The organism is Antarcticibacterium flavum, assembly GCF_006159205.1.
Classification (GTDB): Bacteria; Bacteroidota; Bacteroidia; order Flavobacteriales; family Flavobacteriaceae; genus Gillisia; species Gillisia flava.
This window is the reverse complement of sequence record NZ_CP040812.1, coordinates 1,268,768-1,384,110: the sequence shown is the minus strand read 5'-3', so window position 1 is coordinate 1,384,110 and position 115,343 is coordinate 1,268,768. Positions and strand designations below refer to the sequence as shown.

The following is a 115,343-nucleotide window of genomic DNA, read 5'->3' as shown; positions in this document are numbered from 1 at the left end:
CTTGAAAAAATATACTGGCCGGAATCGGGATATACTAAATATGACCTTATTGACTATTACCTGAATATTTCAGAAGTGATCCTGCCGTATCTTATAGACAGGCCGCAGAATTTGCATCGGCATCCTAACGGGATAAATCAGCCGGGATTTTATCAGAAGGACAACGAGGGAATTTTGCCCGATTGGATCGAGACAATTAAGATCCACTCAAAATCTTCAGAAAAGGATATAGAATATATGCTCTGCCAGAAGGAGGCTACCCTGCTTTACATGGCCAATCTGGGATGTATCGAGATCAATCCCTGGAGTTCCCGCATTCAAAATCTCGAGAATCCCGATTTCACGGTGATAGACATAGACCCTTCAGAAAAGAACACTTTTGAGGAAGTAATCGTGGTGGCGCAGGCGGCGAAGGAGGTGCTTGATATGGCGGGGGTAGACGGCTACTGCAAGACCAGCGGTTCCAGCGGGATCCATATTTACCTTCCTTTGGGAGCAGAGTATTCCTATGATGAAGGCCGTGACTTCACTAAACTGCTTTGTTATTTTATCAATGAGATGCTGCCCGAGATCACCAGCATGGAGCGGAATGTAAAAAAGCGCGGCGGGAAGATCTACCTGGATTTCTTGCAAAACCGTCGCGGCCAAACTCTGGCTGCTCCTTATTGTGCCAGGCCAAAACCCGGTGCCACAGTATCTGCCCCACTTAAATGGGAGGAAGTCAAAAGCGGACTCCAGCTTGCCGATTTCACCATCAAAACTATGCCCAAACGCATCGAGAAAGTAGGCGACCTTTTCACCGGGGTACTCGGCAAAGGATTGGATATGGAAGCGGCTTTGGAGAAATTGAATGAATAGGTGAGGCTAAATTCCAAATTCCAAAAACCAAATTCCAAAAGAACCAAGAAACAAGAAACAAGAGATAAGAAAAGAGAGAAGAGAGAAGAGACAGGGGTATTACTACAACTCCGTGAAACTCCCTTTTAAACTCCTTTAAAAACTCCGTGGTTAAGAAAGCCAATAATCTCGAAAATACGAGAATTAATCTATCCAGAAGGATCTAACGGTAAACAGGAAACAATTTCCCGTCCTCTGCCCTCTGCCCACTTCTCTAACGACTAAAGACTAAAGACTAACGACTGAAGTCCCCCTCTTAAATTTTACCTAAAATCTCCCAAACCCCCGCAAAAACCAGTATTTTAGAAAAATAACTAACCAAAAACTGCAATTTTAATGGTCAAAAGGATCAAAAGAATTTTAGGGAATAAGAAAATCGATAATGTCCTGGTCACTCCTTACCGAAGTTATGGAACTGCGCATCACCTCTACGTTCTTGGTCGCGCCCTGGATGATGAGCCGCTAAAGATCGTCGAGGACCAGTCATTTTTTTATACCCTTAGGAATACCTTCCGGCAGTTTAATACTTTTGAGATCAAGGGTGCAGTTCTGGACCTTGAGATCCCCGGGCTATTGAACCTTACGGGCAGAACAAACGAGGAAGGATATTTTCTCTTTGATAAGACCGTGCCTGAAGATCTTTCAGTAAATGCCGATGAGGAAGGCTGGGTGAAGGCACATTTGTATTATCGCGGAGTAGAGGGGAGTAATGGTCCGGTTCTTGAAGAAGACCACTTTCAGGGGGAATTGCTTATTCCTGAAAAAGAAGCAGAATATGGTGTGATAAGTGATATTGACGACACTATTTTAAAAACCGATGTTACCTCCTTTCTGAAACTTCGCCTGCTGAAGAATTCCCTGCTCACAAATGCCTACCAGCGAATCCCACTAAAAGGTGCACCGGAACTTTATCAACAATTGCACCTTGGAAAGAACGGAAAAAATAAGAATCCTATATTTTACCTGAGTAACAGTCCGTGGAACCTGTACCAGTACCTTAAGCTGTTCCTGGATTTCAATAAATTTCCGAAGGGGCCTATCCTACTAAGGAATTTCCGAACACCCTTTGACAGGAGTTTAAAACCTGAAAAACCTCATAAACAAAAGGAGATCATCAATATCCTGAAAACATATCCCGACCTAAAATTCATTCTTATTGGTGACAGTGGGGAGCACGATGCGAGTATTTATACCGATATGGCTGCACAGTACCCGGACAGGATCCTGGCGATCTATTTAAGAAGTGTAAAACACAAACGCCAAATGAGGCGCATTCAAAGTATTGTGGATAATTTCAAAACCACTCCAATTTTAATGGTGGATTCCAGCGTAGAGGCAGAGGAGCATGCCAGGGAGAGTGGGTTTATAAAGTAGACCGCTGCGCTGCTAGATGTTAGATATTAGACCGCTTCGCTGTTAGACTTTTTGATGAGTCGTTCGAGGTTTGTTGTTTGGTGTTTGTTGTTTGGTGTTTGTTGTTAGGTGTTTTTTTCTGTTTTCTGTTCTCTGTTTTCTGTTTTCTGTTTTCCGTTCTCAGTTTGATACTCTTTCTTACCCTTCGATTTTGTCATTCTGAGGAGGCCTTTTTAGGCTGACGAAGAATCTCTGGCGATAGATGAATGTGGTCGTTTCCTTGAATGGTCTACGGGAAAAAAGCGAGTTCAGGAAAAATTGGTTGAAATTCACGGTTCCGGTGTACTGGTAACCGCCATTTCCCGCTGCACCGGCAGTAGGGATGCTTCACTGCGTTCAGCATGACAAGGCGGAGAGGAGAGGTGTTCACTCCGTGAAACTCCGTTCCGTACTCCCCAAACTCCGTGGTTAAGCAGCCAATAATCTCGAAAAATGAATAATAGTTCAATCTAACCTGGGGCCAACAACAAACTCTAAATCCTAAACAACGAACAATAAACTCCGTAGAACCTTTCCGCGTAATCCGCTAAAATCCGCGTAATCAATTATTCTCGATATCACGAATTATCCAACACACCACCCTACAACTAACAAACCCCCACCCAATCATTTTTACCTTAAAACTTGTATCTTTACCGCCTTTCAATTAATTTCATCGGCTTCAATCTAACCTCCGGAAAATAATACATTATGCACGTAGCAATTGCAGGCAATATAGGGGCGGGTAAGACCACCCTCACAAAATTACTGGCCAAACATTACAGCTGGGAACCTCAGTTTGAGGATGTTCTCGAGAATCCATACCTCGAGGATTTTTATAATAAAATGGAACGCTGGTCCTTCAATTTGCAAATATATTTTCTTAACAGCCGGTTTCGGCAGATCCTTCAAATAAGGGAGAGTGGCAAGAATATTATCCAGGACCGTACAATCTATGAGGATGCACATATTTTTGCACCCAACCTGCACGCGATGGGATTAATGCCTAACCGCGATTTTGAAAATTACAAATCCCTGTTTGATCTTATGGAAAGCGTAGTGCAGGGACCGGACCTTTTGATCTATTTGCGCAGCAGCATTCCAAACCTCGTTTCCCAAATTCATAAAAGGGGAAGAGATTATGAAAATTCAATTTCCATTGATTATCTTAGTAGACTAAACGAACGTTACGAAGCATGGGTTCACGGATATGATAAGGGGAACCTGCTCGTAATTGATGTGGATACTATTAATTTTGTTGATAATCCGGAAGACCTTGGAAATATCATCACAAGGATAGATGCCGAGTTGCACGGGTTGTTCTAAAAAACCTTTTCGATATGGAAACTTCAAAGTCCAGGCCTAAGCACAAAGGTTCTGCAACTTTAATGAAGAATCCTTTTTTAGAGAGATTAACCAGAACGCATATTTCCCTCCCCCTCATTATTTTTTCTGTTATCTCAGCAGTCCTTATTTATTACGGGATTGTGGAAAAAGGATTTGAGGTACCGGTGATGGTACTGCTTTTTGTTGCGGGATTTTTCTTTTTCACCCTTGTGGAATATTTAATGCACAGGTATTTGTACCACCTGCCGGTAACGTCTCCACGACGTGAGAAATTCGTGTATACCATGCACGGGGTGCATCATCATTATCCCAAAGATAAATCCCGGTTGGCCATGCCACCCATTCTTAGCCTCATCATCGCTACGGTATTCTTTGTGATCTACCGAGGGATTATGGGAGATTTTGCTTTTGGGTTCCTGGCCGGCTTTCTAATGGGCTATACAGCTTATTTATCTGTTCACTATGCTGTCCACGCCTTCCGGGTTCCAAGGAATTTCCTGAAGATCCTCTGGCACCATCATAGTATTCACCACTACCGCGAACCCGATCGTGCTTTTGGGGTTTCTTCGCCATTATGGGATGTGGTTTTTGGAACGATGCCGCGGAGGCCCCCAGCCCCAAAGGGGGAGTTGAAAAGTAGGTAGTTTTTGTTTCCTGTTTCCCGTTTTCTGTTTTCCGTTAGTTATTTGATTCCGGGCAGGTTATTTTTTTCCTTCGAGTCTAATTTTTTGTTTACCCACAGAGTTTTTAAAGAAGTTAAAAAGGTGGTTTCACGGAGTAAAGAGTCATTGATTTACTTCTCTTCTCTCTTCTCTCTTCTCTCTTTTCTTGTTTCTTGTTTCTTGTCTCTTGTCTTTTGTCTCTTGTCTCTTGGTCACTTGGCTCCCGGGTTGGATAGTAGAAGCATTCTTCAAAAAAATGTGAGACCGGAAAATTTCTCCTGTCTCACATCTCAATTCTCAATACTGACTTCTCAATACTATTTTCAGAAGATAAGCGTAATTTCATTGGAACAGGTTGTTGATCCTGCCTCGCAAACCTGATAGGTTAATGAACCGCTACCGTTAAAATTAGTGGCATCTGTATAATTCCCTGAATTATCTACAGTTGCTATAAGGGTGTTATTTCTGTAAATATCCACGTGGGATGAGGTTCCGGCGGGAGTCCAGGTAAGATCTGAGGTCCATCTGCCTTTCACCTTAGATCCCGTCCCGGTGAGGTTGATATCTCCGGGCACAGGTTCTTCTGCGCTCACTGTAATATTTTGGGAGGTGCTTCCTGTATCGCCTGTATCATCTGTAACTGTTAGGGTCACGCTATAAGTTCCTTCCGCAGAAAAGGTGTGGGATGGATTTTGTGCCGTAGATGTTTGGCCATCACCAAAATTCCAGCTCCAGGCCACCACAGAACCATCTGGATCTGTACTGGTGTCTGTAAACTGTACGTTCAATAGATCGGCACTATAGGTGAAACCGGCATTGGGAGCTTCATTGGGAGTTTCCCCACCGTCATCGCTGCCATCACCGTATACCACGGCAATTTCTTCTGAGCAATTGTTGTATCCGACTTCACAAATTTTAATTATATGAGTTATATTCTTTTTATTATTTTCCATTCGAATTTGTGTGTATCCATCATTTTCATGAGGGAAAGGAGAGGGAACTCCATCAATGAATACTTTGTGAGTAACCCCATCAATGTACACATTAATATATTTTGCCTCTGTGGGATCCCAATATAGATTAAGATAATTCGTTCCTTTTATTCGCTGGCCCAACAACCGAAGGTTGAGATCTGGAGGTGTGGGAGGAGTGAATTCCACTGTTTCCCACAAGCTGTATATAAGATCATTTGTCCCTGATGGAACACCTGAAATTGCATTTGGAGTGGCATTTTCCTTTAAAGCGGCCTGAACTTCCGAAGGCGTTGCATCAGGAAAGACTTCCAGATAAAGTGCTATTACTCCTGAAACATATGGTGCTGCTGCTGAGGTTCCGCTAAAAAACCTTGACGAAAAGTCATCACTTGCTGAAGCTGTTTTGGTTTGATGTCCAGGTGCAAAAATGTCGACACAGTCCCCGTAGTTTGATCCCCTGATATATGAAAATTCGGCTATGTTATTCTCTATATCACTGGCACCGGCAGTTACCACACCGGGTATACGTGCAGGGGAATAAATGCATGCATCTTCATCTGTATTTCCGGCTGAAGCAGCAAAGTGAATTCCTGAATCAAGGACATTTTCAAATGCCAGATCCATGGCTTCAGAGGCATAATAACCAAAACTTGCATTTACAACAGCTGGTGGTGAAGCGTTTAACTGCACCCAGTCAAGTGCTTGAAGGATTCGGGATTCAGGGGACCCACCCGCACAAGTAAACACTTTAATCGATACCAGGTTAATATCTTTTGCAACCCCATAATTGATTCCACCTATTATTCCTGCAACAGGAGTACCATGACCATAACAATCGGCACCCTCATCACCGTCTTCCTGGACAAAGTCTGGGCCAAGTACAGCACGGCCACCAAATTCATCATGCGATATTCTCATTCCCGTATCTATGACATAAGCTGTAACACCTTTGCCGGTCGCAGTGTATACATAAGCCCGATCTAACTCTGCTTGCCTTTGATCAACCCGGTCCAGCCCCCAGGATGACGCCTCCTGCACTACAGGTTCATTATGTAGATAAACCTGTCGATCATTTTCCACGATAAGGACCCGGTCATCCTTTCGCAGTTCTTTGACCTGTTTCTCTGTAAGTTCTGCTGCAAACCCCGAAAGGGCATTCTTATAGGTTGTATTGATCTTTGCCCCTTGTTGCTTTGAAAGTTCTGCGGTAACCTGTTCGAGAATTTCAGCTGCCCTGGAATCTTTTGAGGCCGGGTCTTTAGATATTACTACAATATAATGACCTTCAATCAAAGTCGTATCTGCAGCGGCTTGATTTTCCGTTTGAATTATCTCCTGCTCTTCAAAAAGCGGTTCTTCACTACAGGAAGTTATCAAAAACACCCCTGCAAATACCAGCACGATTCTCTTGAAAAAAATAAGTTGTTTGTGTCCCATAACAATAGAATTTATTGGCCGGGAAGAATCCAGGCCGTGGTTGATAAATATTTTACATTATTTATCCTTGGATGAACTGTGTAGGGAAGGTCAAAAGGAATTATCCTAAACAAAAAGCACCCGCACCTGTACTTGGAAATACAAGGGGGAGCTTTTAATTTTTTACAAAATAGGATTTTAAATTCTTATTCCATTGTAAAATTCGGACATGCTGGGTGTTGTCAGTTGTGAGTTATCAGTTATCGGTTGTCATAAAATTATATGGCAGGTTAATTTTCTTTTCTTCGAGCCTGATTTTTTGTTTAACCACAGAGTTTTTAAAGGAGTTAAACAAAAGAGTTTCACAGAGTAAGAGTTATTACTTTTCTTCTCTTCTCTCTTCTCTCTTCTCTCTTCTCTCTTCTCTCTTTTCTTGTCTCTTGGTTCTTGTCTCTTGGGTCTCTGGAATCTCAATTCTCACATCTCAATACTCAATTCTCAATACTCAATTCCGAAAACCACCTCAATCATTCCTCTGCACAATACTGCGATACTGATTGGGAGTGATCTTCTCCAATTTCTTGAACTGCCGGTTGAAGTAGCTGGTGTTGTTGAAACCGGATTTAAAAGCGATATCTGCAAATTTCCAGTCGGTTTTTTGAATAAGTTTCTTGGCAAATTTAATTCGCTCCCCGTTCAGGTAATCTATTGGTGATTCGCCAAGGGTGTTTTTAAAGCTGCGGTAAAAATTGGAGGAGCTCATACAGGCTTTATCGGCGAGCTTATCTACATTGATGTTTTCAGTAAGATGTTCCCTCATATATTTTACGATAAAAGCCATCCTGTTATTGTCAAAGAGCGTTTCATCGCCAATGAGCATTAGCTTTGCCTTGGTTTGAAGAAGACGGATTATTAGTTCCTTCACCATCAGGTCCAGCAAGGCATCTTTTGCCCTCCCGTCTTCCAGGAAGGTGCTGAAGATTCGATCCAGCACCACCTGCACCTGTTGATTGTTGGCCAAATGAACAGCAATGGCATCCAGGTTGTGAGTATCATTATCGAAGTCTATTCGGGTGTTTTCGTTAAAGAGCTCCACCGTCTCTTTTATTTTATCGGGGTCAATTCCAAGGGCAAGGCAGCGGGTAGGGTTTTTTTCATTCGCTAGTGGGAAATCTATGATCATCTTTTTATCTGAAGGCAGCACAACAGATTCTCCCGGATAGAAATCGAAGGATTTCATTCCCTCCAGGTGCATGATCTTTTTCCCTGTAAGCATACTTGCGATCACGGGGAAGCGAAATTGAAGATTAACCTTTTCTGCTACCTGCCGGGTCTCAAAAACATTCAGTTCAGCATAATCTGCACTGTAGATCGTCCTGTTCTCGATGGAAGTATTCAGCTTAAGGCTGCGATTGTAGTTTATTAAATTGGTATTCAAAACCCGGGATATTTGTTAAGTTGATAGTAATGTAATACTTATTGGTAGAAAAGTGCAATTAACAAGTCTTAAAATTATGGATATTGAAGAACTTAAATTATAAAACTTTTTATATGAGCTACTCAGCACCAAAATTTGAAGAGAAATACGGGAATTTTATAAACGGAAAATTCCAGGACCCAATAGACGGACAGTATTTTGAAAACCACTCCCCTGTGAACAATAAGCTTCTTGCCAAATATCCACGATCCAATGAAAAGGATGTGAAGAGCGCCATAGAAGCTGCCAACAATGCCAAACATGAGTGGGGAAATACTTCAGCTGCTGAAAGGGCTTCGATCCTGCACAAAATAGCCGATGTGATCCAGGACAACCTGGAGACCTTTGCCCAGATGGAAACGGCAGATAATGGGAAATCTATCCGCGAAACCATGAAAGCCGATGTTCCCCTGGCAGTAGATCATTTCAGGTATTTCGCATCTGTTATACGTGCCGAGGAAGGATCTGCCACAGAGCTCAATGAAAACACCCTTTCTTTGATCATCAATGAACCGCTCGGAGTTGTAGCGCAAATCATTCCGTGGAACTTTCCATTGTTAATGCTCGCCTGGAAAGTAGCTCCGGCTTTAGCATCGGGCAACTGTGTTATTTTAAAACCCGCAGAACAAACCCCTGCATCAGCAACATTCCTGGCTGAAAAAATAGCTCATCTACTACCTCCCGGGGTTTTTAATGTGATTCACGGCTTTGGCCCTGAAGCAGGAAAACCTCTGGCTTCGAGCCCACATGTGGATAAAGTTGCCTTCACCGGGGAGACCACGACAGGGCAGCTGATAATGCAGTATGCCTCTAAAAATTTACATCCGGTAACTATGGAACTGGGAGGAAAATCGCCAAATGTTTTCTTTAGTAGCATAATGGATAAGGATGATGAGTTTCTGGATAAATGTATTGAAGGTGCAGTGTTATTTGCCTTCAACCAGGGAGAGGTGTGTACCGCGCCTTCAAGATTGCTGATCCAGGAGGATATCTATGATGAGTTCATTAAGAGGGTAATCGAAAGAACCGAAGCCATAAAAATGGGGGATCCCTTTGATGATTCCACTATGATGGGCGCGCAGGCATCTTCAGATCAGCATAAAAAGATCCTGGAGTATATCAAAATAGGAAAGGATGAAGGCGCTGAGGTTTTGACCGGCGGCGGTGCTGCAGAACTCGACGGCGATCTCGGGGATGGATTTTACATTCAGCCAACAATTCTGAAAGGACATAACAAAATGCGGGTTTTCCAGGAAGAGATCTTTGGTCCTGTGCTGGCTGTTTGTACCTTTAAGGATGAAGCCGAAGCTATTGAAATCGCCAATGATACTATGTACGGTCTTGGAGCCGGAGTCTGGACCAGGGATGCCCACCAATTATACCAAATCCCCAGAGCGATAAAAGCCGGTAGGGTATGGGTGAACTGCTATCACGATTATCCTGCACACGCCCCTTTTGGCGGATATAAGAAATCTGGTTTCGGAAGGGAAAATCACTTGATGATGCTAAACCACTACAGACAAAGCAAGAACATGCTAATTTCTTACAATAAGAACAAACTGGGATTCTTTTAGAATATGGAATATAACAGGGTAGAAATAACTCCTGAAGCAAACAAATTGCTGCAAGAACTCCGGCAACAGCACGGCGAGGTGATCTTTCACCAAAGCGGTGGCTGTTGCGACGGGTCTTCGCCTATGTTGCTGCCAAAGGAGGATTTTTATATAGATGATAATGATATCCTGCTAGGAGAGATAGGGGGAGTGAAATTCTATATGAGCCACGACCAGTTTGAATACTGGAAACACACTCACCTCACAGTGGATATAGTTCCCGGAAGGGGAGGAAGCTTCTCTCTTGACATTCCCACAGGATACAGATTCTTCATCAAGTCCCGGATGCTCAGTGAAGATGAAAACCGGGATCTGAACCCTTAGAATTTTAAATAAGAAAGGCCTGAGTTTTTGGTATGTTTTACCCTGATTCTTTTAGGGTGGGCTATTAGAAATTCAGGCTTTTTCAAATCAGCCACTTAAAGATCTCCGAATTTTCATAACACGACTGGCAGTAGGAAAACATCCACAGGCAATCGATAAAGTCGGTAATCATATGGAAGAGCAGACCAATGAAAATGAGTCGAATCGTGTAATGTTTTACAAAAGCCACTCCCAGGACATAGACCGCGATGGCATATTCTGTATGCAGCGGGTGAAACCCAATCCCGCAGCGGTTCGGATCAAAAAGAGGATCTGCAAACACATGATCCACATCCACAGCCATCGTCGCGAGGAGGATAAGCCAGTTGCGCTTCCAGTTCTTCCTGTCATACCAGTAAGCGATCGCGCCTATGAAGATGAAGTGGAGGAAGTAGTGGGTGAAGGTTTGCACGGTCGAGTTATGAGTTATGAGTTTTTTTGTTGGGTATTAAATGAGAATGATTTTCGTTTTTTTGAGTTTAATTTTTTATTTAACCACGGAGTAAAAAGGAGTTTTGCACGGAGTTCCACGGAGGAAAAGGATTCCGCCTTTCTTGTCATACTGAACGCAGTGAATCCCGATAGCCATCGGGACTACAACCGGTGCAGGGAGAAGGGTTGGTCGATAAAATGAAAGAACTCCCCGCTTTTCTCTTAACATCCTAAAATTGCTTCTTCTCTCCATAATTTTAAAAGAAACGACTAAATCTATCCTCCACCAGAGATTCTTCGTCGGCCGAAAAGGCCTCCTCAGAATGACAATAACATGCTGAGGTTAAGACCTGTTCTCATCCCGTCATCCTGAACCTGCCGCCAGGCAGAAATGTTTCAGGATCTAGCATTCTTGTGCATCCTCAGCCCACCCGCCAGTTCTAACCCATTAGATGCTGAAACTAGTTACCATTGACGTGTTTTGCAAAAATATGTAAATCAAGAATTTACGAATTTAATTTTAATAGCCATTTTAGGATTATATATTCCTTCACGTCAATCTCCTACGCTAGGTAAATTTTTTACCGCAGGTCTCAGCATGACGTAGGAAGATGTTTTTTTTCTTCTTTCCACTAACCCACAACAGACAAACGACAACATTTTTTCAACCTACAACCTACAACCGACAACCTACAACCTACAACATATAACACGCACCAACTATCCTCTCTCCACTTTCCACTCTCCACTTTTTTCAACCGACAACCCACAACTGCCAAACTTTCACTCTCCCCCTTCGGTGGCCGGGGGCTGTCCTCTTCTGTAGACTCCACTTCCCCTCTCAATAGATCCCTCATCTTATTCTTCAGCACAATAAACCGCCAGATTCCCACAGTTACAAACAGCACAGAAAAAACCAGCGCCAGGTATCCTATATAGTGCATCTCCTCATATTCCTTAAGCTGTATAAGTGCAAGTCCTCCGAGTAAAAAATAAAGCGCGGCCTGGGTGTAGGAGAGGAGCGTGCGCTCATTGGCGAGCTTAGTTCGCTCCAGGGCAAGGTGCTCCCGGATGAGGCTCTCATCTATCTTGCGCGTAGTAAAAAGACTTCCGAATTTTACTTTTCTCATATTTTTCGTTTCCGGTTTTCCGTTTTCCGTTCTCTGTAACAGGTTCCTGTCTTGTTTCTTGTTTCCTGGCTCTTGATTCTTAAAAATTAGCCACGAATGCACTAATGTTTTTCTGGTGCGTGTGGGTTTTGTTGGTATTAAGTTAGTACAATTTTCGTTTTTTCGAGGCTAATTTCTATTTAACTACGGAGTTAAAGGGAGTTAAAAAAGGAGTTGCACGGAGGAACAGGATTTCTCGAATTCTCTGAATTATTTCAGGATCTGGCCTACTTGTGGATCCTCAGCCCACTCACCAGTTCTAACCCACGTCATGCTGAAACAAGTTACCATTGACGTAGGATTGATGTTTTTTCTTTCGCTCCACCTCCTTCAACCGACAATAATTTTTTTCAACCGACAACCTACAACTGATAACCTGTCCTCTGTCCTCTGCCCTCTGTCCACTCTTTAAAACCTAAGAATAATCTCGCACCTCAAAACCCACTAACGACTAACGACTAACGACTAACGACTAGTGACTGGTACAAATACATCCCGGAGCAGTAAAACTCCCCGTACTTTCGTGCCATGGAAACGCCTCACTATTCCTCCTGTTCTCCCAGTAGAAATTGCCACGTTCTTTTTCGCGGTTTCCTATTTCGTTCATCGTTTCGCTGTCGTACAATCTTCCGTTTACCATCGTGTAAATAATGCTTTCAGAATTTCTTATGTCCTCAAGCGGATTCTCCTCCAGCACGATTAAATCGGCTAATTTACCTACTTCCAGGGAACCGATCTCGGCTCCGAGGCCAAGGTAGTTCGCACCGTTGATGGTGGCTGCCTGTAGGGCTTCCATATTGGTCATTCCGCCCATTTGAAGCAGCCAGAGTTCCCAGTGTGCTCCAAGGCCTTGCAGCTGTCCGTGTGCTCCCAGGTTTACTTTTACACCAAGGTCGGTAAGTTCTTTTGCAGTTTCAGAAACCAGTACAGGCCCGTGCTGATATTCCTCTTCAGGTAACATCGTTCGGTGACGTGAGCGGGAGTCTACGATGTGACGGGGAGTGAAATTCAGCAGTTTTTCATTCTCCCATACGTTGGTCTTTTCGTAGAAATAGTATTCCCCGTTAATTCCGCCGTAATTTACGATAAGGGTAGGGGTGTAGCCGGTGCTGCTGTTGCCCCACAGGGTGTGAATGTCCTTATAAACCGGTGCTATGGGAATGTTGTGCTCAATTCCTGTATGCCCGTCCACGATCATATTCATATTGTGGAAGAAGGTGCTTCCACCTTCCGGAACCACGTTCATTTCCAGTTCTTTCGCTGCCTGCATTACCTGCTGGCGCTGCTCGCGGCGTGGCTGATTGTAACTCTTAACCGAAATCGCGCCAAAGGCCTTCGTTCTTCTCAAAGCTGAACGGGCATCGTCAAGGCTATTGATGTCGGCTTTGAAATCTCCTTCAGCACCGTATAGAATTATTCCGGTAGAGAATAATCTTGGCCCCACCATTTCCCCGGCTTTTATCAATTCAGAAATTCCGAAGACGGTCTCACTTAAAGCCGATGGATCGTGCGCGGTGGTCACTCCAAAAGCAAGGTTGGCGTAAGATGGCCAGTGCTGCTGCGGGGTGATCCCGTAGCGAAAAGCGCCAATATGCGCGTGTGCATCAACGATCCCCGGCATCACGGTCTTCCCCTGCAGGTCATATACTTTTGTATTTCTCGGCACTTCAACTTCAGCAGCAGTTCCAAGCGCCACGATCTTGTTCTCGCGCACCACGATGCTTCCGTTTTCGATCACCTTGTCGCCGTCCATTGTGATAATTCGGGCGTTGGTAAATGCGATGCTTCCCTGTGGTACATCAACTTTCAGCTCCAGGCCAATCTTTTGCCCGGTTTCAGTAACAGGTGGGATAGAATCGGGAGAATTTGGGAGAAAGGTAAATCTTTCAGAAACCTTATTGGTAAAATATTCATCGCCCAAAGTCCAGTTGATGTTCTGGCTGTTGTTGCTCCAGTGCAGGTTCATCCCCGCATCCTTGGTGATTTGCGTCACGGGAACCGTTTTGGTCTTGTCATCTAAATTAATAGTCTGCCCGGTCATCACCAGCGGCGCCAGGTATCCCTGGTGCAGGTTGGTAAAGGCCACCCACTTATTATCGGGGCTGGGCACGATCCTGTTAGCGTATTTGGATTCTATATGTGTGCGCTCATCCTGCCCATTAAGGTCCACACTCTTGAGTTTTTTGGTAAGGCTGCCAAAGAACATCCCCCCGGTCTGGTAAAGGATGCGGTCATTATTTTTGCTGAAAACAGGGAAATCTCCCTCCTTTACGAGTTTGCGGTTATTGTTGCCAGCAGCATCCATAATATAGATCCCCGGCTCCTTGGTGAAGGTTTGCCCCTGGTCACTGTTCCCACTCTCTTTGGTGTACGCGATCCACTTCCCGTCATTGGAAACCGAAGGATTGCGGTAGATACTCTTTGTTTTGGAAAGCGTTACCGCGTTACGGCCGTTCAATCCCACTTTTTTGATCGCGCCCATCCCGGCATCTGTCCAGGTAACGTACACGACCTCATTGCCGTTGGGCGTGAAAGCAGGTTCAAATTCAAACTCGTTGTTGTTGGTGATACGCTGTGGTTTCCCGTTTGGCAGGCTCTTTTTGTAAAGGTACCCGGCCGCGTTGAATACTAAAGTTTTTCCGTCTGGCGAAGTCACCGCGTGGCGAATCACTTTGGGATTAAATGTTTCTGAAAATACCTCGTGCTGTGACCTGTGTGCTTCTGCGATCTCAATAGTAGTATCCACCTGGAACGGGATCTCTGCGGAAGATAAGTCTTCAGTATTCACTCGTCTGATCTTTCCTTCTGCCCAAAGCACGATGTCTTTATTGTTCGGCATCCAGCTGAAACCGGGGTAGGTACCAAAGATCGCCCAGGCTTCACTCTGATCTTTGCTTAGCTCATCGTGTACCGGCCATTCCTCGCCTGTTTCCAGGTCGTGGATGTAAAGAACAGTTTTAGTGCGGACTCTCTTAATGAAAGCCAGTTTCTTCCCATCGGGCGAGATCTGTGGCCTGGAAGCTCCACCGGGTCCACCGGTCACGGTTTGGGTTTCCCCATCTTCAAAATTGTAGCGTTTTATAACATAGATCTGTTTGTTGGGATCCTTGTTGTACTGAAATGCCCCACCCGGGTACATATCCTCGCTGTAGTATAAATATTTTCCATCAGCCGAAACCGAAGGTTCATTCACATCCTGCTGGTCGTTCCTTCTTTCGGTAAGCTGCAGCCCGGCGCTGCCGCCAAGGTGGTACAGCCACATTTCCCCCGCACCCAAAGAACGGCCGCTGGTAAAGTGTTTGCGGGCAATGATCGCATTCCCGTCTGCAGTCCAGGTGGAGTTGTTGAGTAATCTAAAAGTTTCTTTGGTAAGCTGCTTTGCATTGGAGCCATCGCGGTCCATGATCCAGATGTTGTCCCCACCCGCGGCATCGCTGGTGTAGGAGATACGGGAGCCATCTGGTGAGAAGCGCGGCTGCACATTATAAGCCCTTCCGCTGGTTAAGGCCCTGGCCTTCCCGCCGGTGATTGGCATAGAATAAATATCTCCCAGCAAATCAAACACGATTGTTTTCCCATCGGGGCTCACATCCAGGTTCATCCAGGTACCTTCATCGGTATTTAGATTTACCTCCTTGATGTTCCAGTCGGCAGTATAAGGATTGGAAACATCCCATTTTTTATCTTTTTCGTCTTTTTTGATTGTATCATTTTCCTGTGCAAAGAGGGCAGAGGAGGACATTACAAGAAGTAACGCCAGCAGTGATCTTTGAAGCATATTTTAGGGTTTTTTTAAGAACGGCTAAATATAAGGAATGTTTTGGATTATGTTGCTGCACTTTGGTGCATGCTATTACGAGTAAATATTATAGGATCCGCTTTTGTATTTTAAGTAACTATCTTCAATAGCATTCGAAAAATACGGCAGATATTATAAGCTGGAAAATGAAAATGATTATTTTGTATCTTTGATAAAAGCTGAAAAAATGGATTTGAAAACCAGAAAATTAAATGTGATTGAGGGCCTGATTAAGCTGCAGGACGAAAAATTATTTAGTAAAATTGAAGCTTTAATACAAAACCAGGCTAGCTATAGCATTGAGCATAAACCATTCACGCAGGATCAACTATTGGAAAGGGCTAATAAATCAAACAATGACTATTTAGCAGGGCGGGTCACTTCCCAAGAGGAACTGGAAAGCCAATCTGAAAAATGGTAATTGAATGAGGATCATTTGGACAGCTTTTGCTATTGATACTTTAAAAAGTATTGTTGAATACCATAAAGAGGTTGCAAATCCTAAAGTTGCGGTAAAAATTCGAAAAGAAATATTTTCTTCCACAGGACAACTATTAAAATATCCTGAATCAGGACAAACAGAATTGTTGCTGAAGCATCTGAATGAAAATTATCGCTATATTTTGAGTGGGAATTATAAAGTGATTTACAAGATCATTAAAAATGATATTGTAATTACAGATATATTCGATACCCGACAAAATCCAACTAAAATTGACAGGTCTCAGGAATAAAATAGGCAGGTAAATCTGTCAATGTAGAACGAATCTCTAATTTTGGATTTATCAAGCACAAATATGAAAAATGGAATGACGACCTTATTATTTTTAATTCTGTCACTTTCGGGATATTCCCAGGAAAAGGAATCCAGCTATCCTCATTTTATAGGTCAACCCTTGTCTTTCGTTGAGAGCCACCCAGATTGGGAAATTTTAAAAAGTTCAACCGGTGACCTGGACGAAGATGGGCAAAATGATATTGCTCTTATCATTGAATCAAAAGATAGTATCCCGGAAAAAAGATGTTCCAGCTGTTATTTGCGGAACAACAAACCACGAATTATACTTATTTTTTTAAACAAGGACGGCTACCAAAATGTAATTATCCAAAACAATGAATTTATCGCACGTGGAGACGAAGGAGGTATGGCAACTTATATAGAACCTGAGTTATCTATAACAAACGGATTATTGAACATCTTTTATCAATATACCAGGTCAAATCAATCCTACACCTTTGAGCTTCTCGAGGACCGAATGGAAATTATAGGAGCAAAAAGTAATGGTGTTCATTCGGCAAGTGGGAATTTTGAGAGTGTTGAATATGATTTTAAAGAAGGTAAAATAATCACAGAGACGGGGCATATATCCCAGGAAAAATTAAAGACCGAAATACAAAAGATAAACATTAAACCAAAATCGCTTTCTGAATTCGGTAAAATGTATGAATGGCAAGTTGCAGAATATAAAAATCTGTAAGATTATGAAGGGAAAGATTATAGAATATTGTTGCTAGTGTTTCATAATTTCTACAACAATGACTACCTATTACAAAAGAAAAGCACTCCAGGCTACCGAAAATAAAATAGCCTCTAACATTCGTCAATCTAACTACTTCGGTCGAAACCTCTGGCAGGTTATTGGTTTTGGGATCCTGGTGTCGCTATATGCTCCTACACATAGCTCTGGGAATAAGGGTAAAATGCTGTATGAAGATAGCGAATTAAGTTATTTTGAATTGGTAGTAAGTACCGCGGTTGTATATACGGTTTTCTGCATGTTGGGTCATTTCATTTGGGGCTATCAGGATAGAAGAAAGCACGAGCGGTTGATGGAAAGGAAAAGACAACTGGAAGCTGAACTGAAAATTAAATAGAATCCCCATTCTACATTCGCGGCTGCATGTCCTGTTCATTAAAATTCCGATTTATCTGGTATAGCAAATGAGAGATGTTACCCGGTTAGGGTTTAGCTTTTTTAAAAAATAGCCATATATTTCAAAAATCATAACAACCTTCTATGTGCAAACCCATTACTCTTTTTCTATTTTTATATATAGCCATTGGATACAGTCAGCCACAGGAACCTCTCCTGAACCCGCCGGGGACGCTCCAAATGGACTCAAAAATTTATATTGACAGAACTCCGGTTACCAATAAAATGTTCCTCGAATACCTGACTGCCAAAGATTTTCTCAGGAAAAAAGGCTTTAGCGAATTCAGGGATTATGAGGTAACGCTGGATGATACCTTAACCCGGTTAACATCAATTTATCCCTCCTATTTGCTTAATTTAAAGGGAGTATATGGTAAAGACTTAAAGGCCGAATATGTTGAGGATTATAAATATAAGGACAATCCCGTGCTAGGAGTTTCAAAAGAACAGGCTGCCGATTATTGTAAATGGCGGACTCAAATGGTCTCCTATCTTTGGAGAACCCACCCCGGCCACCTTCAGAAAAAACCATTTGCCGGTCGTATTTACTACCGCTTACCACTCCCGGAGGAACTGCAGCATGCCAGCGATTATTTTTCAGAACAAAACAGGCTGCTTACGATCAAGGGGGAAAATCCGCTTAAGTTTAAGGCCCCTGAAAATGCCGAAGAATTTTCTCTTTATAATATTACAGAATATACCCAGGCATCTACGACTTATGGTGAGAACTACAAGGGCATAAAACCGGTTTCTTTTCCTAATGAGGTTACGGGTTTTCGATGTGTATGTGAAGTCCTGCCTGAAGAGGAATAAGTGAAAACCGAAATGGGTGAGCAGGATTTTTTAAAATAGACAAGGGTAATTCCTCTTGTTTTTTAGACCAGAATGAAATTCATGCATTCGCAAGTCTAAATTTAAAAACAAATTCCGAAACGTATCTGTCTAATTGCCAAATTGGGATTATGGTATCGATGCACCTATTTCATTACCATTTGCACAAAAGACAGGGAACCTTATTTAGGTGAAATAGCAGACCGCGAAATGATCCTGAATGATGTTGGTCAAATCGCAAATGAATGTTGGTTGGCGATTTCTGAATATATTCCATTCGCGAAATTGGGAAATCACGTTATTATCCCCAATCATGTACACGGGATTGTGATTATTGACAAACCGAATATTACAGGCAATGATGAACGCAACGTAGGGACGCGATTAATCGCGTCCCTACCACCAAAACCATTGGAACACACAAAAACCGACGCGGACAAACCCAATGGAGGAATAACAGGCAATTATAATCCAATGTTGCACGATATTTTGTCAAAAATCATCCGTTGGTACAACGGGCGAACATCTTTTGAAACCCGAAAAATAAATCCCGATTTTACATGGTCACCCCGGTTTCACGACCACATCATCAGAAATGATGAATCATTTCACCGGATATCAAATAACATTAGGAACAATCCTTCCAATTGGAAGGAGGATGTTTTTTTTAAGATTAGAACCGAATTGGAATTTTGGTGCCTGGAATTTTAGATTCTGTAGTTTGTCGCTGAGATCAAGAATTAAAATTAAAAAGAGGGACTTCAAAAATATCTGGCATAGGGGTTGATCTAAATTAAGTCTTTAATACCTCAACTTCAGCCGGACGGCCTATTTATCTATGAAGAACTTTAAAATATTCAGCTACATAAAAATCGATTTATATCAAGGATCAGAAAAATTGAAGATGAATTGGTCAAGAATTCTTATTCTTATTTTGATCTTCCCATTCCTCACAGGGAATTGGAGCTGTGCTGCAAATAAAAATATCGGCGAAAAAGAGATCGTTCACGATAACAACAAAATCATTCCTGAAAATATTCTTGAGGAAGCCACTATCGCTCTTTCACATTATCCGGAACTTGAAGATGTAGAGATCGAGTTTAGATATAAGAACAAGATGAAGAAAGCCTTGATGCAGGCACAGCCAAAGATGGGGAACCTGTTCAAAGGAAAAAAAGACCATAGCTATTATGTCTTTATAAGCAGTAAATTCCTTCTTGAAAACAAGGAATTCTCAATAGACAATATCCCTTCTGAAGTCCTGATTGGTTGGCTGGGCCACGAGCTGGGACATATTATGGACTACCGCGAAAGATCGTCATTGGAGCTGGCGAAATTTGGAGTACGATATATCACATCAGATAATTTTATCAGGAAAGCTGAACGTACAGCAGATACTTATGCGATAAACCACGGGATGGGCAATTATGTTTTTGCTACAAAAGATTTTATCCTCAACCACTCCAATTTATCAGATAAATACAAAAAGAGGAAGGTTCGCCTTTACCTCTCTCCCGAAGAGATCCTGGCACTGGTAGACAATCTCGAGGAGGAGCTTGAGGAAATTGAAGAAGAAGAAAGCTAGGTGGTTATTCGTTATCCTGTGAAAGCGGGATTAAGCACCAAATCACAAATTCCAAGCACCAAATTCCAAGCACCAAGCACCAAATTCCAGGCACCAAATTCCAAAATCCAAGCCCCAAATTTAAAATCATTGGTGTTCGATTAATAAGGTTTGGTAGCAGAGGTTAATTGACTTATTTCCAGCTTCTAAGGTTTTAGTCTAGCTTCTAGATTCCGGGATCGACAGTGATCTAGACTCTTTCCCTGGACAACATTCATTCCCAATTAAATTCTGATACTCTTTAAGTAAAAAACTCCAGGAAGTTGAACTGAAAAATAAATTGTATATTATTATAGATCCGGCGGCAGCGGGATTTTTTTATCAGATATAATTCGGGTTCACCAGAATGTCTTCAAAATTTAGAAACAAATACCGCAATGAATCTTCCCGATTGCCAAATTGGGATTACGCCAGCAATGCTGCCTATTTTATTACAATCTGCACAAAAGACAGGGATTGTTATTTTTGGGAAATAAAAAACGGCGAAATGATCATGAATGATGTTGGTCAAATCGCAAATGAATGTTGGTTGGCGATTCCAGAATATTTTCCATTCGCGAAATTGGGAAATCACGTTATTATGCCCAATCATGTACACGGCATTGTGATTATCGATAAACCGAATATTAAAGGCAATGATGAACGCAACGTAGGGACGCGATTAATCGCGTCCCTACCACCAAAACCAATGAAACACATAAAAACCGACGCGGACAAACCCAATGGAGGAATAACAGGCAATTATAATCCAATGTTGCACGATAATTTGTCAAAAATCATCCGTTGGTATAAAGGGCGAACATCTTTTGAAACCCGCAAAATAAATCCTGAATTCGCATGGCAATCCCGGTTTCATGACCACATCATCAGAAACGATGAATCTTTTCAGCGGATATCAAATTACATTAAGAACAATCCTTCCAAGTGGAAGGAGGATGTTTTTTTCTAAAAGGGGTGGAAAGATAGAAATTAGAGAATTTTGGAATGATGTGTAACCTCTTTCACCGCATATTATTTATTGATAACAATGATAATTCTCCTGGTGGGGGCGGGGACAAAATTCGGGACGGCCGCGATGATCACGTTGCGGATAATAGTGGGGGCGGTGACAAAAATAGGGACGGCTGTGAATTTTCAGGGCGATTCCGGATGGTACAGACGATAACGATTGTGCGGAAAATAAGGATTATACGGACGTTTCCAATTGTACGGACGTTGCATGCAACGTCCATACGTTACCGGGAACAGGATCCCACGTTCCTGAAAAATCACATCATAATCAACACCCACCCAATCACCCCCAGGACCACCCCACCTAACACCACCGGAACCAGGGTAATCTTCAACACCTCCTTGTAATTCGTCAGATTTGCAATCGCTGCTGCCGCTATAATGTTGAAAAGGGACACCGCATTTCCCAGGGACGCACCTGCGTGTTGGAGTGCCAGGATAATTCCTTCGGGAAGGTTCAGGACATTGGCGGTTTCCAGTTGCGAGGGAGCAAATACAATATTTGAAATTGTGGTGCTGCCGGTGATGAAGGTTCCGGTAATTCCCAAAAAAGGTGCAATGAGCGGATACGCGTCGCCGGTTCCTGACAAGGCTTCAGCAATATAGGCCACCATAGAATGATTTTCTCCTCCGGAATGTATCATAAGCTGGGCTATGGCAATAGAAGGAAATAGCACCACCAAAACCCTGGCAGATTTCTTCAAAGGAACCTTTAGGCCAAGATCATAATTTTTACTCCAAAAAGCTACTCCCAGGCCTATGATCAGGAATGGGACAAAAGGCGTTTGTAGGGGCCTGAAGATCGCGCTTATTCCTGTGTCAAACATATCGGCAAAAGTGATGTCCCAGCCAATCCATCGGTTTAACGGCATAAAGAGGCGGGGAGAAGCAACAGCAGGGCGAGGAGCAAATAAGGCAGCCAAGGCCTGAAGTTTATCCGGGTTTCCTTTTTCTTCAGCAACAAAACCGAAAGCATCAACATGCACAAAGCAGCGAGAACCGTGGCCAGTTCGGGTATGACGAAAGCCAGCAGACAAAAGGGGATGATGAACAGGATGTATAGCAGGATGATAAGTTTCTTTTTCTCCAGAATATTTCCGTAGGTCTTAAAAATTCTGAACACATAAAATTGCCATAGAAAAACCACAAAAACCGAAGCAAGGGTTGAGATGATCCCGATCTCAAATATGAGTTTGTCACCCAGTTGCAACGGCACCTGCATACCTATGGTCAAAGGCGTTCCCACCGCCCCAAAAATCGCGAACAGACCATTGAACAGCAGTACCACCGCCACAGCCAGCACGGCATTATATCCCAGCGCAATAAGCAGCAACGGAACTATAGCCCCCGGCGTTCCAAATCCTGCAACCCCCTCAAAAAAAGCCGTAAGCCCAATCGCCAAAAGAAAGAACCTAATTTCGTTCGAAGGATGCAGTTGGGCTACCGAAGTGCTTATTTTGCTAATAAGCCCATTAGATTCTATGATATTGAAAAGAAAAGCCGCCCCGAAAACGATCATCAGGATGTTGAGGGTAGTAAAGGCAGACACTACCAGCGAACCGGCAAATTCAGAAAACCCGGTTCCCCAATAAAAGAACAGCAGCGAGGTAACCCCGAACGTTATAAATACCCCCTCCTTCACATTGCGCAGCAAACAAAGGGCAATGAGCAGCACGATGGGAAGGAACGAGAGTGTGGGTAACATTGGGAGATTTCAGTTATCTAATAAAGTTAAGGATTTCCTACTTAAAAAGAACCAAGAATCAAGAAACAAGAAAAAAGAATAGAGAGAAGAGAATAGAGAAACGGTTATGAGTTATGGGTTAAAAGTTTTTAAGAAGAGTCTGGAGTCTAGAATCTGGAGTCACTGGCGTCCGGTAAACCAAATTAAATCCTACCTTAATACCATGGAAAAAGGGAGTCCTCGTTTTCGACCACAGACTCCCTTTAAAGGTTCCACTTAAAGCGGACATTATGGACAAAATTACAAGAAATTCTGGAATGCCAGTTCTCGGACAGCTGTTATCTTTTATTCCCCGAAGCAATTTTAACCGTTTAGTTGGCCAATTAGGTACAGATCGCTATACCAAACGATTTACATCCTGGGATCACCTGGTCTGTATGTTGTTTGCGGTTATTGAGAATGTTGGCGGACTACGTGAGTTATGCTCTGGTTTAGCAGCACATAATCAAAGTTTAAAACATTTAGGAATGAGTTCTATGCCATGCAGAAGCACCGTGAGTGATGCTAATATGCGCCGGTGTTCTGAGTTGTTTGAAAAAACCTTTATAAGCATATATAAGCAGCACTATCGTTTTTTCTCGGACAGCAATATACCTAAAAATGAAAAATGGCTCTCCAGGCTGTTTTTGGTTGACTCTACCACTGTTACGTTATTCAAGAATATAATGAAGGCCTGTGGTAACGCTATGGCCAATGGGAGGCGTAAAGGAGGTGTCAAAATACATACAGGAATGTGGCTAAAAGAACAGGTTCCTTCCTTAATAATGATTACTAAGGCAGCGGAAAATGATAAAAATTTTATGCCCCGATTTAAAAAACTTCCTGCACAGACTATTGTAGTTTTTGATAAGGCATACTTAAATTTTGGTTTATTTATTCATTGGAGTAAAAACGATGTCAGTTTTGTAAGCCGACTGCACAAAAGATGCAAAGTAACTTGGGGGAATTATAACCTCTTAACTAAGGAGGATGAGCAATATGGCATATTGGGAGACTGTAGAGCAGAATTAGGGCATAGCCAACAAAAACAAAAAGTAAAATGCCGCATTATAAAGTTTTATGATAACAAAGAGCAACGGGAAATTGAATTTATTACCAATGATATGCAGCTGGCTGCCTGCACTATTGCAGAAATATACAAGCAGCGATGGCAAATTGAACTTTTATTTAAAAGACTCAAGCAAAACCTCAAGATCACCAGCTTTATTGGCGATAATGAGAATGCAATACGTATTCAAATCTGGTGTGCACTTATAGCAGATTTACTGGTCCAAATAGCTCGAAAAGGGTCGCGACGTTGTAGATTATCTTATTCGGTGATTTGCGGGCTATTTAGACTTCATTTAATGAATTATGTGAGAGTTACAGACTTACTTTTAAAATCAGCAGATCCTAACATTTATCCTAAAAATATACAGCTTGCCCCTAACCTTTTTGACATAGGACCCCCATAGATTGAAAATAAAAATCGAAGTGAGGTAGAATCAAGGCTTATAAAGATTAAATCAGGAAATACTATTTTTACCGGACGCCAGTGAATCTGGAGTCTGGACTTGTTTCTGAAAGCGAGATTGATTTTTAAGCTCCAAGCACCAAATTCCAAATTCCAATTCGGAATATTACTATCTCGGGACTAAGGATCTCTTTCCTCTCCACTTTTTTTCAACCGACAAAAGATAACCGACAACTGACAACTTTCGATTTTATAACTAAAAATTAACCGGATTAGTTCCTAAAAATATTTTACCTCTGAATCTCTTTTTTCACTAAATTAGAATCAACATCCCCCAACCCCACCCCATAATCGATTCATCCCCCGGTGATTAGATAGATTTTCATTCCACAGCTAACTTTTTATTCTATATACGATGAAAACACCCGGGTTTATCTTTCAGGTTTTGCGATCTCTTGATTTTAATAGGCGTCGGTCTCAGTCAATCATTCTCCTGGTGTTATTCCTGGGGTTTTGTGGCTGTTCTTATTATAAGGTGAATAAAAGTGAGCTGCAGGAGCCGCCGGGCCCTCAAATTGAAAAACTTGAACCCGAGGACAGGTATGTGATCCTTCATTCCGGAAGTCAAATGGTGCATCTCAATAAGGTGACGGTGGATGATGACAAAAAGGAATTAAAAGGTGTGCTTGCCAACATAGGTGCTGATCATAAATTTGAAAGGCCCGTGAATAGAAAATCCTATAGATACAGGCCCACGAAGGAGAACCCTTTAAATGAAGTGCATTTTTATACCAGTGAGAACCTGAATTTCAGGGTGGGAGAAGAGGTAAGCATCCCTTTTTCCATGTTCGATTCAATCTCTGTGAATAAACCCAATGCAGGCCGGTCCATAGTTAATGCAGCAGGATCTGCCGTGGCAGTTTTTGCGGTTGCAATAGTTGTAGTGGCACTTACTAAAAGTTCCTGTCCGTTTATTTATGTAAAGGATGGTAATGAATATGTCTTCCGGGGGAGTTATATCCGGGTGCTATTACTCCCAATATCCAGCGGGATGATTATATCCCACTTCCTCAATTTGACCCCTCGGGCGATGAGTATATGATTAAGGTTACCAATGAATTATTGGAAATCCAATATACAGACCTTCTGCAATTGATCGTGCTGGAGCATCCAGGGGATGTAAAAGTTCTTCTTGACCAAAAGGGTAATGCCCACAGTTTCTCGAAAATAGAGGCGCCAAAAAGGGCGATTTCAGATCGTTTTTCGACCTCGCTTCCGGAATTACTTCAGCAGGATGGAAAATCCTTTTTGTTTGATTCTTCAGTTGAAACTGCAAATGGTTCCAGAAGTATAACTCTCGAATTCGCGAAACCTTCCGAAGCAAAACAGGCAAAACTTTTTCTTACCGCTAAAAACTCATATTGGCTGGATTATACCTTCGGAAAATTCAATGAGCAGTTTGGGGTATATTATAACACCTTCCAGAAGAAACAATTAAAGACCGCGGGAGAAGAATCTACCCAATGGAGTAAAGATCAAAATATTCCGCTTTCAGTTTATTTAAGGACCGGGGGAGAGTGGAAGCTTGTGGAGCAGATACCTACAATTGGGCCCCTTGCATTTAGGGACCTTGTTGTGCCTATAGATCTGGGGAATTTCAAGGAGGAGAAGGTGGTTTTAAAACTGGAGACCGGCTTTATATTCTGGGAAATTGACCGGGCGGGAATGGATTTTTCAGAAAATATACAAATGACAGAGGTTGTTTTGGAACCTTCCTTTGCGATAGATGAGAAGGGCGAGGACGTAACGGAATTACTGCGGAAGGCAGATCAACAATATTTGATCCAGCCCGAGGTAGGGAACGAGGTAATTGTCTCCTTTAAATACAAACCGGAAAACCATACAGGTAGCGCTACTGCATTTCTGAAAAACAGGGGTTATTACACCTATATTCGTGACTATAAGGGGCTCCCGCAATTTGCAGAATTACAAAAGTTCAAAGAAAGTGGAAGGTTTAGCCGTTTTTCTGAAGAGCAGTACAGGAAATTCCTTGAAGAAGATATGTTCGACTTTGCCCTAACCTATGCAAACTGATCACGTTCTAAGGGTTCCGCTTCGGGAAGAGGCCACCTTTAAAAAGACTACAATAAAAACTATCACTCGTACTAATATTATAAGTGGCTGGCGAAATGACTACATCAACCTCCGGATCATTTTTAGTATCATAAAAATTGCCCGGGAATGCTATAAAGATCCTGTGGATGTGCTTAGCGGACTTAAATACCTGATCATCCTCAGAAAAAAATTTGTTGGAGACTTTAAGTTGAGAAAAACAGTACAGGTTGATGGTAAATATTATCGATACCTGTACGGTCCGGGGTGGAGGAGTAATACTTTTAAAAAATTTATGATTAGTCAGCTTAATGATTTTAAACCTGTTAAGCAGGATACTTACAGGTTTAATAACGTCATTATGGCTATTACAAAAAAATGCTCTCTTCAATGCGATCATTGTTTTGAATGGGACAGTTTAAATAAAAAGGAAAACCTTTCTACTGCTAAACTTATAGAAATTGTCCAAAAACTTCAAGGGCAGGGGGTGAGTGAAATTCAATTTTCAGGTGGTGAGCCAATGCTGAAAGTTGAACGGATCATTGAGATCCTCAATTCAGCCAATAAAAAAGAAACTACCTTCTGGATTGATACGTCGGGATTTAAATTTACAGAAGATAATGCAAGGCGTTTAAAGGAGGCAGGGCTTACTGGTGTTTTTGTTAGCCTGGATCATTTTGATCCTGAACTTCATAACAAATTCAGGGGCTTTAAAGATGCTTTTTCGTGGGCAGAAACAGCTGTAAGAAATGCACTTGAGCAGGATTTCGTTGTATCTCTATCAATTTGCATCACAAGGGAATTTGCCACCCGGGAGAACCTTATAGGATATATGGAAATGGCGAGGGAAATGGGTGTGGCCTTTGTCCAGTTTCTGGAACCCAAGGCCGTAGGGCATTTCGCTGGAAAAGATGTGCTTTTACATCCGGAACATCTTGAGATCGTGGAGGAAATTTATACCGAATTAAATTTTTCTTCCAAATATCTTTCTTATCCAATTATCACCTATCACGGTTATTATCAGCGCCGGCATGGTTGTTTTAGTGGAGGGTATAAGGGATTTTATATCGATACAGATGGCGATATTAATCCATGTCCTTTCTGTCAAAAAAAATCCGGAAACCTTTTGGATGGGGATCTGGAGGCAAACCTTAGGTCCCTTAAAAATGCCGGTTGCATTGATTATACCAGGTTTTCTTAATGATTTTTAATTCGGATAGTTATGAAATCACTTCATCCTTTGCAAACCCTGGTTCTGGGTCTCATTTCTCTACTGGCTACTAACCCGGCCATGGCACAGGAAAAATTTAATATTGCGACAGGACTCGGCCATCCTGAATTGATCAATTTAGGACTCCGTTACCAAATGGGACAATCTCAACTGGGGATAAGTGCGGGATTTTTTCCCGGTGAATATGAGGATGTGTATTCGGTAGGAGGAGATTATTATTACCATTTTGGAGAGACATCAGTGCTATCAATCCGACGCCCCTGGTATGGCAGGCTTGGCATTTATCAATTAAGGCTTGAAACCGATTACGAAAAAAGGAAATACCTGTTACTGGTGCCGCGATTAGGCAAGGACTTCAATCTCTCCCCCAAACTGGGTATAGCAGCAGATGCCGGTCTTTCCTTTGTCCTCTCCCGCGAGGAAGAAGGACTTTTTGAAGACATTGGAGGGATGAGTGATGTTATACTTAGCATCGGGTTTAGTTTGTTTTACCGGCTGTAGTTAAGAAGAATCAAGAATCAAGAGACATGAAACAAGAGGGAAAAGTTTTGAGTTATGAGTTAGGTGTTAGGAGTTATGGGATTAAAAAACACCAAATTCCAGGCACCAAATTCCAAATGTCTTCTCAGGATCCAACGTCTAAATTTGATGTAATAGTTCTTATTGAAGGAGAGTCTGGCGTCTGGAATCTAAAGCCTGGACTTGTTTCTGAGAAGCGAGATTAATTTTTAAATTCCAAGCACCAAATCATTGTTGTCCGGTGAAAGAGTCTAGACCGCTTCGCTGCCGGAATCTAGAACCTAGACTAAAATATGATTGCCTGGAAAATAGCCACTTAGATTCTTTTGCATAAATTCAAATTTCCTGAACTTTTTTAGATTCAAAACCACCATCTGGTCGAGGTTGATATACCCTCTGTCTAGCTATTCAAAGGGTAAGGAAGATTTTACATATTTTAATAGGACAACAATGGAACCAAATTCCAAATTCCAAATCGGAATATTACAATCTCGGGACTAAGGATCTCCTCCCTCTCCATTTTTTTCAACCGACAATTGAGAACAACCTATAACCCGCACTGACTATCCTCTTTCCTCTTTCCACTCTCCACTTTTTTTTCAACCGACAACCGACAACTGAGAACAGCCTACTAACACGTTCCAACTTTTCTCTTTCCTCTTTCCACTCTCCACTTTTTTTTTCAACTGACAACCGACAACTGAGAACAGCCTACTAACACGTTCCAACTATCCTCTTTCCTCTTTCCACTCTCCACTTTTTTTTCAACCGACAACCGACAACTGAGAACAGCGTACTAACAAGTTCCAACTATCCACTCTCCACTCTCCACTTTTTTTTAACCTTCAACCTACAACCTAGAACTTTTTCAACCGACAACCGACAACTGAGCACAACCTATAACACGTCCAGACTATCCTCTCTCTACTCTCCTCTCTCCACTTTTTTTCAACCTACAACCTACAACCTAGAACTTTTTCAACCCACAACCGACAACCGACAACCGACAACCGAAAACTGACAACTGACAACCGCCAACCGCCACCCCTTCAAACCACCTCATTCTCAACCTCCCCACCTCGTTCAAAACTCGCAATATTCCCTAATGTCACCCTCGAGATCTCCCTCATGGCTTCTTCTGTAAAGAATGCCTGGTGGCCCGTGATGAGGACGTTGTTGAAGGAGAGCAGGCGCATGAAAACATCATCCTTGATCACTTTATCTGAAAGGTCTTCGAAGAAAAGATCTGCTTCTTCCTCGTATACATCGATGCCCAGGTATTTGATGTACTCGCTTTTGAGTCCGTCGATCACCGCCTGGGTATCCACCAGTGCTCCGCGGCTGGTATTGATGAGCATTACTCCCTTTTTCATTTTTGCAATGGAGGAACTGTCGATGATGTGGTGCGTATCTGGGGTTAAGGGGCAGTGGAGGGAAATGATATCTGACTTCAAATAGAGGTTATCCAGGCTGCTGTATTCCACGCCGAGTTGTTTGACCTCTTCCTGTTCCTCCACATCATATCCCAGGACCTTGCAGCCAAAACCCAGGAGAATTTTAGCAGTACAAACTCCTATTTTTCCAAGGCCAATGAGTCCCACTGTCTTGCCATGCAGGTCAAATCCCATGAGGCCGTTCAGTGAAAAATTGCCTTCCCGCACCCGGTTGTAGGCACGGTGGGTTTTTCGGTTAATGGTAAGTATAAGGGCCACGGTATGTTCAGCAACAGAATAAGGAGAGTAGGCGGGAACCCGCACCACTTTAATACCAAGTTCTTTTGCTTTGGAGAGATCAACATGATTGTAACCTGCACTTCGCAGCGCAATCAATTTCACACCCTGTTCTGCAAGCACATCCAGCACCTCTGCATTTGCACTGTCATTTACAAAGATACAGATAGCGTCAAACCCCTTAGCGAGAACGGCAGTATGCCGGTTCAGCGGCTCCTCTACAAACTCCAGCTGGAAGTTGTGAGTCTTATTTTGATCTGTAAATGAATTTTTATCATATTGTTTCGCGCTGAAGAAGAGAGTTTTCATTGGTTCCGAATTTGCTCTTAAAGTTAAGAAATATGGAGGTGAAATTGGCAATAACTGTAAAGTAGATTTGTACCCTTTTAGCACTCGCAACTATCCGTTTTTAGCCCTGAAGTGTAATTATAAAGCCGTGGTCGCGGTGGGGGATGAACTTGTAATAAATAAATTGAGGAATGGTAATTTCCATTCCAGATTAGTAATTCCTTAATTACATACCGCAAAGAATCACTTAATGAACCAAATTGTTTTTGGTAATTACCTCAAAATCTTTAACTTTTCCTTCTCCTTTTAATTTTGCATTGGAGATCTCTTAATTTCCAAATGAAGAAAACCTTAATCCTCCTATTTATTCTATTCTGTTTTAACACTGTACATGCGCAATTCGCTCAGAACCACGCCATCTATCATTCTGCTGAAGTTAGTGCCGGGAACTATTTGGGAGTAGATATCAATGCAAATTATGTGCTTAGGGAATCTTACTCTTTTAAGATAGGATATTCGGGTTTTATTAGGCGCCCTGTCGCCGCACCCGAAAATTATTCCTCGGGTATTATAGGTTTACTAACACTGGGTTTGGCCAATCCCTATGATCAACTGCAAAACATCCAGCTTATGGCGGGAAAAGTTTACAAGTTTAATAAAAAAGGGACTATTCGCGCCAATTTGTCCCTGGGAGTCGCATTTACCATAATCAATGAGCCCACCAACTGGGAGCCGGTAGAAACAAGTAGTTTTTTAGCGCAAAATTATACTTATGATTACCAAAGCTACAACACGCTAAGTTTGATCATAAACCCTAAACTTGAATTTCCTTTTACCCGGTATTATGGCTTGTCTCTTTCCCCTTTGCTGCAAATCAACAAAGACCGTATGTATTTTGGAATTGGAATTGGGCAAATGATCGGGTTGTTGAGGGGAAGGTATGAGCAGGAGGAATCTTCTGATTAAGAACCAAGAACCAAGAAACAAGAATCAGGACGGAAGAATAAAGAGAAGAGAATAGAGAGAAGAGGGGAAAGTATTAAAATTTAATAACTCATATCCTGATTCTGTACGGTACGCTATTCTCCTGGTATAGGGCGACTACAATTGAAATTTTTAGATTGACGACCTTCCTTTTTGTTTGAAGCAGGAATTCATATTTAAAACCTTCTGCTTTAGTTTTTTACTTGAGATTTTATTTATCTTAGACTTGCCCTACACAAATTAGTACTCATAAACTTCCATTGAATAATGAAAAGGACCACTACGTTCATGTGTATGGCACTGGCTTTGTTTTTCACCTCATGCGATACTGAAACAACAGATGATAATGAACCTGAGGAGCCGGTTGCAGAGGATATTATTTTTATTCCCGATGAACTTTTCAGGGATAAGCTCCTTAGCAGTAACTCAATAGACACTACGGGTGATGGCGTGGGGGACAATGACATTGATTTAAATAATGATGGCGAGATTCAGCGCAGTGAGGCAGAGGTTATAAAAGGATTGATAATGAATTTTTATTACCACGAAATTGGGAGACTTGTTGATTTTTCCGGAATTGAGAATTTCATCAATCTTGAATACCTTAAGATAACCGGTCAGGGTGACGGAATTGGCACAGGGGTAACGGGTTCTGAATTGATCAGCTACGATTTTACCGGATTAACAAATCTAAAATATCTTGAGTTTAATAATCTCGCAACAAATTTTAGTGATGTATTGGATCTTTCCGGCCTCACAAATTTGGCTACGGTAAGGTTGATCAATGACAGGCCGCATTATGAGTATTTTACAGATGATAACATAGGCCTTCCAATTAATTTTATGGATGTTAATTTTGAAGGTACCACAGGTTTAATTGACCTTGATCTCACCAATAGTTTTTTAAATATTGATTATTGCCAGATCCCTTCGCTTAAAAAGCTGAATACCTATTACCTGGAAGGAGGGGAACCCGAGATTTTTGACTTCCATTGCCTCACTAACCTGGAATGGCTTGACATTTCTGAAAATCGTATTCGTTCCCTTATCCTGAAAAATAACTCAGTGCTATCAACCTTGCGTGCTGAGGATATTGGGGGTTCAAATATGGGGAACTATCCTTATGCAGAACACATTTGCATTGACGACATTCCTGAAGAGTTTGAACAAATAGCTACTTTAAGCAATGAGAGTACCGTGGTGGTTACAGATTGTGAGTTCTAAATCTAATATGCAACTCCCCCCGGAAATGAAATAAAAAAATGGCCCCGGGAAGAGGCCATTTATATTTTTAATCGAATGTGAGCATTGAATTGCCTTTAAGGCACATGATTATTTTCTAATATCATATCTATCCAAATTCATCACCTTATCCCAGGCTTTGATGAAATCCTTCACAAATTTCTCTTTGGAATCTTCCTGGGCATAGACTTCTGCAATTGCTCTAAGTTCAGAGTTGGAACCAAAAATAAGGTCAACCCTTGTACCTGTCCATTTACCTTCGCCGCTGTTACGGTCACTGCCGTCAAATACGTTTTGAACATCTGTCCTGGCTTTCCAGGTTGTTCTCATATCTAGCAGGTTTACAAAGAAATCATTGGTAAGCTGCCCCGGCCGGTCTGTAAATACTCCATTTTTGGAGCCATCATAGTTGGTGTCCAACACGCGCATTCCTCCTAACAGTACTGTCATTTCGGGTGGGGTAAGGGATAAAAGCTGTGCTCTGTCCACAAGTAGTTCCTCCTGTGAGGCGTTCATACCATCCCTGTTACTCCAATAGTTTCTAAAGCCGTCTCCAATTGGTTCCAGTGGCTCAAATGCTTCCACATCTGTTTGCTCCTGGGTAGCATCTGTGCGGCCTGGAGCAAAAGGCACTCCAATATCATATCCTGCATCTTTCGCAGCTTTTTTCACTGCGACACATCCTCCAAGAACGATAAGGTCTGCCAGGGAAACTTTCTTATTTCCAGTTTGGGAGCTATTGAAATCTTCCTGTATCTCCTCCAGTTTCATAATTACCCTTTGGAGTTGCGGTGGATTATTTACCTCCCAGTGCCTTTGTGGCTCCAGGCTTATCCGGGCTCCATTGGCTCCCCCGCGCTTATCTGAATTTCTAAAGGTAGAGGCCGATGCCCAGGCTGTAGTCACCAATTGGGATACTGTAAGCCCGGAGTCCAGGATCTTTTTCTCAAGCGTTTCAACATCTTTGCTGTCTATCAATTCATGATCAACTTTTGGAATAGGATCCTGCCAAAGTAATTCTTCAGTTGGCACCTCAGGCCCCAGGTAACGGGAAACAGGTCCCATGTCCCTGTGGGTTAATTTATACCAGGCCCGTGAAAAAGCGTCTGCAAACTCCTCGGGATTCTCAAAGAAATGCCTGGAGATCTTTCCATAGGAAGGGTCTTCCCGTAAAGCAATATCTGTAGTTAGCATAAAAGGAGCATGCTTTTTCTCAGGATCAAAAGCATCTGGAATCATTCCTGCACCTGCGTCTCCTTTTGGTTTCCATTGATAGGCACCTCCAGGGCCCTTATGGCATTCCCATTCAAAGTTGAAGAGGTTCTCAAAGAAGTTGTTGCTCCATTTTGTTGGTGATGTGGTCCACGCCCCTTCAATCCCGCTCGTGATAGTACTGCCGGCATTTCCGGTCCCAAATTTATTTTTCCATCCAAGGCCCATTTCTTCGATGGCAGCCCCGGCAGGCTCTGCAGCTACATTTTCTACTGGATCTGCTGCCCCGTGGGTCTTTCCAAAGGTGTGTCCACCGGCGATTAGAGCTACGGTCTCATAATCGTTCATTGCCATACGCCCAAAGGTTTCCCTTATATCACGGGCTGCTCCAAGAGGGTCTGGGTTTCCATTAGGACCTTCAGGGTTTACATAGATAAGTCCCATATGTGAAGCACCCAGCGGATTTTCAAGCCGGTCCTCATTGGCATATCTTTCTTTGTTGCCTAGCCATTCCCCCTCAGATCCCCAGTAGATATCCTCTTCTGGTTCCCAGATGTCTTCACGTCCCCCGCCAAAACCAAAAGGCTTAAGTCCCATAGATTCAAGAGCAACATTTCCTGTGAGTATCATAAGATCTGCCCATGAAAGTTTTCTGCCATATTTTTGTTTAATAGGCCATAGAAGTAGGCGTGCTTTGTCAAGGTTGGCATTATCTGGCCAGCTATTCAATGGTGCAAACCGCTGTGAGCCTGAACTTGCGCCCCCGCGGCCGTCACCGATTCGGTAAGTACCGGCACTGTGCCAGGCCATTCGTATGAATAAAGGGCCGTAGTGGCCATAATCTGCAGGCCACCAGTCCTGAGAATCGGTCATTAGGTCGTGAAGATCCTTCTTCACTGCTGCAAGGTCCAGGGTTTTGAATTCTTCAGCATAATTAAAACCTTCCCCCATAGGATCAGAGAGGTTTGAATGTTGTCTTAAAATTGAAAGGTTCAATAAATTAGGCCACCAGTCGCGGTTGGATGTACCACTGCCAGCAGTCTTATCCAGGGCCCCGCCTATAAAAGGACAGCGGCTGGATTCGTTGACTTCCCATACTTTGTGGTTACCGTGAGTGTCGTGATCGTTATTTTTCATTGTTGGAAGGTTTAATTGATTTAACTACTATAAAAATACTATAATTTTTCCTTATAGCTTTTCGATTTATATACTAAATAACTATGGTGAGTAAGTAAAAACTATAGAGGAAGTACCTTGAAATTTTTTTTTACAAAAATTAAATTGAGGCTTTAAAGTCACTGGTCTCAGCTAAAAGGATATGGATCATTGTCGCTGCTTAAATATGGAATCCACTCTTTTATTTATACAGCCTGGAATAGAAATTAGTCAAGCTGCTGAATAAATAGAAGATTTAAAAATATCAGAATCGAAACCTTCCCCTGGGCGAGGCTAACGTGTTCTTTGATTTCACGCATCAAGGCTTCAGTTAAATTATAAGCTTTAATCGGACAGCAACATTTTCAAAATTTCAATTTTCAATCTATTGGTGTCCGATTAATATAATGTAAATTTCCGTTTAGCCTTGCTATATATGGCTGTCGTAGATTTTAGTCTGGGTTCTATATTCTAGCAGCGGAAGCGGTCAAGACTCTTTAACCGGACAACAGTGTATTCATTCCTTAAACAAATTCTGAAAATTCCCGGATAAACGGTATCTTCGTTGTTATGCCTGTTTATCAGTTTAATAAATAGAAAAACTGCCGCCCAAAATGATGAAATTTTCGATCTCAATTCTCATATGCCTTTTTAGCTTTGCGGTGCAGGGCCAGAAATTATCTGTGCTTGATATAGACAGTGAGGTAAGCAAGATCGATATGGATCCCGGCCTGGAGCATTATTCTTTTGATACCAATGATGTTTACAACAGGGCTACAGATGGGGGAGGAAGCCTGGAGGTATGGCTGCTGGGAAAAGAAATACGTAAGATCTCCCAAAGTATATTTCTCTCCAATGCGCAGTTTATTACCACAGTTTATCTTAAGAACGACCAGCCAATTATGATCGTCGAAACAGAGAACCAGTATCCTTATGATGAGCAAAGAAACACCTTTAACTATGCTGAACCTGAGACCGCTTATGAAAAGATCATCTACTCCTGGCACTGGGAAAAAGATGCGATTACGGTGCGTACCCGTGGGGAGAGCTGGGGCGATGAACAGGGAGTCGATGTTGGCAGCTACACCAGCCTGCTTGCAACTGCCCGTAAGATCCTTTCCAGGGATTCCCGGCAGCTAAGGGGTTCAAAATAGTGGAAAGAAAGGGAGAAAGTTCCTGTTCCAATAAAAAACTTTTTAATGGATGAACCAGGGAAACAGAAAAGGCAGGAGAGGACAAAATGATATTTTTACCTACCGGCGTATAAGGAGAGCTATAGGTTATTTGGGATTACTGCTTCCAGTCATCCTGGTGATTTTATCGCTTTTCAGGTTTTTTGACACTTCGCTCCAGCCTTCAATAAGTGATTATTATTATACAAATTTTAGGGAGATCCTCACGGGTACCTTAAGTGCAGTTGGGGTATTCCTTATTAGGTACAAAGGCCACGATAATGAATCTTTCTTTAAAAACGATCAATTACTAACCAATATCGCCGGCATCATGGCTTTGGGAGTAGCGCTTATACCTGTAAACCCTGCCCCCGGACAGGAAAAGTTGTACACGCTCATTCCATATGACTTGTACTGGCTGGGGTGGCTGCATTATGGTTTTGCGGCAGGTCTTTTTGGGATCTTTGCATTGCTGGCGCTTAATGTTTTCACAATAGGGCAGGAGCAGAACGAGGAAATTCCAGTGAGCAGGTTAAATGAAAATCATATTTACCGGTTTTGCGGGATTGGGATAATAGTTTGTATGTTGCTGGTCCCGGTTTCAGAAAAATTTAAATTGTTTGAAAATTCCACCCTGGTGCTGGAGGCTGTCATGTTGTTTCTTTTCGGGGCAGCCTGGCTTATTAAGGGCAGGGCCTTAGGCGATGAAGGTAAACTGGGCGAAAAGCTGTACAGGGAGCATAATAATAAAAATACAGAAGAGGCTGTTGAAAATTAATGCTGAATGTCTAATGCTGAAGGTTAGAGGCATAAATCATACGTTTATTTTTTCTGAAGAAACACACTTAAAGAAACAGAATTTTACCTGAATTCTTCTGAAGCAGATATAATAATATTTCTGTTAAGTTAAAATTGGTCCAGACTCCAGACTCAAGGCTTTGGCCTAAAAGTAATCCGGAATCTGTATCTTTCTTTCTATGAAAAATCTTATAATCTTAATTTCAGTTCTAGCAGGACTTTATCTGCTTATTTGCACTCTCGCCTATTTCTTCCAGGAAAAGATGATATTTTTTCCGCAGACATTAGCGAGGGATTTTAAATTTGGAGTTTCCGGTGATTTTGAGGAGCGATTTGTAAAAATGCACGATGGAAAGGAGCTGAATGCTTTATTGTTCAAAGCTGAGAAACCAAAAGGAGTGGTTTTTTACCTCCATGGAAATGCCGGCTCCCTGGAAGGATGGGGAGGTGTAGCCGAAACTTTCACCAGGTTCAATTATGACCTTTTCATCCCCGATTACCGGGGATACGGCAAAAGCGAGGGTAACATACAGAATGAAGCACAGCTTCACCGGGATATGCAAAGCCTTTATGACTACGTAAAGCAGGAGTATGAGGAGCAGGATATCATCGTGCTGGGGCATTCCATAGGGTCGGGAATGGCTGCGAGGCTGGCAGCCAAAAATTCTCCAAAGCTTTTGATCCTGCAGGCGCCTTTCTACTCTGTCCCCGACCTGAAGAATAATACCACGCCCCTGCAAATCATACCATCTTTCTTAATAAAATATAAGCTCCGCACAGGCAAATATCTCAGGGATACAAATGCTCCAGTGGCCATTCTGCACGGGGATGAGGATGAGATCATTTATTACGGCTCCTCCCTTAAGCTGCAACAGGAATTCAAACCCGGCGATACGCTCATTACTATGGAGGGCTTTGGCCATAATAATTTTTTGGGGACGCAGAGGTATGAGGAGGAGATAGAAAGGGTTTTGAAAAGATTCGAAAACCGGAATAGCGAAAGATGAGGGATGTAAGAAGACATAATCGAAGATCTACCCGCCTTAAAGGCTACGATTATACACAAGCCGGGGCGTATTTTATTACAATTCCTTGCCAGAACAGGAAGCATAGATTTGGAAAAATCGAAGCCGGAGAAATGATCTTAAATGAATTTGGCAGAATTGCATATGACGAATGGCAGAAATTGCCGGAACGCTTCCCTAATTTAGATCTGGATGTATTCCAGGTCATGCCTAATCATATGCACGGAATTATTATTTTGAATGATAACCCCGTACGGGCGACCCTTGCGGTCGCCCCCTCCGGGGATGCCACTAAGAATGATTTAGGAGAAAATGACGATTGGGCGACCGCGAGGGTCGCCCCAACAATTGGAAATATAATAGGGGCTTACAAATCCATTGTTTTCAATAAATGCCTCGAGATATACAAATCTCAAAACAAAACAATGGGAAAATTATGGCAACGGAATTATTGGGAAATAATAATTAGAAATGAAAGGTCTCACCAAAATATTTCAGCATATATCATTAACAATCCTAAAAAATGGCAGGAGGACAAATTTTATAAAAAATAACCATAATTAGGAGGCTAAAATTTTATTCAAAACGGCAAATCACTAAGATCAACATTCCCGCCGGAGATGATGATCCCAATTTTCTTACCCCGGAATTTCTCCTTTTCCCGCAAAACCGCCGCGAAAGCCACAGCACTTGACGGTTCCACGATGATCTTCATACGTTCCCAAATGAGTTTAAGCGCAGAGACGATCTCTTTTTCCTCCACCCGGATGATCTCTGAAACATGCTCCTTAATGATTGGAAAATTCTTATCCCCAAGCTGGGTCTTCAATCCATCTGCAATAGTATTGGTAGTCTCATTTGTCTCTATTTTTCCGGTTTGGAGGGAACGGTAGGCGTCGTCTACTTCAAAGGGTTCTGCGCCTATGGTCTTACAGGTTGTTGAAGCAAAATGAACTGCAAGAGCAGTTCCGGCAATGAGTCCGCCGCCGCCAACGGGAGTTATCACATACTCCAGGTTAGGGTGATCCTGCAATAATTCCAAAGCAGCCGTTCCCTGTCCATAGATCACATCCAGGTCATTTGAAGGGTGGATAAAAGTGGCGCCGGTTTCATCAATGATCTTTTGGGCCGCCTTTTCCCTTTCCTCAAGAGTGGGAGGGCAATCGGTCACTTGCCCGCCATAGCCTTTGACAGCATCCTTTTTCACCTGCGGAGCAGAAGAGGGCATCACAATACAAGCAGGTACCCCCGCACTTTTCGCCGCCAGCGAAACAGCCTGTGCAAAGTTTCCTGAGGAATGGGTGACAACGCCTTTCTGCCGTTTCTCTTCGGAAAGATTCAAAATGGCATTCACTGCTCCACGCATTTTAAAAGCTCCCATACGCTGAAAATTTTCGCATTTGAAAAATATTTCAGCACCCGCCATTTCATTTAATAGGTGCGAAGTCAAAACCGGGGTGCGGTGAATATAGGGCAAAATACGTTGGTGTACGTTTTCCAGGTCTTTCTTAGTGATCATCTGCAGATTGCTTCATATGAGGAAGCAAGATAAAAAAGAATAGATTGTTTTGTGGGAAGTGCGAGGAATTAAATTGCCTGATGATGAGATTAAATTTTTATAGGGAAACCAATTCAATTGTTTTAGGGTAGTTTAGAATACCTACGAAATTTTTCTCTAAGAATTTGGGCCGTTAGGGCGATAATTGGGTAGAAACGAAATAAATAAGATCTCTGTGCCCATAGATACGGTTATATAATGGCTCAGTTTACAAAACCCTTCTTTCATAGGACCGCTTGTTCTTTTTCTTGCAATCCTCTCCCTTTGGTCGTCGGTTGCAAGAAAAAGAATTTTACGATAAACTTTCGTAGGCCGGGGAAATACGTCATCACCTCACGCTAATAAAAAAATTATCAAAATTTCGAACTGTCGGCTTTCGGTTTAAAGTTTTAGATTTTTAAATTAAACCCTCTTCGTCAGGTAGTGTTTTTTACCGCAGCGGTAGCGTAGGTAAAATTTGTATCGAGACTTCTAGATATTTTTGTACTTCCCGGAATTCTCGATAAACTTACTTTTCGCCTCCTGGCTTCAGAAAACTTACTCGGACAGAGGGTTCGGGATAAGAGTTAAAAACGCTATTTTCTCCTACAAACCTTCAGTAAAAATATTCTTTAATTATCTAATTAGTAGTAACTTAGAGGTGCGTTGAGAAAAGGGTTCAAAATGCTAATTTAAAACCACCAAAAGATGCAAACAATACTAGGAGCGGGTGGTGTTATTGCCACAGAACTAGCGAAAGCACTTACTTTCTACACCATGGAGATAAGACTTGTAAGCCGCAACCCCCAGGCGGTGAATGAGACAGATGAGGTTTTGGTTGCAGATCTTACCAACTATGACCAAACTCTCAAGGCAGTTACAGGTTCAGATATTGCGTATCTCACTGTTGGGCTGCCTTATGATACCAAAGTATGGCAGGAGAAATGGCCTGTTATTATGGAAAATGTGATCAAAGCCTGCCTTAAAGTTAGATGCAAACTGGTTTTCTTTGATAATATCTATATGTACGATGGCAGCAACCTGGATCCTATTACAGAGGACCTGCCGGTAAATCCCCCTTCAGAAAAGGGTAAAGTCCGTGCCAGGCTGGTGGAGATGTTATGGGCTGCGGTGAAATCAAAAGACTTGCAGGCCCTTATAGCCCGTAGTGCCGACTTCTACGGCCCCGGAATAAAAGATTCCGGACTATTGAATGAAACTGTGATCAAACCGTTGAGCAAGGGCAAAAAGGCAAATTGGCTTATGGATTATAATAAAAAACATTCCTTCACCTACACTGTAGATGCCGGGAAAGCTACGGCCCTGCTGGGCAATACACCCGATGCCTATGGGCAGACCTGGCACCTGCCAACTGCAAAAGAACCATTGACTGGAAAACAGTGGGTAGAGGAGATCGCTAAGGAAATGCATTTGGAACCAAAATTTCGCCGGGTGGGAAAATCCTTTGTAAGATTCCTGGGGATCTTTATTCCGGAGATGAAGGAAAGCGTGGAAATGCTCTATCAATATGACCGCGATTACGTGTTCAACAGCGATAAATTTGAAAGCAAATTTTCACAAAGACCCACTCCCTATAAAACAGGTGTGAGAGAAGTTATAGCTGCCGATTACCACAAGCAACGCCCGGCTGTTATCACGTCTTCAAAATAATAGTTTTATTATATTTTTAGGGCCAATATTATTGTATTTTAGACCTTCATTCTAATTCATAAAGATGGATAAGGCCACGATACTTTATTTGATATTTATTCCCAATTTGATCCTGATGGTTTATACCTTAATGGACATTGCTAAAAGAGAAAATCTTACAGGGTATAGAAAGAATGCTCTTATTTACACTACCATTTTATTCCCTGTGATAGGTCTGGCCTGCCTGCATATTCCCGCCGGAAAAAACCGCTAAGTTAGATAAGGATTAGAAGTTTCTCATTGGAATCATCTGCAATTACATTTTTCTTTCCGCAGTGGTTGCAGAACCTGGTTTATTTTATGCTGGGTTTATTGTTTTTTACTGTTCTTATCTATGTGATTTTGAATAAACGGTTAGAAAAAGACGAAAAATTCCTACTGGTACTTCTGTGTTTTGCATTGCCGGTGCTATAGAGTCTTATTTCGTTTTTTTATGCTCGTAAGTTTGAATGGCTGAACATTTTTAGCCGAAAAAGTAGATTTTAGGCCCGCGAGGTTTTTCCTCTTTTTTCTCATTGCATTTTGGTTTTCTTTTTTAAATTCGCTCTCCTTTAAACAGGCAGATCATTATGATGAAAATACTTTATGTAACAGACCTTTATTACGTTGCCAAGGGCCGTAAATATTATGAAGAGGACCTTTTTATCACCTCCAGGCTACAGCAGCATTTTAATGTAATAATCACCAATCCGCGGCAAGCTGCAAACCTCCTGGATGGGATAGATGCACTTGTCTTCAGGAACGCCGGATGTGTACTGGAGTATGAGGAGGAGTATAATGAACTGCTGAAGGCGGTTAAGGAGAGAAACCTTTCAACCTTCAATTCCTTTGATGGAAAGGGCGATCAAAAAGGGAAACAGTATTTGCTGGACCTGCAGGCGCTTGGATTCCCGGTGATACCCACTGCGGAAAAGTATGAAGACAGCTATAAACTTGGCGAACCAGAACAATATATTGTTAAGCTGAAGAATGGTGCCGACTCTGTAGGAATGGAGATCCTGAGTCCGCAGGAATTCCATGAATCAAAACCTGAAGGGAAATTGATCCAGCCTTTTATCGATTTCAGATATGAAGTATCGTTCTATTATTTGAATGATGTATTTCAATACGCGATGTACGCTCCCAACAAAGAAAGAAGGTGGGAGCTTACGCAATACGAACCCACCCGGGCCGACCTCGAGTTTGCGCAGCAGTTCCTGCAATGGAACAATATGCAAAGGGGAATAACCCGTGTAGACGCCTGTAGATTGCGGGATGAATCCCTGTTGCTGGTAGAACTTGAAGACCTTAACCCATTCCTGTCCCTCGACCTGTTGCCTGAAGAGGAAAGAGAGCAGTTCATCGATAATTTTATTGAGGCTTTAAAGAAGATGGCCCCGGCAGGGGAGCCGGTTGTGGAGATGGTGTAGTTGTCTCGTAAGGACAAAAAACATTTTTAATAACGTCATGCTGAGACCCCAATAAAAATGTTTTCATTAGCGTGAGGTGATGACGTAGGAGAATCAACATTGGAGGTAAATTTTCGTTTTAAGGTTTTTCCTGGCCTACGAAAGCTTATCGTAAAATTTGAAATGAGAGGGGCGTTAAGAATTTTAGGCTGTTTGAGCGAAAGGGAATTAATCTCGCTTGAATTCATTTGCCCGCGAGTTCCTAAAATTTAGCCACCGAATGATAAATTTAGATAAGCTTTCGTAAGCCTAGACTTTTTTGTTTCTTTTTCTTGCAACCGACGACCAAAGGGTGAGGATTGCAGCAAAAAAGAAAAGGCGGTCCTATGAAATGGGCAGAGACTCCCGTGGATAATATAGAATATAGAATACGTCAATGGTAACTTGTTTCAGCATCTAATGTCTTATTAAGAAAATTACCCTCACACTAAAACTATATTCACCTTCCGGGTACAATTCAATTTGAAAGATCCTGGCAGAATAGGAATATTGCTATTCAGGACATTTATTCATAATGTCCCGTAGGGACTATCTATTGTTAAAAAAAATTATGTAGACGGTTACCTGTGCCTTTAGGTACAGAATATGTGTCGTGAATTTATATGCCGTACCTAAAGGCACAGGGATATTTTATGTCTTATAGTGCTACCCATATCCAGTCCCTGACGGGTCAAAAAAAAACCTTTTTACAGCGAACCTGATCGTATTCAAATTCTCAAATGTTACAATTCAATCTTCTGGTAAACCGTCTCACCATTCCGCACCTCAAAACGCGCATCCTTCCATTTTGGTGGACCAAATCTGGAAGGGGCATTATTGGAAGCCCCGTACTTTTCCTTTGGAATTCCTATGAAATTTGTGGTAAGTTCCCCGTTCTCATCTGCATCATGGAAAGCGGAGATAGCATAAGTGCCATTGGGAATGTCCTCGAAAGTTAGTACCACCTTCCGGTTTTTGATCTCTGCCTTTTCACCTTTATAAAGGGTTTTAAGGAATGCCCCTTCAGAATTGTAAAGTCCTATGAAAGCCACCCCCGTATTATTATCAAAATTAGTGATCTCTACCTCAATGGTATTCTGGGCGTTGGTTAAAAAGGTTCCAAAAAGGAAGATGAGCAGGGAAGATTTTAGATTTTTCATAATTTCTAATTAGGTACTATAATATAAAAGTGATCATTTCCCGGGTTAACTTCAAAATAAATGCCAGAATTTATGCTGAATTTGGCAGTAATTGCAGGATGTCTTCTGAAAGATCAGCATTCAGATGACAGGAATTATAAGCAATCAAATTATTTCTGAAAAAACCTTACATTAAAGTTAGTATTCAGGAGAGGATAAATTCCGTAGGTGAGGTTAAAAAATTAAAACTGAGAATTAATAATGCGGCATCTCTAAATTTGTCTCAACCTAAAATAAATAGCTAACTAAAACCAAGAATATGAAAAATCTGTTACTACCCTGTATGATGCTGTTCCTTTCCATTCCGCTTGTAGCACAAACTGCAATGCGGGAGGACGAGGAACTTGTGAAAAAACTTATCATCGATTCTTTTCAGGACCTATTATCTGAGGCAAAAATCGATAAAATTGACACTTATTACACCAGGGATTTCCTGCTTTTGGAGCACGGGGAGGTTTGGACCAACGACTCCATTAACAAATACATGAATATGATGCTGAAAATGGAGCAGATGCCGGAACGGATTAATACCTTCGATTTTATTGAGGTTAAGATTAAAGGAGATATGGCCTGGACCGCCTACCACAATAAAGCCGAATTTAAAATAGACGGCAGGAAAGTAGGCGAGATGAACTGGCTGGAAAGCGCCTCTGCGATAAGAACCGAAGACGGCTGGAAATTGGAAATGCTTCATTCAACCAGGAAGGAACACAAAGAGGAAGAGTAATATTCCAACCTTTTGTCATTCTGAGCGCAGCGAAGAATCCCTACAGTCGGTGCAGTGGGAAAGGACAGTTGCCGATAGAGAAAAATGCAATGAAGTCCACAATCGGTAAACTCGCTTCTCCTCCCGCAGAATATCAAAAAGAACCTCGATATTATTCCTCCGCCAGAAATCCTTAGTTGCGCGAAAAAGCATTTTGCAGGATGATAAGGGATTGTTTTTAATAAAACTGCCAGTACCCTTAACACTTTGCATAGCACGACACAGACCTCACAGGTTTCAAAAACCTGTGAGGTCTACTAAGGAAGAGAATTTTGCTCCTTCTCATAATAGGTCAAGAGATTGGAAATTCTCTACTCCTCCTCTTCATCTTCAATAGGAATAGCTAACAATGGGATCTCAGCTTTTTTCAGTAGTTCCAGGGAAACATTTTCAGAGAAAAGATCGTGAAAGAAACTGTGTTTATGGGTTCCGACTATGAGCAGGTCACTTTTTAGCTTTTTTGCCTCGTCAACCACAGTTTCCACGGTAGACCCCTGGATGAGCAGCCCCTCGCAATCTATGCTCTCATCGAAAAAAGTCTTGCAAATTCTTTGCAGGGAGCGGTGTTCTTCTCGCAGCTCATCTGCCTTGATATCGCGTATATATTGAGGGCCGGGTTCGTAGCCTACAAAATCGGGATTTGGGGCTGCCACATGCAGCACCCACACTTTGGACCCAAACTTTGCCGCAATCCCTTCAGCATAGCCTAAGAGCTCGCCCACGGTGTCATTAAAATCTATTGCTACCAGAATGTTCTTTATTTCCTTCATAACTTAAGATTTAAATTTGGTCAATATCCTTTCTCCTGCGTTACCACGTTTAAAAGTTCTTCCTCTTCAGTCATTCTTTCATAATTTTCAACCAGTTGGGGTACCACATGCTTTGGATCTGTTACGCTGGCGATGTGCGGAGTAATAAAAATATTCTCATTTTCCCAAAAAGGATGCTCCTCTGGCAGGGGTTCTTTTCTGAAAACATCCAGTGCTGCCCCGCTTAGCTGTCCGCTGTTAACTGCATCCAGCAGGTGCTGTTCTTCCAGGTGCTCTCCCCGGGCGACATTGATGAGGTAAGCTCCTTTAGGCAGCTTGTCAAACAGATCTTTATTGAGGATATTTTCAGTTTCCTTTGTAAGGGGTAATAGACATACCAGGATATCCAGTTCTTCCAGGAATTCATCCTGTTCCTCACTGCTATAGGTATTTATTCCGTCGATCTCCTTTTTGGATTTTGCCCAGCCGGAAACCTTGAATCCGTTTATCTTTAGGTTTTCTGCTACCCCGCTGCCCAATTCCCCAAGGCCCATAATCCCGATATGGGTATCCTGAATTCGTTTATATTTCTTTGGCTCCCAGCTTTTGCTGCAATGATGAATAGAAATATTTCGCAAGTTATCCATTACCAATGCAAGCACAAAGGAACACATATCTACCCGCAGCTGTTTGTCCACGACCCGTGTGATGATCACGTCTTCCGGAATTTCGGGATCGCTGGTAATGTGATCTACCCCGGCACCCATAGAGGCAATAACTTTAAGATTTGGATAATTTTTGAAAATTCCCCTTGGGTGTTTCCACGTAATGGCATATTCTACCTCCTCATCATCGTGTTGTTCGGGATAAACCACTATGTTCATTCCCGGGTGCTGATTTTTCAACTCCCTTACCCATGCTTCCGGGTTTCTTCCCGGGCTAATAACTAAAACCGACATTTTTTTGTTTTTATAAGTTTATTAATTCACAAATGCGCTGTACCCGGTTATTGCCCGGCCAACGATAAGTGAGTTTATTTCTTTTGTTCCTTCATAACTGTAGATTGCCTCAGCATCTGCCACAAACCTTGCGACATCATATTCCAGCAGGATCCCGTTGCCGCCCATGACTTCCCTGGCGCGGCTCACCACATCCCTTGTCCTCATGCTGCAGTAGACTTTGGCCAGGGAGGCGTGCTCATCTGTAAGCATTCCCTGGTCCTGCATTTCTGAAAGGCGGAAGACCATTGTTTGCATAGCGGTAAGATTTGAAAGCATTTCCACCAGGTGATTCTGTATAAGCTGATAGGAGGCGATTGGCCTGCCAAACTGCTCCCTTTTCCGGGTATATTTGAGTGCGCTTTCATATGCGCCACGTGCACAGCCCACTGCCTGCCAGGCTACTCCCGCCCGCGTCATTCGCAATACCTTGGCGGTGTCTTTAAAAGAATTTGCATGCTTCAGCCGGTCACTTTCCGGCACTTTACAATCTGTCAAGGTAATAATGGCATTTTGCACAATTCGCAACGCCATTTTATCTTCCATTTTTTCAGCTTTATAACCTGGGTTTTCCTTTGCCCGCACCAGGAATCCTTTTACTTCATTGGTATCCTCATCCCTGGCCCAGATCACCGTGACATCAGAAAAGGTGGCATTACCAATCCATTTCTTTTGTCCGTTAAGCACCCAGTTCTCTCCATCAAACCTGCAGGTGGTTTCCATTCCTCCGGCTACCCCGCTACCTACGTTAGGCTCTGTAAGTCCAAAGGCGCCTATGGCTTCCAGTTTTTGCATCTTTGGCAGCCATTCCTGTTTCTGTGCCTCGCTTCCGCATAGGTATATTGAACCCATGGCCAGCCCACTGTGTACTCCAAAGAAGGTGGAGATGGAAACATCTACCCTCGCGATCTCCTGGGCAATGATCCCTTCCATTAAAAAGGAAAGGTTTGGACATCCATACCCTTCATAAGGAACCCCAGTGATCCCCAGTTTTGCGAATTTTTCTATGATCTCAAATGGGAATTTTGCCCGGTTCCAGTGGTCATTTATAAGTGGCCGCACTTCATCTTCCATGAAATTTCGCACTTTGAGCTGCAGGTCCCGCTGCTCCGGTGTTAGCCGTAGATCAAGGTTATAGAAATCCCCATCGATAGGAGGGAGGTCATCCTGACTTTTACGCCGTTTGGTCTTCAACATTTTCATTAATCCCTGCAGTTGCCGCTCATCGAGGTTGCCTAAAGCTTTCATAGCTTCTGGAAGATCTATGGTCTTGCTTATTTTAGTAAGCTGGTCCATATCAACAGATTTCAATAAATTAATTGTGTTCTTAACTTTTCCGAAGAGCGACATAGGGTATGAATTTGAATTTTTTAAAATTAGGGATTAATACCGCTTACAGTTGTTAAAGCTTTCTCAAGAATAAAGTAAAGCCCTCTATCCTTGAGCAATTAATTAATTCAAAAAGAAAAACCTTTGTTTCATTAAGAATTTTAAAGAAAACATTAGTAAAAATTTATATTCAAATTATCATTGATTGGAGGCGAGAGTTTTAAATTTAATGAGGATATATTTTGGTGGTGAAGTATGCTTTCTTCGGAAGAAACTATCCTGAATAAATTAATTATTGCAGGATTTTGAAATAATAAGATACTGCATACCCCATCCAAAAAAATCTCCTGGAATTTTCCACATTCAGCAGAGAGCTGGGAATATTTATGAATCAAGAAAAATAAAAATAAAATGAAAACACCAAAAGAAGATCAAACAACAAAAGCAGGCACTACGACTGCTTCGAATCAATCCAAATCAAACAAAAGTGCCACAAGTACCTCTAAAAGGTCAAATTCCGCACAGAATGGGGATATGCTTTCCGGCTGGGGAGTTACGAAGAACCAGCTTTGGGGAATCCTTGGAGCAGTAGCAGGAGGTGCCTTACTGTACAAAGGAACCAGAAGTGGCGGTAAATCCAAAGTAAATCCAAAATCTATCATTGAGGTAAAGACCAACGTGCTTATTAAAAAACCAAAGGAAGAATTATATGCATACTGGCGTAACCTGGAGAATTTACCAGATTTTATGAGCCATTTGAAACTGGTAAACGAAATAGACGAAAAGCGATCTCTTTGGGTTGCTGAAGGCCCCGGCGGCCTGGGAAGAATAGAGTGGGAGGCAGAGATCACCTGGGAGCAGGAAAACAGAATCCTGGCCTGGAGATCCCTTCCTGATGCTGAAATTGAGAACTCCGGGGAAGTACGTTTTGAACCGGTAGGCAGCAAAAAGACTATCGTGGAAACCACCATCAACTACAGGCCACCTGCAGGAAAAGCTGGAGGAGTGGCAGCGCAGCTTTTAAATCCTGCCTTTAAAAAAGTTCTTGAAAATGACCTTAAAGAGTTTAAGAATATTATGGAAAAAGGTGGTAAGGCAAAACGAAAAGCAAGTAAGGCTTAAATTGATTATCAAATTTTAATAAAAAAACCCACACAATTCATTCGAACTGTGTGGGTTTTCATTTCAATTAAAACTGTAATCTATTCCAATCCAAAGGCTTCTTTCACCTTGTCTACATAATCCAGTTTTTCCCAGGTGAAAAGTTCCACCTCTTTTTTGATCTTTCCATTATATGGGCTTTCGAATATTTTGGTAACAGTGCGCGGCTCTTTTCCCATATGGCCATATGCAGCTGTTTCCCTGTAAATAGGATTGCGCAGTTTGAGGCGCTCTTCAATTGCGGCCGGTCTCATATCAAAGATCCCTGCTACCTTTTTCGAAACTTCCCCATTTGTCATGTTCACCTTTGATTTGCCATATGTTTCCACAAAAATTGAAGTAGGTTCCACCACTCCAATTGCATAGGAAACCTGGACCAGGATCTCATCTGAAAGTCCTGCCGCCACAAGATTTTTGGCGATATGCCGAGCAGCATACGCGGCAGAGCGGTCCACCTTGCTGGGATCTTTTCCTGAAAATGCACCTCCACCGTGGGCACCCTTCCCACCATAGGTGTCTACTATGATCTTCCTTCCGGTAAGTCCTGCATCTCCATGCGGCCCTCCAATAACAAATTTCCCGGTAGGATTAATGTGATATTGGATGTCCTCATTGAATAGCTTTTGAACATATCCCGGTAATTGTGCAATCACACGTGGAATCAATATATTCTTAATATCATCATTGATCTTCTTCAGCATCCGCTCATCGTTCTCATCAAAATCATCGTGCTGAGTTGACACCACAATTGCCACGATCCTTTGGGGTACATTTTCATCGCTGTATTCAATGGTAACCTGGCTCTTGGAATCGGGACGCAAATACTTTATCTCCTCATTCTCACGTCTTAGTTTTGCAAGTTCAATAAGTATCTTGTGGGATATATCCAGGGCCAGTGGCATATAATTTTCGGTTTCGCTCGTGGCATAACCAAACATCATTCCCTGGTCCCCGGCGCCCTGTTCTTCCTTGCTGCCGCGGTCTACACCCTGGTTAATGTCCTGCGATTGTTCGTGGATAAGGGAGATCACCCCGCAGGAATCCCCGCTGAATTTATAAGCTCCCTTGGTGTAACCAATATCATTGATCACCTCCCGGGCGATGTTTTGTACATCCAGGTATGTGTTACTTCGCACCTCGCCGGCAAGAACTACCTGTCCTGTGGTAACGAGGGTTTCACAAGCTACCTTGGAATTTTCATCAAATGCTAAAAAATTGTCTAAAAGAGTGTCGCTTATCTGGTCTGCGACTTTATCCGGATGTCCTTCAGAAACACTTTCTGAAGTAAATAAATAGGCCATTTACTAATTTTAAAAATTAAGGTTAAAAGGCTATTTGACGGAAAGTGCTAGAGAAGTTTTCACTGCTTTAGCATTTTTTAAGGGTTGCAATCAGTCAAATTAGTCCCTGTAATCAATCAGGAGCAAATGTATAAAATTTGATTGAATAGCCATGTTCTTTAACGCATAATTAGAATATGTTGGGCACCTCCCTCCGGGCCGGGCTTTCGCGAGTCGCTTCCCGATGAAAAAATCGGGAGAGCTCCAACAATCGCTCAATCCCTGGTGCAAAAAAAATCTTTAGGTTAAAAAATTGCATACTCCCGGAAGATAATTCTAAAAGGCTGGAAAAATGTTTGAAAAATTTCCGGTTAATAAAAAATAAAATTAATTCGGGGGGATCTAAAATCCATTCTAGAAGCCTAAAAGTTTTAAAATGGATGACAAATGTATTTAAAAAAGGAAGGTGGGATCATTCAAATTGTTCAACCCGTTCCCTGGCTTCAGCACGCGGTATGAAAATTTGAATCCCCAGGTTTAATCCAATTGAATTTTGGAAATCTGTATTACCCCCGCCAACCAATCCGTTGTATTTTACGATAGCTTCAAGAGCAATATAAGAATTGAGAAACCACGAATATCCCGGGCCAAATCCAAAGGTAAAACCATTGGTTGTAGAACCACCCGTTACATTGACTCCTGCAACCCCTGCATTGTTCTCAAGAAAAAATCTTCCGGTTCTAACCAATTCTTCAAGATTTGCCTCTCCCGGTCTTATGTAGAACCTTGTGAAAGCCTGCACTCCATATACAAATGTTTCTGTAGACTGGCCTGCACTCCTTGGAGATTTTGAGTAGCCAAGATTTACTATCGCACCCAGTACAAGGTTATCATTTAAAAAATAACCCGCTTTAGGACTCAGCCCAAGGTCATAACCGGCCCCATCATTGAGACCAAAATCCAGACTGAAAAGTCCATTGCTGGTTGTATTCGTAATTCCACTACCTATGTCTGTACCCAGCATAAGGTTACCTTCTTCCAATTGGGCGTAAGAAATAGCCCCGAACCCAAAAATGAACAATGTCGATAAGAGTAAAATTGTTTTCATAGTTTTTGTTTTTAAGGTGAGCACCTGAATTTTCAGGATTAATCTAATTATTTAAAGTACTCATAATAAGTGCATTAAAAAATTTTATTTTTAAAATTGAAGAAATTTATTCTACCTGTTCTCATCCTTATTTTTCCACATGCAGGTAAAAAAAAATTAAGCCGAAAAGGCCGATGGATAGTCAGTTTAAAAAAAAATTGGAAAAAAACGTTACAAATGTTTGCTTCCTAAATTTTTCTGTCGTTAACTTTGCTTTCAACAAAACAATAAAATGTACCAGAATATTTGCAATATGTGTATGATGATGTGGAGACCTTCCGCAGCGGACACTATTGCATGATATCTAACAATATAGAATTGCAAAGCCGCTGCCACCGCAGCGGCTTTTTTGTTTTAAGATGTTAGTATTGAGATATGAGTATTGAGATAAGAAACAAGAGGCAAGAAACAAGAAACAAGAGAAGAGAGAAGAGAAAAGAGAGAAAAGTGGACAGAGGACAGAGGAGAGAGGACAGACAAAACGAATAACATATTTTTAGCCTACAACCTACAACCTACAACTGAGAACCGACAACCGATAACCGACAACCGATAACAATGAACACCAACCCCGCAATAGCAACAATAATGATCTGTATGATGCAGATGTGTATTATGTGCGCAACAAAACGCTATTGCCGGCAATTAAGGATCTAAAAATTTAGTTTTAGTTAGTTCAATTCCAAAATCCCTTCGGCAAGCCAGCTGAAGGGATTTTTTTGTTTTTAGATGTTAGTATTGAGATATGAGTAGTGAGATAGATGTAGAGACGTAACATGTTACGTCTTCAAAATCAAAATCAAAATCAAAATCAAAATCAAAATCGGAATCAGGAATAGAACCAAGAAACAAGAAACAAGAAACAAGAGAAGAGAGAAGAGAGAAGAGAAAAAAGATAAAAACCAAACCGTCCAGACGCAATGCTTTGCGTCTTTAATCCAAACAGAAAACAGAAAACAGAAAACAGAAAACAGAAAACAGAAAACAGAAAACAGAAAACAGAAAACAGAAAACAGAAAACAGAAAACAGAAAACAGAAAACAGAGAACAGAAAACACCAAACACCAAACACCAAACACCAAACACCAAACACCAAATATTAAACACTAAACACAAAAGATTATGAGCACACAAAAATTCGCGACAAACGCACTGCACGCAGGACATGATGTAACTACCAATGGAGGAACAAGAGCTGTTCCTATTTACCAGACCACTTCTTATGTATTTAAGAACTCACAACATGCTGCCGATCTATTTTCATTGGCAGAACCCGGGTACATTTACACGCGTATCAACAATCCCACCAACGATGTGCTGGAGCAAAGGCTAGCGGCGCTGGAAGGGGGAATTGCGGCCGTAGTTACCGCTTCAGGAACTGCTGCGACCACTACAGCATTGCTTACGCTGTTAAGGACCGGAGACCATATTGTTGCTTCCAGCAGTTTGTATGGGGGCACCTATAATCTTCTAAATGTTACCCTGCCAAGGTTTGGAATCACTACCACCTTTGTAGATGCCTCCAATCCTGAAAATTTCAAGAAAGCTGCAAAGGAAAATACCCGTGTCTTCTTCGTAGAGTCGCTGGGGAATCCGAAACTTGATGTAACGGACCTCGAGGCGATCTCCGGCTATGCAAAGGAGCATAAGGTTCCGTTTTTTGTGGATAACACGGTAGCCACTCCTGCACTTCTAAGGCCTATTGAGCATGGGGCAGATGTGGTAATTCATTCGCTTACAAAATACATTAACGGGAATGGTACTACCCTTGGAGGAGCCATTATAGATGCCGGGAAATTTGACTGGGCAAACGGAAAATTCCCTGAATTCACCGAGCCTTCTGCAGGATACCACGGCCTGGTATATCACGAGGCACTGGAGGAAGCCGCATATATTGCCAAAGTGCGTATTGAAGGCCTTCGGGATCACGGCGCGGCCTTGAGCCCCTTCAACGCTTTCCAGATCCTGCAAGGGCTGGAGACCCTGGAGTTGCGAATTAAGAAGCACAGTGAAAACGCCCTGGAACTTGCCAAATGGCTGAAAGAACAACCGGAAGTTAAATGGGTGAACTATCCCGGTCTGGAGGAAAGCCCGTATAATGAGCTTGCTAAAAAGTACCTTCCAAAAGGCCAGAGCGGCTTGCTCACTTTTGGTGTGGAAGGTGGTTTTGAGAGTGCCAAAGTCGTGGCAGATGAAACAAAAGTCTTCTCTCTGCTGGCCAATATTGGGGATACCAAATCCCTGATCATCCATCCTGCCAGCACTACTCACCAGCAGCTAAGCGATGAGCAGCAGGAGTCTACCGGCGTTACCAAAGACCTCATTAGACTTTCTGTAGGCCTGGAGGACCTGGAGGACCTTAAAGCCGATCTTAAACAGGCTTTTGAAAAAACAGTAAAAAAAGCACTCATATAATGTTGGTTGAACCGGGGCAGGTATTGAATTCAAAAAAATATCTGCTCCTTTTTCTTACTAAAGAATTTCAGAATTATGATTCAGAAAATAGTAGTCAAAGAATTTGAGAACTCGGCCGGCACCTTGCAGGATATCAGGTTTAGCTATGAGTTTTTTGGAAAGCCACCGGGGGAGGCTCCCATTGTACTGGTAAATCATGCCCTCACTGGTAATTCTACCGTCACCGGGAATACAGGCTGGTGGGAGGAGCTCATAGGGGAAGGGAAATGCATAGACACCAATTTTTTCACCATACTGGCATTTAATATGCCCGGCAATGGTTATGAGGAACAGGATGCAAACCTCCTTCACAACTATAAAGAATTTACACTTGGAGATATCGCTGGAATCTATGCCAGGGCTCTTGACCAGCTTGGAATCACTTCGCTTTATGCGGGAATTGGAGGAAGTATAGGAGGAGCTTTACTGTGGGAAATCGCGGCATTAAGGCCGGGGCTGTTTAAAAAGATCATTCCTGTGGCTACAGATTATAAAGCCTCCCAGTGGTTACGGGCGCTTTGCAAGGTACAGGACCAGATCCTCCATAACTCTGCCGAGCCATTGAAGGACGCCAGGATGCATGCCATGACCTTTTATAGGAGTCCGCAATCATTGGAGGCAAAATTCGGGAATTCTGTGACGGGATCCTCCTCTGTTTGGGATGTGGAATTCTGGCTGGAACATCACGGCAGGAAGCTGGAAGAGCGGTTCAAGCTGGCTTCCTATAAGCTAATGAATCACCTGCTTACAACCATTGATATAAGCAAAGGCAGTGGAGACCAGTTAAGCGCTGCGGCACGTATTGAAGGGGAGATACATATTGTAACGGTAAATTCAGACAGGTTTTTCCTGCCTGAGGATAACTGGAATACCTATGTCAATCTATCGCTGGTAAAGAATAATACCTACATCCACGAAATAAAGTCCATTCACGGTCATGATGCTTTTCTAATTGAGAACAGCCAGCTGAAGTCTATTCTGGAACCTGTATTCAATACCACCAACCTGGAAAAGCAGAAAATTAAGGAGAGTATAAGTTCATAGGGAAATTCAGGAAGCACCACAAAACACAAACAAAACAAAAGACAAACAGAAATGAAAAAATTAAATCTAATACTATTTGGAGTAGGGAATGTAGGGAGTACCCTCATAAACCAGGTATTAAAATTACAGGAACAGCTAAAGGAAAAAGGAGAAGTAGAACTCAATATCCCAATCATCCTGAATTCCACCACTGCATTCTTTGAAAAGAAGGGCGTAAGATCTTCCTGGGAAGCCGATTTTAAGAGCTTCGGGGTGCCATACAACTTTGATGCAGTCCTGCATTTTGTGAGAAAGAGCAAGTTGGAGAACCTTGTGGCGGTAGATGCCACGGCGAGTGAGGAGCTGGTGCAAAGATATCCGCTGCTTGTGCGTAATGGCTTTCATGTCGTGGCCGCAAATAAAGTAGCCAATACGCTCTCTGCAGAATTCTACAATGATCTAAGGCAAAACCTTAGGGAAAACAATAAACATTTTCTCTATGAGACCAATGTTGGCGCCGGGCTTCCTATAGTGGAAACCATCCAGAACCTGCATGCCGCAGGGGAAAAAGTCACCAGGGTAAGAGGGGTTTTTTCCGGTTCCCTGAGTTATATTTTCAATACCTTTTCTGAAAGCGATAAAAGTTTTGATGCCGTGCTTACCGAAGCCGGGGAAAAAGGATATACAGAACCAGATCCCAGGGTAGATCTTTCAGGAAAGGATGTGGCAAGAAAATTACTCATCCTGGCAAGGGAATTACAGTTGAAGAAGGAATTAAGCGAAGTGAAGATACAGGACCTGGTCCCGGTGCATCTCAATGGCGGGAGTAGTGTAGCCGATTTCAGGAAGAACCAAAGTGACCTTAATGAAGATCTTTCAGCCCTTAAGGCAGAGTTGTTGCCGGATGAGGTAATAAGGCATGTAGGCGAGCTGGATGTGGCTACCGGGGAACTGGAGGTAAAACTTGTAAAGGAAAAGAAAACCTCCCCGCTGGGAAGCCTTCAGCAGGCAGATGCCTCTTTTGAGATCTTTACAGAATCCTATGGAGCACGACCGCTGGTAATTCAGGGAGCAGGAGCAGGGGCCGCGGTGACCGCAAGAGGGGTACTATCTGATATCCTCAGGCTTTCAGAAAAATTAAATTAAACAAGACATTATGAGCAATCAGCATTTTGAGACAGGAGCAGTTAGGAACCAGATGCAGCGTTCTGCTTTTTCAGAACATTCAGCACCGGTATATCTTACCTCCAGTTATGTATTTGACGATGCAGAAGATATGCGCGCATCTTTTTCAGAAGAAAAGGAAAGGAATATCTACAGCAGGTTTACCAATCCCAATACATCTGAATTTGCTGAGAAAGTAGTTATAATGGAGGGAGCAGAGGCCGGCCACGCCTTCGCAACGGGAATGTCGGCTGTATTTTCATCCCTTGCCGCTTTACTGAACAGCGGGGACCATATTATCTCTGCGCGCTCTATTTTTGGATCCACTCATGGCCTGTTCACGAAATATTTTCCGAAGTGGAATATTAGCCACAGCTATTTCAATGTGAATGAGGCCGATAGAATTGAGGATTTAATTAAGCCTGAAACCAAAGTTATTTTTGCTGAAACGCCCACGAATCCGGGTGTCGATATCCTGGACCTGGAGTGGCTGGGGGAGGTCGCAAGGAAACATGATCTACTCCTGATTATCGATAATTGTTTTGCCACGCCATACCTGCAAAACCCTATAGATTATGGAGCTGATCTGGTGATCCATTCGGCTACCAAATTAATAGACGGGCAGGGAAGGGTGCTTGGCGGGGTGACCGTGGGAAAGGCCGATCTAATAAGGGAGATCTACCTGTTTTCAAGAAATACCGGCCCTGCACTTTCTCCCTTTAATGCCTGGATATTATCCAAAAGCCTGGAAACCCTGGCGGTGAGACTGGACAGGCACTGTGAAAATGCTTTGAAAGTGGCAGCATTCCTGGAGAAAGAGGAGCAGGCAGAGCAGGTAAAATATCCTTTCCTGAAATCGCACCCGCAGTATGCTATTGCCAGGAAACAAATGAAACAGGGAGGTAACATCATCTCCTTCGAGATAAAGGGGGGAATAGAAGCAGGCAGGAAGTTTATTGACCGCATCCAGATGTGTTCCAGAACAGCAAATTTGGGAGATTCCCGTACCATAGTAACTCATCCCCCCTCTACTACACATGGCAGGTTAAGCGAGGAAGAGCGGCTGGAAGCAGGAATAAATCCCGGGCTTATTCGTATTTCTGTTGGACTCGAGCATGTAGAGGATATTATCAAAGACCTGAAGCAGGCGCTGAGGAGTTAGGAGTTAAAAGTTAAGAGTTAAGAGTTAAAAGTTATGAGTTATGAGTGGAAAGAGGAGAGAGGATAGAGGATAGTCAGGACGCAGCCCCCCGGCCCCCTAAGGGGGAGTTTTTTACTCAAACTTTCTTACTAAACCAGAACAAAGGAGCTCCTTCCCTTTATAAAGGAAGGTGGCACATTTTCGATGTGTCGGAAGGGTCCCGTGCGGGGAATGAGTAGTGTTTGTAGTTCTGGTGCTGTGCGTGACCAGGAACCGCACCCAGCACCTCGACCCTCGAATTAACAAATCCCGAATTAACGAATCCCGAATTAACCAATTAACCAATTCCCAATTACCCAATCCCTCCTTCCCACTTTTTCGTAACTTTGGGCCAAAATCCAAATCCAATGAAGATCCACCTAAAAAGGCTAAACGACAACTACCATTTTGAAACAAAGAATGAACGCGGGGACATTGTCCAGTTAGATAACAAATCTGAACCAAATCCGCAGGGGGCCAGTCCTATGGAGCTTTTGTTGATGGGGATTGCCGGTTGCAGTAGTATTGATATCGTCATGATCCTGAAAAAACAAAAGATCGAGCTGGAGGACCTGCAGGTTGAAGTAGAAGGATTTCGCCAGGATGGTGCTGTACCAAATGTTTTCACTGCCATTAAAATGGATGTATATCTTAAAGGTGATTTTTCAGCCGATAAAGCCAAAAGAGCAGTAGATCTTTCTATTGATAAATATTGCTCTGTGGCAAAAATGCTGGAGAAAACTGCAGAGATATCTTACGATGTTTACCTGAACGGAGAGCTAATCAATTAGTGCTGGGTTTCAAAACAGATATAGTAAAAAGCCGGGAGATAAAAAAAAGGTACAGGATCCTTGGGGGTGTTGCCATTCTTGTTAGTGCCTACTTTATTTTCATCGATAAACAGGACTGGGATCCGGCTATTCATATTATTCTAGGGGTGCTTTATCTTGGAGGTATGTCCCTGGGATTTGGCATCCCCTTTATTAAGCCTGTGAAAAAGGGGAAACTTATCCTCGACAATGAAAATATCGAAATTTATAAAGAAGGCCGGATCAGGTCATTTCCCTGGTCGGCAATTGATAATGTAAGGCTCCAGTATTCCGGATATGGCAGCTGGTGGAGCCATTCTATTTATGGCAATAAGAATTATCTTCTTATTACAACCGGGGAAGGTGAAAAAATGGATTTGGAGATCCTGGTGAAAAACAAAAAACATAAGGAGGAACTTAAAGAGATCCTCAATTCTCCCACTGTCTCCCGTTTCACTATTAGTAATCTCCTGAACAATAGCTTCTAAACCCAATTTTAGTGCTATTGTTCTCCGACTAAACTATTTATTAAAATTTATTGAGTAGATGATCACGTTAGGCAATAAAATTTCACGTGTTATCAATATAATAAAGAAATTCACAGTGTAATACAATTCTTCCCGGCCTACGAAAGTTTATCGTAAAATTTGAAATGAGAGGGGCGTTAAGAATTTTAGGCTGTCTGAGCGAAACGGATTACTCTCGCAAGTTTTATTTTTCCCGCGAGTTCCTAAAATTTAGCCACCGAATGATAAATTTAGATAAGCTTTCGTAAGCCTAGACTTTTTTGCTTCTTTTTTGGGCGATGCAAAAAAGAAGGAGCGGTCTTATAAAAGGAGGATAGCCTCGATAGATTTTCTTTCAGGTTATTTCGGAAATTAATCTCTCATAAACACATCAATTGTAATGACTAGGATCAAATTTTTAAACTTTTTAAAGGAAGAAGTTTGTTTAAATGTGTTATGATTTTAATCAAGACTCCAGATTCTTTTGTAGATTTAATTAATTGGTATTCTATTAAAAATTTACTAATCTCCTTGCATTCTCCGGCAGGTGCCCTATATTTGCTTTTTAAGTTCATTTATTTCATAGTATCGTTATCAAGAAAGGTGGAGGGATTAGACCCGTTGAAACCTTGGCAACCCTCCCCAGGAGAAGGTGCTACATTCTACCACGTCCGCGTGGATAGATAACAAAAAGATTCTTTCCTTACTTCTTTTTTGATAGTGATTAATTTCAATTATATGTCAAAAATAGAAGACCAACTCCTACATAAAATACTCATCCTGGACGGTGCCATGGGCACGATGCTGCAGGATTATAAATTCACCGAAGAAGATTTTCGAGGGGAACGTTTTGCCAATTGGCCGGTTTCGCTAAAGGGAAATAATGACCTGTTATCTCTCACCCAGCCAAAAGCCATAGCCGATGTTCATCGCAAATACTTTCTTGCTGGGGCCGATATTGTTGAAACCAACACCTTCTCCGGCACCACCATCGCGATGGCCGACTACCAGATGGAAGAGCTGGTATACGAACTCAATTATGAGAGCGCCCGTATCGCCAAAGAAGTAGCACAGGAAATTACGGGAAAAAACCCTGAAAAGCCACGCTTTGTGGCTGGTGCAATGGGTCCTACCAATAAAACTGCCAGTATGAGCCCCGATGTTAATGATCCCGGCTTCAGGGCCATTTCCTTTGAGGAATTAAGGGTCGCTTATAAACAGCAGGCCCGGGCTTTGATCGATGGCGGGGTGGATGTGCTGCTGGTGGAAACCGTTTTTGATACCCTCAATGCAAAAGCTGCGTTATTTGCTATAGATGAACTAAAGGAGGAACTCAATAGCGATATTCCCGTGATGATAAGCGGGACAATTACAGATGCTTCCGGCAGGACCCTTTCCGGCCAGACGGCAGAGGCTTTTCTTATTTCCATTTCCCATATCAACTTGCTAAGTGTTGGCTTTAACTGCGCGTTGGGAGCCAAACAACTCACTCCGCATCTCGAGGTGCTGGCAAGAAGATCCAATTTTGGAGTTTCTGCGTATCCCAATGCCGGACTGCCCAATGCTTTTGGGGAATACGACCAGGATGCAGCCGAAATGGCAACACAGGTGAAGGAGTACCTGGAAAAGGGGCTGGTTAATATTCTTGGTGGTTGCTGCGGAACGACCCCCGCACACATAAAAGCCATTGCAGAAGTTGCAAAAGATTATAAACCGAGAAAGATTCCCGGTAATAAAATTCTAAATGCTGAAGTATAGTGATGAGTAGAGAGAAGATTTTAGAAGAAGAAAACATCGGTGCCCCGGAAAATCATAGATCTGCAGAGGCATTCCGCCCTATGAGACTTTCGGGACTGGAGCCACTGGTGATCACTCCCGAAAGTAATTTTATAAACGTGGGAGAGCGAACCAATGTGGCAGGCTCAAAGAAATTCCTAAGGCTAATAAATGAAGGAAAGTTTGAAGAGGCACTGGATGTGGCCAGGGACCAGGTAGACGGCGGGGCACAGATCATTGACGTCAACATGGACGACGGACTCATAGACGGAAAAGAGGCCATGGTTAAATTCCTGAACCTTATAGTTTCTGAACCGGATATCGCCAGGGTGCCCATTATGATAGACAGTTCCAAATGGGAAATAATCGAGGCGGGCCTTCAGGTAGTGCAGGGCAAATGCGTTGTGAATTCCATTAGTTTGAAAGTAGGGGAGGAGGAATTCCTTACCCACGCCCGAAAGATCAAAAGGTATGGCGCAGCCGTAATTGTGATGGCCTTTGATGAGGTTGGCCAGGCAGATAATTTTGAAAGAAGAATAGAGATCGCCAAACGCTCCTATGACCTGCTCACACAAAAGCTGAAATTTCCGCCGGAAGATATAATATTCGATCTGAACATTTTTCCTGTGGGAACCGGGATGGAGGAACACCGTAGGAATGCTATAGATTATATCGAGGCGACCAGATGGGTGAAAGAGAATTTGCCGCACTGCAGCCTTAGTGGTGGGGTGAGTAATGTCTCTTTTTCCTTCCGCGGGAATAATCCCGTGCGGGAAGCGATGCATTCTGTTTTCCTGTACCATGCGATCAAAGCGGGAATGAATATGGGAATTGTGAACCCGGCGCTGCTGGATGTATATGATAATATCCCGAAGGACCTTCTCGAGCACGTGGAAGATGTTATCCTGGACAGGAGAGATGACGCCACAGAACGGTTGCTGACATTCGCCGAACACGTGGTGGGAACCGAGAGGGAAAGTAAAGTAGATCTTTCCTGGAGGGAAAAACCCCTGCAGGACCGCATCACCCACGCCCTTGTCAAAGGAATAGACGCCTATATCCTGGAAGATATTGAGCAGGCCAGAAAGGAAGCCGAAAGACCGCTGGAGGTGATCGAAGGGCATTTGATGATAGGTATGAACGTGGTGGGTGACCTCTTCGGAAGCGGGAAAATGTTCCTGCCCCAGGTGGTGAAATCGGCACGGGTGATGAAAAAGGCGGTGGCGTATCTTTTACCATACATAGAAGCCCCCAGCCCCCAAAGGGGGAGCAAAATTACAAGACTGCTGATCCTATGCTATATGGTTTGATGAAAAAATTAGCTCAGGAAATGAGGTATAATAATCCAACTCATGCTGAAAGCGTTCTTTGGAATGAATTATCTAATAAACAGTTGGGAGACTACAAATTTAGAAGACAACATATAATAGGGGCCTATATAGCAGATTTTGTTTGTTTGAAAGAACGCTTAATAGTTGAAATAGATGGATTAATTCATCAATTACCCGAAAATAAAAAGAGTGATCAGGAAAGAACTAAATGGTTAAATAGTCAGGGATTCCGGGTAATTCGGTTTACCAATGATCAGGTTCTCGCAGAATTAGAAGATGTTTTGAAGACCATTTTATACCAGTTACAAAAAGCTCCCCCTTCGGGGGCGGGGGGGCTGGAAAGGTTCTACTCGCCACTGTAAAGGGTGACGTTCACGACATAGGTAAAAACATCGTGAGCGTGGTTTTGGCTTGTAATAACTACGAGATAATTGATCTGGGGGTGATGGTGCCGCCGGAGAAGATCATTGAAACCGCCAAAAGGGAGAATGTAGATGTTATAGGCCTTAGCGGACTTATTACTCCTTCGCTGGACGAGATGGTGCACCTGGCAAAGGAGATGCAGCGGCAAAATTTCCAGGTTCCGTTATTGATTGGCGGGGCGACGACTTCCAAGGCACATACAGCTGTGAAAATAGACCCGCAATACAATCAGGCAGTGGTGCATGTGAATGACGCGTCCAGGGCAGTTACGGTGGTAGGGGACCTTTTAAAGGAGAATACCCGTAGAAAGTATATGGATGATCTTAAAACCGAGTATGACACCTTCAGAAATAATTTCAGCAAGCGAAGCAAGGTCAAGGATTTCCTGCCAATTGAGGATGCACGTGAAAATAAGTACAGCATCGACTGGAATACAACTCAAATTATCAAACCCAATAAACTGGGAGTGCAGGTGATCGAGGATTTTGACCTGCAAAAGCTGGAAGACTATATTGACTGGACCCCGTTCTTCAGGAGCTGGGAATTGCACGGGAAATATCCGGCAATCCTTCAGGATGAGGTGGTGGGAGAGCAGGCAACCGCACTTTTTAGTGATGCACAGAGACTCTTGAAGAAGATCTTTTCTGATAAACTTCTGAAGGCCAAAGCAGTCTTCGGATTATTCCCCGCTAATACCATCAATGACGACGATATTGAGATCAACTACGGAAATCCTTCCGAAGAAAAAAAGATGATCTTCAGGACGCTTCGACAACAGCTGAAGAAGCACCGCGGAAAGCCCAATTTTGCCCTGGCAGATTATGTTGCACCAAGGAATTCTGGTATCGACGATTATATGGGTTGCTTTTGTGTCACAACAGGATTTGGAACAGAGGAGCTGGCAAAGGAATATGAAAAGGATCACGACGATTATAACTCTATTATGATCAAAGCCCTGTCTGACCGGTTGGCAGAGGCTTTTGCGGAATACCTTCACAAGCAAATAAGAACAGAAGATTGGGGATATGCTCCCAATGAAAATTTGAGCAATGAGGAATTGATAAAAGAGAGCTATAAAGGCATTCGGCCTGCACCGGGTTACCCGGCCTGCCCGGATCATTTGGAGAAAATAAGCATTTGGGAAGTACTTAAAGTAGAGGAGAGAATTGGCGTGAAGCTTACCGAAAGCCTTGCCATGTGGCCCGCTGCCAGTGTGAGTGGTTATTATTTTGCCAATCCCGAAGCCAGGTATTTTGGTGTTGGAAAGATCAAAATGGACCAGGTCCGGGATTTTGCCGAAAGAAAAAATATGCCAGTGGAAGAAGCTCAAAAATGGTTGAGTCCGTCTATTGCCGATTAATTTAATAACAAAATATCAATCGGCTTACTGGTTTAAAAGAACCTGGAAAACCGAAAATTTAAAAAAAAGTTTAACAATTTAAAATTAACCCGACTCCCCTCTTTTGGAGGGGCCGGGGGAGGCCAATGAAGATAACTGAACATATAGAAGCCGCAAACGGGAAAACGCTTTTCTCTTTCGAGATCCTCCCGCCCTTAAAAGGGCAAAACATACAATCTATCTTTGACGGGATTGATCCCCTGATGGAATTTAAACCTCCCTTTATTGATGTTACCTACCACCGGGAGGAGTACGTTTATATTGAACAAAAAAACGGTTTGCTGGAGAAGAAGATCGTAAGGAAACGTCCCGGAACAGTAGGAATTTGTGCCGCGATACAAAGTAAATATAAAGTAGATGCGGTGCCGCATATTCTCTGTGGCGGCTTTAGCAAGGAAGATACCGAGAACTTCCTCATAGATCTGGATTTCCTGGGAATTAAAAATGTGATGGCCTTACGAGGGGATGCAGTAAAAAGCGAAACCTATTTTCGCCCTGAGCCCAACGGGAATTTTTTTGCCAGTGACCTGGTAAGGCAAATCGCAGGCATGAATTTAGGTGATTTTCAAGAGGAGATCCTGGACAATTCGCATAATACCGACTTTTGCATTGGCGTAGCCGGTTATCCTGAAAAGCATATGGAGGCTCCCAACCTGGACCAGGATATCAAGAGGTTAAAGGAAAAAATGGCAGCGGGGGCAGAGTATGTGGTGACCCAGATGTTCTTTGATAACAAGAAATTTTTTGAATTTGTTGACAGGTGCCGGGAGCAGGGAATAACAATTCCTATTATTCCGGGTTTAAAGCCAATTGCCACCAAAAAGCAGCTAAGTGTAATCCCGCATCGTTTTCACGTGGATCTTCCGGAGGAGCTCATTCACGAAGTTGAAAAATGCAGGGATAATGAACAAGTACGACAGGTAGGAGTAGAGTGGTGCACAGAACAGAGCCGGGAATTAATTGCTGCCGGCGTGCCGGTGCTTCATTATTATTCAATGGGAAAAAGCAGTAATATTAAGCAAATCGCGGGGGAAGTTTTTTAAAATTTATGAGTAGAAGCGGTGCTAAATTTTTAGGACTAAAAATGTTAGCTTTGCCACTCTATGAAGAAAATTGCCCTGCTTCTTTTTTTGTTCAGCCTTACGAATGCCTTTGCGCAGGAGAACCGATATTATTCTGTAGACGCAAATTATTTTTATGGATATATCGTGGAGCATAATCCGCATATCTCCCATTTGATCACCGGCCACCCTGAAGGACTCATCTTCAGCTTTAACAGGAATACCTACGGACTCGAAACCTGGGAAGCAGACTATAATTATCCCGATGTAGGATTTACTTTTACTTATCAGGATATGAAGAACCCAAACCTGGGACATAATTTTGGGTTGTACGCACATCTCGGCTTTTATTTTCTGAAAAGGAATCTTGTGTTCAAAGTTGGACAGGGACTGGGAGTGACCACCAATCCATACCACCCAGATGATAACTATTTGAACAATGCCTATGGCTCCAGGGTCATGAGTTCAACCTTTTTTAGCGGAGATTTTCAGAAGGATAATATTTATAAAGGCTTCGGATTCAAAGCCGGGATCGCCCTGATCCATTATTCCAATGCTGATTTCCAGTCCCCCAACAATTCTACCAATACCCTGGCCGTGAATGCGGGTGTGCATTATTTATTTGACCATGAAAACCGGCCGGAGTATGTTCCTAAGAGCACGGAAAAATATTCAGAACCGGTGCATTTGAACCTGGTGCTAAGGGGCGGTGCCAATACCATTGGGATCATAGGTTCAAAAAGCTATCCTTTCCTTACGGTTGCCGCCTATGCAGATAAACGAATTAACAGGAAAAGCACTTTCCAGGCAGGAGCAGAACTATTCCTTAGCGGAGCAATGGAGGAATATATCTATTACCAAAGCGTGACCTTTCCTTTTGGAAGGACAACCGGGGAAGAAGATTCCAAAAGGGTTGGGGTCTTTTTGGGGCATCAGCTTACCTTCAGGAAACTCTCTGTAATCGCCCATCTGGGATATTATGCCTATTATCCTTATGATAATTATGTGGACAGGCTCTATAACAGGGTAGGGCTGCAGCGGTCCATTTATAAAGACCTGTTTGGATCTGTAACAGTACTGGCCCATGGTGCCAATGCCGAAGCGGTGGAATTTTCAATAGGGTACAGGTTATGAAAAATATAAAGATCATCGTATTATTTCTCTTGCTGTTCACTTCGTGTGACAAGGAAGATGCGCCAGATTGTTTCCGAACCACGGGAGATATGATTACCAGAGAGCTGCAGGTGGACGCATTTGAGGAGATCATCGTGTACGGCAGGATCAAATTGTTTATTGAGCAGGGGGATGAGCAAAAGGTAGTTGTAGAGGCCGGGAAGAACTTAATCGACAATATACAGGCAACCGTGGAGGAGGGGAGGCTAAGCCTGCGGAATAACACCGGTTGTAACCTGGTTCGGGATTATAATACTACCAGCGTATATGTGACGGTTCCCAATCTTACCTGGCTTCAAAATGCAGGGAATAACACGATAGAGGGAATTGGTGAGCTGCACTTTCCACGAATCTGGCTGCGCTCCCTAAATCAGGAAAAAGACCCCGAGGTGTATACCAACGGAGATTTTAAGTTACAGCTGGTGACAGATTACCTGCGGGTAACGGGAGATAATTATTCCAATTTTTTCCTTAGCGGGGAAGTGGATTATTTTAATCTTTATATGGCCAACGGCGACGGCCGGGTGGAAGCAGCAGAATTAATAGCTAATACTGTTGATATTCAACATAGAGGGACCAATAAACTAATTGTGAATCCGCAAGAGGTTCTAAAGGGGGAAATAAGAAGCACAGGAGATGTGATCTCCGTAAACCGCCCGCCGGTAGTTACGTTGGAAAGTTTTTATATTGGAAAGCTGTACTTCCAGTAAGATTACGGTTTTAATTGATAATTCGGGAAAAGAATCTGGACCGCTGCGCTGCTGGAGTCTGGAGTCTAGACTTTTATTAATTATTTTTAGAAATAATAGGAAACGTAAAGTTCCCCCTTCGGGGGTTAGGGGGCTGTCAATTCCGCAAACAAAGTCTCTAAATTCTTGGTCTTTCTGTTAAGCTGAAGGGTTTTAAGTCCGTTATCATGTGCGAAATCGAAGACAGCGGGTCGCATATCCTTTTGAGTGTCGAAATGCAGCTGATAATGGAATCCGCCAATGTTTACTGCAGTGGTTAAATGCGGAAGTTTTTCCAGGGCAACTTCTTCGATACGGTAATCGAATTCCACGTGGATCACCTGTTCCTTTTCATCCCGCAGGGCCTCCATACTTTTGTCGGCTACTATCCTTCCGTGGTCTATGATAATCACCCGGTCACACAGTGCTTCCACTTCCTGCATAATGTGTGTGGACAGGAATATTGTTTTTCCGGGTCGGCCATCCGGTTTGTCTTTGGCAATATCGAGAATAAGGCTTCGAATTTCACTAAGTTGATTGGGATCCAGCCCCGTGGTGGGCTCATCCAGGATAAGCACTTCGGGGTCGTGAAGCAAGGCTGCAGCAAGGCCTACCCGTTGCCGGTATCCCTTTGAGAGCTGTTCTATCTTTTTATTGGCTTCGGGTAGAAGGCCCGTAAGATTGATCACCTCTTCTATTCTTTCCTTCGGAGTATTGTAAACAGATGCTGTGAAACCGAGATATTCCCGCACAAACATTTCAGTATAAAGAGGATTGTGTTCAGGCAGGTAGCCTACACTGCGCTGTACTTCAGCCGGATGGGTGGCGACAAGATAATTGTTTACGCTGGCTAAACCTTCAGAAGGAGAAATATAACCGGTTAGGATCTTCATTAAAGTAGATTTTCCGGCTCCATTTGGCCCAAGGAAACCAACGATCTCTCCTTTATTGACCGTAAATGAAACCTTGTCCAGGGCTTTCTGTTCCCCGTAAAACTTTGATATATCCTTTACCGCGATTGACATTTTTCTCCTTTTTTCAAAAGTAATGAATAAATGGGTTTTTAATTGGACCTATGAAACCATTCTTTTCGAAAACGATATCGCAGAAATTTCAAAGAAATTATATTGTTTATTAAAATTAAATTCTAAATTAGCGATATACAACAGCAGCAATGAAAAATATAATTACCTGGAACGCTTTTTATTACTTCTATTTCTATTATAGAGATAGGATCGGGAGCGCCATGTAATTTCACATAATTATATATCAAATCCCGATGGCAACATCGGGATTTTTTTTTGAATAAAACTAAATGAACAAACTAATAGGCATACAGGGAACACAGGGGTCATTTCACCATTTGGTGGCACAGGAATTCTATGGTAATGACGTGGATGTCCTGGAATTCATGTCCTTTGCTGAGATGGTTAAGAGCCTGGTGGCAGGAGAATGTAAGGAAGCGGTCATGGCCATAGAAAATTCTATTGCCGGGTCCATACTTCCCAATTATGCCCTTATAGATGAGAATGACCTGAAGATCGTAGGGGAACATTATATCCCTATTGATATGAATCTTATGGCCCTGCCGGGCCAGCATATTGAAGATGTGAAAAAGGTTTACTCACATCCTATGGCGTTGCTTCAATGTAAGGAATTCTTTAAATCGCATCCCCATATAAAACTCATTGAGGACACAGATACTGCTGAGGTTGCCAGGAGAATTGCTGAAAAAGGTTCCAAACATGTGGCTGCTGTTGCCAGTAAGGCTGCGGCCCAAATATTTGGCCTGAATATTCTTGCTGAAAGTATTCATACCAAAAAAAGCAATGCCACCAGGTTTTTAATATTGAGTACAAAAAAACGGGAACCTAACGGGGAAATAATAGACAAGGCATCTATGAAATTTGAACTTGAAAGTAAGCGGGGAAGCCTTGTTTCGGTTTTAAATATCATCAGGGATTTTGAGATGGATATGACTAAGATACAGAGTATGCCCATCATCGAGGCTCCCTGGAAATATTCATTTTTCGTAGATGTGATCTTTGAAGATTACGGGGAATTTCAAAAAGCAGTGGAAATAATGAAAGTAATGACAGAGCAATTCCATGTTCTGGGAACTTATAAGAACAGATTATGATACAGCAGGCAAACAGATTGGATCACGTACAGGAGTACTATTTTTCTACCAAGTTACAGGAAGTGCGTAACCTTTCCGCCAGCGGGAAGGATATTATTAATCTTGGAATAGGCAGCCCGGACCTGCCACCACCCAAGGAGGTGCTGGATGGTCTTAATTTTGCCCTTACCAATCCCGCGGCACACCAGTATCAGCCCTATAAGGGAACAGTAGATTTCAGGAATGCCATTAAGGAATTTTACAAAACTCATTACAGGGTGGATCTCGATGCAGAAACAGAGATTCTCCCGTTAATGGGTAGCAAGGAAGGGATCACCCATATTTCAATGGCCTTCCTTAATGAAGGGGATGAGGTGCTAATTCCCAATCCGGGGTATCCTACCTACACATCAGTTACTAAGCTGGTAGGTGCAAAAGCGGTGTATTATGACCTGAATGAGGAGGAAAACTGGAGCCCAAACCTGCAGGAGCTTGCAAAAAGAGATCTTAGCAAGGTAAAATTGATGTGGGTGAATTACCCGCATATGCCTACCGGCGCCTCCGCAACAGATAAGATATTTAAGGATCTGGTGACTTTTGCTAAGGAGCATAATATTTTGATCATCAATGACAATCCCTACAGTTTCATTCTGAACGATCATCCAAAAAGTATCCTTGAGAGCGAGGATGCGAGGGAGGTGGTACTGGAACTTAATTCTCTAAGCAAGAGTTTTAATATGGCAGGCTGGAGAATTGGGATGTTATGCGGTAGTGCAAAAAACCTTAATACAGTACTTAAAGTGAAAACCAATATGGACAGCGGGATGTTCTACCCCTTGCAGGCCGGGGCTGCAGCCGCTCTTCGATTACCGGTAGACTGGTTTAATGCCCAGAATGAGATCTACACTTCCCGCAAGGAGAAGATCCTGCAGCTGGCAGATGTCCTGGAATGTAAGCCTGCAAAGGAGCAAACCGGTCTGTTTGTATGGGCAAGGGTACCCAAAGGAGATACTTCTGAAGGTTTTGTAAACCGCCTGCTGTATGAGCAAAGTATATTTACAGCCCCGGGATTTATTTTTGGCAGCCAGGGAGAAGGTTATGTACGTTTCTCCCTTTGCGCAACAGATGAGAATATTAACAGGGCTATTAAAAGGATAATTTGATGAAAGTTCATATTATAGGAACAGGACTTATTGGAGGTTCTTTCGCCCTCGATATTAAGGAACAATTTCCTGAAGCCGAAATAACCGGTATTGATGCAAATGAAAGCCACCTGGAAGAGGCGCTGGAGAAAGGTATTATAGATGCTACAGGAACTCTGGAGGAACTCTCCTTGGCAGATGTGGTTATTCTTGCTGTCCCTGTAGATGTAAGCAGGAATTTACTGCTGAAGGTTATGGAAATGGCGGGTGAGGACACGTTAATTTTTGATGCCGGCTCTACAAAGAATGGGATCTGCACTGCGGTGGCAGGTCATCCTAATCGGCGGAAATACCTGGCGGCACATCCCATTGCGGGTACTGAATATTCCGGACCCGGGGCGGCCATAAAAGGACTGTTTCGTGGAAAGACCAACATAATTTGCGAGGTGGAAAAGACAGCATTTAAATTGCAGGAACGGGCGCTGGAGATCTTTCAGAAGCTGGGAATGCGAATAAGATATATGGATCCCGCAGCCCACGACAAACATATAGCCTATGTTTCACACCTTTCTCACATTAGCTCTTTCATGTTAGGAAAAACAGTGCTGGAGAAGGAAAAGAATGAAAAGGATATTTTTGACCTGGCGGGCAGTGGATTTGCCTCTACCGTGAGACTTGCGAAAAGTTCCCCGGCTATGTGGACGCCAATATTTGCACAGAACAAGGAAAACGTCCTTGAAACCCTGGATGAATATATAAAGAACCTTTCAAATTTCCGGGACCTTTTAAAGGAGGAGGATTATGACGGTGTTTTTCTGGAAATGGAAAAAACAAATCACATCAAAACAATATTAAACGGAATCAACTAAAAAAAATAAACCCAAGAATTATGGAAAATAAAAAAGAACTCCGCACCTGGTTGGATAATTTCAACCTTGATCACCCCCTGGTAATTGCAGGTCCCTGCAGTGCTGAAACCGAAGACCAGGTGGTAGAGATCGCAAAGCAATTAAAAGACAGCGATGTAAGTGTGCTTCGCGCAGGAATATGGAAACCCCGTACCCGTCCCGGAAATTTTGAAGGAGTGGGTGCTTTGGGATTAAAATGGATGCAAACTGCCAAGGCAGAAACCGGACTTCTTACTACTACAGAAGTTGCTAATCCCGCCCACGTGGACCTGGCCCTGGAGCACGATATTGATATCCTCTGGATAGGAGCAAGAACTACGGTTTCCCCTTTTATCGTTCAGGAAATTGCCGATGCGCTTAAAGGAACAGATAAGACAGTGCTGGTGAAAAATCCGGTGAATCCGGACCTGTCCCTTTGGCTGGGTGCTGTTGAAAGGCTCTATACTGCAGATATAAAAAACCTGGGAGTAATCCATCGCGGATTTTCAGCCTACGAAAAGACCAAATACCGAAACAATCCGGAATGGCAAATCGCTATTGACCTGCAACACCGTTTTCCTGATCTTCCCTTGATCCTGGATCCATCACACATCGCAGGTAGAAGGGATATTATCTTTGATCTTTGCCAGACCGCCCTGGATCTTAATTATGACGGATTAATGGTGGAGACCCATCACGACCCCGACAAGGCCTGGAGCGATGCAGCGCAGCAGATAACACCTGCAACCTTAATCCAGTATATGAAAGATCTTAAAATAAGAAAAGAGGTTTCTGAAAGTGAGGATTTCAAAAATAAACTTGGGAACTTAAGAGCACAAATAGATGTTGCAGATAACCAATTGATCGAGCTTTTGTCCAAGCGGATGAAAATTTCAGATGAAATTGGAAAGGTGAAAAAGGCACAAAACGTTTCAGTATTACAAACCAAAAGATGGAATGAGATCCTTGGGAATATGGTACTGGAAGGGGAACAGCACGGGCTTAGTGAGGAATTCATCCTGCGCCTTTTCAAAGCGGTACACCAGGAGTCTATTAATCACCAGGAGAAGATTATGAAGAGTTAGTGGTAAGTCGTTAGTCATTAGTCTTTAGTCTTTAGAAGGTTTTCTGTTTATCGTTTACCGTTTTCTGTTTGGAAACTGAGAATTTGGTGTTTGGAATTTGGTGTTTGGAATTTGCTTGTTGTTGTCTGGTTTTTTTAGCCACGAATGCACGAATGTATTTTTAAGGAGTTCGTTTTTAAGCGTTCATTTCTCTCTGTTCTCTGTTCTTTGCTCTTTGTTCTTAATCTGGTTTTGGAATTTGGAATTTGGTTCTTGGAATTTACTTGTTGTTTGGGTCTTTTAGCCACGAATGCACGAATGGTTTTTATTGTTTCAGTTTTAGACGTTCTCTGTTCTCTGCTCTTGGTTTGGTGTTTTTTGTGATTAAAATTTGAAATTTGGAATTTGGTGCTTGGAATTGGGATTTTGGAATTTAGGTTTTTGGGAATTTGGGTTTTGGAATTTGGAATTTGGAATTTGACGCCGATATGCGGTCTCGATTTCTTATTTTAGCATTCTGAAATCTCCATGAAGAAAGAGCAGGTAATTAGCCTGTATGAGAAGTGGTAGGGATCTGGAAGAAATTATATGAAAGGAACGGTTTATAAATCAACAGGCAGCTGGTACCACGTAAAAGGGGAGGACGGAGAATTCTATAAGTGCAGGATTAAAGGAAAATTCCGCATACAGGGGATTAAAAGCACCAACCCGGTTGCAGTTGGGGATAGAGTGATCTTTGAAATTGAAGAAGGAGAAGAGGTTACCGGGGTAATAAAAGAGATAGAGGACAGGGATAACTATATTATTCGAAAATCTGTAAACCTCTCCAAGCAAACCCATATTATTGCTACGAATATCGATCAGGCTTTTTTATTGATCACGCTTAATAATCCGCCAACCTTCACCACATTTATAGACAGATTCCTGGTCACTGCAGAGGCATATCATATAAAGACAATTCTGCTTTTTAATAAAATTGATACTTATAATGACGAGGAGCTGGGAGAGGTGAAATATCTTGCAGCCCTCTATCGCAGTGTGGGGTATGAATGTATTGGAATTTCTGCTAAAACAGGAAAAAATGTAGATAAGGTCAAGGATCTAATGACCGGCAAGACCAGTATGATCTCCGGTCACAGCGGTACAGGGAAATCCACCCTGGTGAATGCCATAGAACCAACTTTGGATTTAAAGACCGCCGGGATAAGTGAACAACACAAACAAGGGCAACATACCACTACTTTTGCTGAAATGTATGATCTTTCCTTTGATGCCCGAATCATAGATACCCCGGGAATAAAAGGTTTTGGAGTGGTGGAAATGGAAAAAGAAGAACTGGGGGATTACTTTCCCGAATTCTTTGCCCTTAAACAGGAATGTAAGTTCAACAACTGCCTGCATATTGATGAGCCTAAATGTGCGGTGAAAGATGCGCTGGAAGAGGGAGAGATCGCCTGGAGCAGGTATAAGAGTTATTTGCAGATCATCGAGGGAGAAGACGAGCAACAATACCGCGTAGATAATTATGCCGATCTATGAGAGCAGTAATACAAAGGGTTACACAGGCATCTGTCACTATTGAAGGTGAGGTCAAATCTTCTATCGAAACCGGGATTCTAATCCTTCTGGGAATAGAAGAAGCAGATACTAAGGAAGATATCGACTGGTTGTGCAATAAGATCGTGAAGATGCGCATTTTCAATGACGAAATAGGAGTGATGAACCTCTCTCTGGAAGATGTGAATGGAGAGGCGCTAATTATTAGTCAGTTTACCCTTCATGCCAGCACTAAGAAAGGCAACAGGCCCAGTTATATAAAAGCTGCAAAACCCGGGGTGGCAATACCACTTTATGAGCAATTTCTTGGGCAAATGGAAGCCTCTTTAGGGAAACAAGTGGGTAGTGGAATTTTTGGAGCCGATATGAAAGTTTCCCTACTAAATGATGGCCCTGTCACCATCATAATCGATTCAAAAAACAGGGAATAAATTTGGTTACTTCATAGAAAAACCTAATTTTAACAAAATATTAGGTAAATATGAACCCCCGCGTCCTCCTCCCGCTCCTGCTTTTGACAGCCGTTTTGACGGTTTCTGGCCAGGAGATCCAACTTTCAGCAGCTGCTATTCCAAGTGAATTACTCGAAAATGCCAATGCCGTGCTTCGACAAGAAGAAGTTAGGGTTGAAATAAGTGCGGTAGATAAACTGGTTCAAAAAACCACCAGGATAGTCACTGTCCTTAACAAGCAGGGAGAAGGTAGCGTTGCTGCCGGTCAATTTTACAATGGTAATATAAAGATAAAAAAGCAGCAGGCATTGATCTATAATGCAGCAGGAGAACAAATAAAAAAAATAAAGCAAAAGGAATTCAGGGATGTTAGTGCGGTAAGTTCAAATGACCTTTATACCGACTCCCGTATTCAATACCTTGATTATACTCCACACTCCTATCCTTATACCGTGGTTTATGAAAGCGAAATTCAAAACAACAGCACGGTATTTATAGCTCCCTGGGACCCGGTGCCGGGATATGCGGTAAGCGTTGAGAATGCTGCTTATCATATTTCCAATCCTCTGGCTATACCCTACAGGCTCGAAGAAAAAAATCTGGATAAGCTGGAAGTTCAAAAATCCAGCGAAATTAAGATGCTCTCCTATGAAGTCAAAAATATTCCGGCTTATGAAAGGGAGTATTTGAGTCCGCCTCTTCAGGAATTTGTACCATATCTTGCGATTGCTCTTGATGAGTTCTCACTGGTAGGAGTGAAGGGTGCCGCATCCAACTGGCAGGAGTTCGGAAAATGGCAATATGACAATTTATTGGCCGGTAAAAATGAGTTGCCTGCAAGCACAGTATTGAAGATAAAGCAACTTACCGCCGGTGCAGCGAATGATGTGGAGAAGGCAAGGATCATTTATCAATATGTACAGGATAATACACGGTATATAAGTGTGCAGCTTGGCATAGGAGGATGGGAGCCTATGCTCGCAGAAGATGTGGATAAGCTAGGCTATGGAGATTGCAAAGCACTTACCAATTTTACAAAGGCGCTTTTAGATTCCCAGGGTATCACTTCACATTATGCAGTTATTTACGGCGGAAAAAACCGCCGGGACATCAAGGAGAATTTTGCTTCTATGCAGGGAAATCATGTGATCCTCCAATTACCGCAGGAGGAGGAAGATATTTGGTTGGAATGTACAAGCCAAACCGACCCTTTTGGTTACCTGGGGGATTTTACAGATAATCGAAACGTGTTATTGATCAAACCTGAAGGAGGGGAAATTGCAAGAACAAGAGCTTACCCGTTTTCAGATAATATAAGAGAAAGCCATTGCGAGATCGAACTGGAAGATAACGGCCAATTTAGTGCGGCAGTAACCAGGTTGAGTAGTGGAGTCCCTTACGGGAATATCTATCCGCTTGGGAGGCAAACCCGGGAAAAGCAGGATATGTATTACAAGAATAACTGGAGCCATCTTAAAAATTTGCAGGTAATTGATCTTAAGCTGGAGAACAAAAGGGACATTCAGCAATTTTCAGAATCGATCGACCTTACAGGAAATAATTTAGTAACAAAGGCAGGGAACAGGCTTCTGGTTCCACTTAATTTTTTAACCCCGTCACTCTACAGTACCCCAAGAAGTGACTTCCGGAAACTACCATTTGAAATTGCGAGGGGAGCAACTTATAAGGATACCTTTATTTATGCCTTGCCAGAGAACTATGAAATAGAGGCCTTACCGTCACCGGTGAAAATAAATAGCGAATTCGGGAATTTTAGCTGGAGTGTAAAATCTATAGAAAAAGATAATAAAACATTGGTTGAGGTTGTAAGGGAGTATGTAATAAATGAAGGGCGGTGGGAAGCCAAACTGTATAATGATTTCAGGGATTTTATGTTAGGAGTGAATACCTCAAGCAACCAAAAAGCAGTACTCATAGCAACCAACCAAACCAAATAATATGCAAAAGATTTTTACATTCTTGTTTTTAATTACAATCTCGCTGTCACAGGCCCAGGATTTTAAATTTGGAAAAGTTTCCCTTGAAGAAGTTTCAGAAAAAAGCCATCCCCTGGAGCCCGGGGCAAATGCGGCTATCCTCTACCGCTCGATAAAAACTTATTATGAATATAACCGCAACACTTTTACCCTTGTAACAGATGTTCACGAAAGGATCAAGATTTATAATAAAGATGGATTTGACTATGCCACGAAGGAGGTTACCTCATATCAAAATGGGACCACCAAAGAAGTGGTCACAGGTATAAAGGGCTACACTTACAATATTGTGAATGGAAAGCTGGAAGAAGACAAATTGAAGAAGGATGGCATATTTGAAGAGGATGCTTCTTCCTATCGCAATAAAACAAAATTTACAATGCCCAATGTGGCTGAAGGAAGTGTGATAGAATACGAATACACTTTAAGATCCCCATTTGTAACTACTATAGATGATATTGTTTTTCAAGACCTTGTCCCTATAAATAAAATGGAAGCCGTGGTCACCATTCCTGAATTCTTAAATTTTAAAAAACACGTAAATCCAAGGTCTCTTATTACTCTTGATATATCTGAGAGCACCAAGAATTTTAGTTATACATCTTCCAGTTTAAAAAGGGGCGGTACCAGGACCGTGAACCATACATCTGAAACTTCTACCGTCCAGTACCTTCAAAACGTTTATTCGATATCCAGGGAGAATATACCTTCACTAAAGACTGAAGAGCATATAGACCATCTATATAATTATGCAGCTGTTCTAAAATGGGAATTACAATTCACGAAATTCCCTAACTCCCCTATCGAGAATTATTCCCAAACCTGGGAAGGAGTTGCAAAATCTATCTATAGTAACAGTGAATTTGAAGGAGAACTTAAAAAATCCAATTACTATTCTAAGGATCTGGAGAAACTTCTTGCAGGTGCAACAGGGGAAGAAGAGAAGGCAAAAAGAATATTTAACCATGTAAAGGCAAAAGTGAAATGGAATGATGTTCTTGGTTATATAACAGATAATGGATGTTCCAAAGCATATAAGGAAGGGGTTGGGAATGTAGCAGATATTAACCTCATGCTTACTTCTATGCTTAGGGAAGCAGGAATGGAAGCCTACCCTGTGCTTGTAAGTACAAGGAATAATGGTATTCCTCTCTTTCCCACCCGTAAAGGATTCAATTATGTAGTGGCAGGAGCTAAAGTGCAGGGAACTTATATTTTACTTGATGCAACAGACCCTACGGCATCTTTTAATGAGTTGCCGGCGAGAGCCAGAAACTGGAATGGCAGGATGTTGATGGATAAGGAGAATTCAATTTTAGTAGACCTTATGCCCCAGACTCAAAGTTTACAGCGGACTTCAGTTAATTTACAAATAGATGAGAATTTCACATTAAAGGGAAAAAGTCTAAATCTGTGGGACGGCCTATATGCCAAGTCCTACAGGGATAAATACCAGGGGTTAAATTTGGACAGCTATATAGAGATCCTGGAAAAGGGTAAGGGTAATATCGAAATTTCTAATGTGGAAACAGAAAATGCCATGGAAGTTGGCCAGGAAATAAGGGAATCATATAGCTTTGAATTGAACAATGGCCTGGAAGCCATTAATAATAAGATCTACCTTAAGCCTATGTTGTTCCTGGCAGAGGCTGAAAATCCTTTTAAGGCAGATGAGCGCAGCTATCCCGTTATCTTCAATTTCCCTTCTCTTAAAAATACTACAGTGAATATTATGGTGCCCCCGGGGTATGAGGTAGAATCCCTTCCAGAAAGTTCAATTTATGAGTTGAATAACGGGGCGGGTACCTTTAAGTTCTTAACTTTGCAAAACGGAAATTTTTTAAGGATTGAATCTGTTCTTGATATCAGGAATATAGTTTATTCACCCCAGGATTATACTGCATTAAAGCAGTTCTATGCACAAATGGTAGAAAAGCATAGTGAAGTGATAGTTTTCAAAAAAATATAGTATGGATATTAAGAATTCCCAGCTTGCTGTAGATAACTGGATAAAAGATCACGGAGTTCGTTATTTTAATGAGCTCACAAATATGGCCCAGTTAACAGAGGAGGTGGGCGAAGTGGCCCGAATAATTGCAAGGCGTTATGGGGAACAAAGCGAAAAGGAAAGTGATAGATCTAAAGACCTGGGAGAGGAACTGGCAGATGTAGTATTTGTGGTCCTTTGTCTGGCAAATCAAACCGGTATTGACCTACAGGCAGCATTTGATAAAAAGCTCGATCTCAAAACACAAAGGGATCACGACCGGCATCAAAATAATAAGAAATTAAAATAAGAGAGAATTCATGGCATTTAACAAGATCATAAGAGATGGGAGATTCTGGAAAATGGTAGCCTTGCAGGGACTGGCATTTGCCATCCTGTACCAGGTGATCATGATGATTTTGGAATACGGAGGTTTTGATTTCACCTCCTATTATGAGGATAAACTTGCCAATGGGGGTTGGGTTTCCTTTCTCTTTGGATTACTTATAGGAGCATTTATTTACGGTTTTATTATTTCATATGGGCAGTTTAGAGCAAGGATAAAAAAAGAGAACCGGGAAAATTAATGTTAAGTAATTATTTTAGGAAAAGACAATGAATAAGAAAATATCCCATCCAACAGCAAATCTGTCCGGTAAACTTAAAGTTACAGGTTCGAAGAGTGAATCCAACCGGGCACTTATCCTGCAGGCCCTTTATCCGTTAATAGAACTGGAAAATCTTTCCAACAGTGATGATACCCGCGTATTGCAGGAAGCCCTCAATAGGGATACCGGTACCATTGATATTCATCATGCGGGTACTGCGATGAGATTTCTTACAGCGTATTATGCCTCAAAAGAAGGTGCAAATGTGTTGCTTACAGGGAGCAAAAGAATGAAGGAAAGGCCTATAGAACTCCTGGTAGATGCCTTGAGGAAATTGGGTGCGCAAATTGAATACACCGAAAAAGAAGGTTTCCCACCCCTAAAAATAGAAGGTAAGAGGTTTGAAAAAACCAGCGTGTCTTTAAAAGCAAATATAAGCAGCCAGTACATTTCAGCGCTTATGCTTATTGCGCCTTCCCTTCCGGAAGGTTTGGAAATAAAACTTGAAGGCCCCGTTACCTCCACCCCGTATATTAATATGACCCTCGAATTATTGAGGTATTTTGGTTTTAAGGCTCAATTTGATGGTCAAAGAATCGACATTGCACCGGGAAAACTTAATACGGGAAAGACCCTCATCATAGAATCAGACTGGAGCTCGGCCTCCTATTTTTACAGTCTTGTTGCCATTAGTGAGCAGGCTGAGATCGAACTCTCAAGCTACAGACAAAACAGTAGGCAGGGAGATGCAGAGGTTGCTGCCATATTTGAACACCTGGGTGTGAAGACAGAATATTATAAGGACCGCATTAAGCTCACGAAAAAGTCCCAAAAGCACCCACGTGGTCTTAAGCTGGATTTTCAAAATACACCAGACCTAGCTCAAACCATAGCCGTTTGTTGTATGGCGCTAGGCGTTAGTTGTGAATTACAGGGCTTGCATACTTTAAAGATCAAGGAAACAGACAGGTTGCTGGCATTAAAAACCGAAATGGAAAAATTTGGGGCAACTGTAGATATTACTCACGACAGTCTTAAATTAAATCCTCCTAAAAATTTAAATGAAGGAGTGAGCGTGGCAACTTATAATGATCATAGAATGGCTATGGCCTTTGCTCCCCTGGGATTAAAAGTATCGTTGGAGATTGAAGAGGCGGGTGTTGTTTCAAAATCTTATCCAGAATTCTGGGAACACCTTGAAATACTTGGTTTTAAAGGGATGTAAGACTTAATTGCCTGTATTTAAGAAATAACCTTCCATTTACTTGACAACGCCTATCCTGAGATTGTATATTTGCAGCTTTTAAATATTCAACTATGGGAATGAAACTTTCGAACTTCAATTTTGAACTTCCAAAAGAATTATTGGCTGAGTATCCTGCTGAAAACCGGGATGAGGCAAGGCTAATGGTCCTTAACAGGAAGGAACAAACAATTGAGCACAAATTATTTAAAGATGTACTGGATTATTTTGAGCCAAAAGATGTGATGGTTCTTAATAATACCAAGGTTTTTCCTGCGCGTCTCTATGGAAACAAGGAAAAAACCGGTGCCCGTATTGAAGTTTTTCTTTTAAGAGAGTTAAATGCTGAAACCAAATTATGGGATGTACTGGTAGATCCTGCACGTAAAATAAGAATTGGGAATAAACTTTATTTTGGGGAGGATGAAAGCCTTGTAGCTGAAGTTATTGATAACACTACTTCCCGTGGAAGAACTCTAAGATTTTTGTACGATGGTTCTTATGCTGAATTCAGGAAGAAACTTGAGGAACTAGGGGAAACCCCGCTTCCTAAATATATAAAAAGAGAAGTAGAGCCGGAAGACCAGGAGCGATACCAGACTATTTATGCAAAGAAAGAAGGAGCTGTTGCAGCCCCTACAGCAGGATTGCATTTCTCAAAACATTTATTAAAGCGTCTGGAAATAAAAGGAGTTGATTTTGCTGAAGTTACCCTGCACGTAGGACTGGGAACTTTTAACCCTGTTGAGGTAGAAGATCTTTCCAAACATAAAATGGATAGCGAGGAAGCTTTTATTGAAAAAGCGGCTACAGATACAATCAATAAGGCTATTGCAGAAAAAAGAAGGATTTGCGCTGTAGGTACTACAGTGATGAGAGTATTGGAAAGTTCTGTTTCTTCAAATCATACCCTTAACGAATTTAGTGGGTGGACAAACAAATTCATCTTTCCTCCCTACGATTTTAGCATTGCCAATTGTATGATCACTAATTTCCATACCCCAAAGTCAACTTTAATGATGATGGTATCTGCCTTTGCCGGTCATGACTTTATGAAAAAGGCTTATGCTGAAGCGATCAAGGAAAATTACAAATTCTATACTTACGGGGACGCTATGTTGATCCTTTAAGGAGTTAAGTTTTAATTTCAAAAAACCACTGACAGATTTGTTGGTGGTTTTTTTGTTTACTGTTTTCCGTTTTTCGTTTTCGGTTTTCTGTTCTCTGATTTGTGGGTCATTAGGGGATAATTAGTAAGCAGTGGTTAATATTTAGGTTGGCCACGAATGCACGAATAATTCTTAAACTGCTTTGCACAATTTGGTGTCAACTGGCATTGTAGTTCTTTAATGCTTTTGTCTAGTTTTCAGAATCTAGACTCAGACTCTAAATTACCTTCTCTTATTTTTTAACTCATGGTTCTTGATACAGTGATTCTTAATGTGTAGGTTAGCCGCGAATGCATGAATATTTAATAAACAGCTTTGCCTAGCTGGGTGTCGTCTGTCCTTATAGTTCTTTAATGCTTTTTGTCTATTATCTATTTTCTAGACTCCAGATTCCTTTCTCTTCTCTCTTTTCTTTTTTGTTGTTTCTTGATATTTCTTTTTTTTATAGTTGAGCAAAATATGAGATAGAAATTAGCCACGAATGAACGGATGTTTCTGTTTTCTATATACTGGTTCCTTACTTATATTTAGCTCGTTTAGATTTTTAAGAGACCAGCTTTAATAAAATTATCTGGCTTGGGATTTTAACCTTCTGTATCCAATTACCTTGTCCCGTAGGGACTATCTATTGGTAGAAAAATTATTCACAGAAGGCTACCTGTGCCGTAGGTACATGATATGAACAGGAATTTTATTTGTCGTACCTAAAGGCACGGTGGATTGATCTATTTCGATTCTACCCATAGGTAGTCCCTGACGGGACAAATCACCTTCCAAACGTAACCTGGTTCAGGGTCTAAGGTAGCTGGAAGTTCCGTATCTCACCACTTGAATTCCTTCTTGTCCCATCTTTGTTCACTGTTCTCTTTTTTCTTTTTTCTTGTTTCTTGTTTCTTGGTTCCTGTTTCTTCTCTTGTTTCTTGTTTCTTGATTCTTGATTCTTGGTTCTTTTTTAAAAGCCACGAATGCACGAATATTTTTTTATTTTCTTCTATTCTCGCACCGGCATCCTGAGACCCCAATAAAATTTTTTTATTAGCGTGAGGTGATGACGTTTTCCCCGGCCTACGAAAGTTTATCGTAAAATTTGAAATGAGTGGGGCGTTAGAATTTTAGGCTGTCTGAGCGCAACGGATTAATCTCGCATGAATTCATTTTCCCGCGAGTTCCTAAAATTTAGCCACCGAATGATAAATTTAGATAAGCTTTCGTAAGCCTAGACTTTTTTGCTTCTTTTTTGGGCGATGCAAAAAAGAAGGAGCGGTCTTATGAAATGAAGATAAACTCGACACCGTTTCTTCCAGATTCCATAGAATTATATCTAATAAAATACGTCAATGGTAACTTGTTTCAGGATCTATTGGGCTTAGGTGTTACCCATCTCCTACATGGTTCTTGTTTCTTGGTTCTTGTTTCTTGGTTTTTGTTTCTTGGTTCTTGTTTCTTGGTTCTTGTTTCTTGGTTCTTGTTTATTGTTTCTTGCTTCCTTTTTCTTGGTCCTTGTTTCCTGGTTCTTCATATAAAGAAATGAAATCCAAACACTTAGCATTTGCCTTGGCTAAAATCCTAAAAATCTTCATACTTTTGCAGCGTGAAAAATAAAAAGAAAGATATACGGGCATTAACGAAGCAGCAACTCCAGGATTTTTTCGTGGACAGGGGGGACAAATCTTTTCGGGGAACCCAGGTTTATGAATGGTTGTGGCAAAAGAGTGCGCATAGTTTTGAAGATATGACCAATATCTCCAAAGAGACCCGTGAAATGCTGAAGGAGAATTTTGTTATAAACCACATACGTGTTGATCAAATGCAGCGAAGCAGTGACGGCACGATCAAGAATGCAGTGAAATTACATGACAGCCTTACAGTGGAGTCAGTACTAATCCCTACTCCTAAAAGGACTACTGCCTGTGTTTCTTCACAGGTTGGGTGCAGCCTGGATTGCAAATTTTGTGCAACTGCCACGCTTAAAAGAATGAGAAATCTTAACCCTGATGAAATATACGATCAGGTAGTGGCCATAGATAACGAAAGTCGGCTTTACTTTGATAAACCTCTTTCCAATATTGTTTTTATGGGGATGGGGGAGCCTTTAATGAACTATAATAACGTTATGAAGGCGATTGAAAAGATTACATCCAAAGACGGTCTTGGAATGTCCCCAAAGAGAATAACAGTTTCTACCTCCGGGGTTCCAAAGATGATCAAAAAGCTGGCAGATGATGAGTCGAAGGTAAAGCTTGCAGTTTCTTTACACTCTGCCATTGATGAAGTGCGAACTAGCATTATGCCTTTTAATGCTACTTTTTCTCTAAGTGACCTGCGGGAGGCCCTTGAATACTGGTATTCAAAAACTAAAAGCAGGATAACCTATGAATATATAGTATGGGAAGGTATCAATGACAAACGAAAAGATGCCGAGGCCCTTGTGAAATTTTGCAAATATGTTCCCTGTAAGGTGAATTTGATCGAATACAATCCTATAGATGATGGTGTTTTTCAACAGGCAACAGGAGAGGCTACAGCTATGTATCAAAACCTGCTGGAGCAAAACGGGATAACCGTAACGGTTAGAAGGTCCCGGGGGAAGGATATCGATGCCGCCTGCGGACAGCTGGCGAATAAATCTTCATAGAATTAGTTTTTTATTCTCCTGAAGGAAACGATTTTTATGTTTTTGTCATTCTTAGCCCCAAATAAAAAATTTAGAGAAGCTTTCCTAAGCCTGGATTTTTTGGTTCTTTTTCTTGCAACCGACGACCAGAGGGAGAGGATTGCAGAAAAAAAAGAACAAACGGTCCTTTGAAAAGGGATTAAACCCGACGCCGTTTCTTCAAAACAGCATTTTTAAACCTCCCTTCCCTGCTGTTAAATAAAGATTTGTTTACCTATCTTTGGTGTCCTTATGAAGGTCATTGCCCAGATAAAACTTCCCGTTGAAAAAGAGATGGAGCTTTTTGAAAAAAAGTTCTTTGAATCCATGTCTTCGAAAGTGGCCCTCTTAAATCGTATCACCCATTATATAGTTAACCGGAAGGGGAAGCAAATGCGTCCAATGTTTGTTTTCCTGGTTGCTAAAATGGTGTCTGGGGGCAATGTCAATGAGCGCACCTACAGGGGGGCTTCGGTAATAGAACTTATTCATACCGCTACCCTTGTTCATGATGACGTGGTAGATGATTCCAATCGCCGCCGCGGATTCTTCAGCATTAATGCTTTATGGAAAAATAAGATCGCCGTCCTGGTAGGGGATTATCTTCTTTCAAAAGGACTTCTATTGTCAATAGACAATAATGATTTTGACCTTTTGAAGATCATTTCTGTAGCGGTGAGAGAAATGAGTGAGGGGGAGTTACTTCAAATAGAAAAGGCACGGCGACTTGATATTACAGAGGCTGTGTATTACGATATAATCAGGCAAAAAACAGCTACACTTATCGCTGCCTGCTGCAGCCTTGGAGCAGCATCGGTTAAGCCTGAATCGAATGAGATCGCGAAAATGCGCCGCTTTGGAGAACTAATTGGTATGGCCTTTCAAATCAAGGATGATCTTTTTGATTATGGGGAGGAGCAAATAGGAAAACCTACAGGAATAGATATAAAGGAGCAAAAAATGACCTTGCCTCTTATCTACACTCTCAACAACTGTGATCCAAAAGAGAAAAAATGGATCATAAATTCGGTCAAAAACCATAATAAGGATAAGAGCAGGGTAAGAGAGGTAATCACCTTTGTTAAAAACAATGGCGGCCTTGATTATGCTGTTGGCAGGATGAAAGAATTCCAGAAAGAAGCTCTCTCAATGCTACAGGATTACCCGCAATCTCCTTACAGGGATTCCCTGGAGTTAATGGTTAATTATGTGATAGAAAGAAAGAAATAAAATTTTGAATAAGCGAATTCTGTCGAAAAAATTTAAATTTCTCTTGTAAAATGATTAAAGGGGCGTCATAATTAAAATCAAGACACCCCCTTTTACCTGTTACCTTCTGCTTAATTGGTGGCTTCCTTCGCGCCGTCTCCATATTTGAATGGAGGATAAGTCTCCGGATCTTCTCCTGCAAGCTTTCCAAAATTCCTGAATGCCCTGTCAACCTGTTCCTTTGGAGTGGTGGCAAATTCACTCTCTGTCACCTCATAGTTTTCCTGAAGCGAATCCAGCGCAATATGCATCTCCTCCCTTACCTTCGCATACTCTTTACTATTATAGACATTGGTCAATTCACGGGGATCCTTTTCCAGGTCATAAAGTTCCCATTCATCAATATCATCATAAAAGTGCATTAACTTATACCTGTGGGTACGAATACCATAATGCCTTTTGACCATGTGAAAGGCCGGGAAATCGTAATAATGATAGTAGATGGCATCTCTAAAATCTTCTCCACCAGAATTTTGACTAAGTAGGCTTCTCATAGATTTTCCCTGCATATCATCCGGAATACTCGCTCCAGCGAAATCCAGGAAAGTAGGGGCGAAATCCAAATTTTGTGTGAGGGCGGTAACCTCACTTCCGGCAGGAATTTCAGGGGGATATTGGATGAGTAAAGGCATTGCCATGGATTCCTCATACATGAATCTTTTGTCAAAGAATCCTTTCTCTCCCAGGTAAAATCCCTGGTCTGTGGTGTAAACTATTATAGTATTTTCTATCATATCATTCTCTTCCAGGTAATCCAGGATCTTTCCCACACCTTCATCAACAGAGGCAACGGTTGCCAGGTAATCCTGCAGGTATCGTTGTCCTTTCCATTCAGCCAGCTCTTTCCCACTAATATTTGCCTCGTGAAAGGCATCATTTTTTGGCCTGTAAGCTTTGTTCCATTGATCCCTTTGTGCTTTTGTCATTCTCTTAAAATCGGTTTTCCAGGGATTATGCCTAAGGGAATCACTTCCTTTTTCCACGCTCATCTTAAGATCATGTCCCTCATACATATCTCTGTAAATAGTTTGTAACTGTTGCTGTGCGGCTACCTGGTCCTCAAAATCTGGGAAATATGTATCGGGCAGGGGAAATTCCACATCATCATATTTATTTAAATGTCTTAGGGCAGGCATCCAGTTCCTGTGCGGTGCCTTGTGTTGCACCATTAAAAGAAATGGTTCCGTGTCATCCTTGTGTTGGCGCAACCAATCAAGCCCCATCTCTGTTACTATATCTGTTGCGTAACCTTCTATCCTGGTAGTATCCTGCCCACGAATGAAATCGGGGTTATAGTAGTTTCCCTGGTCTACAAGTATATGCCAGTCATCAAATCCTTCAGGCAGGCCGTGCAGGTGCCATTTTCCAAAAAGTGCCGTTTGGTAACCTGCTTCCTTCAAAAACTTGGGTAGGGTAGGCTGGGAGCCGTCAAAAACATCGCCATTCATTCTAAAGCCATTTAAGTGGCTGTGTTTGCCGGTAAGGATTACTGCACGGCTTGGACCGCAAATGGAATTAGTACAATAATTGCTAATAAATTTTGCTCCATTTTGGGCTATCCTGTCAATATTGGGAGTAGGAGCAAGGCGGCTTACAGGGTGGCCATAGGCACTTATTGCCTGCGCAGCATGATCATCAGTCATGATGAACACAATATTTGGTCTTTTTGGTTCTTCTTCAGGCTTCTCTTTTTTTTCCTCACAGGAAAAAGTTAATGCCATAATGAAAATTAGACGGAGGCTTCTATTTAATAGGAATGTCATTGGGTAGTATTGAAATTGAGGTTAATATAGAACTTAAAACTACAAAACATAGTACATTTGTGAAACTATATTACCCAAACAAAAACTGCTCAAAGCATCATTGGACTATGAGAAATACTGTTTTAACCATCCTATTAGCAGGGTTTTATGTCTTTAAATTATCCTCCCAGGATCTTATACCACCTATACAAAATTTTTCTTCTGTGCAGTATGGTGCAGCAAGTCAAAACTGGGATATTGCCATAGATTCCCTTGGAATCATCTATGCAGCCAACAATGAAGGCCTTCTTTCCTATGATGGTATGCAGTGGAAGTTAAGTACTTTGGAATCTGGTTCAATAATAAGGTCCGTCTATCCTCAAAAAGACAGGGTTTATACCGGGTCTTACCAGGAATTTGGTTACTGGCAGAGGGACAAGACAGGTGCAATGCAATATACTTCATTGAGTCCTCTTATAAAGGAAAGGCAAATGCGGAATGAAGAAATATGGGATATTATTTCCTTTAATGGTGATATTTATTTCAGGTCCTTTGCTGCCATCTATAAGTATGATCACAACACTATTGAAGTAGTTCAGAATCGTGTTTCCAATGCTATGCTGGCTTATAATGGAGAACTTTTTGTCGCTGCCGGGCAACTTGGACTTTGTAGACTTACCGGGGAGAAGGACCTGCAGGCTCTTCCCTCCCAGGAGATCATAGGGGGAAACACTATTGTAGATATGCTGGATTTTAAAGGAGCATTACTTGTGGGAACAAGGAATGCTCTTTATACCTACAGGAACGGCAGGTTCTCTTTGTTTGAAGACAGGGAACTTATAAACATGCTGGAGCGATATGAATTCAATCATATCTCAAAGGTTTCAGAAGATGAATTCGTAATCGCCACCGTTAAGAATGGAATCATACATTATAACAATAATACCAGGACCAGCAGGATCTATAACAGGAATAGTGGGTTGCAAAACAATACGGTTCTCGCTATGGCTTTAAGGAATGGAAAACTTTGGTTAGGTCTCGATAACGGGATTGACGCTATTTCCCTTGATTCCCCAATAAGTTTCTATACAGATGATACCGGGGAACTTGGTGCCGTTTATGATTTGGCCTATCATAATTCTACGCTGTACCTGGCAAGTAATACGGGGGTTTACCTGTTTCAGGATGGTGAATTGCGCATTGTGGAAGGGGCAGAGGGGCATACCTGGAACCTTGAGGTACTTGGGAAAGAATTATATGCCAACCATAATACAGGTACGTACCGGGTTGAAGGTAACAGGTTCCTGCCTGTGGAAGAAAGGACAGGCAGTTTTGAGATCCAAAGCATGCCAGGGGAATTTACCGGGAGGTATATTATTGGCAGTTATACAGGAATTAGTGTTTACGATCCTGATACTCGTGATGTTTCTGAAATAGAAGGGGTGACTTTTCCGGTTAAAAAAATGATACTTGAAACCAATGGTACGATTTGGGCCTCGCATCCTTATGAGGGAGTCTACAGGATAGGGATGAAGAATGGAATTAAAGACCGGGCATTGGTAGAGAAAATGGGTGACACCTCCAACGAACGTTTTTTTAAGGCTGATGTTTTTAAATTAAACAATCAAATTGGGATCCTACAGAATAACGAGTGGTATAAATACAATTCTTTTCTTGATAGCCTGGTCCCTTTTCCTGAATTGAGCAATTTTAAAAACCACCGCTTGTTGCTAGAAGATCGCAATGGTTACTGGTTCACGAATACTGAAAACAATTCCATTGTTTTCACAGATTTTAAGGAAGTACAAATAAATCTGGCCTTTCAGGAGCTTAATAACCGGCTGGTGAAAGGAAATGAGAATCTCATAAAAATCAATGATTCCCTGTACCTCGTAACTCTTAATGATGGTTTTGGGAAAATAAACCTGCCTGAGCTTTTACGAAGCAAGGCAAATGAAAGGATAAGTGATCCTATTATAATGGGGTTAAGTGATATGATAGTGAATCACGATATCACCAGGCGACCCTCCATACCTTTCCGGCAGGGGAGGGAGATCAGTTTCAGGACCGGCCTTCCTGATTCTGATGCCACCGACCTGTTTTACGAACTCGAGGGTGCAGGGAATATGAAGGGTAGGGTAGAGAATGGGCAGGTGACTTTTCAAAATTTGTCCAATGGAGATTACCGCATCAAAATATTTTCCATGAGCCCACAGGGCAATATGTCGAATATCACTCATTTCGATTTTGTAATACTCCCTCCCTGGTATTTGTCAAACCTTATGAAATTAGGATATGTGCTCTTATTCTTAACCTTAATAGGAATGATTTACTGGTTGAACAGGTTGAAACTCAAGAAACACCGGTTAATTCTTGAACAAAAATTCAAGAAGGAGCACGAGGAGCGGCTTAATAAACTTGAGAAAGAACGCCTTTTAAATGAAATAAACAGTAAGAGGAAAGAATTGGCTAATACTACCTTAATAAGTGCAAAGAAGAATGAGGTCCTTATGGAAATCCAGGGAGAATTGAGTAAGGATAAGGAAAAGTTTTCAAACCAGTTTCGTTTGAAACATCTTATGAATAAGATCAATAATGCTATCAAAAGTAAAGATGAGTGGAAGGTTTATGAAACCAACTTTAATGAGTTACACGAAGATTTCTTCAAGGAGTTACTTCAGGCTTACCCAAAATTAAGTAATAAGGATCTTAAATTATGCTCCTACCTCAAAATGAATATGTCCTCTAAAGAGATTGCCCCCCTTATGGGTATCTCGGTTAGAGGTGTTGAAGTTCACCGCTATAGGTTAAGAAAAAAAATGGGACTGGACAGTAAGGAAAACCTTACAAATTTTATGATCAGGAATTTTTGAGAATTTAGGGAAAGGTCTGATTTTTAGGTTTTTTCACTACAACATCACTACATCACTTTAATATTTTTTTCTGTTAAATTTACATCAATTAACTTTTAAAAGGCTGTAAATGATTATATTAACATACAATTAAAGCTTGATGTAGGAGATGTGTACTACAACGTTTGCGTGAATCTCCCCTCTGGTAGTATCTTAACCTAATATTCAGTAAAAAATTATAGCGTATGAAATTTAGATTACTACTGGTCCTTGCATTTTTCCTTACGACTTTAGGATATGCACAGGGAACAAAAACCATAACAGGAACTGTTATGGATGGCAATGATCTTCCACTGCCAGGAGCAGAAGTTAAGGTTATTGGAAAGGACATTTTTGATGTCACAGATTTTGATGGGAATTTCACACTTGAAGGAGTGCAGGTTGGTGATGCCTTTAGGGTCACGTTCCTGGGTTTCTCACCTATGGAAGTTCCTGTTACTACCCAGGATAATTATTTAATTACACTTGAAGAAGATGCAGGACAACTTGAAGAGGTAGTGGTTATTGGATATGGTACTGCTACCAAGAGGGATCTTACCGGTTCTATCGCTACCATTGATGCAGAGGAGATCGAGAGAACACCTACTGCAAACGTTATGCAATCATTACAAGGTAAAGTTTCCGGGGTTCAAATTGTAAGTTCCGGTTCTCCCGGTGATTCTCCAACCGTGAGGATTAGGGGAGTTGGAACCTTTGGGGATGCAACCAATGTGTTATATGTTGTGGATGGGGCCTTATATGATAACATTGATTTCCTCAATACCAAGGATATTAAATCTGTAAACATATTAAAAGATGCATCTTCATCTGCTATTTATGGGGTGAGGGCTGCCAATGGGGTGGTGATCATCGAGACCAAATCTGGGAGACTTAATCAAAAGGTGCAGTTTGAATATGACGGTTATACCGGGATTCAAAGGGCTCAAAATGTAGTAAAGCTCGCCAATACCGAGCAGTTCTATACAATGGCTGTAGAATCTGGTTCCCAGGCTGATGTTAACTTTATACAAAACGCTATACAGCGATATGGACGAAGCCGCATAAATCCAAACCTGCCAGATGTGAATACAGACTGGTACAGGGAGATCCTAAGGGATGGTTTGATGCAGAACCATAGTATCTCGGCTTCCGGTGGAGGTGAAAGGGTTGCTTATGCAGTAGGTGCTAACTATACCGGCCAGGAGGGGATTCTGGATATGAAAAATGATTATGAAAGGTTTAATATTCGCTCTAAAATTGATGTTGATATTTCCAGTCGTTTTAAAGCCGGAGTAAATACTATCTTTAGTAATGCAACCAAACATTCTCCAGAAAATGGAGCCTGGTTCAGGGCTTATTTTGCCGTTCCTGTGATGCCGGTGATCGATGAGACCAATACAGAATCTGGCCCAATTCGCTATTCCAACGCACAAAACCTGGGGTACAGGGGAACACAAAACCCTTTCCAGGATTTGGCTTATAACCAGAACAGACTTAAAATAAGAAAGCTGCTTGCCACTATGTATCTTCAATATGAAATTATAGAAGATAAACTTGACTTTAGAACTACATATAGTCACGATTATTCCTCACTGGAAGAAAGGAATGTGAATTTACCTTATACTCTTGGGAATAATTTTGAAAGACGATCCAGTATAAGAAGGGCTAATAATAATTTCTCGAATCAATTCTGGGATAATGTCCTTACATATAAGGACAGGTTTGGAGATCATAATTTAACTGCTATGTTAGGTACTTCTTTTAGAGATGAAGCCAGTAATACATTTTCTGCCACAGGATTTGATATAGCAGGAATTGGCCTGGAAACCAGCTGGTACCTTGATTTTGCCGATCAGGATTCCTTCAGTAATAACGTTAATGAAATTGGAAGAAGATTCTACGGAATGTCCTATTTTGGTAGGATCGCCTATGATTATCAAGGTAAATACTTATTATACGGAACTCTTAGAGCAGATGGTTCTTCAAAATTCACATTGGATCCATGGGGATATTTCCCTTCTGTAGGTTTAGGTTGGGTAGTGTCTGACGAAAGCTTCTTCCCCACTACTAATTTTGTGGATTTCTTTAAGCTTCGCGCAAGCTGGGGTAAATTGGGGAATGATAATGTTGCGGCCAGTGCAGGTTCCAATACTATAAATGTAATAACAACTCCTATAAATAACCAGCCGCGTCCAGGGCTCACAGCTACCAGTGTTTTCTCCAATAATACATGGGAAGTCATTGAAGAGAGGAACTTTGGATTTAATCTTGAATCATTTGGTAACAGGTTATCCATAGATGCAGATTATTACATTCGGGATACACATGATGCCATCCTTCCTGTTTATATTCCAATTGTTAACCGTAGTGTTGACAGGAACTCTGGAACAATTCGAAATGAAGGATTCGAATTAGGTGTGAACTGGAACCAGAGAGTTAATGACGATTTTAGCTACAGAATAGGATTTAATTTCACTACGCTTAAAAATGAAGCGATCGCGATTGAAGATGAACGAGGGTATATCGATTCGGGGTCTGCAGAGTTTAGACAGCGTACTACTTTGGGAGGCCCACTGTTAGGATTTTATGGATATGAAAGGATTGGAGTATATCAAAATCAGCAACAAATAGATAATGATCCTGTTGCAGTAGCCAATAATCTGGTGCCTGGTGACCTTATTTATAGGGATCAAAATGGAGATGGAGTAATCGACGACAATGACAGGGTAATTCTTGGATCTTTCCTTCCTAAATATACTTTTGGAGGGAACCTGGGAATGTCTTACAAAAACTTTGAGTTTTCCATGGATGTTTACGCTCAAACAGGTAATAAGATAATCAACCGTAAAAGAGGGGAAATAATCTTTACCCAGGACACCAATATGGATGCAGATCTTGCGATAAACAGATGGCACGGGGAGGGAACAAGTAATTCCTATCCATCCTCAGCCGGGTTGCGTAAGGCATGGAACCAAAGGTTAAGTGATTTTTGGGTAGAGGATGGGGACTTCTTCAGGATTCAGAACGTGCAGATTGCTTATAACATCATACAGGATGGTTTACCAGACATGAGAATTTATGCAACCGCAGAAAGACCACTTACCCTATTTAATTATAACGGATTTAATCCTGAAGTGCCTAACGGGGTGGATAGACAAACTTATCCAGTACCCGCAATTTATACGGTTGGTGTTAATATGAGATTTTAAAAAAAAATATTATGAAAAGAGATAATTCAACAAAAATTCTTTTGCTTGTCCTGTTAATGGGAGTTGGACTTAGTTCCTGCCACGATAAGCTGGATGTACGGGAAGGCCAACTGGCCACAGGGGATCTTGATTATACAGATGCCTCCACTATGATCCAGCCTTTAATTGGGGCATATTATGAAATGGCCACCCGGGGCTGGGAGGAACCACTCTTGCTTGGTGTAAGAGGAGATGATGTGAATGCAGGTGGTTTAGGTGATCAACAACCATTTGCTGATACCGACCAGTACACATATGACAGGGATTACTGGATGTATAATTCCCTGTGGAATGTGCATTACAACGATATCATCAATATGAATACCGCTATCCTGCAGCTTGAAAATTTCAGGGAATTTGCAAATGAGGCAGATGCAGCCCGGGCAGACCAGTATATAGCTGAAATTATGGTAATGCGAGCTTATTTACATTTTAATCTCGCTAGGGTGTGGGAAGATATATTTATCATCACTTCCAATCAACCTGAAGAAGAACTCCAGGCCGGTGTTTCCTCAAAGGCTGAAGTGATGCAATTTATTTCAGACCAAATGGATATGGCAATTTTGGACCTTCCTGCTGTGAGGCCTAATGAGCGCACAGACGTGATGGGAGGGGTTACCGCATATACCGCTTATGCTGTAAAAGCTTTGGCAAACCAGGAACTGGAAAATTATCAGGAAGTAGCCAATGCGACTGGGGCTATTATAGGTTCCGGAAGATTCTCATTATATCCAGATTTTTACCAGTTATTCAAAAAGCCTGGTGAGTTAAGTAACGAGAGTCTTTTTGAGTTACAGTATTCAGATTATGGTACACCTTCAGGAGATGCGCTGTATCATTTATATGCACCTTTTGGTCCTCAAAACTGGACCCCGGCAAGGGAAAATGCTCAAAGTGGATGGGGTTTTTATGAGCCGAGTAAGAAATTTATAAAATTCATGCTTGACCGTGATGAGGAAGTGAGACTACAAACCAGTGTTTTATTCACCAATGATGGTATAGATGAACTTCGTGCAGATGGATATACAGACCTACCTTCTTTCGTTAGTAATACGACCCCTTCAGGAGATGTTATTAATAATTTTGAAAGGGCTAATTTCTCCAGTGGAAAACACTACCTGCCATCCATTCAATTAACCGATGGAAGAAATGATTACAGTGCGGGGAAGAATATGATAGTTATTCGCTATGCCGAGATCCTTTTGATGTATGCTGAAGCTGTAACCCTGGGTGCAAATCCAACAAGCATTTCTGCAGATGAGGCTGTGAACCTGGTAAGAAGTCGTGCCGGGATGCCCGCTCTAAGTGGGGTGACTCACCAGGATGTGCTGGATGAAAAGTTCGCAGAACTTGCCATGGAATGGGGAATAAGATATTTTGATATGATTCGTCACGAGAAGTATGGGGAATTGAGCTATGACGGCAGGACCTTTAGTGCAGATAAGGAATACTTGCCTTATCCACAGGCACAAATCGATGCACTACCCCTTGGGGCCAATGCAGTGATGAACTCAATGTTAAATAACTAAAATTTGTAGGCATGAAAAACTATATAAAATCCTCCTTTTATCTATTGTTTCTCGTTTTTGGATTTTCATCCTGCGAGTATGATGGAATTGATCCTATAACCCCGGTAGATCCGGGACCCGATGCAGGTGCTCCGGTAGTGCGAATAATATCGCCAAATGAGGGATCAACTATACAGGTGCCAGAGGCAGTTGCCAGCGTAAATATTCGTTTCGAAGTGGAAGATGATATTGAAGTAGAGTCTGTGGAAGTCCTTGTGAACGGAAACCAGATCGCTACCTTCGATGAGTTTTTGGATTACCGTATCGTAAAGCGAAACGTGGTTTTTGACCAGGTAACCAATGGAGAACATACGTTAACTGTGCGGGCAACCGATATTGCAGGCAATACAACAAGTCAAACTGTGAACTTTAGCAAAGAACCTCCTTATTCTCCAAAATATGCGGGAGAGTTCTTCTATATGCCTTTTGATGGTGACTTTATGGAGCTCGTTAATATTTATACTGCAGAGGAAATTGGTTCTCCAACCTTTTCTACTGCTGCATTCCTTGGAACCGGAGCCTATAGAGGGGTTGCCGATTCCTATGTAACTGTCCCACTTAATGAAGAAGATCTTGGGGATGAATTTACCGCAACCTTTTGGTACAATATGAGTGCAGAGGTTACTCGTGCAGGAATTTTAACCGCTGCGGCAAGTCAAAACGATTTCAGTCAGGGTTTCCGCCTGTTTAGAGAAGGATCTGGTACAACACAAACAATTAAACTCAACGTTGGTACGGGAACCGGGGATCGCTGGAATGATGGGGGAGCCGTTGAAGTAACAGGAGAATGGGTGCACATTGCAGTTAGTATTAGCCCAACAGAATCTGTTATATACGTAAATGGTATGCCATTACGCATTGCAGATATGCCTGGTGCTATCGATTGGACCGGAGTGGACGAATTAACCATAGGTTCTGGTGGTGAAAATTTTGATATCTATAATCATCGATCAGACGTTAACAGTCTTGTGGATGAGTTGAGACTATTCAACATGGTTTTAACCCAGGGCGATATTCAGGATTTAATAAGCGCCTCAGCCGTTACCCTTCATATGCCTTTTGATGGAAATTACAGGGAGCAGGTTTCAAACAGGGAAGTTACTGTAGTAGGTTCTCCCGGTTTTGCCGGCGAAAGCGTAGTGGGCAGTGATGCTTATGCAGGCGCTGAAGGTTCTTATCTTACACTTCCTTCTGAAGGTTTATTAAGTGACGAGTTTAGTGCAACTTTCTGGTATAATGTAAATGCCAGCCCGGACAGAGCAGGTATTATTGTTATTGGCCCGGAAGATGCTGACAATGCAGGATTTCCCGGGACACAAAATGACAGAACTTCCGGATTAAGATTTTTCAGGGAAAATGGTGCTGCGGGTACCCAGAGGTTCAAATTGAACGTAGGGAATGGATCTGCTGATACCTGGGTTGATGGTGGTGAAGCGGCAGATGTTGCTAACGATGCAGGATGGGTGCATTTAGCATTCACCATTTCGTCCAATACTGCCACTGTTTATATAAATGGTGAGCCTGTAAGGGAATCAACTTTCTCCGGTATAGACTGGACCGGGACAGATATTGTATCTATAATGTCTGGTGCGCCAAGATTTACAGAGTGGGGCCATTTGTCTGACCAGAGTTATATGGATGACCTGCGTTTCTATAACAAAGCACTTACACAGGAAGAGATCCAGGAAAATATGGATTCTGAATAAATAAATTTAAAACTCCGGCACCCGGTTGAGGTGTGCCGGAGTTCTTTTTCTATTCCAAAAATAAAACTCCCTGTGATGTTAAATCATCACATTTCTTAATTACCCCCGCATTGCCGGTTTCCTGAATTTTCAAAATTATTATTTTGAGGGTTTCAGCTACTTATTACCTGTAAGGAAACCAATTGCGGAGAAATAATTAGGGGTTGAATTACGGAATTAAAATTAAAAAGGATGAAAAGAATAGGGTTTATAATGGTATTGATGGTTTTCATTGGCTGCTCAAATGATGATGGCCCCGGTTATCAGGAACCGTATGTTCCCGGTACCGGAGGAGAAAAGGAGGAACCCTTAGCCGATGATGAGTTGCTGGAATTGGTACAGGAAACCACTTTTAAATATTTCTGGGATTTTGCAGGAACAAACTCAGGATTGGCCAAAGAACGCTCCCAGGCCGATGCCTATGGAGGCCAGGGTAGTAATATTGTAACTATTGGTGGGTCAGGTTTTGGAATAGCAGCCTTCCCGGTGGCGGTGGAGCGGGGTTGGATAAGCAGGGAACAGGCCGTTCAAAGATTGGATAAGGTCCTGGATTTTCTCGAAACTGTACCTACTTACCACGGGGCTTTTTCCCACTGGTACTTGGATAACACTGCGCAAACCCGGCCATTTAGCAGTATGGATGATGGAGGTGACCTGGTAGAAACAGCCTTTTTAATGCAGGGCCTATTGATTGCCAGGCAATATTTTTCCAATGAACCTGAAATTGTAGACCGCATCACAGCATTATGGGAGGCGGTAGAATGGGATTGGTATACCAAAGGTGAAAATGTACTTTACTGGCACTGGTCTCCTACTTATAATTTTCAAATGAACCTTAGGATACAGGGCTGGAATGAGTCTTTAATCGTATATGTGCTTGCAGCTTCTTCCCCTACACATCCTATAGAACCGCAAGTTTATTACCAGGGATGGGCATCAAACGGAAATATGGTGAACAACAGGCAACACTATGGGATCAATCTCCCTCTTGGACCTGCTTTTGGTGGGCCATTATTCTTTGCTCATTATTCCTTTATTGGGCTGGATCCAAGGAATCTTACAGATAGATATGCGAATTACTGGGAACAAAATCGTTCCCACACTCTTATACATTATAATTACGCGATAGATAATCCAAAGAATTTCGAAGGCTATGGAGAAAATTCCTGGGGATTCACGGCCAGTGACAATTACCAGGGATATTCTGCTCACAGTCCGGCCAATGATATTGGAGTGATTACTCCAACCGCGGCTTTATCTTCTTTTCCATATACGCCTGAAGAATCTATGAAAGCCCTGAGATATTTTTATGAGGAACTGGGCAACAGGCTTTGGGGCCCCTATGGTTTCTATGATGCATTTTCTGAAGAAGAAGGCTGGTTTGCCAATGGATACCTGGCAATTGACCAGGGACCTATTATTGCTATGATAGAGAATCACAGGACAGGATTGCTTTGGGAGCTGTTTATGCAGGATGAGGAGGTACAGGAAGGGCTTGATAAACTGGAGTTTACTTATTAAAGGCTATTGATGAGACCAGCTGCTATTATAATAATTTTGCTTATTTTCTCTCCTGTACTCAGGGCGCAGGAGCCTGAGTACCATCAGGTGTTTTTTGACAACAGTTTGATGAATGACAGCTGGTTCTATAGCACAGTTTCATATAAAGAGCCGTCTTTTATATTAAATGTTGAGGGCAGGCTCCCGGTAGAGAATACTATCTCCTTTACCCCGGGTAACAGCCTGGAATTAAACTATTCTTCTCACGAAAAAGGTGATTGGGAAGCAATACTGAAATTTCCCCAATGGAGGGGAAAGGATTTTCTAAAAGCCGGGGATCATCTTAGTCTCTGGATCTATGTTACCGGAAAGACACAGCAGGAACATTTGCCGCAATTGTCTATTATACTTGAGGATGAAAAGGATCGGGAATATATCGCCCTTGGAGATCATTTAAACTCGTTTAAAATTAATACGTGGTTACATGTTAAGATTCCCCTGTATCACTTTAAAATATCCGGTGAAACACAACCCTTAAAAATAGATTCCCGTAAAATTCTTCAGGTCTTGTTAAAACAACCTGCACAAGGGGAAGGCGATCACAAAATCTTTATTGATCAGGTGGAAATTTATAATGAGGAAGATTCTCAAACGAGTCTTAACAGGCCGGAAATTAATAGTGTAAAAGCTTATGAAAGGCACGTAGATCTAACCTGGGAAAATGTAGATCCCGAATTGGTGAGATACGTAAAAATATACCGATCCAGTAATAACAAGGATTTTCTTCCGGTTGGTATCCAAAGTCCAATGGAATATTCAAGGTTTGTTGATTATACCGGTGTTCCGGGTAAAGCCTACCAGTATAAAATAAGTTTTCTTGCAAATGATTATTCTGAATCTTCTTTGTCTGCCCCAATGAGTGCAACAACAAGGGAGATGAATGACGAGGAATTATTGGAAATGGTGCAGGAGGCAGCTTTCAGGTATTACTGGGAGGGGGGCGAGCCAAACAGTGGGCTTGCCAGGGAAAATATCCCCGGAAGAAAAGATATGATCGCTACCGGAGCATCCGGTTTTGGATTAATGGCTCTGGTTGTGGGAGCAGAAAGGAATTTTATTAGCAGAGAAGACTTTGTGTCCCGCATAGGAAAAATTGTTTCTTTTATTGAAAATGGTGACACATTCCACGGGGCATTAGCTCATTTTATGGATGGCCCTTCAGGTAAGGTAGAACCCTTCTTTGGTAAGTATGATGACGGAGCAGATTTGGTGGAGACCTCATTTTTTATGCAGGGATTATTGACGGTGGAGCAATATCTTTCAGAAACAGATCCCCGGGAAAATGAATTGCGAAAAAGAATATCTCAAATATGGGAAAAGGTCGAATGGGACTGGTTCAGGCAACATGAAGATAGCCCTTTTCTATACTGGCACTGGTCTCCTGAGCATGAGTGGCATATTAATCACAAGCTCATAGGGTGGAATGAAACCCTTATCACATATTTCCTGGCAATTGCGTCCCCCACACATCCTGTTTCTCCTGAAATGTATTATTCCGGATGGGCAAGCCAGGATACAATTGCACAAAATTATAGATCCAATTGGGGCAGGACCTTTGAAGGTTCAATGTTCACAAATCAGGAGACTTATTATGGTATTTCCCTGGAAGTTGGAGTGGGGAATGGAGGGCCATTATTTTTTACACATTACTCTTTCCTCGGGCTTGATCCCCGAAAAATGGAAGATGAATACACTAACTATTTCGAGAATAACAGTAATATCAGCCTTATTAATTATCGTTATTGCTGTGAGAATCCTGGGAATTATGAGGGATACGGGCCAGGCAGCTGGGGATTAACAGCAAGTGACGGCCCCTGGGGCTACAAAGCCAGGGAACCCAAAGAAGATATGGATGATGGAACAATAGCTCCCACCGGGGCAATCTCCTCTTTTCCCTATACACCTCAAGAATCCATGGCGGCATTAAAACATTTTTATAGAGAATATGGTTCTTTTCTTTGGGGGGAATATGGATTTCGAGATGCTTTTAACCTGTCGCAGGACTGGACCGCGAATATCTTCATGGGCCTCAACCAGGCGCCTATGGTAGTTATGATAGAAAATCATCGCAGTGGCCTTTTATGGGATTTATTTATGAAGAACGGGGACGTACAGCAGGCGATTGATAATTTGAAGAAAATCAGGAAAAAAGAATAAAAACAATTAAATAAATAAAACTTCAATGATCACCACGAAAAATTTAAAGCCATACATTTTTATTCTCACTATTCTGTTAGCTATAGGCTGTAAGGAAAATACTAATCGCGAAGTGGCAGTAAGCGGGGAAAATTCAGAGAATGAAACCTTATCTGAAGACGCGCTGCTGGACACCGTTCAACGACAAACCCTAAGGTATTTCTGGGATTTTGCTGAACCTAATTCAGGAATGGCAAGGGAACGCTATCACCCGGACGGGGATTATCCAAGGAATGATGAGCACGTTGTAACTACCGGTGGTACCGGTTTTGGGTTAATGGCTATAGTTGCAGGGACAGAGCGCGGGTTTATCGACAGGGATTCAGCCGTTGCCCGTTTTGACAAAATAGCCGATTTCCTTGCAGAAGCTGAAAGATTCCATGGTGTCTGGCCCCACTGGATCAACGGGGAGACCGGAGAGACGCAGGCATTCAGCGATAAAGACAACGGCGGGGATATCGTGGAAACATCCTTCCTGGCACAAGGCTTCATTGTAGTAAGAGAATACCTGAAAAACGGAAATGAGCAGGAGCAGGCCGTGGCCCAAAAATATGATGAGCTATGGAAAGGGATAGAATGGAACTGGTACACCAATAATAAAGACGGGATCTACTGGCACTGGTCGCCAGATTATGAGTGGGAAATGGATTTTATGATAGAAGGATACAATGAATGCCTTATAACCTATATCATGGCTGCTTCCTCTCCAGATCATTCAATACATGCCGATGCATATCACAAAGGCTGGGCGCGTGGTGGAGACATAGTCACAGATGTTGAGTCGTACGATCTTCCACTAATTTTGAAACATAATACCCGGGGTGACAAGGGAGGCCCGTTATTTTGGGCACATTACTCCTACCTCGGATTGAATCCAAAAGGACTTAGTGATAAATATGCCAATTACTGGGACCTCAATGTGAACCACAGCAAGATAAATTACCTCTACTGCCAGGAAAATCCCGAAAATTATGAAACATATGGCGAGAATTCCTGGGGACTCACAGCAAGCTACACCCGTAATAATGATGACAGCATTGGTTACACCGCACACGCACCAGATAATGACAGGGGAGTGGTTTCTCCTACAGCGGCCTTGAGTTCTATTCCCTATACTCCTGAAGAATCATTGGCAGCTATGCGATATTTTTATGAAGACCTCAATGACCTCTTGTGGGGCCCTGCAGGGTTCTATGATGCCTTTAGCCTGGAAGGAAATGACTGGGTCGCAGAAAAATATCTGGCAATTGACCAGGGGCCCATTGTTGTAATGATAGAAAATTATCGCAGCGGTTTGATATGGGACCTTTTCATGGGTGCACCCGAGGTGCAGCAAGGTCTTAAAAAACTGGAATTCAATTATTAATACTCATCAATAGAAATTTTTCAATTGAATACATATAAATCCATAATGAAATCAAGATTACTCTGGCTGCTGGCAATCATATTGTTGGTACTTCTAATGATACCTGTATCTATGCATGCCCAGACCGGTTTCCATGCATATGAAAAGGAGGTTTTCATTGAAGACAATGATTCCCTGCACTACAGGATCCTTTATCCGCCCAATTTTGATCGAACAAAAAAAAATCCACTTATCCTGTTTCTTCATGGAGCAGGGGAAAGGGGAGATAATAATGAAAGTCAGTTAATTAATGGAGGAGATTTATTTCTCAAAAAGCAAGATGAGTTTCCCGCAGTAGTAATATTTCCACAGGCGCCAAAAGAAGATTATTGGGCGAAGGTGGAAGTAAATCGTGATACTCTCCCTTTCCAATTTGACTTTAAGAATGAGGAAGAGCCTACCAAAGCCCTACATTTGGTCATGGCTCTTCTGACTTCTGTTACTGCGGAAGATTATATAGATACCAGGAAAGTTTACGTAGGCGGACTTTCCATGGGAGGTATGGGAACTTTTGAGATCATAAGCAGGCAACCCGAAACCTTTGCCGCAGCCTTTGCAATTTGTGGCGGGGCAGATCCTGCTATAGCTCAAAAATATCCTGAAGGTTTCAACATCTGGATCTTCCACGGGGAGAAAGATGATGTGGTCATACCTGAATATTCCAAAACAATGGCAAGGGAGATCAATTCGCACGGTGGCAACGCGAAGCTATCCTTATATCCAAACGATAATCATAATAGCTGGGATTCAGCTTTTGCAGAACCATACTTATTAAAATGGTTGTTCTCACACGAACGAATGGATTAGAATAGACGATCGAGTTTTAATTTATTAATCTGTTTAAGACAGAAAAGATGAAATATTTAAAAAGAATTTTTACAATAACAATTTTATTTGGAACCCTCAGCACCTCTGCACAGGAAGTAGTGCCCAAAACTTATATTAATCCTCTGGACATTGATTATACTTATATGGTTTACAATTCCAGGAACAATATTTCCTATCGTTCCGGGGCAGATCCTGCGGTAATTGAATATAGAGGGGAGTATTTCATGTTTGTTACCCGTTCCTTTGGGTACTGGCATTCCAAAGATCTTATAAACTGGCAATTCATTAAACCAAAACAATGGTTCTTTGAAGGATCAAATGCGCCAACGGCCTTCAATTATAAAGATTCCCTGGTATACTTTGCCGGGGATCCCGCGGGTTACGGCAGTATATTATATACAGATGATCCTAAAAAAGGAGAGTGGACCCCCACCGCTTCTATCTCTACGAATATTCAGGATTCGGAGTTATTTATTGATGATGACGGGCAAACCTATTTGTATTGGGGTTCTTCAAATGTTCATCCTTTGCGGGTAAAAATGCTGGATAAGGATGACCGTTTTCTGGAGACAGGGGTTGAAAAAGAACTTTTCAACCTGGTGGAGGAAGAACACGGCTGGGAACGTTTTGGGGAAAATAATTTCCATCCTACCTTAAAAGAAGGTTATATGGAAGGTGCCTCTATGACCAAGCATAATGGTAAATACTATTTGCAATATGCCGCACCGGGCACACAATTCAATGTGTATGCAGATGGGGCTTACATAGGGGAGACACCCCTTGGGCCTTTTGAATATATGAAAAATAACCCCATGAGCTTCAAACCGGGCGGATTTGCAAATGGTGCCGGTCATGGGATCACAGTAAAACAAACTAATGGGCAATACTGGCACTTTGCCACAGTAGCCCTGGCTTCCAATTCTCATTGGGAAAGGAGGCTGGCCATGTTTCCTACGTATTTTGATGAGGAGGGTTTGATGTATAGCATCACCAGTTATGGGGATTACCCACTGTACGGCCCAGACCACCCCACTAAAGCAGGCTTGCATAATGGCTGGATGCTGTTATCCTATAAAGGAAAAGCTACAGTCTCTTCTGCTATGAAGCAGGTAAGAAAAAGTACCGCTACAGATGGGGATTTTGACATTACTGAAATGCCCCTCGAAAAGAATAATCGGGGTGAAATTATTTCTAAGCTGTTAACAGATGAAAGCCCCAAATCTTTTTGGGTTGCTGAAGCCAATGACGATAAGCAATGGGTAGAGATCGAAATGCTTGCCCCCGGAAACATCTATGCCTTCCAACTTAATTTCCACGATGAAGAAGCCGGGATCTACACCAGGACAGAAGGCTTGAGACACCGGTTTACTCTGGAAGTTTCAGAAGATGGAAAAAATTGGAAAACCGTGGTAGACAGAAGTAATAGCTTTAAAGATACCCCGAATGCATACATACCCCTTAATCAGCCTGTAAAGGGAAAATATGTGCGCTACAATAATGTGGAAGTTCCGGGGAATAATCTGGCATTGTCAGAAATCAGGGTGTTTGGAAAAGGCCTTGGAAAGAAGCCGGAAAAAGTGAAGGGCTTCAAGGTTAACCGGCAGGAAGACAGGAGAGATGCATCCTTCAGCTGGAATCTTGTGAAAGGAGCTCAGGGTTACAACATCCGTTGGGGTATCGCCCCAGATAAACTATACCACGCCTGGTTGGTTTACGATACAAATGAGCATTTTATGCGTAACCTGGACCGGGATACCCAATATTATTTTAGTATAGAAGCGTTCAATGAAAATGGGATCTCAGAAAAGACTGAGGTTCAGGAAGTGAAATAAAGGAAGCAAATTACCAATCATTTAAAATTATAACGAGATGAGAAAAATTAACCTGTTAGTCGCTGTTCTTTTTGTAACGGGGCTTTCAAATTTACAAGCCCAGGAAAGGATCCCGGAAGTTGAAACACTTCTGGAGAAAATGACCCTTGAGGAAAAGATAGGCCAACTTAACCTTTTAACCCCAGGCGGTGGTGTTGCTACAGGGTCTGTCGTAAGTGAGGATGTAGAGGCCAAGATCAAGGCAGGAAATGTAGGGGGTGTTTTTGGGGTGTCAAGTCCGGAAAGGGTTAGACAGGCCCAGGATATTGCGCTGAAGAATTCCCGGCTTAAGATCCCGTTGCTTATTGGAAGTGATGTGATCCATGGTTATAAAACTACTTTTCCAATCCCGCTAGGTCTTTCTGCCAGCTGGGATATGGAACTTATCAAAGAAACGGCCCAAATTGCTGCGAAAGAGGCAACTGCCGATGGGATAAACTGGAATTTTTCACCAATGGTGGATATTTCCCGTGACCCACGCTGGGGCCGGGTGGCAGAAGGTGCAGGAGAGGATCCCTTTCTTGGATCGCAGATCGCCAAAGCTATGGTAGAAGGCTATCAGGGTGATAATCTTGCCAATCCTGAGACTATGATCTCCACCGTAAAACATATGGCCCTTTATGGAGCCTCTGAGGCCGGGCGGGATTACAACCGGGTGGATATGAGCCGTGCCAAGATGTTCAATGAATATTTGCCACCTTATAAGGCGGCTGTAGATGCGGGAGTTGCCAGTGTGATGACCTCTTTTAATGATATTGACGGGGTGCCGGCTTCAGGTAACAAATGGCTGCTTACAGATGTTCTAAGGGAGCGTTGGGGTTTTGACGGATTCGTGGTTTCAGATTATACATCAGTGAACGAGATGATCGCCCACGGGATGGGTGACCTGCAGGCTGTTTCGGCTTTGGCTATCAATGCCGGGCTGGATATGGATATGGTAGGGGAAGGTTTTCTTACAACCCTCAAAAAATCTGTTGATGAGGGAAAGGTTTCAGAAGAAACAATTACCACTGCTGCCAGAAGGATCCTGGAAGCCAAGCATAAATTAGGTCTATTTGATGATCCTTACAGATACTCAGATGAGAGCAGGCCGGAAACCGATATTCTTACAGAGGAAAACCGGGCAAAAGCCCGGGAGGCAGCAACAAAATCTTTTGTTTTGCTGAAAAAACATAACAATACGCTGCCAATATCGAAAAATGCGAAAATTGCACTTATCGGTCCGCTGGCAAATAACAAGAACAATATGCTGGGAACCTGGGCTCCAACCGGAGATCAACAGCTTTCAATTCCAATACTGGAAGGATTTAAAAATGTAGCTCCAAATGCAAGCATAACTTATGCAAAAGGTGCAAATATTAGTGACGACGCAACATTTGCAAAGAAGGTGAATGTTTTCGGGCCGCGTATAGAAATTTCAGAAGAATCTCCTGAACAACTATTAAAAGAGGCTATGACGGTTGTAAATGATGCCGATGTTGTGGTAGCAGTGGTTGGAGAAGCTTCAGAAATGAGCGGGGAAGCAGCCAGCCGTACAGAGATTTCCATTCCTGAAAGTCAGAAAAAATTAATTCGCGAACTTGCTGCCAGCGGAAAACCGGTGGTACTTGTCCTTATGAGCGGAAGACCCTTGACTATTCCTGAAGAAATGGAACTTCCTGTAAGTATTCTGCAGGTATGGCACCCGGGTGTGGAAGCTGGAAATGCGGTAGCCGATGTGGTTTTTGGAGATTATAATCCATCCGGAAAACTTACTGCTACCTGGCCGGTAAATGTTGGGCAAATTCCAATTTACTACGGAATGAGAAGGACAGGAAGGCCTGCAGCTTCTGAAGATTTTGAGAAATTCAAATCCAATTACCTGGATGCTCCAAATGCACCTTTACTTCCTTTTGGTTACGGGCTTAGTTATACAGAATTTGAATATTCGAATGTAAATGTGAACAATTCTACCCTTGCAGAAGGTGGAAGCATCACAATTTCGGCTACAGTTAGAAACACCGGGAATTATGATGGGGAAGAGGTAGTGCAGTTATATACGCATGACAAAGTGAGGTCTATAACCCCGCCAATGAAGGAACTAAAAGGTTTTGAAAAGATCTTCCTGAAAAAAGGAGAATCAAAGACCGTGACCTTTGAGATTACTACAGAGGATCTTAAATTCTACAATAATGAGGAGGATTTTATTTTTGAACCCGGAGAGTTTGAGTTTTTTGTGGGTGGAAGTTCAGATAACGAATTTACCGGCAGCTTTACTGTGAAGTAGAGAGTAAAAAAAATCTATTATGCTCCTCTCGAAAAGCCCTACCTTTTTGGAGGAGCATTTTTTTTAATACAATTATGAACTTATCCAAATCATTCTTTTTCCTTATTCCTGTACTCCTGATGGGTTGTAAGGAAACTGCCGAAAAGGAGGAGCCGGTGGCTGCTGAGAAATACGAGGCTACAGAACAGCCCGCAGATATTGAGGCCCCGGAGGGGATGGTATGGATCCCCGGCGGAATATTTCAGCAGGGAGCAACAGGAGAAGATAAACAAGCCATGAGCCATGAGAAACCTGCGCACCCGGTGTATGTAGATGGTTTTTTTATGGATGAAACTGAAGTAACCAACAGGGAGTTCGCAAAATTTATTGATGCAACCGGATACATAACTCTTGCTGAAAGGGAGCTTTCCTGGGAAGAGCTGCAGCAGCAATTACCGCCGGGTACTCCCAAACCTGCAGATTCGCTCCTGCAGCCGGGTTCCCTGGTTTTTAATAAACCGAATGAAGAGGTGAAGAACCTTCATGATTTTAGGCGCTGGTGGGTTTGGCAGGTAGGTGCCAACTGGAAACAACCGGAAGGCCCTGGAAGTTCCATTGAAGGAAAGGAGGATCACCCGGTGGTGCATGTTGCGTATGAAGATGCAGTAGCATACAGTGACTGGGTAGGACGCCGTCTCCCAACCGAAGCCGAATGGGAATTTGCCGCCAGGGGCGGGGAGGAGAATTCACGTTTTAGCTGGGGTGATGATGAGAACGTACTGGAAGAAAGAGCCAATACCTGGACAGGTGAATTCCCTGTCAATAATAATGAAGCCGATGGGTATGAAGGCAGCGCCCCCGTAAAGTCATTTCCTCCAAACAATTATGGCCTCTATGATATGGCAGGGAATGTATGGGAGTTCACTTCAGACTCTTATGACCCCCAGTATTACAGGAAATTATTGGACAAGGGGGTAGCTGAGAATCCGCAGGGGCCGGAAAGTGCTTATAAAGGGTATAATCCCAATTTAAATGCGAAGGTCATAAAGGGAGGTTCGTATTTATGCCATGCCTCTTATTGTGCCAGTTACAGGGTATCGGCAAAAATGCCGCAAACTATGGACTCTTCTCACGGGCATCTGGGATTTCGAACAGTTGCGACGCAGGAAATGTTGAGAAAAATAATTAAAAATCAGAACCTATGAAAAAGTTAAGCACCTTTCTTCTAATCGCAGGTTTGACTCTTTCGGGTTTTAGTCAGAATCTTCCCGGAAGCCGTGATTACAGGACATATTGTAATCCTATAGATATCGATTATACTTATGTGGCCCATAATTCCTATACCGGGGTATCTTACCGTGCCGGGGCAGACCCTGCGGTGATCAACTTCAAAGGGAAGTATTTTATGTTCGTTACCAGGTCCTATGGTTATTGGATGTCCACTGATATGAGCAACTGGGAATTCATAACCCCTCAGGGCTGGTACTTTAACGGTAGTAATGCTCCGGCAGCGGCGGTACATGGCGATAAAGTGATCGTGGCCGGTGATCCTTCGGGAAGAATGGCAGTGATCCATACCGATACCCCGGAGAATGGCGACTGGAAAACTTCTTACAGCGTCCTGCCTATAGCGATACAGGATCCGGCTTTGTTTGTTGATGATGACGGGAAGGTCTACCTGTATGAAGAATCTTCAAATGTACATCCCATATATGGAGTAGAATTGGACCCGGAAAATAATTATCTGCCTAAAGGGGAACCAAAAGCCTTAATAAGCTTAAATCCTGAAAAACATGGCTGGGAAAGATTTGGACAGGATCATTCTTCAGAAATGAAACCATTTCTTGAAGGCCCCTGGATGACTAAACATAAGGGTAAGTATTATCTGCAATACGGTGCTCCGGGTACTGAGTTCAATGTGTATGCAGATGGGGTTTATACAGGTGACCATCCCCTTGGGCCATTTGAATATGCGCCTTACAATCCAATTTCCTATAAACCCGGGGGTTATGTAACGGGAGCAGGACATGGAAGTACTGTACAGGATAACAATGACAAATACTGGCATTTTGCTACTATGCCTATTGCCGTGAATTACAAATTTGAACGCAGGATTGGCTTGTTTCCGGCAGGATTTGAGGAGGACGGTCAAATGTATGTCAACACCGCCTATGGAGATTATCCGCATTTTTTACCCGATACAGAGGTAGAGGATCATAAGGAACGCTTCAGCGGGTGGATGCTCCTGTCTTACGGAAAAAAAGCAACGGCCAGTTCCGTAGTAAATGATACGGTAAGGCAGCAGGTTATAGGTCCGCAGATGACAGCCATTACCCGCGAAAATGATAAAGGCTACGGTCCGGCCAATTTGGTAGATGAGCAAATAAGCACATTTTGGGTAGCAAATGGAAATGACGAAAGCATGCAGGCTACGGTAGACCTTGGAGCAGTGATGCAGGTAAAGGCTATTCAGGTTAACTTTCAGGAATTTAATGCGGCTGTTTTTGGCAGGGCTCCTGGATTAAAACATCAGTTTAAGATCGAATCCTCTACCGATGGTGAGGAGTGGACAGTTTTAGTGGATTATTCCCAAAATGATCGGGACCAGCCACATGCTTATATCGAACTCGAAAAAGAGACCGATGCCCGTTACCTGAGGTATCGAAATTTTGATACCCCCAATGAATACCTGGCACTTTCCGGTTTTCGAATCTTCGGAAACGGCTACGGAAAAGCTCCTGCAACTCCTGAAAACATCCAAATTGACCGCAATGTAGATCGGCGCGATGCCAGTATAAAGTGGGATCCTGTCGATGATGCAATGGGCTATGTAATCTATTGGGGAATTGAAGAGAACAAGCTCAATAATTCTGTTATGATGTATGATAGGTCCAATTATGAGTTAAGAGCGTTAAGCACAGAGCAGGCATACTACTTCGAGATAGAGGCCTTTAATGAGAATGGAGTAGGGCAGAGGAGTGAACCGATTAGGGTAAATTAATAGAATCTTAAATTCTGCTATTATGAAAATAGACATCCGTTTACTATATTTTCTATTATTCCTTGGCACAGGAAATCTCGCGGCCCAAAATCTTTATGAACTGCCAAAAGAAAATCCGGTTACCAGGTGGATCTCTTTTGAAAACCTTTCAGGGCAAAAGGGAGCAGGAGGGTGAATTGGAAGATGGAAATGCAATGCGGATGGATTGTTTGAGGCTGGGGAAAGTGGATTAGACCCTTAGGGTTAAATTCCTCCCAGCAAATCCCCGGAACAATTGCATATCTAAAAGTTCAGACCTCACAGGTTTTTTTTAACCTGTGAGGTCTCTCTATAAGAGGAGTTTCTAACTAAAATTAATCTCTGTAGGAGCAGAGGTTTATCGTTACTCCAGCTCCGGACCTGCCAGGTTTCTCGTTTGCAAAACTCGTAATTGTAAAAGAGAGAAGACCAGGCGTGAAAATTTAACCTGGTAGGTCTACCTTGTGTGGTCTTCACGTTCTCGCTTTTCCTTGTTCAGACCTGCCAGGTTCTTTTTTTTAGTAGTTAGTTAAATATGAAATTCTGTCTTCCTAAATTATAAAAACCTGGCAGGTCTGCCTCGCTGAGTAGCTCCTGGTTTGAAGGACGTTGAATTCCGAAGAATTTTATTTAGCAATTCAATCCCAACAGGAGCAGAGACGTGTATTTACCAATGATCCAGACCTGCCAGGTTTCTCGTTTGCAAAACTCGTAATTGTAAAAGAAAGAAGGCCTCGCATGAAAATTTAACCTAGTAGGTCTACCTTGTGTTGTATTCACGTTCTCGTTTTTCCCTGTTCAGACCTACCAGGTTCTTTTTTTCAGTAGTTAGTTAAATATGAAATTCTGTCTTCCTAAAGTAATAAAACCTGGCAGGTCTGCCTCGCTGAGTAGCTCCTGGTTTGTAGGGCGCTAAACGAAGAAGAATTTTATCTAGTAAATTAATCCCAACAGGAGCAGAGCCTGGAATTTACCAATGATCCAGACTGCCAGGTTTCTCGTTTGCAGAAGTCGCAATTATAAAGGATAGCAGGTTAGGCGTGAAAATTTAACCTGGTAGGTCTACAATGTGTAGCCTTCACGTTCTCGCTTTTCCCTGTTCAGACCTACCAGGTTCTTTTTTTTCAGGAATAAGTAAAAAATGAAAACCTGTCTTCCTAAAGTATGAAAACCTGGCAGGTCTACCTCGCTGAGTAGCTCCTGGTTTGAAGGACGTTGAATTCCGAAGAATTTTATTTAGCAATTCAATCCCAACAGGAGCAGAGACGTGTTTACCAATGATCCAGACCTGCCAGGTTTCTCGTTTGCAGAAGCCGCAATTATAAAGGATAGCAGGTTAGGCGTGAAAATTCAACCTGGTAGGTCTACAATGTGTAGCCTTCACGTTCTCGCTTTTTCCTGTTCAGACCTACCAGGTTCTTTTTTTCAGTAGTTAGTTAAATATGAAATTCTGTCTTCCTAAAGTAATAAAACCTGGCAGGTCTACCTCGCTGAGTAGCTCCTGGTTTGAAGGACTATAAAAGAAGAAGAATTTGTTGAATGGTCTTATTTAACTAGAGACGATTAAAGGCTCCTTCCCTTTTTTCAAGGGAAGGTGGATTGATTGGCTCAGGGAATTATTGTGCTTCCTAAAATCTTTCCAGCCAATCAAGACGGAAGGGTTAACGAGCGTGAGGTGGAGTAGGGTGTCCATTGGAGATTAATCGAGGATTAGGGCGGGCACTTTTGGAGGTGCCATTATAGTTTTCCACGCCACCACCCCGTCCGCTAAAGCGTCCACCCCTCCTTGAAAAAAGGAGGGGAGCCGTGTACTTTGTGAACTTCACGCTTTAGACTATATCTTTTCTAACCTGATCCCGGACAACACACTCTTCCCTGAGTTCTCCTCAAATTCCACCTGTATCCCATTATCCCCGGCTTTAATCCTGTATGATTTCTCCACCGCACGAATCCGGCCATAGTCCCGGGCAAGGTTCAGGTCTTTTGAGAATAGATTTCCATTAATTCTTACATCAAAACTCCTTAAGCCCGAAATTTCCTGTTTTTGAGCCTCACTCAAATTATAGATATTTTCTTCGGAAGCATTGAATTCGGGTTCGGAGAAAAGCAAGGTCACCCGGTAATTGCCTGCAGGAACGTCAAATTTATAGGCTTCAATGCCTTCCCGCATCGTTTGGAATAGCGGATCATTTTCAGTGCCCTGAATATCTGAAGCTGTGCCCTGGAATTTGCTTTTGTTCTTTTGATAAACCTCACCGCCAACATATCCAAACTCTCCCTCGCTGTATTCCTGGTCGCTTATCCAGGTCTCTCCGGTAACAGGATCGGTATAATTTACCTTAGCTCCCACGTTCAACAGGATTGGTTCTTTTTCAAGGTTTTTCAGCATATTTTTTCTGAATTTCACTTCGATATCACGGGTATGGGTGAGATCGTCGGTCTTTGCAGTAATCCGGTGCTTTCCTTCCGGAAGCAGAAGATTAAAGACGGCAATCCCGTCTTCCACAGTTTCAGAAAACTCCCGGTCGTCTACATTTAGAGTAACTTCTGAAGCATTGGAAAAAACAGTGATAGTAATTTCCTCATTTTCGTCTTTCGGATAACGCGTCTTATAATGCTCGCCGGTTATATAAAGCACAGGTTCTTCCAGCAGCCTCGCCTGGTAGTAATAGAAAATATCTTTTTTGCTCCGGTCTATATTCACCAGGCCTTTCTGATTAATGTAAGGCGCGGCATCCTGGCGGAAGGAAGAGCCGAAATCAGCAAAATTCCAGGCCGTCATCCCGAAAACAAAATCCCGCTCCAGTACCTGGTTGATATAGCTGCGGTGGAGTTCCAACTGATAAGCTTCAGAATAATCCCAGGGCAGGGGAGTGTCGGTTTGCAGGCGCACATCTGCCCCAGGTCCGTATTCTGAAATGAATAAGGGACGATCGGGATAGCGTTTGTGCTGCTCATCCAGAAACTCTCCGAAACTTTCAAGTCCGGGAGAATACCAGCCAAAATAGAGATTCCAGCCAATAACATCGGTAATATCGGCAATGCCAGATTCGTTGTACAATTCATTCTCGTGCAGGGCCATAACACTTAACCGTTGCGGATCCAGGCGTTTGGTTTCCTTTTCCAGCTTTTCTGCCAGTTCTACGGAAGTCCGAATTTTTTCTACCTTTTCCTCTTCGGTGATCTGGTTGTTAAATACCAGCCTTATGAAGATCTCATTCATTATTCCCCACATCACGATAGATGGATGGTTATAGAATTGCAGGATCTGTTCCCGCTGCATTTTAAGGGAAATGTCATGGTAGGCATCTGTATCTGTAACATCATTGATAACGGGTACTTCTGTCCAGACAAGCAAGCCCAGTTCATCGCATAGCCTGTAAACCTCCGGGTCCTGGGGGTAATGTGCGGTCCTTATCACGTTGCTCCCCATTTCTTTCATCATTTCATAATCTTTACGATGCAGGCTATTGGGCAGGGCATTTCCCAGGCCTTCAAAGTCTTGGTGCCGGTTTGCGCCAATCAATTTTATTGGCTCCCCATTAAGGATGAAACCTCTTTCCGTATCCACTTCAAACCAACGCAGTCCGAATTTTGAATCAAAATCATCCAGAACTTCCCCTGATGCCCGGTCTACCAAACGGGCTTCCAGCTTATATAGATTCGGAGCATCGGGAGACCATAATGCCGGATTCTGAAGTTTATCTGTAATATTCACCTTGTTCGAAGCTCCGGGCCGTATGTTGAGCTCCCGGGTGATAGTCCGGATCCGTTTATTCTCAGGATCAAATATATTCACTTCCAGCTTTACCCTTCTTCTTTTATCGGCAGCGTTTACTATGCGCGCTTCAAAATCGATCGAGGCACTTTCAGCTGAAACATTTCCGGTTTTAATAAGCAGGTTCCCGGCAGCTTCATTTTCCAGTTCAAAATGAACCGCATTGGTGAGGATCAATTCCAGGTCACGGTAAATTCCGCCGTAGAAATTAAAGTCGGCATCCAGGGGCGGAATATCGGGATTGTGGGAATTGTCTACTTCTATTTTTAATTCATTTGCCTGGCCAAAGTTGAGAGCTTCAGAAACATCAAAAACGAAACCTGTGTACCCGCCGCGGTGCTCCCCGATCTTTTTGCCGTTTACAAAAACCGTGGTGATCTGGTTACTGCCTTCAAATTTTAGAAAAGCCCGTTTTTGCTCCCATTCCTGCGGAACAAAAATGTTTTTGAGATAAGTTCCTTTACCACGAAAATATTCCTTGCCATCCCTGAAAGCATCTTCGGCATTCCAGGTGTGGGGAATATTTACAATTTGAGCTTTATTATCTTCTTCCAGGATAAATTCCCAGGCAGCATTGATGGTTTGCACCTGCCGTTGGGCAACACTTGTAAGGGAGAAGAGGAATGTGAGTATAATAAATGAATATTTCATGATATTAGTTTTCAGGTAAAAAAGGCTGCGTCCAGGCTACTTCCACATCTCCTTCCTTGTAAGGGTTTTCCTTTAGTTTGCTCGAGGTGATCTTTGCCCTTACGAATAAATGATCTTTTGGCAGCCTGAAAGCAGCTTCAGTCCCTTCAATGGTTTTTACTGTTTCTGTCTGGGAATCATCTTCATGTGCTGTTATGAATTCTGTGGTATAGGTAACTCCTTCTTCAGCTTTGATCTTTACAGATAAAATATTGTTTTCAAAGGTGACACTTTCCAGCTCCACTCCGGTGGTGGAATAAAAATCTCCCGACTCCATCGCTTCCATAAGGGAATGAGGGTGCAGCTTGTCGCTTTTCACCATCACCCACCCGCGGCCGGCATTGCTGTACTTACTGCCAAATTTATGGTAATGGTGGCTGTCATCTGTCGCCAGGCCATACATGATTGGCTTCCCGGTATTGAGATAGGCGATATTCACCTGGTCCCAAATTTTCTCAGTGCTGTCATGAATGCTGTCTCCGTAATTATTCACATAAGGATGGCCGTTGAAAACTTCAAAGAATCGTTCCCCGTCTATCTGAATGATATCTTCTGCTGTGATCGCATAGGTGAAATTTGGGTGGTTGAGGTGTTGCAGTATTGGCTCTCCTGTGCGCTCGCTTTGTTCTCTAATAGCATCGATATTATTCTGAATAAGTTCTACTATCGTACTTCCTTCGCGGGGTTCTATATATTCCTGTACATTAATGGCGCCAATGTGTACCGCTTTTCCTTCCAGGTAGGAGGTAACCTCCTCTGCTCGAAAGATCAAAAACTTCTCCTCCTCTTCAAACAGGGTGCGAAATTCAGAAAGCGCTTTTAATTTTACGTGGGTGCCTGTGGAATCCTGCCGGTATTTTACCCAGTCTTCCCCATACTTTTCCAGGTATTGGCGGAATGCGTCCTGATAAAGGGAATCTTTAGGAATAGTCTTCCATTTCTCACCCTCGGCTATGGTATTATGATCGCTAAGTGCCACGAAATCGTAGCCCTTATTTTTATACCATTGCATGATCATTTCAGGAAATTCGTCGCCGTCACTCCAGTAGGAGTGGGTATGGAGATTTCCTTTGTAATATCTTTCTTCCTGGGCCACAGATGCTAAAGTGGACAGGAACAAAACAAAAGATAGCAGTAGTAGGGAAGCGGCTTTCATAAGTAGATATGTGAAATTTTAATTTAGGTTGTTATATTATTCATTTTTAGGAACAGATACCTGAATTCGCATTTTTTCTCCCTTAAGAAAGACATTCTTAAAGAAACTGAAAACTTCCGGCAGGTAATCGAAAGGCATTCTGGAATGTTCATGTTTTCCACCTTCAAAACTAAAAAGAAGATAGGAGGAGTCGAGTTCTCTTAATCTTTCTGCGATCGTTTGAGAGCCGTCAAGCATGATATAACCCGGTTTATCCCTGTCACACCAGTGGTGTGGTCCTGTACCATACGGCACAAGGTTGTCCTCCGTGCCGTGAAAGAAAACCCCGGGCACCGCATTTTCTTCCATTATATATCGGGCATCCACGATGGCACCGGCCAGGGAAAAGACGCCTGCAAATTCTATATTTTCATATCTCGAAAGGTCGTCAAACATAAGTCGCTCATTATAAACTGCATTAAGAACAGCTTCGGCCCCGGCGCTGCTTCCGCCAACGATGATTTTTGTGGGGTCAATCCTATATTCCGTTTTATTCTTCAACATAAAATGTACGGCCTCCATAAAATCTTCAGCAGCAAGTTTGAAGGTGTTCATTTTTCCTTCAGCTTCATAATCACAACCAAAAGACTGCCCTTTTCGCGTTAGCCTGTAAGAGATCTGTACCGCCACATAGCCTTTGCGGGCAGCGGCTTGAGCAAATTTAACTTCAGCTTCATTGGTACGGGTGCCGCCAGAGAATCCACCGCCGTGCATAAAGACAATAAGGGGCCTTGCCTGCATAGTATCGTTTACCGGACTGTAAATGTCTAGTTTTAACTCTTCGCCATCTTTTACTGAATATATTTCGGTTAGAGGCTTTTCTACCTCGAACAGATCTTCAATAAAGCGTTCCTGGGCCAGGAAATGCGTGGAAAGAAAAAGAAAAAAGAGACAAAAAACAGGTTTCATAGGCAGGGAAAATTTAAAAGTTCAAGATAAGATTTTTCAGCTGAAAGAGGATTGGTCACTGGCCTTTTTAGTCCTGGGGAGGCGGTTATTTTCTAAAGCACCCAGGTAAAGTCATTGTGTTTTAAAACCTTCAGAAGAAAAATATATTTTAAAAAAAAAATATCCCCTCAAGCAACCTTTTGTAAATTTCCTGCGTCTATATAAGTAGAAGGTCTAAAGAAGTCTTGTGAAAGTCATACCGCTTTTTAAAAATGAAAGTCAGTTAATCGCCCGGGCAGCGAAAAATCACCGGGGGTCACAAGAGCGGCTTTATGCCAAATATTCTCCAAAGATGCTGAGCGTTTGCAGGATGTATATAAAGGACCTTCAC

Annotated in this window: 91 protein-coding genes, 1 pseudogene and 1 riboswitch (2 of these 93 running past the window's edge); of the genes and pseudogenes, 70 read left to right on the top strand and 22 right to left on the bottom strand. The window is 42.3% G+C overall.

The window, feature by feature from the left end:
• From ligD to FHG64_RS05755, 4 genes are all read left to right on the top strand, one after another.
• Nucleotides 1-858: the final stretch of a DNA ligase D gene (gene ligD, locus FHG64_RS05770; RefSeq protein ID WP_139065535.1), read on the top strand. 1,608 nt of this gene lie to the left of the window's left edge; only the last 858 of its 2,466 coding nucleotides appear in the window; its start codon lies beyond the left edge, outside the window; the stop codon is at nucleotides 856-858.
• 375 nt (nucleotides 859-1,233) lie between these two features.
• Nucleotides 1,234-2,271, top strand: coding sequence for an App1 family protein (locus FHG64_RS05765; protein WP_139065534.1), 1,038 nt, complete (start codon nucleotides 1,234-1,236; stop codon nucleotides 2,269-2,271).
• A gap of 729 nt (nucleotides 2,272-3,000) precedes the next feature.
• Nucleotides 3,001-3,615 carry a deoxynucleoside kinase gene (locus FHG64_RS05760; RefSeq protein WP_139065533.1) on the top strand — a complete coding sequence of 205 codons (615 nt, stop codon included), beginning with the start codon at nucleotides 3,001-3,003 and terminating at the stop codon, nucleotides 3,613-3,615.
• Between the two features lie 14 nt (nucleotides 3,616-3,629).
• On the top strand, nucleotides 3,630-4,280 hold the full coding sequence (locus FHG64_RS05755; RefSeq protein ID WP_139065532.1) for a sterol desaturase family protein: 651 nt from the start codon (nucleotides 3,630-3,632) through the stop codon (nucleotides 4,278-4,280).
• 341 nt (nucleotides 4,281-4,621) lie between these two features.
• Here the strand turns inward: FHG64_RS05755 and FHG64_RS05750 are convergent, their stop codons facing one another.
• Together FHG64_RS05750 and FHG64_RS05745 are read right to left on the bottom strand one after the other, a co-directional pair.
• A complete protein-coding gene (locus tag FHG64_RS05750; protein ID WP_139065531.1) occupies nucleotides 4,622-6,709 on the bottom strand; it encodes a S8 family serine peptidase in 2,088 nt (695 codons plus the stop codon).
• A gap of 502 nt (nucleotides 6,710-7,211) precedes the next feature.
• A complete protein-coding gene (locus FHG64_RS05745; protein ID WP_139065530.1) occupies nucleotides 7,212-8,126 on the bottom strand; it encodes an AraC family transcriptional regulator in 915 nt (304 codons plus the stop codon).
• Between the two features lie 113 nt (nucleotides 8,127-8,239).
• Here FHG64_RS05745 and FHG64_RS05740 point away from each other — a divergent pair, with 113 nt between their 5' ends.
• Nucleotides 8,240-9,739: an aldehyde dehydrogenase family protein gene (locus FHG64_RS05740; protein WP_139065529.1), complete on the top strand. Its 1,500-nt coding sequence runs from the start codon at nucleotides 8,240-8,242 to the stop codon at nucleotides 9,737-9,739.
• 3 nt (nucleotides 9,740-9,742) lie between these two features.
• Nucleotides 9,743-10,102 (top strand): DUF779 domain-containing protein, encoded by a 360-nt coding sequence (locus tag FHG64_RS05735; protein WP_139065528.1) that lies wholly within the window; start codon nucleotides 9,743-9,745, stop codon nucleotides 10,100-10,102.
• A gap of 82 nt (nucleotides 10,103-10,184) precedes the next feature.
• Here the strand turns inward: FHG64_RS05735 and FHG64_RS19555 are convergent, their stop codons facing one another.
• The 3 genes from FHG64_RS19555 to FHG64_RS05720 form a co-directional block, all read right to left on the bottom strand.
• Complete coding sequence (locus FHG64_RS19555) at nucleotides 10,185-10,553, bottom strand: DUF6122 family protein (protein WP_139065527.1); 369 nt, start codon at nucleotides 10,551-10,553, stop codon at nucleotides 10,185-10,187.
• A gap of 652 nt (nucleotides 10,554-11,205) precedes the next feature.
• The gene (locus FHG64_RS05725) at nucleotides 11,206-11,703 is read right to left on the bottom strand and encodes a DUF202 domain-containing protein (protein WP_139065526.1); all 498 of its coding nucleotides are present in this window, start codon (nucleotides 11,701-11,703) and stop codon (nucleotides 11,206-11,208) included.
• Between the two features lie 511 nt (nucleotides 11,704-12,214).
• The gene (locus tag FHG64_RS05720; protein ID WP_139065525.1) at nucleotides 12,215-15,520 is read right to left on the bottom strand and encodes an amidohydrolase family protein; all 3,306 of its coding nucleotides are present in this window, start codon (nucleotides 15,518-15,520) and stop codon (nucleotides 12,215-12,217) included.
• 190 nt (nucleotides 15,521-15,710) lie between these two features.
• On the opposite strand from FHG64_RS05720, the gene FHG64_RS05715 reads away from it, so the two are divergent.
• From FHG64_RS05715 to FHG64_RS05680, 8 genes are all read left to right on the top strand, one after another.
• Nucleotides 15,711-15,962 carry a hypothetical protein gene (locus FHG64_RS05715; protein ID WP_139065524.1) on the top strand — a complete coding sequence of 84 codons (252 nt, stop codon included), beginning with the start codon at nucleotides 15,711-15,713 and terminating at the stop codon, nucleotides 15,960-15,962.
• 4 nt (nucleotides 15,963-15,966) lie between these two features.
• Nucleotides 15,967-16,275: a type II toxin-antitoxin system RelE/ParE family toxin gene (locus FHG64_RS05710; protein ID WP_139065523.1), complete on the top strand. Its 309-nt coding sequence runs from the start codon at nucleotides 15,967-15,969 to the stop codon at nucleotides 16,273-16,275.
• A 75-nt stretch (nucleotides 16,276-16,350) separates the two neighbouring features.
• Nucleotides 16,351-17,019, top strand: a complete 669-nt coding sequence (locus FHG64_RS05705; RefSeq protein WP_139065522.1) for a hypothetical protein — start codon at nucleotides 16,351-16,353, stop codon at nucleotides 17,017-17,019.
• A 58-nt stretch (nucleotides 17,020-17,077) separates the two neighbouring features.
• On the top strand, nucleotides 17,078-17,416 hold the full coding sequence (locus tag FHG64_RS05700) for a hypothetical protein (RefSeq protein ID WP_139065521.1): 339 nt from the start codon (nucleotides 17,078-17,080) through the stop codon (nucleotides 17,414-17,416).
• A 143-nt stretch (nucleotides 17,417-17,559) separates the two neighbouring features.
• Entirely contained in the window at nucleotides 17,560-18,288 is a 729-nt protein-coding gene (locus FHG64_RS05695) for an SUMF1/EgtB/PvdO family nonheme iron enzyme (protein ID WP_139065520.1), read from the top strand.
• Nucleotides 18,289-18,429: 141 nt separating this feature from the next.
• A complete protein-coding gene (locus tag FHG64_RS05690; protein WP_139065519.1) occupies nucleotides 18,430-19,017 on the top strand; it encodes a transposase in 588 nt (195 codons plus the stop codon).
• A 193-nt stretch (nucleotides 19,018-19,210) separates the two neighbouring features.
• Nucleotides 19,211-19,891 carry a hypothetical protein gene (locus tag FHG64_RS05685; protein ID WP_246054307.1) on the top strand — a complete coding sequence of 227 codons (681 nt, stop codon included), beginning with the start codon at nucleotides 19,211-19,213 and terminating at the stop codon, nucleotides 19,889-19,891.
• Nucleotides 19,892-20,321: 430 nt separating this feature from the next.
• A complete protein-coding gene (locus FHG64_RS05680) occupies nucleotides 20,322-20,879 on the top strand; it encodes a transposase (RefSeq protein ID WP_218937558.1) in 558 nt (185 codons plus the stop codon).
• 319 nt (nucleotides 20,880-21,198) lie between these two features.
• Here the strand turns inward: FHG64_RS05680 and FHG64_RS05675 are convergent, their stop codons facing one another.
• Complete coding sequence (locus FHG64_RS05675; RefSeq protein WP_139065517.1) at nucleotides 21,199-21,813, bottom strand: L-lactate permease; 615 nt, start codon at nucleotides 21,811-21,813, stop codon at nucleotides 21,199-21,201.
• The gene (locus FHG64_RS05670) at nucleotides 21,804-22,646 is read right to left on the bottom strand and encodes an L-lactate permease (protein ID WP_139065516.1); all 843 of its coding nucleotides are present in this window, start codon (nucleotides 22,644-22,646) and stop codon (nucleotides 21,804-21,806) included. Before FHG64_RS05670 ends, FHG64_RS05675 begins: the two co-directional genes overlap by 10 nt.
• A gap of 269 nt (nucleotides 22,647-22,915) precedes the next feature.
• Between FHG64_RS05670 and FHG64_RS05665 the strand changes: the two genes are divergently transcribed.
• The 6 genes from FHG64_RS05665 to FHG64_RS05640 all read left to right on the top strand — a co-directional run bounded on the left by FHG64_RS05665 (nucleotide 22,916) and on the right by FHG64_RS05640 (nucleotide 28,206).
• On the top strand, nucleotides 22,916-24,139 hold the full coding sequence (locus FHG64_RS05665) for an IS4 family transposase (RefSeq protein WP_139064964.1): 1,224 nt from the start codon (nucleotides 22,916-22,918) through the stop codon (nucleotides 24,137-24,139).
• 534 nt (nucleotides 24,140-24,673) lie between these two features.
• Entirely contained in the window at nucleotides 24,674-25,240 is a 567-nt protein-coding gene (locus FHG64_RS05660; protein WP_139065515.1) for a hypothetical protein, read from the top strand.
• Nucleotides 25,237-26,232: a hypothetical protein gene (locus FHG64_RS05655; RefSeq protein WP_139065514.1), complete on the top strand. Its 996-nt coding sequence runs from the start codon at nucleotides 25,237-25,239 to the stop codon at nucleotides 26,230-26,232. The genes FHG64_RS05660 and FHG64_RS05655 overlap by 4 nt, the downstream gene beginning before the upstream one ends.
• Entirely contained in the window at nucleotides 26,222-27,451 is a 1,230-nt protein-coding gene (locus FHG64_RS05650; RefSeq protein WP_139065513.1) for a radical SAM/SPASM domain-containing protein, read from the top strand. The genes FHG64_RS05655 and FHG64_RS05650 overlap by 11 nt, the downstream gene beginning before the upstream one ends.
• A 21-nt stretch (nucleotides 27,452-27,472) precedes the next feature.
• Nucleotides 27,473-27,982: a hypothetical protein gene (locus FHG64_RS05645; protein WP_139065512.1), complete on the top strand. Its 510-nt coding sequence runs from the start codon at nucleotides 27,473-27,475 to the stop codon at nucleotides 27,980-27,982.
• Nucleotides 27,983-28,008: 26 nt separating this feature from the next.
• Nucleotides 28,009-28,206 (top strand): hypothetical protein, encoded by a 198-nt coding sequence (locus FHG64_RS05640; RefSeq protein ID WP_139065511.1) that lies wholly within the window; start codon nucleotides 28,009-28,011, stop codon nucleotides 28,204-28,206.
• Nucleotides 28,207-29,049: 843 nt separating this feature from the next.
• On the opposite strand, the gene FHG64_RS05635 is transcribed toward FHG64_RS05640, so the two are convergent.
• Nucleotides 29,050-30,039 (bottom strand): 2-hydroxyacid dehydrogenase, encoded by a 990-nt coding sequence (locus tag FHG64_RS05635; protein ID WP_139065510.1) that lies wholly within the window; start codon nucleotides 30,037-30,039, stop codon nucleotides 29,050-29,052.
• Between the two features lie 318 nt (nucleotides 30,040-30,357).
• On the opposite strand from FHG64_RS05635, the gene FHG64_RS05630 reads away from it, so the two are divergent.
• Nucleotides 30,358-30,984: a hypothetical protein gene (locus FHG64_RS05630; RefSeq protein WP_139065509.1), complete on the top strand. Its 627-nt coding sequence runs from the start codon at nucleotides 30,358-30,360 to the stop codon at nucleotides 30,982-30,984.
• Between the two features lie 285 nt (nucleotides 30,985-31,269).
• Nucleotides 31,270-32,226, top strand: a complete 957-nt coding sequence (locus FHG64_RS05625) for a leucine-rich repeat domain-containing protein (protein ID WP_139065508.1) — start codon at nucleotides 31,270-31,272, stop codon at nucleotides 32,224-32,226.
• 108 nt (nucleotides 32,227-32,334) lie between these two features.
• On the opposite strand, the gene katG is transcribed toward FHG64_RS05625, so the two are convergent.
• Nucleotides 32,335-34,593: a catalase/peroxidase HPI gene (katG, locus tag FHG64_RS05620; protein ID WP_139065507.1), complete on the bottom strand. Its 2,259-nt coding sequence runs from the start codon at nucleotides 34,591-34,593 to the stop codon at nucleotides 32,335-32,337.
• Nucleotides 34,594-35,225: 632 nt separating this feature from the next.
• Between katG and FHG64_RS05615 the strand changes: the two genes are divergently transcribed.
• The 4 genes from FHG64_RS05615 to FHG64_RS05600 all read left to right on the top strand — a co-directional run bounded on the left by FHG64_RS05615 (nucleotide 35,226) and on the right by FHG64_RS05600 (nucleotide 38,160).
• On the top strand, nucleotides 35,226-35,765 hold the full coding sequence (locus FHG64_RS05615; protein ID WP_139065506.1) for a hypothetical protein: 540 nt from the start codon (nucleotides 35,226-35,228) through the stop codon (nucleotides 35,763-35,765).
• 49 nt (nucleotides 35,766-35,814) lie between these two features.
• The gene (locus FHG64_RS05610) at nucleotides 35,815-36,561 is read left to right on the top strand and encodes a hypothetical protein (protein ID WP_139065505.1); all 747 of its coding nucleotides are present in this window, start codon (nucleotides 35,815-35,817) and stop codon (nucleotides 36,559-36,561) included.
• A 199-nt stretch (nucleotides 36,562-36,760) separates the two neighbouring features.
• Nucleotides 36,761-37,588, top strand: a complete 828-nt coding sequence (locus FHG64_RS05605; protein WP_139065504.1) for an alpha/beta hydrolase — start codon at nucleotides 36,761-36,763, stop codon at nucleotides 37,586-37,588.
• Nucleotides 37,585-38,160 carry a transposase gene (locus FHG64_RS05600; protein ID WP_139065503.1) on the top strand — a complete coding sequence of 192 codons (576 nt, stop codon included), beginning with the start codon at nucleotides 37,585-37,587 and terminating at the stop codon, nucleotides 38,158-38,160. Before FHG64_RS05605 ends, FHG64_RS05600 begins: the two co-directional genes overlap by 4 nt.
• A 26-nt stretch (nucleotides 38,161-38,186) precedes the next feature.
• On the opposite strand, the gene FHG64_RS05595 is transcribed toward FHG64_RS05600, so the two are convergent.
• Complete coding sequence (locus tag FHG64_RS05595) at nucleotides 38,187-39,125, bottom strand: threonine ammonia-lyase (protein WP_139065502.1); 939 nt, start codon at nucleotides 39,123-39,125, stop codon at nucleotides 38,187-38,189.
• 726 nt (nucleotides 39,126-39,851) lie between these two features.
• On the opposite strand from FHG64_RS05595, the gene FHG64_RS05590 reads away from it, so the two are divergent.
• The 3 genes from FHG64_RS05590 (at nucleotide 39,852) to FHG64_RS05580 (ending at nucleotide 42,262) form a co-directional block, all read left to right on the top strand.
• Nucleotides 39,852-40,814, top strand: a complete 963-nt coding sequence (locus tag FHG64_RS05590; protein WP_139065501.1) for an NAD-dependent epimerase/dehydratase family protein — start codon at nucleotides 39,852-39,854, stop codon at nucleotides 40,812-40,814.
• Between the two features lie 64 nt (nucleotides 40,815-40,878).
• Nucleotides 40,879-41,067, top strand: a complete 189-nt coding sequence (locus FHG64_RS05585) for a hypothetical protein (RefSeq protein WP_139065500.1) — start codon at nucleotides 40,879-40,881, stop codon at nucleotides 41,065-41,067.
• 355 nt (nucleotides 41,068-41,422) lie between these two features.
• A complete protein-coding gene (locus FHG64_RS05580) occupies nucleotides 41,423-42,262 on the top strand; it encodes an ATP-grasp domain-containing protein (RefSeq protein WP_139065499.1) in 840 nt (279 codons plus the stop codon).
• A 761-nt stretch (nucleotides 42,263-43,023) separates the two neighbouring features.
• Here the strand turns inward: FHG64_RS05580 and FHG64_RS05575 are convergent.
• Nucleotides 43,024-43,440 carry a DUF2141 domain-containing protein gene (locus FHG64_RS05575; protein ID WP_139065498.1) on the bottom strand — a complete coding sequence of 139 codons (417 nt, stop codon included), beginning with the start codon at nucleotides 43,438-43,440 and terminating at the stop codon, nucleotides 43,024-43,026.
• 298 nt (nucleotides 43,441-43,738) lie between these two features.
• Here FHG64_RS05575 and FHG64_RS05570 point away from each other — a divergent pair, with 298 nt between their 5' ends.
• Nucleotides 43,739-44,206, top strand: coding sequence for a nuclear transport factor 2 family protein (locus FHG64_RS05570; RefSeq protein WP_139065497.1), 468 nt, complete (start codon nucleotides 43,739-43,741; stop codon nucleotides 44,204-44,206).
• 350 nt (nucleotides 44,207-44,556) lie between these two features.
• Here the strand turns inward: FHG64_RS05570 and FHG64_RS05565 are convergent, their stop codons facing one another.
• From FHG64_RS05565 to FHG64_RS05555, 3 genes are read right to left on the bottom strand one after another with little or no spacing between them, the layout of a single operon-like run.
• Nucleotides 44,557-45,015: a universal stress protein gene (locus FHG64_RS05565; protein ID WP_139065496.1), complete on the bottom strand. Its 459-nt coding sequence runs from the start codon at nucleotides 45,013-45,015 to the stop codon at nucleotides 44,557-44,559.
• 20 nt (nucleotides 45,016-45,035) lie between these two features.
• Entirely contained in the window at nucleotides 45,036-45,953 is a 918-nt protein-coding gene (locus FHG64_RS05560) for a 2-hydroxyacid dehydrogenase (protein ID WP_139065495.1), read from the bottom strand.
• Nucleotides 45,954-45,974: 21 nt separating this feature from the next.
• A complete protein-coding gene (locus FHG64_RS05555; protein ID WP_139065494.1) occupies nucleotides 45,975-47,342 on the bottom strand; it encodes an acyl-CoA dehydrogenase family protein in 1,368 nt (455 codons plus the stop codon).
• A gap of 390 nt (nucleotides 47,343-47,732) precedes the next feature.
• Here FHG64_RS05555 and FHG64_RS05550 point away from each other — a divergent pair, with 390 nt between their 5' ends.
• Nucleotides 47,733-48,443 (top strand): SRPBCC family protein, encoded by a 711-nt coding sequence (locus tag FHG64_RS05550; protein ID WP_139065493.1) that lies wholly within the window; start codon nucleotides 47,733-47,735, stop codon nucleotides 48,441-48,443.
• A gap of 80 nt (nucleotides 48,444-48,523) precedes the next feature.
• On the opposite strand, the gene metK is transcribed toward FHG64_RS05550, so the two are convergent.
• Complete coding sequence (gene metK / locus FHG64_RS05545) at nucleotides 48,524-49,783, bottom strand: methionine adenosyltransferase (protein ID WP_139065492.1); 1,260 nt, start codon at nucleotides 49,781-49,783, stop codon at nucleotides 48,524-48,526.
• 451 nt (nucleotides 49,784-50,234) lie between these two features.
• Complete coding sequence (locus FHG64_RS05540) at nucleotides 50,235-50,870, bottom strand: hypothetical protein (RefSeq protein WP_139065491.1); 636 nt, start codon at nucleotides 50,868-50,870, stop codon at nucleotides 50,235-50,237.
• Nucleotides 50,871-52,031: 1,161 nt separating this feature from the next.
• Here FHG64_RS05540 and FHG64_RS05530 point away from each other — a divergent pair.
• From FHG64_RS05530 to FHG64_RS05485, 11 genes and pseudogenes are all read left to right on the top strand, one after another.
• Nucleotides 52,032-53,324 (top strand): O-acetylhomoserine aminocarboxypropyltransferase/cysteine synthase family protein, encoded by a 1,293-nt coding sequence (locus tag FHG64_RS05530; RefSeq protein WP_139065489.1) that lies wholly within the window; start codon nucleotides 52,032-52,034, stop codon nucleotides 53,322-53,324.
• Between the two features lie 75 nt (nucleotides 53,325-53,399).
• Nucleotides 53,400-54,407: an alpha/beta fold hydrolase gene (locus FHG64_RS19550; protein WP_246054305.1), complete on the top strand. Its 1,008-nt coding sequence runs from the start codon at nucleotides 53,400-53,402 to the stop codon at nucleotides 54,405-54,407.
• Nucleotides 54,408-54,458: 51 nt separating this feature from the next.
• Nucleotides 54,459-55,532, top strand: coding sequence for a homoserine dehydrogenase family protein (locus FHG64_RS19545; protein ID WP_246054303.1), 1,074 nt, complete (start codon nucleotides 54,459-54,461; stop codon nucleotides 55,530-55,532).
• A 10-nt stretch (nucleotides 55,533-55,542) separates the two neighbouring features.
• Complete coding sequence (locus tag FHG64_RS05520; RefSeq protein ID WP_139065488.1) at nucleotides 55,543-56,712, top strand: trans-sulfuration enzyme family protein; 1,170 nt, start codon at nucleotides 55,543-55,545, stop codon at nucleotides 56,710-56,712.
• Nucleotides 56,713-57,098: 386 nt separating this feature from the next.
• A complete protein-coding gene (locus FHG64_RS05515; protein WP_139065487.1) occupies nucleotides 57,099-57,521 on the top strand; it encodes an OsmC family protein in 423 nt (140 codons plus the stop codon).
• Nucleotides 57,521-58,027 carry a hypothetical protein gene (locus tag FHG64_RS05510; RefSeq protein WP_139065486.1) on the top strand — a complete coding sequence of 169 codons (507 nt, stop codon included), beginning with the start codon at nucleotides 57,521-57,523 and terminating at the stop codon, nucleotides 58,025-58,027. Before FHG64_RS05515 ends, FHG64_RS05510 begins: the two co-directional genes overlap by 1 nt.
• A 606-nt stretch (nucleotides 58,028-58,633) precedes the next feature.
• A riboswitch (SAM riboswitch) is annotated at nucleotides 58,634-58,735 on the top strand.
• Nucleotides 58,736-58,783: 48 nt separating this feature from the next.
• A complete protein-coding gene (locus FHG64_RS05505) occupies nucleotides 58,784-59,803 on the top strand; it encodes a homocysteine S-methyltransferase family protein (RefSeq protein ID WP_139065485.1) in 1,020 nt (339 codons plus the stop codon).
• A gap of 80 nt (nucleotides 59,804-59,883) precedes the next feature.
• Nucleotides 59,884-62,935 (top strand): annotated as a pseudogene (locus FHG64_RS05500) (vitamin B12 dependent-methionine synthase activation domain-containing protein).
• A 125-nt stretch (nucleotides 62,936-63,060) separates the two neighbouring features.
• Entirely contained in the window at nucleotides 63,061-64,017 is a 957-nt protein-coding gene (metF, locus tag FHG64_RS05495; RefSeq protein ID WP_139065484.1) for a methylenetetrahydrofolate reductase [NAD(P)H], read from the top strand.
• Between the two features lie 60 nt (nucleotides 64,018-64,077).
• Nucleotides 64,078-65,169 carry an acyloxyacyl hydrolase gene (locus FHG64_RS05490; protein ID WP_139065483.1) on the top strand — a complete coding sequence of 364 codons (1,092 nt, stop codon included), beginning with the start codon at nucleotides 64,078-64,080 and terminating at the stop codon, nucleotides 65,167-65,169.
• Complete coding sequence (locus tag FHG64_RS05485; protein WP_139065482.1) at nucleotides 65,166-65,918, top strand: head GIN domain-containing protein; 753 nt, start codon at nucleotides 65,166-65,168, stop codon at nucleotides 65,916-65,918. The genes FHG64_RS05490 and FHG64_RS05485 overlap by 4 nt, the downstream gene beginning before the upstream one ends.
• Nucleotides 65,919-66,043: 125 nt before the next feature.
• Here FHG64_RS05485 and gldA read toward each other — a convergent pair whose 3' ends face one another.
• Nucleotides 66,044-66,961 (bottom strand): gliding motility-associated ABC transporter ATP-binding subunit GldA, encoded by a 918-nt coding sequence (gldA, locus tag FHG64_RS05480; protein WP_139065481.1) that lies wholly within the window; start codon nucleotides 66,959-66,961, stop codon nucleotides 66,044-66,046.
• A 290-nt stretch (nucleotides 66,962-67,251) separates the two neighbouring features.
• On the opposite strand from gldA, the gene FHG64_RS05475 reads away from it, so the two are divergent.
• The 12 genes from FHG64_RS05475 to queA all read left to right on the top strand — a co-directional run bounded on the left by FHG64_RS05475 (nucleotide 67,252) and on the right by queA (nucleotide 80,122).
• Nucleotides 67,252-68,076 (top strand): prephenate dehydratase, encoded by an 825-nt coding sequence (locus FHG64_RS05475; protein WP_139065480.1) that lies wholly within the window; start codon nucleotides 67,252-67,254, stop codon nucleotides 68,074-68,076.
• Nucleotides 68,073-69,218, top strand: a complete 1,146-nt coding sequence (locus FHG64_RS05470) for a pyridoxal phosphate-dependent aminotransferase (RefSeq protein WP_139065479.1) — start codon at nucleotides 68,073-68,075, stop codon at nucleotides 69,216-69,218. Before FHG64_RS05475 ends, FHG64_RS05470 begins: the two co-directional genes overlap by 4 nt.
• Nucleotides 69,218-70,066, top strand: coding sequence for a prephenate dehydrogenase (locus FHG64_RS05465; protein ID WP_139065478.1), 849 nt, complete (start codon nucleotides 69,218-69,220; stop codon nucleotides 70,064-70,066). Before FHG64_RS05470 ends, FHG64_RS05465 begins: the two co-directional genes overlap by 1 nt.
• A gap of 20 nt (nucleotides 70,067-70,086) precedes the next feature.
• The gene (locus FHG64_RS05460) at nucleotides 70,087-71,169 is read left to right on the top strand and encodes a bifunctional 3-deoxy-7-phosphoheptulonate synthase/chorismate mutase type II (RefSeq protein ID WP_139065477.1); all 1,083 of its coding nucleotides are present in this window, start codon (nucleotides 70,087-70,089) and stop codon (nucleotides 71,167-71,169) included.
• Nucleotides 71,170-71,736: 567 nt separating this feature from the next.
• Nucleotides 71,737-72,687, top strand: coding sequence for a ribosome small subunit-dependent GTPase A (gene rsgA / locus FHG64_RS05455; RefSeq protein WP_139065476.1), 951 nt, complete (start codon nucleotides 71,737-71,739; stop codon nucleotides 72,685-72,687).
• Complete coding sequence (dtd, locus tag FHG64_RS05450; RefSeq protein ID WP_139065475.1) at nucleotides 72,684-73,136, top strand: D-aminoacyl-tRNA deacylase; 453 nt, start codon at nucleotides 72,684-72,686, stop codon at nucleotides 73,134-73,136. The genes rsgA and dtd overlap by 4 nt, the downstream gene beginning before the upstream one ends.
• Nucleotides 73,137-73,186: 50 nt before the next feature.
• Nucleotides 73,187-75,115, top strand: a complete 1,929-nt coding sequence (locus tag FHG64_RS05445; protein WP_139065474.1) for a DUF3857 domain-containing protein — start codon at nucleotides 73,187-73,189, stop codon at nucleotides 75,113-75,115.
• A gap of 1 nt (nucleotide 75,116) precedes the next feature.
• Entirely contained in the window at nucleotides 75,117-77,123 is a 2,007-nt protein-coding gene (locus FHG64_RS05440; protein ID WP_139065473.1) for a DUF3857 domain-containing protein, read from the top strand.
• A gap of 1 nt (nucleotide 77,124) precedes the next feature.
• Nucleotides 77,125-77,451, top strand: a complete 327-nt coding sequence (locus FHG64_RS05435) for a nucleotide pyrophosphohydrolase (protein ID WP_139065472.1) — start codon at nucleotides 77,125-77,127, stop codon at nucleotides 77,449-77,451.
• Between the two features lie 10 nt (nucleotides 77,452-77,461).
• On the top strand, nucleotides 77,462-77,728 hold the full coding sequence (locus FHG64_RS05430; protein ID WP_139065471.1) for a hypothetical protein: 267 nt from the start codon (nucleotides 77,462-77,464) through the stop codon (nucleotides 77,726-77,728).
• A 28-nt stretch (nucleotides 77,729-77,756) separates the two neighbouring features.
• Nucleotides 77,757-78,974 (top strand): 3-phosphoshikimate 1-carboxyvinyltransferase, encoded by a 1,218-nt coding sequence (aroA, locus tag FHG64_RS05425; protein WP_139065470.1) that lies wholly within the window; start codon nucleotides 77,757-77,759, stop codon nucleotides 78,972-78,974.
• A 98-nt stretch (nucleotides 78,975-79,072) separates the two neighbouring features.
• Complete coding sequence (gene queA, locus FHG64_RS05420) at nucleotides 79,073-80,122, top strand: tRNA preQ1(34) S-adenosylmethionine ribosyltransferase-isomerase QueA (protein ID WP_139067899.1); 1,050 nt, start codon at nucleotides 79,073-79,075, stop codon at nucleotides 80,120-80,122.
• Nucleotides 80,123-80,982: 860 nt separating this feature from the next.
• Here the strand turns inward: queA and FHG64_RS05415 are convergent.
• Entirely contained in the window at nucleotides 80,983-81,183 is a 201-nt protein-coding gene (locus FHG64_RS05415) for a hypothetical protein (RefSeq protein ID WP_139065469.1), read from the bottom strand.
• Between the two features lie 569 nt (nucleotides 81,184-81,752).
• On the opposite strand from FHG64_RS05415, the gene rlmN reads away from it, so the two are divergent.
• Together rlmN and FHG64_RS05405 are read left to right on the top strand one after the other, a co-directional pair.
• Complete coding sequence (gene rlmN, locus FHG64_RS05410) at nucleotides 81,753-82,796, top strand: 23S rRNA (adenine(2503)-C(2))-methyltransferase RlmN (protein WP_139065468.1); 1,044 nt, start codon at nucleotides 81,753-81,755, stop codon at nucleotides 82,794-82,796.
• Nucleotides 82,797-83,066: 270 nt separating this feature from the next.
• On the top strand, nucleotides 83,067-84,044 hold the full coding sequence (locus FHG64_RS05405; RefSeq protein WP_139065467.1) for a polyprenyl synthetase family protein: 978 nt from the start codon (nucleotides 83,067-83,069) through the stop codon (nucleotides 84,042-84,044).
• Nucleotides 84,045-84,154: 110 nt separating this feature from the next.
• On the opposite strand, the gene FHG64_RS05400 is transcribed toward FHG64_RS05405, so the two are convergent.
• A complete protein-coding gene (locus FHG64_RS05400; RefSeq protein WP_246054302.1) occupies nucleotides 84,155-85,804 on the bottom strand; it encodes a sulfatase family protein in 1,650 nt (549 codons plus the stop codon).
• A gap of 149 nt (nucleotides 85,805-85,953) precedes the next feature.
• On the opposite strand from FHG64_RS05400, the gene FHG64_RS05395 reads away from it, so the two are divergent.
• From FHG64_RS05395 to FHG64_RS19135, 13 genes are all read left to right on the top strand, one after another.
• Nucleotides 85,954-88,698: a helix-turn-helix and ligand-binding sensor domain-containing protein gene (locus FHG64_RS05395; RefSeq protein ID WP_139065465.1), complete on the top strand. Its 2,745-nt coding sequence runs from the start codon at nucleotides 85,954-85,956 to the stop codon at nucleotides 88,696-88,698.
• A 224-nt stretch (nucleotides 88,699-88,922) separates the two neighbouring features.
• The gene (locus FHG64_RS05390) at nucleotides 88,923-91,925 is read left to right on the top strand and encodes a SusC/RagA family TonB-linked outer membrane protein (protein ID WP_139065464.1); all 3,003 of its coding nucleotides are present in this window, start codon (nucleotides 88,923-88,925) and stop codon (nucleotides 91,923-91,925) included.
• Between the two features lie 11 nt (nucleotides 91,926-91,936).
• Complete coding sequence (locus FHG64_RS05385; protein WP_139065463.1) at nucleotides 91,937-93,493, top strand: RagB/SusD family nutrient uptake outer membrane protein; 1,557 nt, start codon at nucleotides 91,937-91,939, stop codon at nucleotides 93,491-93,493.
• 11 nt (nucleotides 93,494-93,504) lie between these two features.
• Nucleotides 93,505-95,238 (top strand): LamG-like jellyroll fold domain-containing protein, encoded by a 1,734-nt coding sequence (locus tag FHG64_RS05380; RefSeq protein WP_139065462.1) that lies wholly within the window; start codon nucleotides 93,505-93,507, stop codon nucleotides 95,236-95,238.
• Between the two features lie 231 nt (nucleotides 95,239-95,469).
• A complete protein-coding gene (locus FHG64_RS05375) occupies nucleotides 95,470-96,798 on the top strand; it encodes a glucoamylase family protein (RefSeq protein ID WP_168191320.1) in 1,329 nt (442 codons plus the stop codon).
• Between the two features lie 9 nt (nucleotides 96,799-96,807).
• Nucleotides 96,808-98,994, top strand: a complete 2,187-nt coding sequence (locus tag FHG64_RS05370; RefSeq protein WP_139065461.1) for a glucoamylase family protein — start codon at nucleotides 96,808-96,810, stop codon at nucleotides 98,992-98,994.
• 25 nt (nucleotides 98,995-99,019) lie between these two features.
• Nucleotides 99,020-100,399: a glucoamylase family protein gene (locus FHG64_RS05365; protein WP_139065460.1), complete on the top strand. Its 1,380-nt coding sequence runs from the start codon at nucleotides 99,020-99,022 to the stop codon at nucleotides 100,397-100,399.
• A gap of 45 nt (nucleotides 100,400-100,444) precedes the next feature.
• Nucleotides 100,445-101,245 (top strand): carboxylesterase family protein, encoded by an 801-nt coding sequence (locus FHG64_RS05360; RefSeq protein ID WP_139065459.1) that lies wholly within the window; start codon nucleotides 100,445-100,447, stop codon nucleotides 101,243-101,245.
• A gap of 47 nt (nucleotides 101,246-101,292) precedes the next feature.
• On the top strand, nucleotides 101,293-103,098 hold the full coding sequence (locus tag FHG64_RS05355) for a family 43 glycosylhydrolase (protein WP_139065458.1): 1,806 nt from the start codon (nucleotides 101,293-101,295) through the stop codon (nucleotides 103,096-103,098).
• 37 nt (nucleotides 103,099-103,135) lie between these two features.
• A complete protein-coding gene (bglX, locus tag FHG64_RS05350) occupies nucleotides 103,136-105,403 on the top strand; it encodes a beta-glucosidase BglX (RefSeq protein WP_139065457.1) in 2,268 nt (755 codons plus the stop codon).
• A gap of 74 nt (nucleotides 105,404-105,477) precedes the next feature.
• Complete coding sequence (locus tag FHG64_RS05345) at nucleotides 105,478-106,587, top strand: formylglycine-generating enzyme family protein (protein ID WP_139065456.1); 1,110 nt, start codon at nucleotides 105,478-105,480, stop codon at nucleotides 106,585-106,587.
• Nucleotides 106,584-108,383 carry a family 43 glycosylhydrolase gene (locus FHG64_RS05340; RefSeq protein WP_139065455.1) on the top strand — a complete coding sequence of 600 codons (1,800 nt, stop codon included), beginning with the start codon at nucleotides 106,584-106,586 and terminating at the stop codon, nucleotides 108,381-108,383. The genes FHG64_RS05345 and FHG64_RS05340 overlap by 4 nt, the downstream gene beginning before the upstream one ends.
• Nucleotides 108,384-108,405: 22 nt before the next feature.
• Nucleotides 108,406-108,558 (top strand): hypothetical protein, encoded by a 153-nt coding sequence (locus tag FHG64_RS19135; RefSeq protein ID WP_168191319.1) that lies wholly within the window; start codon nucleotides 108,406-108,408, stop codon nucleotides 108,556-108,558.
• 1,677 nt (nucleotides 108,559-110,235) lie between these two features.
• Here FHG64_RS19135 and FHG64_RS05335 read toward each other — a convergent pair.
• Genes FHG64_RS05335 through FHG64_RS05325 form a run of 3 tightly spaced genes read right to left on the bottom strand, consistent with a single transcriptional unit; the run spans nucleotide 110,236 to nucleotide 114,973 of the window.
• On the bottom strand, nucleotides 110,236-112,830 hold the full coding sequence (locus FHG64_RS05335; RefSeq protein WP_139065454.1) for a glycoside hydrolase family 2 TIM barrel-domain containing protein: 2,595 nt from the start codon (nucleotides 112,828-112,830) through the stop codon (nucleotides 110,236-110,238).
• A gap of 4 nt (nucleotides 112,831-112,834) precedes the next feature.
• Nucleotides 112,835-114,025 carry a CehA/McbA family metallohydrolase domain-containing protein gene (locus FHG64_RS05330; protein WP_139065453.1) on the bottom strand — a complete coding sequence of 397 codons (1,191 nt, stop codon included), beginning with the start codon at nucleotides 114,023-114,025 and terminating at the stop codon, nucleotides 112,835-112,837.
• Nucleotides 114,026-114,061: 36 nt separating this feature from the next.
• Entirely contained in the window at nucleotides 114,062-114,973 is a 912-nt protein-coding gene (locus FHG64_RS05325) for an alpha/beta hydrolase (RefSeq protein WP_139065452.1), read from the bottom strand.
• Nucleotides 114,974-115,199: 226 nt separating this feature from the next.
• Here FHG64_RS05325 and FHG64_RS05320 point away from each other — a divergent pair, with 226 nt between their 5' ends.
• Nucleotides 115,200-115,343, top strand: the 5' end (the start) of a protein-coding gene (locus FHG64_RS05320; RefSeq protein WP_139065451.1) for an RNA polymerase sigma factor. The gene runs 420 nt beyond the window's last position; the window shows 144 of its 564 coding nt (coding positions 1-144); its start codon is at nucleotides 115,200-115,202; its stop codon lies off the right edge, out of view.

Excerpts from the sequence above, each read along its gene's own strand:
- FHG64_RS05765 (WP_139065534.1), top strand. The coding sequence starts at position 1,234 with ATGGTCAAAAGGATCAAAAGAATTTTAGGGAATAAGAAAATCGATAAT.
- FHG64_RS05760 (WP_139065533.1), top strand. The coding sequence starts at position 3,001 with ATGCACGTAGCAATTGCAGGCAATATAGGGGCGGGTAAGACCACCCTC.
- FHG64_RS05755 (WP_139065532.1), top strand. The coding sequence starts at position 3,630 with ATGGAAACTTCAAAGTCCAGGCCTAAGCACAAAGGTTCTGCAACTTTA.
- FHG64_RS05750 (WP_139065531.1), bottom strand. The coding sequence starts at position 6,709 with ATGGGACACAAACAACTTATTTTTTTCAAGAGAATCGTGCTGGTATTT.
- FHG64_RS05740 (WP_139065529.1), top strand. The coding sequence starts at position 8,240 with ATGAGCTACTCAGCACCAAAATTTGAAGAGAAATACGGGAATTTTATA.
- FHG64_RS05735 (WP_139065528.1), top strand. The coding sequence starts at position 9,743 with ATGGAATATAACAGGGTAGAAATAACTCCTGAAGCAAACAAATTGCTG.
- FHG64_RS05725 (WP_139065526.1), bottom strand. The coding sequence starts at position 11,703 with ATGAGAAAAGTAAAATTCGGAAGTCTTTTTACTACGCGCAAGATAGAT.
- FHG64_RS05720 (WP_139065525.1), bottom strand. The coding sequence starts at position 15,520 with ATGCTTCAAAGATCACTGCTGGCGTTACTTCTTGTAATGTCCTCCTCT.
- FHG64_RS05710 (WP_139065523.1), top strand. The coding sequence starts at position 15,967 with ATGAGGATCATTTGGACAGCTTTTGCTATTGATACTTTAAAAAGTATT.
- FHG64_RS05705 (WP_139065522.1), top strand. The coding sequence starts at position 16,351 with ATGACGACCTTATTATTTTTAATTCTGTCACTTTCGGGATATTCCCAG.
- FHG64_RS05700 (WP_139065521.1), top strand. The coding sequence starts at position 17,078 with ATGACTACCTATTACAAAAGAAAAGCACTCCAGGCTACCGAAAATAAA.
- FHG64_RS05695 (WP_139065520.1), top strand. The coding sequence starts at position 17,560 with ATGTGCAAACCCATTACTCTTTTTCTATTTTTATATATAGCCATTGGA.
- FHG64_RS05685 (WP_246054307.1), top strand. The coding sequence starts at position 19,211 with ATGAATTGGTCAAGAATTCTTATTCTTATTTTGATCTTCCCATTCCTC.
- FHG64_RS05675 (WP_139065517.1), bottom strand. The coding sequence starts at position 21,813 with ATGCCGTTAAACCGATGGATTGGCTGGGACATCACTTTTGCCGATATG.
- FHG64_RS05670 (WP_139065516.1), bottom strand. The coding sequence starts at position 22,646 with ATGTTACCCACACTCTCGTTCCTTCCCATCGTGCTGCTCATTGCCCTT.
- FHG64_RS05665 (WP_139064964.1), top strand. The coding sequence starts at position 22,916 with ATGGACAAAATTACAAGAAATTCTGGAATGCCAGTTCTCGGACAGCTG.
- FHG64_RS05655 (WP_139065514.1), top strand. The coding sequence starts at position 25,237 with ATGATTAAGGTTACCAATGAATTATTGGAAATCCAATATACAGACCTT.
- FHG64_RS05650 (WP_139065513.1), top strand. The coding sequence starts at position 26,222 with ATGCAAACTGATCACGTTCTAAGGGTTCCGCTTCGGGAAGAGGCCACC.
- FHG64_RS05645 (WP_139065512.1), top strand. The coding sequence starts at position 27,473 with ATGAAATCACTTCATCCTTTGCAAACCCTGGTTCTGGGTCTCATTTCT.
- FHG64_RS05640 (WP_139065511.1), top strand. The coding sequence starts at position 28,009 with ATGAAACAAGAGGGAAAAGTTTTGAGTTATGAGTTAGGTGTTAGGAGT.
- FHG64_RS05635 (WP_139065510.1), bottom strand. The coding sequence starts at position 30,039 with ATGAAAACTCTCTTCTTCAGCGCGAAACAATATGATAAAAATTCATTT.
- FHG64_RS05630 (WP_139065509.1), top strand. The coding sequence starts at position 30,358 with ATGAAGAAAACCTTAATCCTCCTATTTATTCTATTCTGTTTTAACACT.
- FHG64_RS05625 (WP_139065508.1), top strand. The coding sequence starts at position 31,270 with ATGAAAAGGACCACTACGTTCATGTGTATGGCACTGGCTTTGTTTTTC.
- katG (WP_139065507.1), bottom strand. The coding sequence starts at position 34,593 with ATGAAAAATAACGATCACGACACTCACGGTAACCACAAAGTATGGGAA.
- FHG64_RS05615 (WP_139065506.1), top strand. The coding sequence starts at position 35,226 with ATGATGAAATTTTCGATCTCAATTCTCATATGCCTTTTTAGCTTTGCG.
- FHG64_RS05610 (WP_139065505.1), top strand. The coding sequence starts at position 35,815 with ATGAACCAGGGAAACAGAAAAGGCAGGAGAGGACAAAATGATATTTTT.
- FHG64_RS05605 (WP_139065504.1), top strand. The coding sequence starts at position 36,761 with ATGAAAAATCTTATAATCTTAATTTCAGTTCTAGCAGGACTTTATCTG.
- FHG64_RS05600 (WP_139065503.1), top strand. The coding sequence starts at position 37,585 with ATGAGGGATGTAAGAAGACATAATCGAAGATCTACCCGCCTTAAAGGC.
- FHG64_RS05595 (WP_139065502.1), bottom strand. The coding sequence starts at position 39,125 with ATGATCACTAAGAAAGACCTGGAAAACGTACACCAACGTATTTTGCCC.
- FHG64_RS05590 (WP_139065501.1), top strand. The coding sequence starts at position 39,852 with ATGCAAACAATACTAGGAGCGGGTGGTGTTATTGCCACAGAACTAGCG.
- FHG64_RS05585 (WP_139065500.1), top strand. The coding sequence starts at position 40,879 with ATGGATAAGGCCACGATACTTTATTTGATATTTATTCCCAATTTGATC.
- FHG64_RS05580 (WP_139065499.1), top strand. The coding sequence starts at position 41,423 with ATGATGAAAATACTTTATGTAACAGACCTTTATTACGTTGCCAAGGGC.
- FHG64_RS05575 (WP_139065498.1), bottom strand. The coding sequence starts at position 43,440 with ATGAAAAATCTAAAATCTTCCCTGCTCATCTTCCTTTTTGGAACCTTT.
- FHG64_RS05570 (WP_139065497.1), top strand. The coding sequence starts at position 43,739 with ATGAAAAATCTGTTACTACCCTGTATGATGCTGTTCCTTTCCATTCCG.
- FHG64_RS05565 (WP_139065496.1), bottom strand. The coding sequence starts at position 45,015 with ATGAAGGAAATAAAGAACATTCTGGTAGCAATAGATTTTAATGACACC.
- FHG64_RS05560 (WP_139065495.1), bottom strand. The coding sequence starts at position 45,953 with ATGTCGGTTTTAGTTATTAGCCCGGGAAGAAACCCGGAAGCATGGGTA.
- FHG64_RS05555 (WP_139065494.1), bottom strand. The coding sequence starts at position 47,342 with ATGTCGCTCTTCGGAAAAGTTAAGAACACAATTAATTTATTGAAATCT.
- FHG64_RS05550 (WP_139065493.1), top strand. The coding sequence starts at position 47,733 with ATGAAAACACCAAAAGAAGATCAAACAACAAAAGCAGGCACTACGACT.
- metK (WP_139065492.1), bottom strand. The coding sequence starts at position 49,783 with ATGGCCTATTTATTTACTTCAGAAAGTGTTTCTGAAGGACATCCGGAT.
- FHG64_RS05540 (WP_139065491.1), bottom strand. The coding sequence starts at position 50,870 with ATGAAAACAATTTTACTCTTATCGACATTGTTCATTTTTGGGTTCGGG.
- FHG64_RS05530 (WP_139065489.1), top strand. The coding sequence starts at position 52,032 with ATGAGCACACAAAAATTCGCGACAAACGCACTGCACGCAGGACATGAT.
- FHG64_RS19550 (WP_246054305.1), top strand. The coding sequence starts at position 53,400 with ATGATTCAGAAAATAGTAGTCAAAGAATTTGAGAACTCGGCCGGCACC.
- FHG64_RS19545 (WP_246054303.1), top strand. The coding sequence starts at position 54,459 with ATGAAAAAATTAAATCTAATACTATTTGGAGTAGGGAATGTAGGGAGT.
- FHG64_RS05520 (WP_139065488.1), top strand. The coding sequence starts at position 55,543 with ATGAGCAATCAGCATTTTGAGACAGGAGCAGTTAGGAACCAGATGCAG.
- FHG64_RS05515 (WP_139065487.1), top strand. The coding sequence starts at position 57,099 with ATGAAGATCCACCTAAAAAGGCTAAACGACAACTACCATTTTGAAACA.
- FHG64_RS05505 (WP_139065485.1), top strand. The coding sequence starts at position 58,784 with ATGTCAAAAATAGAAGACCAACTCCTACATAAAATACTCATCCTGGAC.
- metF (WP_139065484.1), top strand. The coding sequence starts at position 63,061 with ATGAAGATAACTGAACATATAGAAGCCGCAAACGGGAAAACGCTTTTC.
- FHG64_RS05490 (WP_139065483.1), top strand. The coding sequence starts at position 64,078 with ATGAAGAAAATTGCCCTGCTTCTTTTTTTGTTCAGCCTTACGAATGCC.
- FHG64_RS05485 (WP_139065482.1), top strand. The coding sequence starts at position 65,166 with ATGAAAAATATAAAGATCATCGTATTATTTCTCTTGCTGTTCACTTCG.
- gldA (WP_139065481.1), bottom strand. The coding sequence starts at position 66,961 with ATGTCAATCGCGGTAAAGGATATATCAAAGTTTTACGGGGAACAGAAA.
- FHG64_RS05475 (WP_139065480.1), top strand. The coding sequence starts at position 67,252 with ATGAACAAACTAATAGGCATACAGGGAACACAGGGGTCATTTCACCAT.
- FHG64_RS05470 (WP_139065479.1), top strand. The coding sequence starts at position 68,073 with ATGATACAGCAGGCAAACAGATTGGATCACGTACAGGAGTACTATTTT.
- FHG64_RS05465 (WP_139065478.1), top strand. The coding sequence starts at position 69,218 with ATGAAAGTTCATATTATAGGAACAGGACTTATTGGAGGTTCTTTCGCC.
- FHG64_RS05460 (WP_139065477.1), top strand. The coding sequence starts at position 70,087 with ATGGAAAATAAAAAAGAACTCCGCACCTGGTTGGATAATTTCAACCTT.
- rsgA (WP_139065476.1), top strand. The coding sequence starts at position 71,737 with ATGAAAGGAACGGTTTATAAATCAACAGGCAGCTGGTACCACGTAAAA.
- dtd (WP_139065475.1), top strand. The coding sequence starts at position 72,684 with ATGAGAGCAGTAATACAAAGGGTTACACAGGCATCTGTCACTATTGAA.
- FHG64_RS05445 (WP_139065474.1), top strand. The coding sequence starts at position 73,187 with ATGAACCCCCGCGTCCTCCTCCCGCTCCTGCTTTTGACAGCCGTTTTG.
- FHG64_RS05440 (WP_139065473.1), top strand. The coding sequence starts at position 75,117 with ATGCAAAAGATTTTTACATTCTTGTTTTTAATTACAATCTCGCTGTCA.
- FHG64_RS05435 (WP_139065472.1), top strand. The coding sequence starts at position 77,125 with ATGGATATTAAGAATTCCCAGCTTGCTGTAGATAACTGGATAAAAGAT.
- FHG64_RS05430 (WP_139065471.1), top strand. The coding sequence starts at position 77,462 with ATGGCATTTAACAAGATCATAAGAGATGGGAGATTCTGGAAAATGGTA.
- aroA (WP_139065470.1), top strand. The coding sequence starts at position 77,757 with ATGAATAAGAAAATATCCCATCCAACAGCAAATCTGTCCGGTAAACTT.
- queA (WP_139067899.1), top strand. The coding sequence starts at position 79,073 with ATGAAACTTTCGAACTTCAATTTTGAACTTCCAAAAGAATTATTGGCT.
- FHG64_RS05405 (WP_139065467.1), top strand. The coding sequence starts at position 83,067 with ATGAAGGTCATTGCCCAGATAAAACTTCCCGTTGAAAAAGAGATGGAG.
- FHG64_RS05400 (WP_246054302.1), bottom strand. The coding sequence starts at position 85,804 with ATGGCATTAACTTTTTCCTGTGAGGAAAAAAAAGAGAAGCCTGAAGAA.
- FHG64_RS05395 (WP_139065465.1), top strand. The coding sequence starts at position 85,954 with ATGAGAAATACTGTTTTAACCATCCTATTAGCAGGGTTTTATGTCTTT.
- FHG64_RS05390 (WP_139065464.1), top strand. The coding sequence starts at position 88,923 with ATGAAATTTAGATTACTACTGGTCCTTGCATTTTTCCTTACGACTTTA.
- FHG64_RS05385 (WP_139065463.1), top strand. The coding sequence starts at position 91,937 with ATGAAAAGAGATAATTCAACAAAAATTCTTTTGCTTGTCCTGTTAATG.
- FHG64_RS05380 (WP_139065462.1), top strand. The coding sequence starts at position 93,505 with ATGAAAAACTATATAAAATCCTCCTTTTATCTATTGTTTCTCGTTTTT.
- FHG64_RS05375 (WP_168191320.1), top strand. The coding sequence starts at position 95,470 with ATGAAAAGAATAGGGTTTATAATGGTATTGATGGTTTTCATTGGCTGC.
- FHG64_RS05370 (WP_139065461.1), top strand. The coding sequence starts at position 96,808 with ATGAGACCAGCTGCTATTATAATAATTTTGCTTATTTTCTCTCCTGTA.
- FHG64_RS05365 (WP_139065460.1), top strand. The coding sequence starts at position 99,020 with ATGATCACCACGAAAAATTTAAAGCCATACATTTTTATTCTCACTATT.
- FHG64_RS05360 (WP_139065459.1), top strand. The coding sequence starts at position 100,445 with ATGAAATCAAGATTACTCTGGCTGCTGGCAATCATATTGTTGGTACTT.
- FHG64_RS05355 (WP_139065458.1), top strand. The coding sequence starts at position 101,293 with ATGAAATATTTAAAAAGAATTTTTACAATAACAATTTTATTTGGAACC.
- bglX (WP_139065457.1), top strand. The coding sequence starts at position 103,136 with ATGAGAAAAATTAACCTGTTAGTCGCTGTTCTTTTTGTAACGGGGCTT.
- FHG64_RS05345 (WP_139065456.1), top strand. The coding sequence starts at position 105,478 with ATGAACTTATCCAAATCATTCTTTTTCCTTATTCCTGTACTCCTGATG.
- FHG64_RS05340 (WP_139065455.1), top strand. The coding sequence starts at position 106,584 with ATGAAAAAGTTAAGCACCTTTCTTCTAATCGCAGGTTTGACTCTTTCG.
- FHG64_RS19135 (WP_168191319.1), top strand. The coding sequence starts at position 108,406 with ATGAAAATAGACATCCGTTTACTATATTTTCTATTATTCCTTGGCACA.
- FHG64_RS05335 (WP_139065454.1), bottom strand. The coding sequence starts at position 112,830 with ATGAAATATTCATTTATTATACTCACATTCCTCTTCTCCCTTACAAGT.
- FHG64_RS05330 (WP_139065453.1), bottom strand. The coding sequence starts at position 114,025 with ATGAAAGCCGCTTCCCTACTACTGCTATCTTTTGTTTTGTTCCTGTCC.
- FHG64_RS05325 (WP_139065452.1), bottom strand. The coding sequence starts at position 114,973 with ATGAAACCTGTTTTTTGTCTCTTTTTTCTTTTTCTTTCCACGCATTTC.